Annotated in this window: 108 protein-coding genes, 2 tRNA genes, 1 riboswitch and 3 other annotated features (1 of these 114 running past the window's edge); of the genes, 15 read left to right on the forward strand and 95 right to left on the reverse strand. The window is 41.0% G+C overall.

The annotated features are described in order from the left end of the window. A partial coding sequence (safA, locus tag ACIQXN_RS00170) for a SafA/ExsA family spore coat assembly protein (protein ID WP_402960530.1) occupies positions 1 to 1,628 on the reverse strand: 1,628 nt, incomplete at its 3' end. 242 nt (positions 1,629 to 1,870) lie between these two features. Here safA and ypfJ point away from each other — a divergent pair. After that, entirely contained in the window at positions 1,871 to 2,716 is an 846-nt protein-coding gene (gene ypfJ, locus ACIQXN_RS00175; protein ID WP_402960532.1) for a KPN_02809 family neutral zinc metallopeptidase, read from the forward strand. 157 nt (positions 2,717 to 2,873) lie between these two features. Further along, positions 2,874 to 3,407 (forward strand): transcription repressor NadR, encoded by a 534-nt coding sequence (locus ACIQXN_RS00180; protein ID WP_402961690.1) that lies wholly within the window; start codon positions 2,874 to 2,876, stop codon positions 3,405 to 3,407. A gap of 43 nt (positions 3,408 to 3,450) precedes the next feature. Here the strand turns inward: ACIQXN_RS00180 and ACIQXN_RS00185 are convergent, their stop codons facing one another. The 11 genes from ACIQXN_RS00185 to ACIQXN_RS00235 form a co-directional block, all read right to left on the reverse strand. Then, the gene (locus tag ACIQXN_RS00185; RefSeq protein WP_402960534.1) at positions 3,451 to 4,284 is read right to left on the reverse strand and encodes a DUF6944 family repetitive protein; all 834 of its coding nucleotides are present in this window, start codon (positions 4,282 to 4,284) and stop codon (positions 3,451 to 3,453) included. Positions 4,285 to 4,610: 326 nt separating this feature from the next. Next, entirely contained in the window at positions 4,611 to 5,486 is an 876-nt protein-coding gene (gene pheA / locus ACIQXN_RS00190; RefSeq protein ID WP_402960536.1) for a prephenate dehydratase, read from the reverse strand. A 128-nt stretch (positions 5,487 to 5,614) separates the two neighbouring features. Further along, positions 5,615 to 6,064: an ACT domain-containing protein gene (locus ACIQXN_RS00195; RefSeq protein WP_402960538.1), complete on the reverse strand. Its 450-nt coding sequence runs from the start codon at positions 6,062 to 6,064 to the stop codon at positions 5,615 to 5,617. A 45-nt stretch (positions 6,065 to 6,109) separates the two neighbouring features. Further along, entirely contained in the window at positions 6,110 to 7,399 is a 1,290-nt protein-coding gene (gene obgE, locus ACIQXN_RS00200) for a GTPase ObgE (RefSeq protein ID WP_402960540.1), read from the reverse strand. Positions 7,400 to 7,447: 48 nt separating this feature from the next. Next, positions 7,448 to 7,987: a Spo0B domain-containing protein gene (locus ACIQXN_RS00205; RefSeq protein ID WP_402960542.1), complete on the reverse strand. Its 540-nt coding sequence runs from the start codon at positions 7,985 to 7,987 to the stop codon at positions 7,448 to 7,450. A 542-nt stretch (positions 7,988 to 8,529) separates the two neighbouring features. Next, positions 8,530 to 8,820, reverse strand: a complete 291-nt coding sequence (gene rpmA / locus ACIQXN_RS00210) for a 50S ribosomal protein L27 (RefSeq protein WP_402875777.1) — start codon at positions 8,818 to 8,820, stop codon at positions 8,530 to 8,532. Positions 8,821 to 8,832: 12 nt separating this feature from the next. Beyond that, on the reverse strand, positions 8,833 to 9,165 hold the full coding sequence (locus ACIQXN_RS00215; RefSeq protein ID WP_402960544.1) for a ribosomal-processing cysteine protease Prp: 333 nt from the start codon (positions 9,163 to 9,165) through the stop codon (positions 8,833 to 8,835). Between the two features lie 14 nt (positions 9,166 to 9,179). Beyond that, positions 9,180 to 9,488, reverse strand: coding sequence for a 50S ribosomal protein L21 (gene rplU / locus ACIQXN_RS00220; protein WP_402960546.1), 309 nt, complete (start codon positions 9,486 to 9,488; stop codon positions 9,180 to 9,182). Between the two features lie 13 nt (positions 9,489 to 9,501). Continuing rightward, positions 9,502 to 9,586 (reverse strand) — a sequence feature (ribosomal protein L21 leader region). Between the two features lie 75 nt (positions 9,587 to 9,661). Continuing rightward, positions 9,662 to 11,131 carry an Rne/Rng family ribonuclease gene (locus tag ACIQXN_RS00225; protein WP_402961692.1) on the reverse strand — a complete coding sequence of 490 codons (1,470 nt, stop codon included), beginning with the start codon at positions 11,129 to 11,131 and terminating at the stop codon, positions 9,662 to 9,664. A 42-nt stretch (positions 11,132 to 11,173) separates the two neighbouring features. Then, a complete protein-coding gene (locus tag ACIQXN_RS00230) occupies positions 11,174 to 12,040 on the reverse strand; it encodes a M50 family metallopeptidase (protein ID WP_402960548.1) in 867 nt (288 codons plus the stop codon). Further along, positions 12,033 to 12,782 carry a peptidoglycan DD-metalloendopeptidase family protein gene (locus tag ACIQXN_RS00235; protein ID WP_402960550.1) on the reverse strand — a complete coding sequence of 250 codons (750 nt, stop codon included), beginning with the start codon at positions 12,780 to 12,782 and terminating at the stop codon, positions 12,033 to 12,035. Before ACIQXN_RS00235 ends, ACIQXN_RS00230 begins: the two co-directional genes overlap by 8 nt. Positions 12,783 to 13,043: 261 nt before the next feature. On the opposite strand from ACIQXN_RS00235, the gene ACIQXN_RS00240 reads away from it, so the two are divergent. Next, a complete protein-coding gene (locus ACIQXN_RS00240; RefSeq protein ID WP_402960552.1) occupies positions 13,044 to 13,487 on the forward strand; it encodes a S1 domain-containing RNA-binding protein in 444 nt (147 codons plus the stop codon). 122 nt (positions 13,488 to 13,609) lie between these two features. On the opposite strand, the gene minD is transcribed toward ACIQXN_RS00240, so the two are convergent. The 20 genes from minD to ACIQXN_RS00340 form a co-directional block, all read right to left on the reverse strand. Beyond that, complete coding sequence (minD, locus tag ACIQXN_RS00245; protein WP_402960554.1) at positions 13,610 to 14,413, reverse strand: septum site-determining protein MinD; 804 nt, start codon at positions 14,411 to 14,413, stop codon at positions 13,610 to 13,612. A gap of 2 nt (positions 14,414 to 14,415) precedes the next feature. Further along, positions 14,416 to 15,099 (reverse strand): septum site-determining protein MinC, encoded by a 684-nt coding sequence (gene minC, locus ACIQXN_RS00250; RefSeq protein WP_402960556.1) that lies wholly within the window; start codon positions 15,097 to 15,099, stop codon positions 14,416 to 14,418. Between the two features lie 115 nt (positions 15,100 to 15,214). Then, positions 15,215 to 15,733, reverse strand: a complete 519-nt coding sequence (gene mreD, locus ACIQXN_RS00255) for a rod shape-determining protein MreD (protein WP_402960558.1) — start codon at positions 15,731 to 15,733, stop codon at positions 15,215 to 15,217. Next, positions 15,730 to 16,602, reverse strand: coding sequence for a rod shape-determining protein MreC (gene mreC / locus ACIQXN_RS00260; RefSeq protein WP_402960560.1), 873 nt, complete (start codon positions 16,600 to 16,602; stop codon positions 15,730 to 15,732). The genes mreD and mreC overlap by 4 nt, the downstream gene beginning before the upstream one ends. Before the next feature lie 149 nt (positions 16,603 to 16,751). Beyond that, entirely contained in the window at positions 16,752 to 17,771 is a 1,020-nt protein-coding gene (locus ACIQXN_RS00265; protein ID WP_402960562.1) for a rod shape-determining protein, read from the reverse strand. 148 nt (positions 17,772 to 17,919) lie between these two features. After that, positions 17,920 to 18,594, reverse strand: a complete 675-nt coding sequence (gene radC, locus ACIQXN_RS00270; RefSeq protein ID WP_402961694.1) for a RadC family protein — start codon at positions 18,592 to 18,594, stop codon at positions 17,920 to 17,922. Positions 18,595 to 18,652: 58 nt separating this feature from the next. Then, on the reverse strand, positions 18,653 to 19,222 hold the full coding sequence (locus ACIQXN_RS00275) for a Maf family protein (RefSeq protein WP_402960564.1): 570 nt from the start codon (positions 19,220 to 19,222) through the stop codon (positions 18,653 to 18,655). Positions 19,223 to 19,427: 205 nt separating this feature from the next. After that, the gene (locus ACIQXN_RS00280; protein ID WP_402960567.1) at positions 19,428 to 20,411 is read right to left on the reverse strand and encodes a hypothetical protein; all 984 of its coding nucleotides are present in this window, start codon (positions 20,409 to 20,411) and stop codon (positions 19,428 to 19,430) included. Between the two features lie 108 nt (positions 20,412 to 20,519). Beyond that, positions 20,520 to 21,002 (reverse strand): type II secretion system protein, encoded by a 483-nt coding sequence (locus ACIQXN_RS00285; RefSeq protein ID WP_402960569.1) that lies wholly within the window; start codon positions 21,000 to 21,002, stop codon positions 20,520 to 20,522. Further along, complete coding sequence (locus ACIQXN_RS00290) at positions 20,983 to 21,825, reverse strand: hypothetical protein (RefSeq protein WP_402960571.1); 843 nt, start codon at positions 21,823 to 21,825, stop codon at positions 20,983 to 20,985. Before ACIQXN_RS00290 ends, ACIQXN_RS00285 begins: the two co-directional genes overlap by 20 nt. Beyond that, positions 21,822 to 22,457, reverse strand: a complete 636-nt coding sequence (locus ACIQXN_RS00295; protein ID WP_402960573.1) for a PilN domain-containing protein — start codon at positions 22,455 to 22,457, stop codon at positions 21,822 to 21,824. The genes ACIQXN_RS00290 and ACIQXN_RS00295 overlap by 4 nt, the downstream gene beginning before the upstream one ends. Positions 22,458 to 22,459: 2 nt before the next feature. Then, complete coding sequence (pilM, locus tag ACIQXN_RS00300) at positions 22,460 to 23,458, reverse strand: type IV pilus biogenesis protein PilM (protein ID WP_402960575.1); 999 nt, start codon at positions 23,456 to 23,458, stop codon at positions 22,460 to 22,462. 23 nt (positions 23,459 to 23,481) lie between these two features. Then, positions 23,482 to 24,228: a prepilin peptidase gene (locus tag ACIQXN_RS00305; protein WP_402960577.1), complete on the reverse strand. Its 747-nt coding sequence runs from the start codon at positions 24,226 to 24,228 to the stop codon at positions 23,482 to 23,484. Positions 24,229 to 24,230: 2 nt separating this feature from the next. Then, positions 24,231 to 24,707, reverse strand: coding sequence for a prepilin-type N-terminal cleavage/methylation domain-containing protein (locus tag ACIQXN_RS00310; RefSeq protein ID WP_402960579.1), 477 nt, complete (start codon positions 24,705 to 24,707; stop codon positions 24,231 to 24,233). A gap of 115 nt (positions 24,708 to 24,822) precedes the next feature. Beyond that, positions 24,823 to 26,034 carry a type II secretion system F family protein gene (locus ACIQXN_RS00315; protein ID WP_402960581.1) on the reverse strand — a complete coding sequence of 404 codons (1,212 nt, stop codon included), beginning with the start codon at positions 26,032 to 26,034 and terminating at the stop codon, positions 24,823 to 24,825. Further along, positions 26,035 to 27,075: a type IV pilus twitching motility protein PilT gene (locus tag ACIQXN_RS00320; protein WP_402960583.1), complete on the reverse strand. Its 1,041-nt coding sequence runs from the start codon at positions 27,073 to 27,075 to the stop codon at positions 26,035 to 26,037. It lies immediately after the preceding gene. 10 nt (positions 27,076 to 27,085) lie between these two features. Then, entirely contained in the window at positions 27,086 to 28,744 is a 1,659-nt protein-coding gene (locus tag ACIQXN_RS00325) for a GspE/PulE family protein (protein ID WP_402960585.1), read from the reverse strand. An 18-nt stretch (positions 28,745 to 28,762) separates the two neighbouring features. Next, the gene (locus tag ACIQXN_RS00330) at positions 28,763 to 30,196 is read right to left on the reverse strand and encodes a VanW family protein (RefSeq protein WP_402960587.1); all 1,434 of its coding nucleotides are present in this window, start codon (positions 30,194 to 30,196) and stop codon (positions 28,763 to 28,765) included. Positions 30,197 to 30,213: 17 nt separating this feature from the next. Then, positions 30,214 to 30,951 carry a PRC-barrel domain-containing protein gene (locus tag ACIQXN_RS00335; RefSeq protein WP_402960589.1) on the reverse strand — a complete coding sequence of 246 codons (738 nt, stop codon included), beginning with the start codon at positions 30,949 to 30,951 and terminating at the stop codon, positions 30,214 to 30,216. Between the two features lie 33 nt (positions 30,952 to 30,984). Then, on the reverse strand, positions 30,985 to 32,703 hold the full coding sequence (locus tag ACIQXN_RS00340) for a hypothetical protein (RefSeq protein WP_402960591.1): 1,719 nt from the start codon (positions 32,701 to 32,703) through the stop codon (positions 30,985 to 30,987). Between the two features lie 123 nt (positions 32,704 to 32,826). Between ACIQXN_RS00340 and ACIQXN_RS00345 the strand changes: the two genes are divergently transcribed. Genes ACIQXN_RS00345 through ACIQXN_RS00355 form a run of 3 tightly spaced genes read left to right on the forward strand, consistent with a single transcriptional unit; the run spans position 32,827 to position 35,561 of the window. Beyond that, complete coding sequence (locus tag ACIQXN_RS00345; RefSeq protein WP_402960593.1) at positions 32,827 to 33,321, forward strand: type II secretion system protein; 495 nt, start codon at positions 32,827 to 32,829, stop codon at positions 33,319 to 33,321. Next, a complete protein-coding gene (locus ACIQXN_RS00350; RefSeq protein ID WP_402960595.1) occupies positions 33,276 to 33,929 on the forward strand; it encodes a PilW family protein in 654 nt (217 codons plus the stop codon). Before ACIQXN_RS00345 ends, ACIQXN_RS00350 begins: the two co-directional genes overlap by 46 nt. Positions 33,930 to 33,941: 12 nt before the next feature. Then, positions 33,942 to 35,561 (forward strand): hypothetical protein, encoded by a 1,620-nt coding sequence (locus ACIQXN_RS00355; RefSeq protein ID WP_402960597.1) that lies wholly within the window; start codon positions 33,942 to 33,944, stop codon positions 35,559 to 35,561. 81 nt (positions 35,562 to 35,642) lie between these two features. On the opposite strand, the gene ACIQXN_RS00360 is transcribed toward ACIQXN_RS00355, so the two are convergent. From ACIQXN_RS00360 to ACIQXN_RS00375, 4 genes are all read right to left on the reverse strand, one after another. After that, positions 35,643 to 36,557, reverse strand: coding sequence for an ankyrin repeat domain-containing protein (locus ACIQXN_RS00360; RefSeq protein ID WP_402960600.1), 915 nt, complete (start codon positions 36,555 to 36,557; stop codon positions 35,643 to 35,645). Positions 36,558 to 36,621: 64 nt separating this feature from the next. Then, positions 36,622 to 40,020, reverse strand: coding sequence for a DUF5057 domain-containing protein (locus tag ACIQXN_RS00365; RefSeq protein ID WP_402960602.1), 3,399 nt, complete (start codon positions 40,018 to 40,020; stop codon positions 36,622 to 36,624). Positions 40,021 to 40,251: 231 nt separating this feature from the next. Next, positions 40,252 to 41,976 (reverse strand): sensor domain-containing diguanylate cyclase, encoded by a 1,725-nt coding sequence (locus ACIQXN_RS00370; RefSeq protein WP_402960604.1) that lies wholly within the window; start codon positions 41,974 to 41,976, stop codon positions 40,252 to 40,254. Between the two features lie 218 nt (positions 41,977 to 42,194). After that, entirely contained in the window at positions 42,195 to 43,487 is a 1,293-nt protein-coding gene (locus ACIQXN_RS00375; RefSeq protein WP_402960606.1) for a bifunctional folylpolyglutamate synthase/dihydrofolate synthase, read from the reverse strand. A 99-nt stretch (positions 43,488 to 43,586) separates the two neighbouring features. Between ACIQXN_RS00375 and ACIQXN_RS00380 the strand changes: the two genes are divergently transcribed. Together ACIQXN_RS00380 and ACIQXN_RS00385 are read left to right on the forward strand one after the other, a co-directional pair. Then, complete coding sequence (locus ACIQXN_RS00380) at positions 43,587 to 44,498, forward strand: ATP-grasp domain-containing protein (protein WP_402960608.1); 912 nt, start codon at positions 43,587 to 43,589, stop codon at positions 44,496 to 44,498. Then, a complete protein-coding gene (locus tag ACIQXN_RS00385; RefSeq protein ID WP_402960610.1) occupies positions 44,498 to 45,343 on the forward strand; it encodes an ATP-grasp domain-containing protein in 846 nt (281 codons plus the stop codon). The genes ACIQXN_RS00380 and ACIQXN_RS00385 overlap by 1 nt, the downstream gene beginning before the upstream one ends. A 54-nt stretch (positions 45,344 to 45,397) precedes the next feature. Here ACIQXN_RS00385 and ACIQXN_RS00390 read toward each other — a convergent pair whose 3' ends face one another. Next, positions 45,398 to 48,049 carry a valine--tRNA ligase gene (locus tag ACIQXN_RS00390; protein WP_402960612.1) on the reverse strand — a complete coding sequence of 884 codons (2,652 nt, stop codon included), beginning with the start codon at positions 48,047 to 48,049 and terminating at the stop codon, positions 45,398 to 45,400. Between the two features lie 43 nt (positions 48,050 to 48,092). Continuing rightward, positions 48,093 to 48,320, reverse strand: a binding site (T-box leader). Between the two features lie 278 nt (positions 48,321 to 48,598). On the opposite strand from ACIQXN_RS00390, the gene ACIQXN_RS00395 reads away from it, so the two are divergent. Continuing rightward, entirely contained in the window at positions 48,599 to 48,751 is a 153-nt protein-coding gene (locus tag ACIQXN_RS00395) for a hypothetical protein (protein ID WP_402875862.1), read from the forward strand. 57 nt (positions 48,752 to 48,808) lie between these two features. On the opposite strand, the gene ysxE is transcribed toward ACIQXN_RS00395, so the two are convergent. The 8 genes from ysxE to hemA form a co-directional block, all read right to left on the reverse strand. Then, positions 48,809 to 49,882, reverse strand: coding sequence for a spore coat protein YsxE (gene ysxE, locus ACIQXN_RS00400; RefSeq protein ID WP_402960614.1), 1,074 nt, complete (start codon positions 49,880 to 49,882; stop codon positions 48,809 to 48,811). An 88-nt stretch (positions 49,883 to 49,970) separates the two neighbouring features. Further along, positions 49,971 to 51,626: a stage VI sporulation protein D gene (spoVID, locus tag ACIQXN_RS00405; protein WP_402960616.1), complete on the reverse strand. Its 1,656-nt coding sequence runs from the start codon at positions 51,624 to 51,626 to the stop codon at positions 49,971 to 49,973. A 163-nt stretch (positions 51,627 to 51,789) separates the two neighbouring features. Further along, a complete protein-coding gene (hemL, locus tag ACIQXN_RS00410; protein WP_402960618.1) occupies positions 51,790 to 53,079 on the reverse strand; it encodes a glutamate-1-semialdehyde 2,1-aminomutase in 1,290 nt (429 codons plus the stop codon). 40 nt (positions 53,080 to 53,119) lie between these two features. Continuing rightward, positions 53,120 to 54,112, reverse strand: coding sequence for a porphobilinogen synthase (gene hemB, locus ACIQXN_RS00415; protein ID WP_402960620.1), 993 nt, complete (start codon positions 54,110 to 54,112; stop codon positions 53,120 to 53,122). A gap of 15 nt (positions 54,113 to 54,127) precedes the next feature. Next, positions 54,128 to 54,904 carry a uroporphyrinogen-III synthase gene (locus ACIQXN_RS00420; RefSeq protein WP_402960622.1) on the reverse strand — a complete coding sequence of 259 codons (777 nt, stop codon included), beginning with the start codon at positions 54,902 to 54,904 and terminating at the stop codon, positions 54,128 to 54,130. Beyond that, positions 54,904 to 55,836, reverse strand: a complete 933-nt coding sequence (gene hemC, locus ACIQXN_RS00425) for a hydroxymethylbilane synthase (protein ID WP_402960624.1) — start codon at positions 55,834 to 55,836, stop codon at positions 54,904 to 54,906. Before hemC ends, ACIQXN_RS00420 begins: the two co-directional genes overlap by 1 nt. A gap of 9 nt (positions 55,837 to 55,845) precedes the next feature. Continuing rightward, positions 55,846 to 56,676, reverse strand: coding sequence for a cytochrome C assembly family protein (locus tag ACIQXN_RS00430; RefSeq protein WP_402960626.1), 831 nt, complete (start codon positions 56,674 to 56,676; stop codon positions 55,846 to 55,848). 10 nt (positions 56,677 to 56,686) lie between these two features. Further along, positions 56,687 to 58,033, reverse strand: a complete 1,347-nt coding sequence (gene hemA, locus ACIQXN_RS00435; protein WP_402961696.1) for a glutamyl-tRNA reductase — start codon at positions 58,031 to 58,033, stop codon at positions 56,687 to 56,689. A 245-nt stretch (positions 58,034 to 58,278) separates the two neighbouring features. Here hemA and ACIQXN_RS00440 point away from each other — a divergent pair, with 245 nt between their 5' ends. Next, positions 58,279 to 58,761, forward strand: a complete 483-nt coding sequence (locus ACIQXN_RS00440) for a LiaF transmembrane domain-containing protein (protein WP_402960628.1) — start codon at positions 58,279 to 58,281, stop codon at positions 58,759 to 58,761. A gap of 71 nt (positions 58,762 to 58,832) precedes the next feature. Here the strand turns inward: ACIQXN_RS00440 and yihA are convergent, their stop codons facing one another. The 16 genes from yihA to ACIQXN_RS00520 form a co-directional block, all read right to left on the reverse strand. Next, on the reverse strand, positions 58,833 to 59,414 hold the full coding sequence (yihA, locus tag ACIQXN_RS00445; protein WP_402874633.1) for a ribosome biogenesis GTP-binding protein YihA/YsxC: 582 nt from the start codon (positions 59,412 to 59,414) through the stop codon (positions 58,833 to 58,835). Further along, positions 59,411 to 61,732 carry an endopeptidase La gene (gene lon, locus ACIQXN_RS00450; protein ID WP_402960630.1) on the reverse strand — a complete coding sequence of 774 codons (2,322 nt, stop codon included), beginning with the start codon at positions 61,730 to 61,732 and terminating at the stop codon, positions 59,411 to 59,413. The genes yihA and lon overlap by 4 nt, the downstream gene beginning before the upstream one ends. Positions 61,733 to 61,959: 227 nt before the next feature. Next, positions 61,960 to 63,630 carry an ATP-dependent protease LonB gene (gene lonB, locus ACIQXN_RS00455; RefSeq protein WP_402960632.1) on the reverse strand — a complete coding sequence of 557 codons (1,671 nt, stop codon included), beginning with the start codon at positions 63,628 to 63,630 and terminating at the stop codon, positions 61,960 to 61,962. Between the two features lie 177 nt (positions 63,631 to 63,807). Beyond that, entirely contained in the window at positions 63,808 to 65,076 is a 1,269-nt protein-coding gene (clpX, locus tag ACIQXN_RS00460; RefSeq protein ID WP_402960634.1) for an ATP-dependent protease ATP-binding subunit ClpX, read from the reverse strand. 431 nt (positions 65,077 to 65,507) lie between these two features. Further along, positions 65,508 to 66,800 (reverse strand): trigger factor, encoded by a 1,293-nt coding sequence (gene tig / locus ACIQXN_RS00465; RefSeq protein ID WP_402960636.1) that lies wholly within the window; start codon positions 66,798 to 66,800, stop codon positions 65,508 to 65,510. Between the two features lie 186 nt (positions 66,801 to 66,986). Further along, the gene (locus ACIQXN_RS00470; protein WP_402960638.1) at positions 66,987 to 68,018 is read right to left on the reverse strand and encodes a tetratricopeptide repeat protein; all 1,032 of its coding nucleotides are present in this window, start codon (positions 68,016 to 68,018) and stop codon (positions 66,987 to 66,989) included. Between the two features lie 158 nt (positions 68,019 to 68,176). Beyond that, positions 68,177 to 68,776, reverse strand: coding sequence for a 3-isopropylmalate dehydratase small subunit (gene leuD / locus ACIQXN_RS00475; RefSeq protein ID WP_402961698.1), 600 nt, complete (start codon positions 68,774 to 68,776; stop codon positions 68,177 to 68,179). Positions 68,777 to 68,808: 32 nt separating this feature from the next. After that, entirely contained in the window at positions 68,809 to 70,218 is a 1,410-nt protein-coding gene (leuC, locus tag ACIQXN_RS00480; protein WP_402960640.1) for a 3-isopropylmalate dehydratase large subunit, read from the reverse strand. Between the two features lie 68 nt (positions 70,219 to 70,286). Continuing rightward, on the reverse strand, positions 70,287 to 71,399 hold the full coding sequence (gene leuB / locus ACIQXN_RS00485) for a 3-isopropylmalate dehydrogenase (protein ID WP_402960642.1): 1,113 nt from the start codon (positions 71,397 to 71,399) through the stop codon (positions 70,287 to 70,289). A 15-nt stretch (positions 71,400 to 71,414) separates the two neighbouring features. Further along, complete coding sequence (locus ACIQXN_RS00490; RefSeq protein ID WP_402960644.1) at positions 71,415 to 72,950, reverse strand: 2-isopropylmalate synthase; 1,536 nt, start codon at positions 72,948 to 72,950, stop codon at positions 71,415 to 71,417. Continuing rightward, positions 72,937 to 73,965, reverse strand: coding sequence for a ketol-acid reductoisomerase (ilvC, locus tag ACIQXN_RS00495; RefSeq protein ID WP_402960645.1), 1,029 nt, complete (start codon positions 73,963 to 73,965; stop codon positions 72,937 to 72,939). Before ilvC ends, ACIQXN_RS00490 begins: the two co-directional genes overlap by 14 nt. Before the next feature lie 46 nt (positions 73,966 to 74,011). After that, on the reverse strand, positions 74,012 to 74,524 hold the full coding sequence (ilvN, locus tag ACIQXN_RS00500; RefSeq protein ID WP_402960647.1) for an acetolactate synthase small subunit: 513 nt from the start codon (positions 74,522 to 74,524) through the stop codon (positions 74,012 to 74,014). A gap of 3 nt (positions 74,525 to 74,527) precedes the next feature. After that, entirely contained in the window at positions 74,528 to 76,240 is a 1,713-nt protein-coding gene (gene ilvB, locus ACIQXN_RS00505; protein ID WP_402960649.1) for an acetolactate synthase large subunit, read from the reverse strand. Positions 76,241 to 76,346: 106 nt separating this feature from the next. After that, positions 76,347 to 76,605, reverse strand: a binding site (T-box leader). A gap of 262 nt (positions 76,606 to 76,867) precedes the next feature. Beyond that, on the reverse strand, positions 76,868 to 77,569 hold the full coding sequence (locus tag ACIQXN_RS00510; protein ID WP_402960651.1) for a peptidoglycan-binding protein: 702 nt from the start codon (positions 77,567 to 77,569) through the stop codon (positions 76,868 to 76,870). 185 nt (positions 77,570 to 77,754) lie between these two features. After that, complete coding sequence (locus ACIQXN_RS00515) at positions 77,755 to 78,030, reverse strand: GNAT family N-acetyltransferase (protein ID WP_402960653.1); 276 nt, start codon at positions 78,028 to 78,030, stop codon at positions 77,755 to 77,757. A gap of 271 nt (positions 78,031 to 78,301) precedes the next feature. Further along, complete coding sequence (locus ACIQXN_RS00520; protein ID WP_402960655.1) at positions 78,302 to 78,481, reverse strand: hypothetical protein; 180 nt, start codon at positions 78,479 to 78,481, stop codon at positions 78,302 to 78,304. Between the two features lie 307 nt (positions 78,482 to 78,788). Here ACIQXN_RS00520 and ACIQXN_RS00525 point away from each other — a divergent pair, with 307 nt between their 5' ends. Further along, on the forward strand, positions 78,789 to 79,052 hold the full coding sequence (locus ACIQXN_RS00525) for a hypothetical protein (protein ID WP_402960657.1): 264 nt from the start codon (positions 78,789 to 78,791) through the stop codon (positions 79,050 to 79,052). Positions 79,053 to 79,132: 80 nt separating this feature from the next. On the opposite strand, the gene ACIQXN_RS00530 is transcribed toward ACIQXN_RS00525, so the two are convergent. From ACIQXN_RS00530 to ACIQXN_RS00595, 14 genes are all read right to left on the reverse strand, one after another. After that, positions 79,133 to 79,333: a hypothetical protein gene (locus tag ACIQXN_RS00530; RefSeq protein ID WP_402960659.1), complete on the reverse strand. Its 201-nt coding sequence runs from the start codon at positions 79,331 to 79,333 to the stop codon at positions 79,133 to 79,135. Between the two features lie 305 nt (positions 79,334 to 79,638). After that, positions 79,639 to 79,712: transfer RNA gene (locus tag ACIQXN_RS00535), tRNA-Arg, on the reverse strand. A gap of 284 nt (positions 79,713 to 79,996) precedes the next feature. Further along, a tRNA-Arg gene (locus tag ACIQXN_RS00540) sits at positions 79,997 to 80,070 on the reverse strand. 173 nt (positions 80,071 to 80,243) lie between these two features. Continuing rightward, on the reverse strand, positions 80,244 to 80,753 hold the full coding sequence (locus ACIQXN_RS00545) for a metallophosphoesterase family protein (protein WP_402960661.1): 510 nt from the start codon (positions 80,751 to 80,753) through the stop codon (positions 80,244 to 80,246). Between the two features lie 2 nt (positions 80,754 to 80,755). After that, positions 80,756 to 81,367 carry an XTP/dITP diphosphatase gene (locus tag ACIQXN_RS00550; protein WP_402960663.1) on the reverse strand — a complete coding sequence of 204 codons (612 nt, stop codon included), beginning with the start codon at positions 81,365 to 81,367 and terminating at the stop codon, positions 80,756 to 80,758. Positions 81,368 to 81,456: 89 nt separating this feature from the next. Next, entirely contained in the window at positions 81,457 to 81,591 is a 135-nt protein-coding gene (locus ACIQXN_RS00555; RefSeq protein WP_402960665.1) for a hypothetical protein, read from the reverse strand. Positions 81,592 to 81,694: 103 nt separating this feature from the next. Continuing rightward, entirely contained in the window at positions 81,695 to 82,765 is a 1,071-nt protein-coding gene (locus ACIQXN_RS00560) for a GerMN domain-containing protein (RefSeq protein ID WP_402960667.1), read from the reverse strand. Positions 82,766 to 82,913: 148 nt separating this feature from the next. Further along, the gene (gene racE, locus ACIQXN_RS00565) at positions 82,914 to 83,717 is read right to left on the reverse strand and encodes a glutamate racemase (RefSeq protein ID WP_402960669.1); all 804 of its coding nucleotides are present in this window, start codon (positions 83,715 to 83,717) and stop codon (positions 82,914 to 82,916) included. A 284-nt stretch (positions 83,718 to 84,001) separates the two neighbouring features. After that, on the reverse strand, positions 84,002 to 84,226 hold the full coding sequence (locus ACIQXN_RS00570; protein WP_402874572.1) for a helix-turn-helix domain-containing protein: 225 nt from the start codon (positions 84,224 to 84,226) through the stop codon (positions 84,002 to 84,004). A gap of 123 nt (positions 84,227 to 84,349) precedes the next feature. Next, positions 84,350 to 84,814 carry an acyl-CoA thioesterase gene (locus tag ACIQXN_RS00575; RefSeq protein ID WP_402960670.1) on the reverse strand — a complete coding sequence of 155 codons (465 nt, stop codon included), beginning with the start codon at positions 84,812 to 84,814 and terminating at the stop codon, positions 84,350 to 84,352. 207 nt (positions 84,815 to 85,021) lie between these two features. Then, on the reverse strand, positions 85,022 to 86,095 hold the full coding sequence (locus ACIQXN_RS00580) for a metallophosphoesterase (protein ID WP_402960673.1): 1,074 nt from the start codon (positions 86,093 to 86,095) through the stop codon (positions 85,022 to 85,024). 225 nt (positions 86,096 to 86,320) lie between these two features. Beyond that, entirely contained in the window at positions 86,321 to 87,094 is a 774-nt protein-coding gene (gene sdhB / locus ACIQXN_RS00585) for a succinate dehydrogenase iron-sulfur subunit (RefSeq protein WP_402960675.1), read from the reverse strand. Between the two features lie 17 nt (positions 87,095 to 87,111). Further along, positions 87,112 to 88,863, reverse strand: coding sequence for a succinate dehydrogenase flavoprotein subunit (gene sdhA / locus ACIQXN_RS00590; protein WP_402960677.1), 1,752 nt, complete (start codon positions 88,861 to 88,863; stop codon positions 87,112 to 87,114). Positions 88,864 to 88,935: 72 nt separating this feature from the next. Continuing rightward, positions 88,936 to 89,544, reverse strand: coding sequence for a succinate dehydrogenase cytochrome b558 subunit (locus ACIQXN_RS00595; RefSeq protein WP_402960679.1), 609 nt, complete (start codon positions 89,542 to 89,544; stop codon positions 88,936 to 88,938). Between the two features lie 375 nt (positions 89,545 to 89,919). Between ACIQXN_RS00595 and ACIQXN_RS00600 the strand changes: the two genes are divergently transcribed. Continuing rightward, positions 89,920 to 90,375, forward strand: coding sequence for a YslB family protein (locus ACIQXN_RS00600; protein ID WP_402960681.1), 456 nt, complete (start codon positions 89,920 to 89,922; stop codon positions 90,373 to 90,375). A 310-nt stretch (positions 90,376 to 90,685) separates the two neighbouring features. Here the strand turns inward: ACIQXN_RS00600 and ACIQXN_RS00605 are convergent, their stop codons facing one another. The 5 genes from ACIQXN_RS00605 to ACIQXN_RS00625 all read right to left on the reverse strand — a co-directional run bounded on the left by ACIQXN_RS00605 (position 90,686) and on the right by ACIQXN_RS00625 (position 96,428). Continuing rightward, positions 90,686 to 91,624, reverse strand: a complete 939-nt coding sequence (locus ACIQXN_RS00605) for an ABC transporter ATP-binding protein (protein ID WP_402960683.1) — start codon at positions 91,622 to 91,624, stop codon at positions 90,686 to 90,688. Beyond that, positions 91,624 to 92,667: an ABC transporter ATP-binding protein gene (locus tag ACIQXN_RS00610; protein ID WP_402960686.1), complete on the reverse strand. Its 1,044-nt coding sequence runs from the start codon at positions 92,665 to 92,667 to the stop codon at positions 91,624 to 91,626. Before ACIQXN_RS00610 ends, ACIQXN_RS00605 begins: the two co-directional genes overlap by 1 nt. Positions 92,668 to 92,683: 16 nt before the next feature. Then, positions 92,684 to 93,712: an oligopeptide ABC transporter permease gene (opp3C, locus tag ACIQXN_RS00615; protein WP_402960689.1), complete on the reverse strand. Its 1,029-nt coding sequence runs from the start codon at positions 93,710 to 93,712 to the stop codon at positions 92,684 to 92,686. Continuing rightward, the gene (opp3b, locus tag ACIQXN_RS00620; RefSeq protein WP_402960691.1) at positions 93,712 to 94,641 is read right to left on the reverse strand and encodes an oligopeptide ABC transporter permease; all 930 of its coding nucleotides are present in this window, start codon (positions 94,639 to 94,641) and stop codon (positions 93,712 to 93,714) included. The genes opp3C and opp3b overlap by 1 nt, the downstream gene beginning before the upstream one ends. Before the next feature lie 110 nt (positions 94,642 to 94,751). Next, entirely contained in the window at positions 94,752 to 96,428 is a 1,677-nt protein-coding gene (locus ACIQXN_RS00625; RefSeq protein WP_402960693.1) for a peptide ABC transporter substrate-binding protein, read from the reverse strand. 299 nt (positions 96,429 to 96,727) lie between these two features. On the opposite strand from ACIQXN_RS00625, the gene ACIQXN_RS00630 reads away from it, so the two are divergent. Continuing rightward, positions 96,728 to 97,081, forward strand: a complete 354-nt coding sequence (locus ACIQXN_RS00630) for a DUF3899 domain-containing protein (RefSeq protein ID WP_402960695.1) — start codon at positions 96,728 to 96,730, stop codon at positions 97,079 to 97,081. Between the two features lie 94 nt (positions 97,082 to 97,175). On the opposite strand, the gene ACIQXN_RS00635 is transcribed toward ACIQXN_RS00630, so the two are convergent. The 14 genes from ACIQXN_RS00635 to zapA form a co-directional block, all read right to left on the reverse strand. Then, positions 97,176 to 98,408, reverse strand: coding sequence for an aspartate kinase (locus ACIQXN_RS00635; RefSeq protein ID WP_402960697.1), 1,233 nt, complete (start codon positions 98,406 to 98,408; stop codon positions 97,176 to 97,178). An 88-nt stretch (positions 98,409 to 98,496) separates the two neighbouring features. Then, positions 98,497 to 98,674: riboswitch (Lysine riboswitch) on the reverse strand. A 60-nt stretch (positions 98,675 to 98,734) separates the two neighbouring features. Further along, the gene (gene uvrC, locus ACIQXN_RS00640; protein WP_402960699.1) at positions 98,735 to 100,507 is read right to left on the reverse strand and encodes an excinuclease ABC subunit UvrC; all 1,773 of its coding nucleotides are present in this window, start codon (positions 100,505 to 100,507) and stop codon (positions 98,735 to 98,737) included. A gap of 101 nt (positions 100,508 to 100,608) precedes the next feature. Then, positions 100,609 to 100,923 carry a thioredoxin gene (gene trxA, locus ACIQXN_RS00645; protein WP_402960701.1) on the reverse strand — a complete coding sequence of 105 codons (315 nt, stop codon included), beginning with the start codon at positions 100,921 to 100,923 and terminating at the stop codon, positions 100,609 to 100,611. A gap of 204 nt (positions 100,924 to 101,127) precedes the next feature. After that, complete coding sequence (locus ACIQXN_RS00650; protein ID WP_402960703.1) at positions 101,128 to 102,105, reverse strand: electron transfer flavoprotein subunit alpha/FixB family protein; 978 nt, start codon at positions 102,103 to 102,105, stop codon at positions 101,128 to 101,130. A gap of 72 nt (positions 102,106 to 102,177) precedes the next feature. Beyond that, positions 102,178 to 102,951 carry an electron transfer flavoprotein subunit beta/FixA family protein gene (locus ACIQXN_RS00655; RefSeq protein WP_402960705.1) on the reverse strand — a complete coding sequence of 258 codons (774 nt, stop codon included), beginning with the start codon at positions 102,949 to 102,951 and terminating at the stop codon, positions 102,178 to 102,180. A gap of 143 nt (positions 102,952 to 103,094) precedes the next feature. After that, positions 103,095 to 103,868, reverse strand: coding sequence for an enoyl-CoA hydratase (locus ACIQXN_RS00660; protein ID WP_402960707.1), 774 nt, complete (start codon positions 103,866 to 103,868; stop codon positions 103,095 to 103,097). Positions 103,869 to 103,985: 117 nt separating this feature from the next. Continuing rightward, a complete protein-coding gene (locus ACIQXN_RS00665; RefSeq protein WP_402960709.1) occupies positions 103,986 to 104,573 on the reverse strand; it encodes a fatty acid metabolism transcriptional regulator FadR in 588 nt (195 codons plus the stop codon). A 186-nt stretch (positions 104,574 to 104,759) separates the two neighbouring features. Further along, on the reverse strand, positions 104,760 to 106,457 hold the full coding sequence (locus tag ACIQXN_RS00670) for an AMP-binding protein (RefSeq protein ID WP_402960711.1): 1,698 nt from the start codon (positions 106,455 to 106,457) through the stop codon (positions 104,760 to 104,762). Between the two features lie 195 nt (positions 106,458 to 106,652). After that, a complete protein-coding gene (locus ACIQXN_RS00675) occupies positions 106,653 to 107,408 on the reverse strand; it encodes a GNAT family N-acetyltransferase (protein WP_402960712.1) in 756 nt (251 codons plus the stop codon). Positions 107,409 to 107,598: 190 nt separating this feature from the next. Beyond that, the gene (locus ACIQXN_RS00680; RefSeq protein ID WP_402960714.1) at positions 107,599 to 108,006 is read right to left on the reverse strand and encodes a DUF350 domain-containing protein; all 408 of its coding nucleotides are present in this window, start codon (positions 108,004 to 108,006) and stop codon (positions 107,599 to 107,601) included. 65 nt (positions 108,007 to 108,071) lie between these two features. Further along, positions 108,072 to 110,426 (reverse strand): endonuclease MutS2, encoded by a 2,355-nt coding sequence (locus ACIQXN_RS00685; RefSeq protein ID WP_402960716.1) that lies wholly within the window; start codon positions 110,424 to 110,426, stop codon positions 108,072 to 108,074. 35 nt (positions 110,427 to 110,461) lie between these two features. Then, positions 110,462 to 112,180 (reverse strand): DNA polymerase/3'-5' exonuclease PolX, encoded by a 1,719-nt coding sequence (polX, locus tag ACIQXN_RS00690; RefSeq protein ID WP_402960718.1) that lies wholly within the window; start codon positions 112,178 to 112,180, stop codon positions 110,462 to 110,464. A gap of 220 nt (positions 112,181 to 112,400) precedes the next feature. Beyond that, positions 112,401 to 112,934, reverse strand: a complete 534-nt coding sequence (locus ACIQXN_RS00695; protein WP_402960720.1) for a CvpA family protein — start codon at positions 112,932 to 112,934, stop codon at positions 112,401 to 112,403. Between the two features lie 4 nt (positions 112,935 to 112,938). Beyond that, complete coding sequence (zapA, locus tag ACIQXN_RS00700) at positions 112,939 to 113,199, reverse strand: cell division protein ZapA (RefSeq protein WP_402960722.1); 261 nt, start codon at positions 113,197 to 113,199, stop codon at positions 112,939 to 112,941. Positions 113,200 to 113,373: 174 nt separating this feature from the next. On the opposite strand from zapA, the gene rnhC reads away from it, so the two are divergent. Next, positions 113,374 to 114,330 carry a ribonuclease HIII gene (gene rnhC / locus ACIQXN_RS00705; RefSeq protein WP_402960724.1) on the forward strand — a complete coding sequence of 319 codons (957 nt, stop codon included), beginning with the start codon at positions 113,374 to 113,376 and terminating at the stop codon, positions 114,328 to 114,330. A gap of 148 nt (positions 114,331 to 114,478) precedes the next feature. Further along, positions 114,479 to 114,682, forward strand: coding sequence for a TOBE domain-containing protein (locus tag ACIQXN_RS00710; protein ID WP_402960726.1), 204 nt, complete (start codon positions 114,479 to 114,481; stop codon positions 114,680 to 114,682). A gap of 115 nt (positions 114,683 to 114,797) precedes the next feature. On the opposite strand, the gene pheT is transcribed toward ACIQXN_RS00710, so the two are convergent. Then, a protein-coding gene (gene pheT, locus ACIQXN_RS00715; RefSeq protein WP_402960728.1) for a phenylalanine--tRNA ligase subunit beta crosses the window boundary here: on the reverse strand, positions 114,798 to 115,343 show its final stretch. The gene runs 1,869 nt beyond the window's last position; 546 of the gene's 2,415 nt are visible here — the last part of the coding sequence; its start codon lies beyond the right edge, outside the window — the gene reads right to left on this strand; it ends in the stop codon at positions 114,798 to 114,800.

Here is a 115,343-nt window from a genome sequence, read left to right on the forward strand (position 1 = left end):
ATGCCTCCCATTTGGTTGCCCGGCTGATTGCCCATCATATTTCCCATTTGGTTGCCTGGCTGATTGCCCATCATATTTCCCATTTGGTTGCCTGGCTGATTGCCCATCATGCCTCCCATTTGGTTGCCCGGCTGATTGCCCATCATATTTCCCATTTGGTTGCCTGGCTGATTGCCCATCATATTTCCCATTTGGTTGCCTGGTTGGTTACCCATCATGCCTCCCATTTGGTTGCCTGGCTGATTGCCCATCATGCCTCCCATTTGGTTGCCTGGCTGATTGCCCATCATGCCTCCTGGTAATTGCCCTAATTGAAAATCTTGAACTTGGATTTCATCCAAGGATTCTTCTTCATATTGGATTGGTTGTTGCTGGCCCTCACCCATTAGGCTTTGGAAACTTGCTTCTGCAAAGGCTCCAGAGTATTGCTGTTGAGGTCTGCCTTTATGAAATTGATGATAATCAGGATGATGATGTGCTTGACTTTGTATTTCGTCAGCAGCAGAGTATTTACCTTTGACTCCCTTCTCCGGCCCATATGTTCCTAGCACACCCTTGTTGCAGCCACAATCCTCTTCCGCTTGCATGATGGGCATGTTATACGACTGCTGAGGATAAACTTGGAACTTCTGGTCTTCTGATGATGATGATGATTCAGAAGATGACTCTTCATGTTTCATGAAAGATCCCGCAACTTGTTGGGATGGTCCGCCATACATATGGTGAGGGACTGGAGCTGAAGCTTGGTATGGATAATATTGCTGTCCAGCCTGATTATTGCCGGCTCCTTGAATGTTATTTTGGTTCATCATATACATATCAGAAGATTCTCCCCATACGTCTGAACTCTCTTCCATCATTTGATATCCTTGCATTCCTTGGACACCTTGATAAGTTCCCTGATAATCATTTACACCTTGGATTCCCTGCACCGGCATATGCGCCCAAGGTGGTGGATCGATACAAAAACCGCTTCCAGGCATGATTGGTGTGATAGGAATACAATCATCCATCGGTTCACATATTTCCTGGACAACCGGCTTCTTTTTCGCTTTTTTCTTTACCGGTTTCTCCACCTTTTTCTCTACGACCGGTTCCACTTTTTTCGGTGGAGCTGGTGGCGTAGGTGGTTTCTGCACGCTCATGTTTGTCATATTGACCATATAATAATTATTGATATCTATTTCTGGAATAACTGGTGTAGGTACTTGAACCTCTTTCTGGACAACGATTTCCTTTTCCTTAATAACTGGCTGTTGATATTCTTTTATTATAGGTTTAGGTTGTTGATATTCTTTAATCACTGGCTGTTGGACTATTTGTTTTTCCTTTACTGGTGGTTGATACTTTTGCTGTTCTTTGATCACGGGTTGTTGCTTAATTTGCTGTTCTTTCATTTGCATCGGTTGAATCTGAGTTTCCTTTGATTGATAGTTCACTTGAGGTGAACCCATTTCTTTTTTTATCATTCCAGATGTATTTCCAGGTATATTGATTTTCATTCCTGGCATCATCATATCCGGATTACTTAACTGAGAATTTGATTTTTTCAGTTGTTCATAACTGACGCCATATTTTTTTGCGAGCTTCCAAAGCGTATCGCCTTTTTGGACTATATGAATTTTCACGCTGATAACCCCTCCTGTGCATATGTCCATATATACTATGATGTAGTGGGTAAATTGCTATTATTATTTATCATGAAAACTTATGCATGAAGAGACCTATTTATGAATGGAAGCCAACTGTTTAAACAATACTTAAAAACAACTCGCTTGTCTAAACCGCAACAACTTCGGGTATAAGTTTTATAAAATGCCCTAAAGGTGTCTAACTTACATAAAAACCAGCAATATAGGAGGTCATTCTCATGAAATGGAAAGGAAGACAAAAAAGTTCGAACGTTGAGGATAGAAGAGGAATGGGTGGTAAGAGCATCGCCGGTATTGGTGGCGGCTTTGGCATCGTCGTCGTTTTGATTGTGATGTTTCTAGGTGGCAATCCGAATGATCTTCTGAATAGCTTAGGCTCCAATGATACGAATAACAATGGAACTTATGAGGAAACCGACCAAGAGAAAGAGCTCGCAGAATTTGTTTCCGTCGTCCTCGGAGATACGGAGCGGGTATGGTCACAAGAGTTTCGTAAGCAAGGATTGGAATATAAAGAGCCTACCCTAGTTTTATATACAGGTAGCGTTGATTCAGCCTGCGGGACGGCAGGATCTTCAGTAGGACCCTTTTATTGCCCTGGTGATATGAAACTTTATATTGATTTAAGCTTCTATCAGGAGCTACGAGATGAATTCCAGGCACCCGGTGATTTTGCGATGGCTTATGTCATTGCCCATGAAGTGGGTCATCATGTTCAGACCCTTTTAGGTACGACTCAAAAGGAAATGCCAGATCGATCGAAAGTCAGCAAAAACGAATATAATAAATATTCCGTCCGGCTAGAACTTCAAGCGGATTATTTAGCAGGGGTATGGGCCCATCACGCCCAAGGGGAGAACCTGCTTGAGGAAGGTGATCTTGAAGAAGCCCTGAATGCAGCCAGCGGAGTTGGTGATGATACCATACAAAAGAAATCTCAAGGGTATGTTGTTCCGGACAGCTTTACGCATGGTACTTCCGAGCAGCGAAAGCGCTGGTTTAATAAAGGATTCCAATCCGGAGATATGAACGGGGGCAAGACATTTAATGCAAGCAATCTTTAATTTCACAGGAAAGAGGGGGATTCTTTACACCCCTCTCTTTTTTGCGACTCCATTAACCTTTACGAAACATTTAACTCCTTCACTCGCTATATGATTAGGTTTCATTCGATCGTATCCTTGATTTTATGTTAAACTATTTGTACATAACGAGGTGAGAATCATGCAAAAAAAGAAATTATTAGGTGAAGAAAGAAGGACGAAACTCTTACATATCCTGCAAACAAGTTCACAGCCTATTACCGGTAGCGAACTCTCCCAGATAACAAATGTCAGCCGTCAGGTCATCGTCGGTGACATCACCCTTCTAAAAGCAAGGAATGAGCCGATTATCGCCACTAGCCAGGGGTATATATACTTGCAAACCGAAACTAGACAAAATCCGGAACGGACCGTTGCTTGCCAACACGATCCCACTCGGGCCCAAGAAGAATTATTTCTCCTTGTCGACATCGGTATAACGGTCAAAGACGTTAAAGTAGAGCATCCCATATACGGCGACATAACGGCCTCCATCATGGTCAGCAATCGGAAGGAAGTGGAGTCATTCCTTTCAAAAGTCACTGAAACAAAGGCCACTTTACTATCAGAACTGACGAGCGGCATTCATCTTCATACCATTAGCGCCGCTTCAGAAGACCTTCTCGATGAAGCAGAAGAAGCATTGAATAAGGCCGGAATTTTAGTTAACTAGAAAAATACCCTTCGAAGCAATCGCTTTTGAAGGGTACATTTTTTTATGATTCGCTCTCGTTTCCGCCTTCATCTCCACTCTCCCCCTCTTCATTACTTATTAACTGAGCAATCAGGGTGAGGACGGCCCCTATCGCTTGAATCCAACTTCCTAACGTCTGTATCGTTTGCGGATCTAATCCACCACCATCGTCGTCTTGGTTCCCATTCCCTTGTGACCCGTATCCTTGGCTCCCATATCCTAAATTCCCATACCCTTGCATTCCGTACCCTGAACCCCCATATCCTTGTGATCCGTACCCTTGATTCCCGTTTCCTTTGTTTCCGTTCCCTTGTTTTCCGTACCCTTGATTCCCGTTTCCTTTGTTTCCGTTCCCTGAATTTCCATTCCCTTGACTCCCATTTCCTTGGCTTTCTAGGCTTGGATCCGTATCTTCTCTTTTCAGTTCAATAATCCCTGATAGCGCCTGTAATGAATTACCGATTAGCTGCAATAGATTTCCAACTATATTCAGCCCTTCTGCTGGTGAGTTTTCGGTGATATCCGCCGCAGATACGCCACCACCTAAAGCCTGAATGAAATTTCCGTCTATAATCAACAAATCGTTCGTGTCATCAGAAAAAGTACCAATCAATCCAGTAATGACCGTCGAATTTCCGACGGCCTGAACTGCGCTTCCAATTTGATCTAGTGTAAATGCTTCCTCTCCATCGGCAATTAAAGCATTGCCTGTTCCCTGGAGCGTGTTTCCCACTATATCCAAGTTATTTGCTGAGTCATAATCCGATACGAGGGATGGTGTATTGGCGATGGCCGATAAAACCGTTCCGATGGCTTGCAGCCAAGATCCGAACGTTTCTTTGAACTCATTACTCATCTTTACCGCACATCTCCCATCCCCTCTTTCATCTTTTTCAGTCTTTTACATCTAAATTCTGTAAGAGGATATTGTAACGATAAATCTGGTTTACCTCTTGGTATGTATTTCTCCCAACCCACTTCATAATTAACCCTATTAAATCCTATTATATGGGCTTAATAGCTTTACGTTCTTTAAAAAAGGCAGAACAATGAGTCACTCCCTATTTTTCTAAGATTCAAGGCCTCCTAAAAAAATCTCCTTGGACCTTTTATCCAAGGAGATTTTTTTGGAATGTACTTTAAAGACCATTTAACTGTGTTTCCTTCTGTCTACATCTGTTCTTATCGATGCGCCACTCCATTTTGGACCGTAAAGCATGGGTAACTTCCCATTACTGAAACCGTGCATCCTAGGGCCTCAAGTTCGGAAATGGCTCCCGGAATGAGTACTTCATCAAGTGCCATTTCGATATCGATAATGAAAAAATAATTTCCTAATCCCGTTTTCATCGGTCGAGATTCTATTTTGGAAAGGTTCAGTTTCCTCCATGAGAAGGCAGAAAGAACTTGATGGAGTTGTCCTGAATGATCGGCTGGCAACTGGATCATCAGTGTCGTTTTACTGATTCCTTCGTTAGCCAGATGTCCACTGAAGTCGATATCATCGTTAGAGACGACGATGAATTTAGTATGGTTATGTTCATAGTCATGGATATTCCGGTTGAGAATCGTCAAGCCATACTCCTCCGCTGCCGTTTCATTGGCGATGGCAGCAATCTTGGCATCCGGATTCTCCATCACCTTCTTGGCGGCTGCTGCCGTCGATGTAACATATTCAAACGAAATGCCACTTAAATCTTTATGTAAAAATTTACGGCATTGGGCGATAGCATGCGAGTGGGAATAGACCATGTCCGGTTTAAAGTCAGGGTAAGCCTGATTAGGGTGCACCATGTAATGCTGCTGGATGGGAATCGTGATTTCCCCTTTGATTGGAAGCGTCACTTCATGGACCAAGTAATCCATGGTTATATTTACCGAACCTTCCAGTGCATTCTCGATTGGGACCAGCGCATGATTCACTTCCCCGTCACGGACAGCATCGAGACTGTCTGGTATGGTATTCATGGGGAATTTACTATGGTGGGGAAACAGTCGAGAAACAGCTAAATCCGTGAACGTTGCTTTTGGTCCAAGAAATGCTATTTTTGATGTCATATTATCATCCTCTTTTCACGGAAAATCTACTGTTTATGTTATGCCATTTTCAGATTTATTACAATAGTTAATCTTCAGTAGTCCACATAAAAAAACAGCCTGTACAATTAAACTGTACAGGCTGTTTTTCACGCGCCATTCCCAAGGATTTCGACTCTTTCGACGAATTCCATTTTACGCAATCTTGTTAAAAGGTCCTCAATATCCAATGTCATCCCGCTCGTATTGAGCGAAAGAGTGACATTGGCACGACCTTGCAAGGGAATCGTTTGATGAATCGTCATGATGTTGCAGCCAGATGAGGCGACCAGTCGTAAGAGCTCCGATAGGGTCCCAGAACGGTCTTCGAGGTAAAAGAACAAGGTAATCAGCTTCTCTTTGACAATCGTATGGAACGGAAAAACCGTGTCCCGATATTTGTAAAAGGCACTTCTGCTCAGATCCACTTTTTGTACCGCTTCCCAGACAGATTCTGCTTTTCCCCGTTCAATCATTTCTTTAGCATCCAGCGTTTTTTTCATTGCTTCGGGAAGGACATCCTCTCGAACGAGGAAGAATTTCTGATCGGCCTTATTCAAAGTCCGCACGCTCCTTTTGCCTACCACCATGGTCTTTACTATTTATCAATCAATAAATTCAAACTCATATTCAAGGATACGAACGATATCTCCGTGTTTCGCACCTTTTTGACGAAGTCCTTCATCGACTCCGAATGAGCGAAGTTGTCTTGCGAAACGCTTGATGGATTCTTCACGAGTGAAGTCCGTCATTTTGAATAGACGTTCAATCTTGAAGCCTTTAACAGCAAAGCTACCATCCGATTCACGTTCAATTTCAAATTCATCTGAAAGTGCTGTATGTTTATAAAGCACACGGTGAACCCCTGTATTCTCTTCTTCATGATCAAGCGGGAATTCAGGCGTTTGTTCGATTTTATCAGCAATTGCATAAAGAAGTTCACGAATTCCTTCACGTGTAACAGCGGAAACCGGGAAGACCGGGAAATCCTCTTCAAGCTTTTCTTTGAATGCCACTAAATTATCTGCCGAATCAGGCATATCCATTTTACTGGCTACGATGATTTGCGGGCGTTCAGTCAAACGAAGATTGTACTCTTCAAGCTCTTTATTGATTGTCAGGTAGTCTTCATACGGATCTCTGCCTTCAAGACCAGACATATCAATCACATGAACGATGACTCTTGTTCTTTCAATATGACGTAAGAATTGGTGTCCAAGTCCCACTCCTTCAGATGCTCCCTCAATTAGTCCTGGCAAATCGGCCATGACGAAACTGCGGTGATCTTCCGTTTCAACCATTCCAAGATTCGGCACGATCGTCGTGAAATGATATTCAGCAATTTTTGGTCGAGCTGCTGATACGACAGAAAGCAAAGTGGATTTACCAACACTCGGGAATCCTACTAAGCCTACATCTGCTAATAATTTCAGTTCCATGATTATATCGCGTTCTTGTCCTGGTTCACCATTTTCAGCAATTTCCGGAGCCGGATTGGCCGGTGTTGCAAAACGGGAATTCCCACGGCCACCACGGCCACCTTTAGCGATAATGGCACGTTGTCCGTGTTCAACTAAGTCAGCAATGACTTCCTTCGTTTTTTCATCAATGACAACTGTACCAGGTGGTACTTTAACGACCATATCTTTCGCAGCTGCACCATGCATGTTTTTGGACATGCCATGTTCACCACGAGGGGCTTTGAAGTGACGTTGGTAACGGAAATCCATCAACGTCCGCAAACCTTCTTCCACTTCAAATACGACGTTCGCTCCATTGCCACCGTCTCCGCCGGCAGGTCCGCCTTTTGGTATGAACTTCTCACGACGATAAGCAACGATTCCGTTACCACCATCTCCGCCTTTTATATAGACTTTCGTTTGATCGACAAACATGCTATCACTTCCTTGTTTTCTGCAAGTCATTTCTTGCTGTATACTTCTCTAAAACTTAATATCCATCTTAAAGAATAATTCATCCTCATTACAAAGACGCATTTCAATTGATTGTTCCGCCGTTAAAGATTTCTGTAAAAATTCGACCACTGCGGATTGGTCATTGAATCGGCCCTGCAAATGGAAAGAACAACGCATATCGCTTATCTCTTTTTTACACATGGAGATAGCCAGTACATTTTCTCCAAAAGGATCCAGATTCTTTTCTAAAACTTTAAAGTAATCGTACGTCCAACGAGACATCAACTCGTCCAACTCAGTTGAGCCCGCAAAAACATCGATAATTTCAAATTCACTATGAAATGTTGAATTACTCCAGTTCGACGTCAACAGCAACTCGCTGAACTTTGGCAAATTCAAACTAGAGAGCCTTGCTTCATTTTGGGTCTCAATGATGATCTCATCAATAAAGCCTTTGACGCGATCAATTCGATTCAACTCCAAATTCCCTTTTATGATTTGAATTCTATTCAGCCAATCATGCCTTGTTTGCCGAAGCGTTTCAATAGTCGTCCAATTTTTATCCATCATTAACACCTTCAATTATGATAAAGAAACGTTTTATGCTCTATCATGTTGAATACTTCCATTTGTACAGTATATCAAAAAACAAACAAACAGGAAATGAAGCTCGATTCACATGCCTTCATATGAAAGCCCCCGTCCAAAAAACACAGCCACACACCCTGAGTTCTTTGGACGATGGTAGAGCCGTTTGAACTTGCAAAGAGAATGGGCTTATTCATGCAACAATTGGAGATATAATAGTTGAACGGAACAGTCTATTTGGATTAACTCAAAGATATGATAGTTAAAGTAGCTTTTTATCCCATAAAGTATAAGAAAGCCCGCCAAACTGGCGAGCCTTTTGTGAATCAGAGGTTGTTTTCCATACTAACTGACTAAAGTCTCCTGCAAACGCTGGTTATTTATCAAACTTATAGTATAAATAAAGGGCCGGACCCCTTCCGCACTATATATAGCAAACCATTATTAATAATGACGCGATATATAGTGTCTCATAGAAGGAATCAGACCCTTTTGAGTCAGCCTCTGTTCAAAGATGCCAATTATGCTTCTTGTGCAACTGGATATACGCTTACTTTTTTACGGTCACGTCCGAAACGTTCGAACTTAACAACACCGTCAATTTTAGCGAATAGAGTATCGTCTCCACCACGGCCTACGTTCTCACCTGGATAGATTTTTGTTCCACGTTGACGGTAAAGGATAGAACCACCAGAAACGAATTGACCATCTGCACGTTTAGCGCCTAAACGCTTAGAGATTGAGTCACGTCCATTCTTTGTAGAACCTACTCCTTTTTTCGAAGCGAAGAACTGAAGATCTAATCTTAACATTTGTTCCACCTCCTACTGGTTGAGGATAATTTTCATATATTTACCATAATCACGTTCGATGGTCTGCAACGATATGAGCATAGCGTTCAAGAGCAGTTGCACCTTCTCTTCGGACTCCGGTGAAAGATTCCCCGGAATGACGCAGCGAAGATAACCACCGTCTTTCCCCTGCTCAATCTCAGGCTCTATATCCGTTAAGGACATAATTGCATTGACGGTCCCGAAGGACACGGCCGATACGCCTGCGCAGACAATATCGGAACCTTTTTTAGCAAAATCAGCATGTCCGCTTAATGTGAACGAAGTGAATCGTTCTTGCGGAGCATCAAGGATAACTTTAATCATCTTGATATCAGCCCTTACGCGTTGATTGTTTCGATAACAACTTTAGTGTATGGTTGACGATGACCTTGTTTTCTACGATTGTTTTTCTTCGCTTTGTATTTGAAGACAGTGATTTTCTTTTGCTTCCCTTGTTTCTCAACAGTACCTGTTACAGTAGCGCCTTCCACTAGTGGAGCACCGACTTTCACGTCTTCGCCACCTACGAATAAAACTTTGTCAAATGTAACAGTTTCGCCTGCTTCAGCGTTTAATTTTTCAATGTAAACCGCTTCGCCAGCTGCTACTTTAATTTGTTTTCCGCCAGTTTCGATAATTGCGTACATACTTGCACCTCCTTGAATGTCTCAGACTCGCCAATCACAGGCGTTTTGTCCAGAAGACAAAAAACTTATAACCTGTTGTTGAGCGGTTGTAGCACGGGTGCTACAAACATAACAGTAAAATCCTATCATGAAACCGGAATAGCTGTCAATATATTTGTTAGATTTCTTGTCCATCACTTTACAGACCGTTCGATTTCCTCACAACTACCGAAGCGTCTGATGGAATACGTATTTATCGGACCTGGGACATAAGAGATAAATAACTTTTTGGCTATCAACTCTTCCAAAGTCGATCTGTACGATTCCTTTTCACCCAACAGCACTTCAGCCACAGATCGGCTAAGCTCCACCCAAACGGCCTCATCATCGGTTTTACGGTGTTCGAACAACTCACGCTCCAAGCGAAAGGCCACTGTTTCGGCACTCTCTATTTTACCATTGCCATTACAGATTGGGCAAGGAACCAGCATCGTTTCACTAAGTGCTGGAGATGTCCGCTTTCTTGTTACCTGTAGGATGCCTAATTCAGTAAAACCAACGACCTTGACGCGCATCTCATCTCTCGCCGCTTCCTTTTTGACAAGATTGATGATTTCAAGCTTATGTTCCGCTTTCTCCATATTAATAAAATCGATTAGGATTATACCGCTAATATTTCTAAGTCTCAGCTGACGGGCTACTTCTTTAGCTGCAGCTGCATTTACCGCAAATAGCGTGGCCTCTTTCTCCACTTTGCCCGTAAACTTCCCTGAATTGACATCGATAACCGTGAAGGCTTCCGTTTCTTCAAAAATCAAATAGCTTCCATTATCAAGCCATACCACCTTTTTCAAGGCTTTTTCAACTTGGTTATCCAGATTCCGTTCAGAAAAAATGTTCTTCGGTCCCGACTCATAGGAAAGATCCCAATCCTTGCCGCTCGCTTGGATTGACTTTCTCAACTCTTGGTATGCCTCAAAATCATCAATAAAGAGCTGTCCTGACGTTGTTGTGTCCATTTCAGTGATAAGCATCTCAAGGAATGTATCTTTCTCATAGAGGAGGGCTGGAGCCTTTAAAGTGGCAGCCTTCCTTTCCATGTCTTTATAAAGCTGTCTCATCGAATTCAGCGTGTCCAGAAATACCGGCTCACTTTCATTCTCCATCGAGGTACGGACAATGAGCCCCTCATCCTCATGCTTATATTCTAAAGCTTTTTCTCTCCAATGCTTTTGCAATCTCTCATTTTTAAATTTCTTCGAAACACCTACATAATCTATTCCATGTATGTAAACGAGGGAATCCGTGGAAAACTCGATCAATCCCGTTAACTTCGCCCCTTTTGTACCTGTTTCATCACGGCTCACCTGTACGAGCAGCTTTTCACCCTGTCGAATATAATGATTGATAGGTGATTCCCCATCCCGCTTTGACAGTTGGTATGCCGGAATTTCATCCCGATGCAGAAACCCATTCTTTTCGGCACCATAATCGATAAAAACAGCATCCATCCCTGGCAACACCTTAGTCACTTTACCAAGATAAACATTACCTACTATACTGCGCTGATGAGGTGGCATGATTTCGATTTTCCGTAAGACTTCATTCTCCAGGACTGCCATTCTTTTTTCGCGTGAAGATAGGTTCACGATCATTTTTTTCATCAAAAAAAATCCTCTCCTCAATTTGAAGAAAGGATATCATATTTAATAAGAATATAACAGGTCACCAATTTCCCCATGGGTCATTTTCTCAGAAAAATAGGCATGAAGAATTTCCGTTTCATCCAATGAGCCACTCTCCCTCCCATTTTTCATGATGATGACGGGATGTTTACAGCCACGTTGAAACATTTCCAGCACTTTATAAATCGGTTCTTGCGAATCCACCATGATCGGCTTTAATTTTGCCAAATCATTCGTGTTCCCATAATGGCGTTGCAGGAGAAAGCGCATAAATGCAAAATATCGCTGTCGCCACTCCATGATTAGCGAGAGACTGATAAAAAAGATGATCAGCCAAATATTCAGGTTAAGCGGTTCAAGAATGACCCATGTCAAAAACGCCAATACTGCGAAAGCAGCAGAAAAATACAACGTATATTTCTGCGCATTAAGAAAGGTGCAGTATAGGGAAACGCCAATGAAAAGAAGCCTCCCCCCATCCAATGGCCAGATTGGCAGTAAATTGAAGAACAACAACATAAGATTCATATATATAAATGATTGATACAGGTCAGAAGAAATAAAAGAAAAGAAATGGAGCAGAAAAGCCGCTCCGATAAGCCATATATGTTGGAGTGGACCAGCAAGCACAACCGCAAGATCTTCCTTCAGGCTTTTATTCCCATACTCCTCGGTCTCAACAGCCCCACCAAAAGGTAGGAGCTGGATAGACTTAATCCTCCATTTAAAATACTGTGCGCATGTAGCGTGTCCCATCTCATGGATAAAGACGATGAGTAAAAGCATCATCACTTCAATAAAGTGTGCCGTAAGGATTGCAATCCCAATGACAAACCACAGCGTAGGGTGAATCTTGATTTTTGACAGTAAGTTCGCATACTCAGTCAAAGGAAATCACCTTTTTAGGATCTACGAATGCATCATTTTCTTTAATCGCTAGATAAAACCGACCCTTTGAACCATCCTCACTTACGGTGACCTGTCCTAGTTCTTTCCCTTTCTTCACCAAATCATAGAGCTTCACATCGATTGTTTCCAACTGGCCATACCATGATTCACTTTTATTAGCATGCTGTATGACCACAGTCTTTCCAATCCCTTCTTTCTCACCTGCAAAGATGACTACCCCCTCATTAATGGATTCGACTTTAGAGCCTATGCTCGTCTCCATGATGATGCCCTCCCCATTCGACTCAAAGGTTTGGGTAATTTCCCCCGACACAGGCATTGCATATCCTTCCCCGGAATCAACCGTTTCCGTATTCGATTCAGTCGGTAAAAAAGCGATGGGTTTACCAAATGTATTTTCATACCAGCTGGAAACCGAGGCAAATTGAAACTCTTGATTCATATTTTCCGTGACAAAGGTCCTGGCAGAATCCAATCGAACGGAAGGGTGCTTAAACATCACGGCAACCACCAGGAATAGGCAAATACTGACGAGGATTTTGAAAAAGAAATATTCCTTCTTAAAAAGCGGATGATCTTTGTCTGAATACCCGTCATAAGATTCGATTTCGTACGGGTTCTCCTTATCCATCTCCGTCCAAGTACTGTTAACCACCGGGCTATCATTCACCTTTCGTCTCTTGGCGATACGATTGCGGATATCTTTCCTGCGATCATCCATTTAAAAATCTACCCCCTGCTCATATCAAAGCGCTCATATTAAAGCGTATGAGCAACCTGTCCAATCTATGACGAAGAATACGATTTCTTTCTCTTTGCATTTTTAAAAACAAATTTGCGATGGAAAAATGAGCCTATTTCAAAAGTTTTGATTCGCAATGGCTTTTAATAATAAATGAGGTGAAAAATGCAATTGATATTCCCATGCTTTATTTGTTATAATGAAGTTGTTTTAACATTATTGAGGGGGAACAATTTTAATATGTCAATCGAAATAGGCAGCAAAGTACAAGGTAAAGTAACAGGTATCACTAATTTTGGAGCATTCGTAGAATTACCAGGAGGCTCAACAGGTCTTGTGCATATCAGTGAGGTAGCGGACAGCTATGTAAAAGACGTTAATGACCATCTTAAAGTAGGCGACCAAATTGAGGTAAAAGTGATCAGCGAGAAAGACGGAAAAACTGCCTTGTCCATCAAAAAAGCTATAGATAGACCCGAAGGACAAACCTCTTCTTATACCAAACGCCCACCACGCCAAGGCGATAATCGTAATAAAGATTTTCGTTCTAAAGGCAATTTTCAACCTAAGGAAAACTTTGAAGATAAAATGGTCCGTTTTTTAAAGACTAGCGAAGAGAACTTATCTACGCTCAAACGTAGTACAGAATCAAAACGTGGCGGTAGAGGCGGAAGACGCGGATAACCTGTTACATTTTTAATACTTTAGTACAATAGATAAGGTAAGCCTTTTTAAGAAGGCTTACCTTTTTTATGTCCTTTTCGAAAAATAAAAAGCGGGGGCACAGAATGCCCTCGCTCACTACTTTAACGCACACTAAAGAACTTTTTCAATTTGGACATGAAACCTTTTTGTTCGCCTCCAATTGGCGTCAACGGCACAGATTCACCCAGAATCCGGCGCGCAATGTTACGATAGGCAATCGAGACCCTGTTGTCCGGATTGTAAGCTATCGGTTCCTTTCTATTGGCAGCCACAATGACCTGGTCATCATCAGGTATCACACCGATCAGATCAATTTTAAGGAAATTGGTCACTCCATCAATATCCATTTCTTCATCTTCATGTAGAAGGTGTCCACGGATTCTGTTGATGATCAATTGAGGAGGAGCAATATGTTCTTCCTTTTCAAGCAGACCGATGATACGGTCTGCATCGCGGACAGCCGGTCTTTCAGCAGTCGTCACGATAATGGCTCTGTCGGCACCTGCTATAGCATTCCTAAATCCCTGCTCAATACCTGCAGGACAATCGATAACGACATAGTCGTAGTCCGGTTTCATATCACTGATAAGTTTCCTCATCTGTTCTTCGTTCACTACTGTTTTATCACTGTTTTGTGGAGCCGGAAGCAAATAAAGCAAATCTTCGAAATGTTTATCCTTAATCAGTGCTTGATGAATTTTACAACGTCCTTCAACAACATCGACCAAATCATAGATGATGCGATTTTCCAATCCCATAATCACATCTAAATTGCGAAGTCCAATATCCGTATCGATCAAGCAAACCTTTTTACCTAGAAGAGCTAACGATGTTCCTAGATTGGCAGAGGTGGTTGTTTTACCGACACCACCCTTACCAGATGTTATAACTATTGCCTCTCCCACGATTAGAGACCCCCTTCTAATCTATTTAAATTAGGTCTATATTTCTTTAAAACTTGCAGTTTATCAATTATGATATTTTCTTCATCGTCCATGAAGGCACATTCCAAATCATGTCCAAATTTCGTATATTGGTCAGGAGATAGATTCACTTTTCCTGCAATTCGTAATTGTGCTGGTTTCATGACTGACGCAGCAATTATGGCTTTCTTGTTTCCCATATAACCAGCGTGAGCGATCCCTCTTAGCTGTCCCATGACATAAATATTCCCACCGGCTCGAACGGTACCATCAGGATTGACATCTCCAATGAGTAGCAAATCGCCGGGAACTTCAAAAACCTGTCCAGATCTTATGACCTTGGTCAAGGTTGTCACTTGATTTTCATCTTTCCATTGTTTTGCATCTTCCCTTGATATGACATTCGAAATCATCTCATCAACGATAAGTTTCTTCTTTTTATGAATCACTTCTTTGATTTTTTCTTGCTGGTCTGCATCTAGATAGCGGTTCCCGGTATGTACTTTAACGGAAATGGACGGGTCGTTCTCTTGAAACTGATAGTTTGCCGAAAGCTTCACTTCTAACTCTTTCAATAATTCGGAAAATGAGCAAGAATCATCGAGATGAAGCATAAACCCGTCCTTTGTCCCCTTAATCATAACATTTTGCTGAATTCTTTTATTCATGACGTTTGTTTCACCTCAATGAAATATAATTCGACATAGGAAAACAAATTCCCTTTTTCTCCTTACATGTATAAGAGAAAATACATTTTAGACCTACTTAACAGTCCAGTGAACGTTATTCCATTTCACCCTGCAAATCAAACTTTTCAATAAGTCTCTTTAACGGGTAGCAACTGATAATAATAAATACTAGATTCAATATAATCGTTGGGACAAATCGCCGTTCCATAAATTCCCCAAATGGCATATCCGCAAAAGTAAGAATGTGATTCATTTGATAAGAAACACCCTCTACAACTGCCGTAAACACCAATGCCATCAAACAGGTAATAAGAATATTATTTTGCAGGATCTTCATACATTTTGAAATCAGATAGGCAAGAAAAGGAAGAAGGAACATATAAATTCCTAAAACTTCTGTATAAACGACATCATAGGTTAACCCAAGAATCGCTCCATATAGCATCCCCATTCTTCTAGATCCGTACATGGTTAGGTAAAAGATGAAAACGATCATGAAACGGGGAACGAGGATGTTATTACTACCAAACATATCACCCGCGAAAAGCTGCGCAAAGATACTTTCAAAAACAAAGAAAAGCAAGGCTACGAAAGAAAGGATGAAATGTTTCACTCAGCTTCATCCTCCCCTTCACTTTCTGCTCCCGCTCCATCCACTTCACGTTTAACCACCATGACATTACTGATATCATAGAAATCCGTATATGGTTCAATATAAGCGGTTTGGTTCAATCCATATTGATCCACTTTCACATCGACAACTTTTCCGATTGGCAGACCTTTAGGAAAGATTCCACCCAAACCGGATGTGATGACACTTGAATTCTTCTTGATTTTTTTATCATAAGGAATCCGCTTCATCAATAAAAGGTTCTTCTCATCATCGAACCCTTCGATCAAACCGTATGCTTTGTCATTGCCCTGGACGATAGCTGAGACGCGGTTCGCTTTATCAATCGAACTTAAGAGCTGAACCGAAGAAGTGAATTCCGTCGTGGCTTTTACCTTACCAATCAATCCATTGGCCGTGATGACAGCCATATTCTTTTCTACTCCGTTACGCTCACCTTTATTAATCGTTAGCATTTCATGCCAGCGGTCCGGATTACGTCCAATGACCGTTGCTTGAACTGGCGAGTACTTTCGCAAGTCATCTTCTTTTTCAAGATTGTCACGAAGGTCTTCATTTTCTTCTTTCAAATCTTGAACCTGTGTCTTCAATAAGACGTATTCATCCAGACGAGCTTTTAACTTTTTATTTTCATCGTATGTATCTTGAAGTTCCTTTAAATTCCCTACAAAATCTGTAATACCCGATACAGGTTTATTAAACACATTTCCAACCCAACCGGTTGTATCCTTCAGAAATTTTTCGGGCCAAGTTAACTCTTCTCTCTCTCTTAATGAAAAACCGATCAATGCCACGAGAACGATAATACTAACGAGCAAGAGTAAGAGCTTTTTATTGAAAAACTGTGGCATGATGATTTGCACCTCTATTTTCATTTACTCTATTAAAATTAAGTATGATATCCACCGTCTTAACATTACACATGTAGACAGTTTTAAAAATAGAAAAGCCGGCTCAAATATGCGATCTTTTGTTGAGCCGGCCCTTTATTAAGTACCGTTTAGCGAGAATCTCTTGATTTCGTCTTGAACAGATGAATATGGTCCAATGCTTTTCCCGTTCCGATGGCTACGCAATCAAGTGGATTTTCAGCAATGATTACAGGCATTTGTGTTTCTTCACTGATCACTTTATCCAAGTTACGCAGTAAAGCACCGCCTCCTGTTAATACAATCCCTCTATCCATGATGTCAGCCGCAAGTTCTGGGGGAGTTTTTTCCAACGTGTTTTTCACGGAATCCACGATGGCTGAAACTGTATCTCGCAGGGCTTTTGAAATTTCCTCAGCTGTAATTTCAATCGTTTTCGGAAGACCCGTCAATAAGTCACGACCGCGGATTTCCATGTTTTCAATTCCTTCTGTATCACCTGCAGAACCGATTTCCATTTTAATTGCTTCCGCTGTACGTTCACCGATCATCAAGTTGTAGTTTTTACGGATGTAAACAATAATTGCGTCATCCATCTCATCACCAGCAATGCGGATTGACTGGCTTGTTACGATACCACCAAGAGAAATGATGGCCACTTCAGTAGTCCCCCCTCCAATATCAACAACCATGCTGCCTGTAGGTTCCCAAACAGGAAGGTCTGCTCCGATAGCAGCTGCAAAAGGTTCTTCAATCGGGTACGCATCACGGGCACCAGCTTGTCTTGCTGCATCGATCACTGCACGCTGTTCAACAGCGGTAATTCCAGAAGGTACACAAATCATGACATATGGCTTGTTGCCGAATACGCCTTTTTTCTGAGCTTCTTTCATATAATACTTCATCATTGTTGCAGTAGTTTCATAATCAGCAATTACTCCATCTTTCATCGGGCGAAGCGCAACCACATTTCCTGGTGTACGACCGATCATGTTTTTCGCATCTTTTCCGACTGCGACGATTTGCTTTGTATCTGTTTGCACGGCAACAACCGATGGTTCACGGACAGCAATGCCTTTCCCTTTTACATAAACCAGCGTATTCGCTGTTCCTAGATCAATTCCAATATCTCTTGCACCAATTCCAAACATTACGGTATCTCCCTTTCGTAAACAAAAATGCCTTTTTATAAGTTCAAATTATAATTTGTCGTTTTTTGACAATAGGTTTTTGAAAAAAGTTCCCTCTTTTAAAAATCATAAACAACATTATATCGTATCGTCAAAAATTTGGATAGTGTCATAAATAACCTTTTTCCTTTAAACTCACATATTTATGCTCTCCGATGATGATATGATCCAATACTTCAATCCCCATTATCTTACCACATTCTACTAATCTTTTCGTTACTTCAATATCTTCTCTGCTGGGAGAAGGATCTCCGGAGGGGTGGTTATGAAGACAAATGATAGAGGCTGCCGACCTACGGAAGGCTTCTTTAAAAACTTCGCGTGGATGCACAATTGAAGCATTGAGGCTACCGATGAAGACAGTTCGCTTATGAAGGACTTGATTTTTCGTATTAAGATAAAGACAAACAAAGTGTTCCTGCGACAAAAATCGCATTTCTTCCATGCAATAATTGGCGCCGTCTTCCGGTGAACGGATGACATAGCGGTCCTGATCATTTAATTTGTGAATGCGCCGACCAAGTTCCACCGATGCTAGGATTTGAATCGCCTTGGCTTCCCCAATTCCCTTGATTTCCGTCATTTCCTCTACGGAAGCTTCTTTTAAAAGCCGTAATCCCTCAAAAGCCTTTATAAGCCGATTAGAGAGCTGGAGCACGGATTCCTCTTTAGATCCAGTCCTTAACAAAAGTGCAAGCAACTCTTGATTCGAGAGGCTCTGCGGACCGTCCTGCAAGAATCTTTCGCGCGGCCGCTCTTCTTTCGGATAATCCCTGATTAACATATTCTCACTCAAAGCATCCACCCTTCCTGAATAAAAGGGAGAGAATCAGTCGGAAACCTTACGTCAACTCAGATTCCATCTTCTTCAATTCTCTTGCTAACCTTGAAATAGGTAGACCGACTACCGAGAAATAGTCCCCATTGATTTGTTTAACGAGAAGCGAACCTAGCCCTTGGATCCCATAGCTTCCCGCTTTATCAAACGGTTCCCCGCTGTCGAGATAACGTTCGATATCCGATTCTGATAACTCCCAAAAAGTCACTTCCGTTTTTACAGCGAATATACGGCGATGCTCCCCATAAATAATGGCCACACCCGTATATACTTCGTGTGTGTTACCCGATAACATTTCGAGCATTCTTTTTCCATCAGCATGATTAGCTGGCTTGCCAAGGATTTCTCCTTCAAGTACAACAACCGTATCGGAACCGATTACCCAACTTTCCGGATATTTTGATGCAATGGCTTCCGCTTTCCTTACAGCTAGTTCTTGTACTGCGTCCTCTGCCTGCATGTTTTCCTCAATATTTTCATCAACATGGGAATTCATACTCTCGAAGGGGATTTGTAGGAATTGTAGGAGTTCTTTACGACGTGGTGATGAGGAAGCTAATATTAATGATTGCATGATAAAAATTCACCTTTCTTTACTAGGAGAGATACCCTTTCATCCTATCAAATTATTTAGAAATCTACAATTATTGTTTACCATGAATCGACAAAGATTCCCTCTATATTTCCCGGAAAATAAAAAAACGTCTTAAAGGTAAGATAGTTTTCTCTTAAAGGGGAACTTTTTCTGTGAAATAGCTTCCCCTTCCTAGGCCTTTTACTTAACTATCCATACTTTGAAAACCCTTTAGAAACTTTAACAATTTTCCTTGGGCTTCTAATAGCTGTTCCTCCTTTTTGGACTCCTTATACTCATTAATCAGCATAGCTGCAGCCGTTAAATGGCCATTCATTTGGGAAAGCTCTGAGGATAGTTTCTCAGCCTTTAGCTTGTCCATATCTTTTTTCAATGTTTCCGGCTTCCCTGTCGTTTCCTTGCCCCGAAGTTCCGCTGCCGAAATTTCTGATAAGGAAGAATAGACACCCTTCATGGTTTCGAGTGTTTTCTCTTCTTCTGTGCTTATTCCTGTCGCTTTAAGATCAATTTCCTTCCAAAAGACATCTACATCATAGGTTTTTAAAAACAAGGCAAGTTCTTTACTTGATATTAAGTTCTCAGCTGAACCTAAAAATAAATAATAGCTATCCTCCAGTTTGAATACTTCAGCTGGTACCTGTTTTTCCATGATTTTTCCTTGGATTTTTTTCGCTGCATCCTCGCTACTGAACATTCCACCTTGAACAAGAAATGTTTTCAATTCCGTTCCCTTTTCCTTAGCTCCCCCTACGTTCTTTTTTTCCTCTGGAGTTGCCGTCGTCGTGATGCCTGTTTCAACAGGAGCGTCAGCAGCCTTTTCCTTCGTAATCGTCTTTACGGCAATCAAGCCTAGTACCGATCCAAATAAAATCGCACAAAAAACAGAAATCACGAACGTCTTTACGGATCTATTATTGGGCCGCTTGACCGTACTTGTCCCAAAGCCGATAAGCTTTGGCATTTTCTTCTTAGGCGGTGTAGGAACCAATACAACCTTGTTTTCTACTGAATCCTCCGGCAGAACCCACTCGAAACTATCATCAGGCTGTTCCTCACTTGCAGCCTCTGGGATTTCTTCTACATCCTCCCGCTTATTTTCACCGTAAAATATTTTTTCTTCGCCATTTATCTTGATTTTTACCCCTTTACGCTTTTCAGACTTGCTCACTTTTCTTCCTCCCCTCCATTTCATTTTTCTCATCCTATCATAGGAGCAAAAAAAAATAACAAGACTTTTGTCGTCTTGTCATTAATAGGTTTCGTCATTTTTCTCTTTTCATTTGTCCATTACTAAATCCGGTGATAAATCTTCGAAAGGAATCGGCTCCTCATCTTCTCCTTTACCACCACAAAGTTTACGTTCATCCCCGTAAAGGCATAGTCCCACAACCTTGTTACCACTGGCAGTCACATAGGATTCATTATTGGAGGGATCCCAGTACTCTCTCGTATCCGGATCTACTACCTCATCGAGAAATCCTGCTTCCACCAGCTCTTGATAGCGGATTTCCGTCACAATTTCTCCACGCATGACCTTATCTTTCAAATAAAAATTCGAAGCATCCCTAAAAGCATACCCATTTGAAACGAAGGCATTAGTCCTTGAATTTTGCATGACATTGAGATAAATAGGTACCGCCACGGCAGCGAGTATTCCTAAGATGACAATCACCGCCAAGACTTCCATCAATGTCATGCCCTTATCATTAGCTACATTCCGACAGAATTGTGTCCTCATCCTAATTACCAGTATCCGCATCCGCATCGTCTCTTTCATTGCTGCTGAATGGATTTTTCTTTTCACTAGGCTTCGGCGTAACGACAGTTGGAGTCTGTTCCTGTAAATCAGTTAATGAAGGATAATAATAGGCAGACACAGTCAGACCATACTCTAAAGGTTCTTGACTTTGGTCCCGGGACCTGACTTCCTCAGCTCCCTCGAAGGTTAAGCTATCTATCGTAAAGATTCGATTTGTTGCTTGAATGGATCGGATAAATTCCAACATCTCATCATAAGAAGAAGATCTTACATTCATTGTAGCTGAAAGCTTCTTCAAACTATTGGGCAGTGTTCCCGGTGCCTCAGTTACAGTTTGATCCTGAGCTTCAGTCGTTGTTTCTTTTGAATCCGTTGCTTCTCCTTCATCTTCAGAAGCTTGATCCGTAGTTTCTGGACGTTGGGATCCCTCATCTGTGGACGCAGGTTCTTCCGATTCTGATGCCTCAGTTGGTTCAGGCTCAACCGGAGTTTCTCCATCGGCAAATGCCATATCGACAATAAAGCTATTGGACACGACTTCTGCTTTTTCCAGGTTCAACACAAACTGATCGGTTAAGGGTTGCACAGGCAGTCTTTTTTGCAGTTCTGTCGTCGATTCAAAATCAACACTCGTTCCTGTACCAGCTTTTGTCTGGACCATCTCTAAGATTCGTTCCTCATTTTTCAATTCGGATCTCTTGGAGGCCAGTTCTTTTTTAACCGGATCTAATAAATAAAAGTATAGTAGAATAAAGATCAAGGCAAAGACAAAAAGTGTGCCACCTAATAGAAATAGTTGTTTTTTATTGAAAAACCTCATCATTCAGACGCACCACCCTTTTCCACGCCTTGTTCCTCATCGTCTTTTATAGCCTCTTTAACGGCAGATTTGTCGAGAATAATCGTATACACCGCCAGATAACGCGGAAGAAAGGCATCTGTCTCTTCTAAAGTGTTTTCTATATCTTTATCCATTTCCTCAGTGCTCACTGATACCAAATCGGCGGAACCAATCAGTTTAGACTTAGTCAATTCACTCAAATAATAAGCGGCTTGCCTTGAAGTATCGAACTGGACGGTTAATTGGATGGACCCATCCTCATTATAGGAAAAAGCATCAAAGAAACCTCGTTCTGGAAGCAGGAAAGTCAACTGATTTAACACAAACACCGTATCGATGGGAAACGTATCGGCCCAGTCAATGACACTATGTAATTCGGTAACGGAATTTCCAGACTTCTGTGTATTAAGCATATTTTGTTCGACGGTAGCAGTCGCTTCCCTCACTTGCAATATCTGCTTATCCATGCTTTTAATCCGGTCTGATTGCAAGGAATATTGCCAATAAAACAACACTCCCACTGCTATGGCAATCAAGAATAAGAGAATCAGATAAATGAAGAAATGTGGATTTCTTTTTTCTTTCTTGGGGAGTAAATTAATATCAACAAGCATGATTATTGCACCCCTTTAATGGCCAATCCAACGGCAGAGTGATAACGACGCAATAAAGGAGCATCATCCATTACCATTTCCACACTCTCATTTAAGATAGTGATAGGAAGGTCCAAATGGTCTGATAGTTTTTCGCAAATTTCTTCTAAATATGGATGATCTCCGGTCACTAAGATTGTGGAAACCGAGTCCCGACCACTATTCAAATTGTATTTATAAAAAGTCAGCAATCGATCAATCTCTACATAAGTATCCTCAAGCGTTTGAAAATAAGCATGTCTATCACCTTGATAAGCTAATGTTTCCAATCCATTTCTTGATGAATGATCGACTTCCCATTCAGAAACCTCATCTGGAAGCAAAATATGACGCATGAAAACGGGCTTATCTTCAACAAAAATGGTGGCCGTCACCGAAAGTACATCTAATTCGAGTAACATAAGTTGTTCATTAGAATCCAAGTCTCTAGTGAGATTCCATAATCGATAGATGGCGAGTGAAGAAATGTCGGCAGCCAAGGGCTCAAGTTTAGTGCTTTCTAGCAAATCGCTATATTGTGAAACTTGCTCTTCGGAAGCCGCAAACAAAAGAATCTCCGTACTCTCCCGATTCTCCTTAAGGTTTACCGTATCGAAAATCGGGTCTTCGAACGGTAAATGAATGCTTGTTCCAAGCTCTAAATATAGATAGCCCTCTATTTCATCAGCTTTGACCTCTTCTGGAATCATCATTTTACGAATCACCACAAATGGGTCTGGCACTAAAAAGCGCACTTGTTTTTTCGCAAGGCCCCATTCTTCCACACATTGCCCGACAATCATCTGCAACGTTTCAAAATCAAGGATTTTCCCTTCTTTAATGATTCCAGGAGGCAGATAACGTTCACCATAAGCTTGTACGATAGGTGGATCCATTTGCTTTAGCTCTACATACCGGATTACATAATCTTTGAAGATCAAGTTCACTATTCGATTTTTTCCGCTAAAAAAAGAGAAAGCCATAGATAGATACCCCTTACTTTAAGTCATCTTAAAAATTGCAAATACCACTGTAAAATAGATTCGCCCCAAAAATAGGCGGTTAATGTACCGAATACAATATACGGTCCAAACGGAATCGCCGTTTTCTTCTTGATCATCCCGGTCAGAATCCCGATGATACCAAGAAACGCTCCATAGAAAGTGGCAAAGAGAAAGGATAACAGCACCAGTTTCAATCCTAGTACAAAACCCAGTACACCAAAAAGCTTGATATCGCCGCCACCCATGCCACCTTTACTGACAACGGCAATCAAAAGCAGAAGGCCAAACCCAACAGCCGCTCCTATAAGGGAATCCCACCATGGAGAGAGTGGGAAAAACACTCGTAAAAATAAAAAAACCACTGCAAAAAAAAGCAGTATCTTATCAGGTATAAGCATATAGGCCATGTCGGAAACGAAGATGATCATCAATAATGAAATCAATGTCCAGGCTATCCACAATTCACTTGTCCACCCCAAGAATAAAGGAGCGGCAGCGAACAAAATGCCTGTCAGCAATTCAACAACCGGATAAAGCGGGGAAATCCGGGCTTCACAGCCACGGCATTTCCCGCCTTGCATCACATAAGAAACAACAGGTATTAACTCGAACGGCGACAAGGTTCGTCCACATGAAGGACAAGCCGAGCGCCGATTCGTAAATGACTTGTTTGTCGGTACACTTAAACCGACGACGTTATAGAATGAACCTAGGATTAAGCCTAGGAGGAAGAGAAAAATGATAATCATTTTTATAATACAATATTTTCTCTTGTTAATTTACTTGGTGCAGGGATAGGTTTAGCATCATTCCCCGTTCCTGTTCCTTTGATGAAAGTTTTTGTTCCATCTGACAACACTACAGCATACGTTAAATTACCTGTTGCTGCATCTTTAGTAATATTCACCACACTCAATGTTTTACTATATTCCGCCCCGCCACTAGGATTTTCAATTTCTTCTATATACCCTTTAGAAATTAAATCTCCCAATGTAATTGTTGCTGTAGCTCCAGTTAACGTAATATCTTTTCCCGCAACAGCCGTCCTAGCAGCACTCACCATTTGCTGTGCATTGGCAATATGTGCATCTTTCTTCGAGTTATTGATCAATCCACCAATACTTGGAATGGCAATCGCTGCGATGATTCCCAAGATGACGACAACCGCCAATAGCTCGATCAGGGTAAGACCGCGTTCGTTTTTCAAATGTTTTTTGATAAAATTCATAAATAAATCCTCCTCTTTTTAATTACCATTTCGTTACTTTACTGCTACTTTTCTATTAGATTACTATAAATTTCTAAAAAAATATAGTTTTAGGAGTAAAATACTCTTACATTTTTTACATATTGTCCACTTGGTTAAAGATTTCAAACATCGGGACCATGATGGAGATGACGATGGTGCCGACAATTCCAGCCAATAGGACGATCATAAGTGGTTCGATCAAGGACTTTAAGCGGTCTGTACTCGCTTCCACTTCTTTCTCGTAAAAGTCGGCAACTTTCCCAAGCATCGCATCCAAGGCCCCGGTTTTCTCGCCAATCGATATCATTTGAGTGATCAAAGGCGGGAAAGCCCAGTGTTTTTTCATTGGATCGGTGATTGAACCGCCCCGCTCCAGGGAATCATGTGATTCATGAATGACGCGACCGATCACTTCGTTTTCAACCACCTGTTCGACGATTTTCATCGCCTGCAGGATAGGCACCGAGCTGCTAAAAAGGGAGCTTAGCGTCCTTGTCATTCTTGCCAAGACCGCTTTTTGCATCATCTTTCCGAATAGGGGCATTCTTAGCATGATAAAATCATAATAATATTTCGTCTTTGGGTTTTTCTTCACAGACATAATCGCAAAGGCAACCAAGAGTACGAATAAAATGATCAAGTACCAAGCCTTCTGCATAAACCCGCTTGCCCCTAAGACAAACTGTGTAATCGCCGGCAGTTCGCCACCAAAATCGCTGAACATATCAGCAAATGTTGGCACGACGGACGTTAATAAAAAGATGACAACAAAAAAGGCTACAAAAGCGACGACAACTGGATAGGCCATGGCAGATGTGATTTTCTGCCTCGTCGCCTGTTGCTTTTCAAAATGATCGGCTAACCTGTCCAACGTGCTATCCAGATTACCCCCGGCTTCGCCGGCCTTGACCATATTGATATACATGGTCGAAAAGATTTTATTATGCTTGGCACTTGCTTCGGAAAGTGCTTTCCCTTCCTGTAAATCCTGTTCGATGCTTTCAAGCGCTTTACTTAATGGCTTGCTCTCCGTCTGCTGAGATAGAATGCTCGTTGCATCAACAACCGTGACCCCTGATTGCAACAGGGTCGAAAATTGGCGGATAAAGATAACGAAATGTTGGAGTTTTACCGGGTTTCCGATCGAGAGGTCCCTTGTAAACAGTGTTTCTGGTACCATCGTCATTTCGATGACCCGAATCCCTTCCAGCTTTAACTTTTCCATTGCCTCACGCTTCGTATCGGCGGTGACGACTCCTGATTTTTTTCCTGATCGATTCCGACCTGAATATTTGAATCTGGCCATTTATTCCACCTTGTCCTGTAAAAAGGCATGAGCGCTTTCTTTGGAGATAACACCTTCTGCCAATAGTTCCTTAACGCTGCTCTCAAGCGTATGCATACCTTGTGCCCTGGATGTCTGCATTACATTGACGATTTGATGGATTTTCTCATTTCTGATTAAGTTCGCTACAGCTGCATTATTGACTAGAACTTCGGTTGCCGCTTTCCGGCCCTTTTTATCGACGGTTGGAATCAAGCGCTGCGATATGATAGAAACAAGGACGTTAGCGAGCTGGATTCGAACCTGAGGTTGCTGTGCCGGTTCAAAGACATCAATGATCCGGTCAATCGTAGTCGGGGCACTCGAAGTATGCAATGTCCCAAATACCAAATGGCCGGTTTCCGCTGCTGTAATCGCCGTCTGGATGGTTTCCAAATCACGCATCTCCCCTACTAGAATCGTATCGGGATCCTGCCTGAGGGCTGCTCTCAGCCCATTTGCGAAGTTATTCGTGTCGAAACCTACTTCGCGTTGGTCTATGATACAGTTTTGATGTTTATGCAAATATTCGATGGGGTCTTCCAACGTTATGATATGCTTACGCATCGTCTGATTCATGTATTGAATCATTGAAGCGAGTGTCGTTGATTTTCCGCTTCCTGTCGGGCCCGTCAAAAGGACAAGGCCTTGAGGCTTTTCGACGATCTTCTTTAAGATGGACGGTAACTGCAGTTCATCTAAGGACGGAATTCTTGTCGGCACGATTCGGATGGCCAACGCCACGCAGGATCGCTGCATATACGTATTGATACGGAATCTTGAAATCCCTGGAATTCCATATGAAAAATCCAATTCACCACGTTCTTTAAATTGCTCCCACATTTCTTCAGGAATAATCGCTTTGGCCATTCCTTCTGTTTCTGCCGGAAGCAATAGTTCTTTTCCATATTTTTTTAATTCGCCATTCAATCTCATCACTGGCGGTACGCCCACCGTTATATGGATGTCAGAAGCCTTTAATTCAAACCCAGCCATGAGTAAACTATCAATCTTAGCTCTCAAAGGGACACCTCTATTCCAGCACTGCTACTCGAAGAATTTCTTCGGTAGTGGTCAGTCCTTGTTTAACTTTCAATAAGCCGTCATCCATTAAGAAAATCGTTTTATATTTTACTGCCACTTCACGGAGCTTATTAAGCGGCTCGCCATTCATGATTAACTTTCGCATTTCATCGTTGATCACCAATATCTCTTGAAGGGCAATCCTTCCCTTATAACCGGTCATATTACAAGAAGTACACCCTCGACCTCTATTAATGCTTTCAATTTTCATGCCACGTTTTGCGAAAATCTCCATTTCCCGCTTACTCGGTTCCTGCTTTTCAACACAATCCCGGCAAACTTTCCTTACCAAACGCTGGGCCATGATTCCGCTTAAAGAAGAAGCGACCAAAAATGGTTCTACGCCCATATCTATCAATCTAGTAATCGTTCCTAGTGAATCATTCGTATGAATTGTACTTAGTACAAGGTGTCCCGTTAAGGATGCCCGGATGGCCACCTCTACCGTGTCCTTATCACGAATCTCCCCAACCATGATGACATTAGGATCTTGTCGCAAAATGGATCGGAGACCGGTTGCAAACGTCATCCCCACATTCGGATTGACTTGAATCTGATTTACGCCTTCAAGCTGAAACTCGACGGGATCTTCAATCGTAATGATGTTTATTTCCTCGGTATTAAGCTGGTTTAAAGCCGCATACAAGGTCGAGGATTTCCCTGACCCGGTCGGACCGGTAATCAGGACGATTCCATTTGGTTGGGCAATCATCGATTCAAAACGTTGTAGATTTAATTTATTGAATCCAAGTTGTTTCAAATCATTTAACTTATTGCCTAGATCAAGAATCCGTAAGACCATTTTTTCACCAAATATGGTGGGTAGTGTCGACACCCGAAGATCCACGGGGTGATGGCCGAGGTTCACTTTAATGCGGCCGTCTTGTGGAACTCTATGTTCCGTAATGTCCAATTTCGCCATGATCTTGATTCTGGCGATTAAAACATTTTGCATATTCTTGGGTAATACCTTTTCCAAACGTAATACACCATCCACGCGATAACGGACGACCAATTTCTTCTCCTGTGGATCGATGTGAATATCGCTTGCCTTATGCATCACGGCATTTGACAATAATTGATTGACGAGTTTCACAACCGGTGAATTTTGATCAACTGTTGCCTCTTCATCATTAACGTCCTGATTAAGGGTAACCATCAATTCCTCGAGCCCATCTTCATCGGTATAATGCTTGGCAATCGCACGCAATATATCATCTTTTGTCGCGATGGCTGGTTCTATTTGAAATCCGGTTGATAGGCGTAAATCATCGATGGCGTAAAAGTCCATCGGGTCGGCCATGGCTACGTAAAGCTTTTCGCCTTCTTTTTTCAAGGGAATCATTAAGTTCCGCTTAGCCATATCCTCCGAAATCAAACTGAAAATATTTGAATCGAACGGATACCGATATAAGCTCACATGGGGGATGCCCAACTGAAATTCCAGGACTTCAATCAATTGTTGTTCCGTGATATATCCTTTTTGCAGCAATACATCACCGAGCTTTTGAGACTGACTTTTTTCGTTCAAGGCAATTTGAAGCTGGTCTTCCGTAATCAAGCCAGCTTCCACCAATAAGTCTCCAAGCCGCTTTCGGATTTGAGCCATGTTTATCCCTGCTTTTTCTTATTTTTGGGGAACGTTAGGATCCTCCTCATATTTGGGGTATCCACCCGCTTCCTCTTGACTATCACCCTTATCTTCATTACTTTCTTGCTCATCTTTTTCGCTATCTTGATTGTTTTCGTTGCTATCACTATTACTATTAGCATCATCAGGCAATTCCTTGTCCTCTTTGCCTTGCTCTTGCTCAGTATCTTCATCGATTGTCTCATCGTCTTTTCCTGAGTTATCGTCTTCCGTATCAGATTCATTTCCAGAATCCGTAGGAGACGAAGGGACTTCTTTGAGCTCCAAACCATATACTTCAATACGATGAATGGGTGCATAAAAATCTTCTGATAGGGTCTCTGTTTCCAACAGATCGCCCGATGAAGACTCGATACGACGAAGAACCTTGACCGTTATGCCTTCTTTTCCTTCTTGTTTCACCTGCATGGCAGCAGGAGCCAACTCATCACTATATTGTTTAATCGTCTTCGGGGTGTACCGTTTTTCATCGGTCGTCTTTACCTCGTAGGAATTCAGGAAAGATTGACCCTTTAATGTCGCCTTTAATTTTTTTCCTTCTACCTGAAGTTCAATACGGTAGGCACTATCATTCGTATTGGCAAAAATCAAGTCATGGCCAATTTCAGAATCGACGTGGGCTTCAAAGCCCAATTCGGCATAACCGGGAAGTTGATTGCTGATATTCCGTTCAAGAATAGTAAAGTTAGTCGGCAGGACCACTCCATAAACGGCTGTGGCTAAGCGGCTTAATGTATCTGAGTTATACTTCTTCCCATCAAGCTCCGACATTTTTTGTAACAGAGAAAATTGAGTTTCCGCGTCAATTTTTATCGGCTGAATCAATGGAATCAAATCCTTAAAAGCGGCAGCTGCCTTACCCAGATTAACCGTAGCTTCAGCAACCACCTCGTCCTCACCCGTATCTCCATCGATATAGTTTTCCAGTGCAAGGGTTTTAGACCCTTCCGTTAAGAACTCGGCACTAACTGCCAAGTCCTTGGCAAGCCTATCTATATCCAATGATGTTGAAGCAAGGGCTAAGGACATATCATATAAGTCTTCTTGTAAAGACTCTGTGTTCACCGTAACAACAGCTGTATTTTTTTTATTTGAAAGCAAGGAAGCAATCGTCTTATCCACTTGAAAGGTGAAAATCCCATTATCGACAGTCATTTTACTTTCCTTATAAGTGATATCCAAGACCGTATTCCGTGTCCATTGGTCAACCGCCTCGGTGAGTATTGTACTTACTTCCCGCTTACTTTGACCTGAAATATCCAGACTTCCAATCGTTGTGTTATCTCCAAATTGTCCTTGGTCCTTGAAAATCTGATTATAGGCTGCTGCTCCAAAATGCGAAAAACTAAATATATATGCAGTTGATAAAATAAAGACCAGAAAAATTTTCAGCAGTTGTGGATTCTTCACATATAGGCAACTCCTTTTTATGCTTCAACATTCATAGACAGCCCGACCAATACACTTGGGCCAGCGGATTGTGCCTTAACAATATCCTCTTTAGAAAGTACATGACCTTCCGAGAAAAGGATATTCCCATTCAGATCCCTTACATGATTCAGCAATCTCTTTCCTTGGAGCAACTCAATTTGCTTATTTCTTAACTCTGCTTCACCATTAGGCAGTTCTTCTCCGGCTGCTACTTCCTCCTCCGTCACTTGTTCTCCCATTAGCTGTTCCTCTTGCTCAAGGAAATGAGATGAAGCATCTTCCGTGACAATCAAAATATCCTTGCCGTATGTCAAAACCGTTTCAGAAGGAAGAATCACCTCATGATCCCCCACTTTCACCTGCATCCCGATGACTTGCCCGTTTTCTTCATCTGTAAAATACTCACGAACGCTACCTAACAATTCCCCTTTTCGAGTCATCACTTTGGCATCGGTAATCTTAATTTTTTTATTGACGAGCTGATTCGCGATCGGTATTTCATTTAAATCAATAACAGAATTTTCGGTTTCGATGGTTAAAGCATATTCCCCAATGCCTATCACCTTTTTAAATGGTATCGCCCTTACACTAACCTGCCAGTCTTCATGTTCGATTGTGATAAAATCCAGTGAACCTTTTTCAGGATTGATCACTAACGATTTAACCTTTCCAATTTCCATACCTTCTGTAATGCTGATAATTGGCAAACCTAAAATTTCTGTACTTTTTTTCATATTGTCACCATACCTATCTTCTGATTTTTCTTCTTAACAAAAACGCCGTTCCATGAATTCTAACTCTTGAAGAAGGATCGGGTGTGCACTGAACTTTCCCTTCAACTGTGCGATCAATTCACGAAGCTTTTCCGTTTTTTTTGCTGTCGTATAACTTTGAATTAAAAATGATGCAAATATGTAATACTGTTGATCTGGTATATTCGGATGCAAATGGCTCATAACAAGTTGTTCAAACTCGCTATCATTCATCTGATGTTGTGCAATTTGAATATGAGACACCATCGTTTGAAACATCTGTTGTTGCAATTCGTTGCCATGTTCAGTGGTAGTCGTCATTTCTTCGGGTATTGCCGGTATCTGTTCCACGTCACTAGAGCTACTCTCCGGAGATGTTTCCTTCGGTTGCTCAATGATTACAGAGGATTCTTCTAATAAATGCTTCGGTTCCTGCTCATCTATGGCTGTATCCTTTTCTAGAGGCTCTAGTAAATGAATAGAGTCCTTTTCAGGAAGTTGTTCAGAAATCTCCAGTAGGCCATCATTTTCTAAAGAGTCTTCTATCTGGATGTTATCTGGAGTTTGTTCTTCTTTATTGACTTCCAGACTATCTTCCCTACCTGTTTCATCGGCCAAATCTTCAAGAATTACAGGCTTGGTTTCTTGGAAACTATCAATAGTGACGTTTTCTGATTCGGTTATATCCACTCTCCACTCATGCTCTTCAGGAAATACATCTAGTTCCTCCATATCTAAAGGAAAAATTCTCTCTTCCACAACTTCTAGATGAATAGAGTTATCCTCTTCCTCCAGTGTTGCCGGCTGACTATTCAGTGGTGTTTTCTCTTCATCAATCACAAGTTCCAAATAATCATCTTCTAGTAGCTTTTCAATTTCACTTAAATCACTTTTTACCGGTACTTCGATTACTGGAAGACTTTCCGTTTCGTCCATCATTGGCTCCACAAAATCATCTTCTAGTAATTCTTCCATTTCATTTATCCCGCTTTTTACCGGTATTTCAATTTCAGAAAGGCTTTCCGTTTCATCCATCATCGGTTCCACAAAATCATCTTCTAGTAATCTTTCAATTTCACTTATCTCGCTTTTTATCGGTACTTCGATTACTGGAAGACTTTCCATTTCGTCCATCATCGGCTCAACAAAATCATCTTCTAGTAATTTTTCAATTTCACTTATTTCATTTGTTACCGGTACTTCTACTTCTTGTATGCTTTCAGATTCTTCTAAAGCGCTGACTCGAGTCTCCACTTTTGCGTCGATAACGACTAATTCATTATCTGGCGAATTTTTTGATTCCTCCATTTCCTGAGTATATTCCTCAGATGCCGCAACATGGTGCTCACTTGTCTCAAACACTATTATTTCTGTTGATTCTTCTTTCGATTCTTCCACTTTGGTTAAAGAAACATGTTCACTCGTCAATTCATTCAGAGTGGATGTTTCGCCAAATGGTTCATAAAAGTCAGTTCCCGCTTCCGTTTGAGTTGAGAGCATTAATGGCTCGATTTTCTTTTCAATAAGGAACAAAGCCAAAAATAACAACAAGGCTAAAAATAATAATGCCTGCCAAAGAGGATAGATATTCGCGGCTACTAGACCAGCAAGTGCCACTGCGACAGCACCCCCGATTATGACGAGCTTCCCCTTAAAGGTCAGGGACAACGGCAGAACATAAACAATCGGAATCAATAAGATAAGAGATATTCCAGCAAATACGATTGTCTCCAACAAACCACTCCTCTACTATATTATTATATATTTTCCGTTTTTCGAAAATAGCTCCTTAATTTAGGTAATAAATCCTAAAAATATTGTATAATACTTATAGATATTTTGAAAGAAGGGAAAAGTATGGAAGGAAATATTTTTTCAAAAAAACAAAGAGGATTTACACTTGTTGAAGTACTTGCTTCTATTGCTATTTTAGGAATTATTACTATAACGGTAATGACCTTCTTTACACAATCCTATGATTATACAAAGCGAAATCAAAGTAAGACAGTTGGAATAAATGTTGCAAGAAATGTCATCAATTACTTTGATCAGCTTGAATTCAATGAACTTTATAAACAATATGAGATTGCGTCATTAGACCAAAAGGGTACTAGGCTTACTCTTGAAGACTGCAAAACTCATCCATCCCTTTATACAACAAGCTGTTCCGATATCTTGCAACCTACCATTAATAATTACGAATACGATACAGAAATCATTTTAAAAAAATATAATGCAAAAGAATCTGACAAGGATACCGGTTATGATCTTAATGAAAATTTGGTCAGAATTGAGGTGAAGGTTGTTTGGGAAGACAAAGAAACAAAAGTGAAAGGCCTTTTAAAAAAATAATAGAATCGCTCTCTAATGAGAAAGGTTTAAGCCTGATAGAAATATTACTGGCCGTCACAATCACCACCTTCATCTCTGGTATCATATACTCATTATTCATCACCGGAATGAGCCTCTATCAAAAAATTGAAATTGAAGGCCAGCTTAGAGATGATGCGGATTATATCGCTACCATGATCATGAATGAACTGACTACGAACCAGCCTAAATATGTTACCTCGCTTAATGAAGATGGAAAAAATGGGGTCAGGCTAAACGTAGCGGAAGAAAAAACAGTAGACGGATACATCATAGAAGATAGCCACGGAACGGAACCAATCGATGTTTATTATAAAGATAGTCAATTCGTCATCGATAATAAAGGCGTTTTGACGACTCTCGATCTTTCCACTTCTTCTTTTATTAACTTGAATGAAGGCACTCCTACGGAAAAGAAAACGGGTATTATGCTTGATACGGATAGTGAAGACTGTACAGCCGTCTCCTCAGAGGCCTCATGTACACATAGTACGATTCATGTCACGATGATCATAGAAAATAATATCCACACCAAAGGATTCTTTGTTTCAACCGAACCACTTGTCTTAGAAAGCTCGTTTGGATTTTAAGGGGTGAAATTCATGAAATGGAATAATGAAAAAGGGTATACACTCTTATCTGTGCTGCTTTCTTTTTTGATTCTGACTACGCTTGGCATGGTACTTCTTGCAGCAAGCATCAATGGAGCCAAAAGAACGGAAATGAGAGAAACTGAAATCGTGGACGATATCAAAAATATTAGTGCCGTGAAAGAGGGTGTTTCCATTATTGAGGATCACGTGAATAGGATGGAGTCAGTCCTGCTTTCAGGCGATAAGACGGCATATGATGAAGATTTAGGAACCTTCATAAATAATGAAAACGCAAAAGATATTTTCACTTTAGAAGATATAACGGAAGATTATCCAACGATTGATAACAAAAATGATAACACGAGAGTCTTTGAGGTTAGTAGCGGCAAGTATCATCAAAAGGTCTATATAACAGCCATGCCAAGTTTTCTGAAATATGCTCTTGGTGCCGGCAAAGATTTGACCATTAATGGCTCTCCCTTCATTGACGGAAATATTTATGCGAAGGAACAATTAAATATCAGTAACCAAGCTTTATATATGTATAAATCTTCACTGCTTTCAAGGAAGACGGACCTACCAGCGGTTGAGGATTATAGTGAACTACATGCAAATCGACAAAATATGAATATTTGCACCTTTGCTCCCTCGTGTTACGGTGGCAAAGGACATGACAAAGAAAAGCTGCGATGGCAACGATTGAATGTTCCAAAACTAGGAGAAGCTTTTCTCTCTGGAAACATCCTTTTCAATGATGTAGATGATACCTTCAATGATATAGATATAAAAGAGACCTTTATTGATAAACTATCATCTAACAACATAGGTATATCGGGGGTGGATAAAGAGATGTCGATTGCATCTCTGAATCAATCCATTAATCAGAAAGACTATCCTAAAAATGAGCAAGTTAGATTCGATAATTTATCGCAATATGGTACATCATCACCGATTATTCATTCCGGTAACGCCTATATAGACAGCTTCGATATTGAACTCGGTGACCAGCAATGGCTAGTCGTTTCCGGTGATGCAACGATAGAAAACTCATTCGATAAAACCATGAATGTTAAAGGTAATCTATTAATTACGGGTGATTTGACGATTAAAGGAAAAGTAAGTTTTGATTCCGTCATCTATGTACTCGGATCCACGACATTAAATAATGCAGATATTCCTTGTTACAAAAATAAATGTGGAAATCAACCAGATGATCCTTCGCTAATATTGATGACACAAGGTAATCTGAGCATTGCAAGAATCAATAAATTTAAAAATGAAACTAACACGATTAACGGATACTTTTATACGGAAAATAAGTCATCAGAGCGAACTGTAGAGGATGCCGAAGCTGTCTACCAAACACCTTCAGAGATTTATGCAGTGGGATCACTTCTGAATATTAATGGCGGGGTTTTTTCAAAGAGCTATCTAACCGTTAATAGTTATCGTGGGGATGTAGAGGATGATAAGGGTGATGGGGATTTAAACTTTCCTACTGTAAAAAAAGACGCCGAATCGAGGTTAAAAATAAAAAACAACAGAAGACTTTTTCTAAATAAGACACATGCTCTCCCTAAGGTGGAAGGACTGGATGTCATACCTGACAAATTGAATAAAGATAAATAAAACAGGGAGCTCTTGATGTGACCCCTAAAAGTTAGATTTTGACATAACTTTTAGGGTGTACTTCATCTTGGGACCCCTGTTTTATTTCAATAGTTTCATAACCCCTTTATGCTTCCACTCTTTAGCGTAATCATGGGCAGTTTTTCCTTCATTGCTTTTCAATGATTTATCTGCCTTAGCGTCGAGTAATAACTGGACTTGTTCTTTTTCTCCGTACTCACTGGCATACATCAGCGCGGTCTTGCCAAGCTGATTTCTATCATCTACCGGTATGGATGCCATACGGGTAAGCTTCTTCACTAATTCCGTTCTCCCGGCGATCACCGCTATGGTTAGTAAAGTATTCCCTTCTTTATCCTTGATTTTCGTTAATTCTTTATCGTGATTCATCAGTGCTAGACTTGCCTCAATATTTCCTTCCTGAACGGCAAGCACAAGCGGCGTCTCCCCTGCTTTATTTTTGCTTCTAGGGTTCGCTCCATGCTTTAAGAAAAGCTCGACCAATTGACTGTCCCCTTTTAATGAAACGATATGAAGGGCCGTGTTTCCATCTTCATTTTCTTCCATTAGCTTGTTTTCAGCTTTTTTCAGTGCGGCATTAAACATTTCATTTTTAGCTTTCTGCTTCTCTTCGTCCTGCATCTGCAATGCATGATCGAGAGAGTAAGCTAGCTCGATGAATAAAGGGTTATCCGCTTTTGGACTCACATCTGCGCCTTTTTCTAATAGTGTCTTAGATAAGGAATATAGCTGCATGCGTAAGGCGCATTCTAAAGGGGTGCATCCCTTATCCGATACTTTATTTATGAATGTTGGATCTTTAATGTCTTGTAACCATTTTTCTGCCTTCTCTTCCTGCCGTGTATCTATGTAGGAGAGCAACCTTTCAAACTGTTCTTTCTTTTGTGCTTTGGCGGCTTGATAACGGTACAATCCCCCCGCTAAGACCAACAGGACTATAACGACTGAACTGATAAGTAAGCGTCTTTTTTTCATAGGATGTCCTTTCCTGAATCACAATAAACGAAAGCCGGGTTGCCCCGGCTCAGCTCATGAAACATTAATATTTGTCTTGCTTGTCATCTGTAACATTTTCCTTTATTGGTGTAACGGTAACCTTGAGGGGTTTACTATGCTTTTCCCCTTTATCATCGGTTACTGTTACGGTTATTACAGTTTTTCCGACTCTCACTCCATGAACTCTTCCATTTACTACGGTAATATACTTTTCATTTTCTGCTGCAAAATACTCCGTACGAATGACATTCGTGGCATCTGCAGGGCTGTAGTTCACGACAATAGGTTTGGAAGATCCTTTTTCAAGTGTAATTTCTGGCACGATGATGGTCTCAAGAGGTTGCCCTACGCGGACCTCAATTGTCGCCTTTACATCCGGGTTATCTTTAGATGTAATCTCGACATTAGCCGTCCCGGTGCCTACACCCTTGATTATACCGTCCCCGATCACTTCCACAATGTTGCTATTGGAAGATGACCAGATAACGTCTTTAAAAGTTGCTTCATCTGGGAGTACGGTGTAATTGATTTTACGTTCTTCAAATTTATTCATTTTTTCCGGTGAATTCACCTCAATACCTGTTACGGGCACCTTTATCACCTTTACCTTGGACGTGCGCACTACTGGATTTCCATCAGAATTGATGCCTGTTGCGGTCAAGATAGTCTCCCCTAATTTCGTTCCTTTAATTTCAAATTTCTCTTTATCGAAGCTAGCTATGCTGTCATCAGCTAAATTAAATACTAAGCTCGATTTCCCCTCATCCTTAGGTTTAACCTCAGAGATTATTAATTTCTTGGTCTTTCCTAACTCCACGATAACATCATCCATTATAAACGAGTCGACCGGAATCCTTACCGTCACCGGCACTCTCCTACTGATCACTTTACCGAAAACATCTGTAACTTTCACGTTTATAAAGGTACTGCCTTCTTTCAAGATTTTTGCCGTTCCTTCGGCAGGGTCAATAGTAAGGATTTGTCCATTGCTTTCCTCACTCCATGAAATACTCTTGATGCCCGCATCTGCCGGAAGCATCTTCAGGTCGATCTTAAAGTTCTTTTCTGTACCTTTATTCAGTACGTATGAACTAGGAAAGTCTATATCTGTTAAGGCTTTATCCGCATTGAAAGACAGGGTATTAAACGATAAATCCTTTTCCAAACCAGTAAAATCCTTATACCTCAATAGAGAATTTGCCAAGACATATTGCTTCTTTTCGGTTGGCGTAACCTCAACTATGAAGGTCATAGGACTTGCAACGAATTTATCGCCTTCTTTACGATAGACAATATTACTAAGTGGTTTTTCTAACGTTATCCCTGTTGCTACTGATCCACTAGTATTGCCATCACTCGTCACTACCAAATTAGCAGGAAAACTTTCTCTCAGTGTCGTTTCTAAAGTCACTGAATTTCCGGATATAGCTAGAGCTTCACTACCGGTGATATCCTTAGGAGTAACCGTATATTCAATATCTACTGGTTTTCCAACTTCAACTAACGGACCTGATAGCAAAGCTCTTTTTACTTCAAGATTGGCATTGATTTTTTGAATTTTCACTCTCACTTCTTTTTCACTGACTGCGCCGGATTCATCCTTCGCTTCGATTTTAATGGTTACCGCCCCAGTGTCATGAAGATGATGGGGAATGGATCTAGTGATGGTCGCACCATTTGTCACATCATTTTCAGCATATACTTGGGTGCCATCCAAGAATACTTTAGTAGATAGTTTTTTATCTTTCAAATCATAATCCTGCAGCGTATAAGATAACTCAATGTTCTGATTGGTCGGTATGATCTGATCCTCAGTAGGCGTTGTGACTGTAATTTCTGGTGCATGATTTGACCCTAGGAATGCCCGGTACATTGTGTTGACGAATAATTTTTGTTCATCTACCGGAAAATTGTCATACCCGCCCCTATGACCTGTACCCGAATAGGTAATATTACCTTTAGAGTACGTATAATAATGATTCCAACTATCGTTCTCATCACGACTGCTGCCAATGATATTGTACCAAGGGATGATTTTGTCATCTTCTAAATTGAGCGTGTAATATTGGTTATGCGTCAAGGCTACGTTAATGCTATCATTCAGCGAATAAGGATATGTCGTAATTAATCCTTCGTTGATTTTTTTCGTATTAGTCGAAGGGTTAGGCGCTCCGTACCCTAGATTGGTTTGCGGACTGATTTGTCCTGTATTGTCCATGAAATGCTTCACCCAGTTATTATCATTTTCGAAAACGGTATCATGAGTGAACATTATGCTTTGCTTTGAAGCAATAAATTTTTCCAATGAAGCGACCGCATTGTCATTTATTTTTGCCGAGCGATTATAAGAATCGGCAAACCCAAAGATGACCATGTCGTATTTGCCGTTAATCACCTCATGTGAATAGCTTGACTCTGTTTTAGACTTATTGAAATTATCCATGCTCGTTGCATCAATTGAAATCTTATATTCGTCAGTACTTAAATAAGATTGATTCATATTATTGGGGCTTTTATCTTTATTCAACGAACTTTTTTCATTCGTATAGACTTGAAGGACCTTCAATTCCACCTTTTTATTAACAAAGTGAATCATCCCTTTTTGATAACTCTTCAAACTGTTCCCGATATCAACAAGTTCCACTTTCCAATAACGCACTCCGGAGTATCCTTTAGGTAGTTTATAAGAAAGCTTGGATGTATTGGATGCCACGGCCTGCTCCACTACTATTTCATCTGTCGTATATCGATCATCAAAGTTCGAATCGATATATAGCTTTGCTTGTAAATTTCGCGAACTGATATTAGCAGGAACTTGGACATTCATTATAAAATCTAAGTTCTGATCGTAGGTGAATGCCTTTGATTCATTAGGCTTCTCAGAAAGTGAAAATCGTGGTGCTTGTTTATAAGCACCAGTAATGAACTTTGTTGCCTTATCTTTAAAAGAGCTAATATTGTTACTATCATATACAATGACGTTTGCGGGTGGTGAAGATAAGTAATGTTCAAAATTAGCCTTCAATTTTGTAGCTTTAGGAATACCTTTTGATGAAAGGATAACCGGTTGCCCTTTTTTGATGAAATCATTAATGATTTCATTTGCCTTTAGATTCGTGATGTCATTCATTACAGTTGTTGTATTATGATCTTTGTTACTTTTAACTGGATTAGAATTGTAATCTCCGCCCATGATCGCAATCACATCGTATTTGCCATCGAGCTCTTCCCGTTGAGCGACAAACTTCTTCATTGTCATCAATGTATACTCATACGAATTTTCACCTAAGATTCCCTTTAACTGCGAATTTCCCGTTGCAACGATCTCAAGAATTCTCAGTTTCGGACCAGGAGATTGAACGGCTGCTTCTAAGGATTGGGGCGGAAAAAGAAACGAAAAAATTAATACCAATGACAAGACGAACCCCACAGACTTTTTCATAATTTACACTTCACTCTCATTTTTAATTTGATCTATCTTTTTGCCTTACATGAAGCAAGTTCTAGTAATCTAGTCTATAAGTTCTCTCTCTATTAATCGCATAGTTATATAGTCTTACTATTAAAACATATTTTATCAAAAATTGTGCAGGAATGGTCAATAAATACATTAATTTTTAATATATGTAAATTTCACCTTAAAAAAGACAAGACTCCGAAGAATCTTGCCTTTTTATCCTCCATATACGGCAACCTTGTTTCTACCTGCTTGTTTTGCACCTGTATACATCGCGCGGTCTGCATGCCTGATAATTGATTGTGCATCTTCGGCATCGACCGGTGCTGTTGCGACCCCGATGCTTGCTGTAATGGAAATGGACTCTTTCCGCCTACTTTCATTTAAATCGGAATGGACAGTGAAGGGTTTGTTCGATATCGAAAGTCTAATGAATTCAGCGAATTTATAGACCTCTTCTTTCCCGACATTCGGTAAGAGGATAACAAATTCTTCGCCGCCGTATCTTGCCGTCGTACCTGAATGGCCAACGATGCCGTCCAGCCGCTCTGCCAATTCACAAAGGATTTCATTGCCGCTTTGGTGACCGTATGTGTCGTTAACCGATTTGAAATGATCAATATCTAGAAGGATGAGCGACAAATGATTGAGTGATTGATTCTGCAACCGTTCAAATTCTTTATGTAAAACGCATTCAAAATAGCGAAAGTTATATAAATGAGTTAAAGCACATCGTTCACTGCTGTATTTAGTTTCCTGATAATGACGTGCGTTTTCAAGAGCCACCCATAGGTAGGAGGAAAGAATGTCCATGATTTTCGTTTGATGCGAACCATACGCTCTTTTCTTGGAAGAGGTAACAATGATTTCTCCAACTAAAACAGAGTTTCGAAAAATCGGAATCGCCATGATGCTTTCCACATCTTCAGGAAAATTACCATAATTGGATAGGTATTTCCAGTCCTTTTGAGAGTGAAAGACCTTGGCCTTTTTCAATTGAAAAAGGGTGGCGTATATTCCTTCTTTTATGGATACGGGTTTAATCCGTTTTTCTATTTGGGTGCCATTTTCTGCATAACGTAAGATCTGGGCATTTTCTTTTTCATCGAATATCTCAAAGACCAAAGTGTACTTTGAAGGAATGATGGCTGAACTGCCGTCGATAAATAAATCAAGTACCTCGTTTACTTGTAACCTTTGAGTCAACTGATGACCGAATTCACTCACCTTTTTCAAGTGCCTGTTTATTTCCTTAGTAAAATAATATTGTTTCATGATAAAAGCTAAGCTAACCAAAGCCGCTCCTACAAGCAAAATGGCCAAGCTTCCCATTTCGATATATAATACAAACAAAATAATGCCGATTGGCATAATCATGAGGCTTGTGAAACCATCCCAGAAAGCATCCTTCGTTTTCATTTCTATTTTTTTTCCGTATATTAGCCAATGGGCGACGATGACTACTACTTGATTGAATAAAAAATAAGAACACTGATAAATGAGAATGAATAGAATATCGATAGCATCAATGCCAGATGTGAAATCATGATTTCCACCTACGCCATAATAGACCAGTCCACTCAATAGACAAAAGATAAAAGAGGTAATGGAATTTAGCGGAAAACGATACCAATCCTTTTTTGCAAGTCGCAGCCTTATTATAATGAACATAAAGGCAACCTGTGTGACAACGATTTCAATAGCCAGTCCGTACACAAGAAATACGGCGAGTGAAACGCCTTGTACGACTGTGATTGGAATATTATTAATCATGATTGGCATCAAAGCCAACACACTGATGAGCACGAGAAAAGCAGGAATGTCCCATGTATTTCCACTTGAGAGAGGTGGGAATACATGAAAAGTCCCAACTAAACTAGCCGGTATGAAAAGAAACCAAATCACATAGATAGCCACTCGTATTTTACTAGAAATAATCATATATTTTCCCCATCCCCATGAGTATCTTGGTAATATCATACCAGTTTTTAGTCACTTTGCACTATACCCAAATTAAAAAACTTCAAAACATATAGTCTTAAAGTCTTTTTATATTATTAAAACAAAAAACCCTTTCGTCTAAGACAAAAGGGCATAAACAAACTAGAGATGAACCGGATGAGTAGCAGCATATGCCTTCCAAAAGAGTGACCATGGACCTATAAGGGTCGATCGCTGATTACAAAACCTCGGGCAAGTGAAAGAAAATAGAGGGAACCAGTGATAATCAACACCTCTTTATCTCCCGTTTTTTCTTCACCGATCGTTATCGCTTTCCGCCAATCCTCCTCCAAACTCCGTTTCTCTTTTGAACAATGTTCATAAAGCATTTCCGCTTCCGCTGCCCGTTCATGCTTGAATTCAGTAACGGTTATTTCACTCGCTTCCTTTTCGAGCAGAGATAGCATCTTGGCATAATCTTTATCACGGAATGAACTGAAAATAAATTTGTAGGCGTACTCCGGGTAGCGAGTCTTTAGCGTATCTAGCAGTACCTCGATGCCGGCCGGGTTATGTGCGCCATCGATGATGATCAAGGGGCTTTCCGAAATCTTTTCGAAGCGGCCATTCCATTGTGCTTCCGCTATTCCCTTCCGTATGCTTTTTTCATGGATGTTGTTTCTTACCATGGTGACTGCTGCGATAGCCATTGCGGCATTTTCGATTTGATGAGCGCCAAGCATATGCATCTCTATATTTTCAATGGAGGTATCTTGGAACGAAAAGGAGAAGCTTTGCCCTAGCTTGTTTTGCTTGATAGCCTGTACATGGATGTCTTTTCCGATTTGATAATACGGAACGCCAACTGAAGCCGCTTTTTCTTCAATCACGTTTGCTGGCTCTTCTGCTGTAACACCACTTATGATAGGTGCCCCGCTTTTAATGATGCCCGCTTTCTCGGAAGCGATTTCCCCAAGCGTATCGCCCAGGATATTCGTATGCTCCAATGAAATGGAGGTGATAATGGAAAGAAGTGGCTGAATCACATTGGTCGTATCAAGCCTTCCTCCGAGTCCCGTTTCTAGTAAAACCAACTCCACCCCTTTTTTGCTGAAATAAGAGAACGCCATGGCTGTCAGAATCTCAAATTGAGTCGGCCCATTTCCTTCGCTATCCATCTCTTTAACAATTGGCCAAAGTTCCAGAAATTCAGAGACAAAGTCCTTATCGCTAATTTCCTCTCGATCTATCTTCAGCTGTTCATTCAGTCGAATTAAGTATGGTGATGTGAAAGAAGCAACCCGTACCCCTTCAGCCAACAGAATTTCTTTTATGAAATGTAACGTCGAGCCTTTGCCGTTGGAGCCTGCTATATGTATATACGTAAGCCCTTCATGCGGATTTCCTAATTTATCCAATAAGGTTTCCATTCGGGACAAACCAAAGTTCATACCTAGTTGGACCTGTCGATGTTCAAAAAATTGGTTGATTTCATTCATGTCCATTACCATGTTTCAAGAAGCCTCCTCTTTCTTTATACCGCTCATATGCGTTAAAATTATTTTATCAATATATTAACCATTTACCTAGATGAAAGGTAGTGAATTTCCATGAAATCTTCTTCACTTCACTGTTGGATTGTCGTCAACGGCTATTTGCAGCATGATAAGTTTTCGAGCTTGGCTTTATTCTTACAAGCATCCGCAGTAAGAAAAGGAATATCAGCCGATCTTATCCGTAATTCCAATTTGATTCCCGTTATTGAAAATGGCACACCCCTACTAAAAGGAACATTTGAAAAGCTGCCTGATTTTGTCCTGTTCATGGATAAAGATATTCATTTGGCACGCCACCTGGAACTGCTCGGCCTCCCTGTATATAACAGTAGCACGGCAATCGAGGTTTGCGATAGTAAGGCAAAAACACATCAAGCTTTAGCGAATCACGGTATCCCAATGCCAAAAACCTTGTTTCCTCCTTTTACTTATGAAGGAATCGAGAGAAAGAACCTCGATGCGTTCAAGAAAATCGGCAGCGAACTAGGATACCCTCTCGTTGTAAAAGAAGCATACGGCTCATTTGGGGAACAGGTGTATTTAATCCCTTCAGAGCATGAATTTCTGGAAATGGTGAACAAGCTTGGGCACAGGCCATTTATCATGCAGGAATTCATTGAGCATAGTAAAGGCCGCGATATCCGTGTGAACGTCGTCGGCAATCAAGTCATCGCTTCGATGCAACGTAAGTCCGAGCATGACTTCCGGGCAAATATGACAGCTGGTGGAGAAGCCTCATCGTATACTCCGACTAAGGAAGAAAGTGATCTTGCCATCCGATGCGCCGCCATTTTGGGTGTGGATTTTGCCGGCGTCGATTTATTGTTCGGGGAAGATGGACCGCTATTATGTGAAGTGAATTCGAACTCGCATTTACTCAATATTTATGAATGTACGGGCATTAACATCGCTGACAGCATGTTTGATTATGTGATGGATGACATGCGAAAAAGAAAGGAATCCTGATGGTTAAACGAACAGGCTGGCTGATTTATAACCGTGAAGATGCCGCAAAAAATAGTGGATACATAGATTGGATGCTTGATGAAGCAAAAGAACTTAACCTTGATTTGCATTTGTACTATCGCGAAGACATACAAATCGGCCATCAGTCGAATCAATTGTATGTCGAACATAAGCAGCAACCAATAAGATTGCCGGATTTTGCAATAGTCCGGACCATTGATCCATTCTTCACTAAACAATTGGAAAAGTTACACATTGCTTGCTTTAACTCTTCTATTATCTCAGAGCTTGCGAATGACAAAGCAAAAACGCATCAGTATTTGACTTCCATCGGCATTCCAATGGCCGATACCGTTTATTGCCATGGTCAACCTCGTGCGGTCGATATGGAATTTCCTTTCATCGCAAAAGACATTCATGGACGTGGCGGTAAACAGGTTTACTTAATCGAACAAGACAAGGATTTACATGCACTGCCTGACGCCAAATGGATTGTTCAAAAACCAGGTGTTTTTGGAAAGGATATCCGCGTATTTGTCATTGGTACGAGAATCGTTGCAGCTGTGCTTAGAGAGTCATCGTCTACCTTCAAGGCCAATTACACATTAGGCGGATCGGCTTCGTTATATGAGCTGTCAGCTTCTGAAAAGACCCTCGTTGAACGGGTTATTGCTTGCTTTGACTTTGGGATGGTCGGCATTGATTTCATTTTTGCCGAAGATGGCCACCTTCTGCTTAACGAAATCGAAGATGTAGTCGGAAGCCGGACGCTCAGTGCGCTCAGTGACTTGAATATTGTAAAAGAGTACCTACTGTTTATAAAAGAAAAACTCTCAATTTATTAACACAAAAAAGGATGAACCACCCTCTTACAGGGCCGGTTCATCCTTTTTTATTTTTTAAAGCTGTTTTAATTCGTTGATTCTATGAATGACAGAATCACGTTTCTCACTATAGTCTTTTTCTTTGGCACGTTCTTCTTCAATGACGCTTGCTGGCGCTTTTTTGACAAAGCCCTCATTGCCTAATTTTTTCTGTACACGTTCTACTTCTTTATTAAGTTTGTCGAGTTCCTTTTCAAGACGTTTCACTTCTTCATCGATATTGATCAGTCCTGTCAATGGAAGGATCAGTTCGACACCCGTCACAACAGCTGTCATGGCTTGTGCTGGTTCTTCGACCTCGATGCCGATAGTCAAATGTTCCGGATTACAGAAGCGCTCGATATAACTGCTGTTTTTCTCTAACGTTTCTAAAATGGATTCATCTTTTGCTTTTAAAATCAAGTTGATTTTTTTGCTTAACGGTGTGTTCACCTCAGAACGGATATTCCGAACGGAACGGATGATCTCAACAAGCAGCTTCATTTCCTCGGCTGCAGCTGTATCCGTTAACTCTTCGTTCACTACAGGCCATGCAGCAACCGTAATTGATTCGCCTTGGTGCGGCAGGTTTTGCCAAATTTCTTCCGTGACGAACGGCATGAATGGGTGAAGCAATCTCATCGTGTTATCTAGCACATATGCAAGAATCGAACGAGTCGTTTTCTTCGCCGCTTCGTCTTCTCCATATAGCGGAAGTTTAGCCATTTCAATATACCAGTCACAGAAATCATCCCAAATGAAGTTATAAAGCACGCGGCCCACTTCACCGAATTCATAACGGTCTGCAAGTCTTGTCACGTTTGATATCGTTTCATTCAATCGAGTCAAGATCCATTTGTCGGCAACCGATTTCTCGCCGCTTAAATCGATTTCATCATACGTCATGCCATTCATGTTCATTAGGGCAAAACGGGAGGCATTCCAGATCTTATTGGAGAAATTCCATACCGCTTCGACTTTTTCCGTGCTATAACGAAGATCTTGCCCTGGTGAACTTCCTGTTGAAAGGAAGTAACGTAGGGAATCGGCACCGTATTGGTCTATGACGTCCATTGGATCGACACCATTACCAAGCGATTTACTCATCTTTCGTCCCTGTTCGTCACGAACAAGTCCATGAATCAGAACGTCTTCGAATGGGCGCTCACCCGTGAATTCAAGCGCTTGGAAAATCATCCGGGATACCCAGAAGAAAATGATATCGTAGCCCGTTACAAGTGCTCCGGTTGGATAATAGCGTTTGAAATCGATGCTTTCCTTGTCCGGCCAGCCCATAGTCGAGAACGGCCATAGTGCGGAGCTGAACCATGTGTCTAGTACGTCTGTATCTTGTTCCCAGTTCTCTGCATCAGCAGGCGCTTCCTGTCCAACGTACACTTCGCCTGTTTCTTTATGATACCAAGCCGGGATACGGTGTCCCCACCAAAGCTGACGGGAAATACACCAGTCACGAATATTCTCCATCCAATGCAGATACGTTTTCTCAAAGCGGTCCGGAACGAAGTTAACCTTCTCATCCTCGGTTTTCTTTTGTAGGTCAACCGCTGCATCAGCAAGAGGCTGCATTTTAACGAACCATTGAGTAGAAAGATATGGTTCAACGACTGCTCCGCTACGCTCTGAATGGCCGACAGAGTGAAGGTGATCTTCAATTTTGAAGAGTACTCCCGCTTCTTGCAAGTCTTTGACGATTTGCTTACGGCATTCGAAACGATCCATTCCTTCATATTTACCGGCCTTCTCATTCATTGATCCATCTTCATGCATGACAAGGATTCGTTCTAAATTATGTCTGTTTCCGATTTCAAAGTCATTAGGATCATGGGCAGGTGTGATTTTAACTGCGCCCGAACCGAAGTCCATATCCACATAATCATCGCCAACGATCGGAATTTCACGCCCAGTGATTGGCAAACGAACCATTTTCCCGATTAAATGCTTGTAACGGTCATCTTTAGGGTGTACCGCAACTGCCGTATCACCAAGCATCGTTTCTGGACGGGTTGTCGCAATTTCAATTTCTCCCGATCCGTCAACTAGCGGATATTTCATATGGTAAAACGCACCTTGAATATCTTTATAAATCACTTCGATATCGGAAATTGCCGTTTTCGTGGATGGGTCCCAGTTGATGATATATTCGCCACGGTAAATCAATCCTTTTTTATAAAGGTTGACGAATACTTCGTTTACCGCTTTAGAAAGGCCAGCATCAAGCGTGAAGCGCTCACGGGTATAGTCCAGGCCAAGACCAAGTTTTGCCCATTGCTCACGAATATGACTTGCATATTCCTCTTTCCATCTCCATGTTTCTTCCACGAATTTTTCACGGCCCAAGTCATAGCGGCTAACGCCTTCAGCACGAAGCTTTTGTTCCACTTTCGCTTGTGTTGCGATACCCGCGTGATCCATACCAGGAAGCCAAAGCACATCATACCCTTGCATGCGTTTCATTCGCGTCAAGATATCTTGAAGTGTTGTATCCCAAGCATGGCCAAGATGTAGCTTACCTGTTACGTTCGGCGGAGGGATAACGATTGTGTAGGGTTCTTTTTTATCGTCACCTGTTGTTTCAAAAAACTTTCCATCAAGCCACCATTTATAGCGGCCTTTCTCTATTGCTTGTGGATCGTATTTAGTCGGCATTGAAATTTGGTTTTCTTCCATGTTGTTTTCCTCCTTTTGGGCATAAAAAAAACTTCCATCATCATAAAAGGACGAAGGAAGTTGTTCGCGGTGCCACCTTTTTTCCGAAAAAGATACACTCTTTCCCGGCTCTCAAATGGAATAACGGCTCTTCACCGGCCTTCGCTACTTACAGGGTTCACGAAGACTGCTCGCGGACGACTTCTGATGCTGCCTGCTTAGAAACCTCGCACCAATGGTTTCCTCTCTGATAAGGGCATTTCATCTTACTATTTCCGGTCTTTACATTCATTTATATTCATATGTAAATTCATTAAACGCATATAGTATATAGTACAAAAAAAAGGGGGCTCCAGTCAATCATCTTTTCGTTTACTTTCGTAAGTATGACCCCATTCGATGAGGGAGGCTCATAACGGTAGCATGATTTACTCTATTATATCAGCAGCGTATCATGGATGTTCAGGATTTCTCACATGTTCCGCAGCCCTCCCATACAATAAAAGAAGTCCTACAAAGGAAGGTGTAATCTTGAGAAGAAAATATTCACCTTATACTTTGCCACCTTGGATGAAAAAGTTCCGCGGTGTTTGTCAGCAGTTCATTGTCCCCTTTATCGTTTTCCAGGGAATTCGCACGTTAATATTTCCAACTTTCTTCGATATGCTTCTGTTGGTCGCTTTTATTTTTTTAGCCATGTCTTTATATTTAGAATGGATATAATTATTCCCCTACAGCAAAAAAATATACATGAATGGATGAATATCCAATCATGTATATTTAGCTTGGGGGAGATTGTTCCTCTTTGGCCGCTTCTGCTGCCGCCTTTTTCTGCTGTTCGACCTCTTCTACTTTCATCACCATATATTCAACATTCTTCAGGAGCCAGAATTGCCTTTGTAATTTCGTAACATTATCCAGTTCCGTCCTAAGACCTTTACCTTCGGAATAATTCTTCACGGCCTCCAATGCCGACCCTGGGAAGGCAAGATAACTTTGCATCAGCAACATTTCTTCTTCTTTCAACGGAAAAAAACGAAGGTAATTATAAAGCCAATCCACGCAATCATCACATTGGATTGGATAGGTCCTCGCCGTTTTGACGAGAAAGGGAAGTAAATCGAAATGGGGAGGCGCAGTATTCGAATTCTCAAAATTAATAAAGTAGCCATACCCCCGTTCATCATATACAAAATGCTTTAACGAAACCTTCCCATGGGTAAGCACAGTCCGCACTTTTTCACTTTCCTTGGTCTTTTCGAACCATGTTTCAAATTTCTTGATCGAGTAGTTCAATGCCTGGGTTATGTCCGTAAAAAAGGTACAGACGGACATTTCAAATGGTGACATATACCACTTCTTCTCACAGTTAACGATATACTCTTCCATGAATTCCTTCTGCGTATTCCACTCACTCAGCGTTCTTTCATAATGGGCTTCCCGTTCCTCTGTATCCACCTCTGTTTCTTTTACAGAAAGGGTATGCATCCTGGCAAGTTCCCTGAACATTTGCTTATGCTTTTCGTCACGTTCGCCGTTTTCCTCATTATTCAACCAAGGCATCAGGTAGTATAGGCGGCCATTATGAAGGACGGCATAGCGTTGATCCATCGTTTGGTATATAGGGACGATCCGGTTGTATCCCCGGTGATACAGCGTTTGGATGTTGCGGATAAAATCCATGCCGTTATGAGGGGTAATCGACTTCAAGGCAAAGGTACCACGGTCGCTGTACACTTTTTTCACCCTTCCGAAATCCTCAATATATTGAACGTAAAGGGCATACTCCTTTAATACATATTCCGAATCCTTATCTATAATATTATTCTGCTGTTGATTCTCGTTTTCCCTCACGAGACTCACTCACTTTCTCTAAACCAACCCTTTTGTGTATGCAAAATAAAACAGGAGCAGAGCCATTTGCTCTGCTTTCTGCTGGTTATTAGTTTTTATAGGCTATGGCCTTAGGAATGTAGATGACTTGCCCTTCGTTGACATTCTGGTTCGATTCTAGTTCATTGCTAAGAAGTAAGGATTGTACCGTGACACCATAACGCTGGGCCAAATCATCCAACGTTTCCCCTTGCTGAACGATACAAACCTTCATCCTGACCAATTCTTCTTCCTGCTTTCTCCCGAAAAGATCCATGATGGAATGTTGGTTACCGTAATTATCTTGCTTTTCCTTATCAGTCTGTTCTGTATTTTGTTTTTTTCTGCCTTTATAGTTACTCAAATCCTTAACCTGTTGTGCTGATTTTTCCCTTCGTTTGAATAAGTCGCTTAAAGACGAATGAGATTCCGAATCTTTTTCAAGACTTGAGGACTCATTTTCTTCTTTAAGGTCATCATCCTGCCTATTGACGATGACTTCCTGTTCTTGGTGAGGAGATCCCGGAATTTTAACAACCGGAACACTTTCCACATCGGTCAGATACACGGAACCTTCCTTTTCTTCTTCTATTTCAGCCACTTTTCTTTTTACATCCGTTTCAATATGCTTACCTTTTTTATCTTCTATCTCCGCCACTCTTCTTTTTACCTGCTGTTCTATGCTCTCCTTGTTCTCTACTTGTATCTCTGGCACCCGTCCATTTACCTGTCCTTCGACGTTTCCTTCTTTTTTGGCCTCTATCTCGGACACTCGCCTTTTTACTTGTTTCTCAATGCCTCCTCCTTTTTCTGCCTCAATCTCATTCACCCGTCTTTTTACCTGCTGTTCAATATTCTCTTCTTTTCCTTTCTCGAACCTTGATACTGGGCTTTTCCCCTTGGAATCATTAGCTTCATTCTTCTCTTCCTCAATTTCTATAACTCTTCTTTTCACTTGGGTCTCAATATCGTCTCGGCCATTGACCTGCGTTTCCCACTGCATCTCTTCTGGAAATGGTGATACAGGGATATCAAAAACGGGCGCATTATGTTGATTGCTTAGATAAATAGGTTCTTCCTCTTCATCCTCTTTTGCTTCAGCGACTCGTTTTGCTTCCGCGGAAAAAGGAGTATACAATCCTTCTTCCTCTTCATTTCGAAATACATGTTGAAAGTCTGGTACAGGTGGTTCAGCAGCTGCATATGGAATATATGATTCATTTTCTTCATCAGATTCTTCAACAAACTCGGTCTCCTCAGTCTCTTGCTCCATGTCCGTACGCTCTTCCACATAGGAATCGTTGTAAATACCGGTTATCAACAAATCTGCCTGCAATTTGAGACAGTTACGTTCCGGCAAGTCATAATCAAAACTTTGAATCGCAATGTCGATTTCCTCCAACGAGGAAATTCGATTATTCGGTATCGTTATATCAACCGGAAAACGGTGCGTGAATTCATTGAGCCCATTTGATTGCCTCTCAACCTTTTGAACGGCTTTTGGCAAAAAACTTTGGGGATATTCCTCATGTTCACCGTTTTGCGAATCTTTGTATTCACCACTTAAATCTAAAGAACCTCGGATAAACACATATTGATCGCTTTCTTGGATTGTCACATTTGGGTCAAGGGATATCGAATAAAGTTCAGCCACTTCCTGTCCTTTATGAAACCAAACGGATTCTTCCAAAGAAAATCGCAAATACGATTCATTTTCTTGCGACAAGACAACTCCTCCTTTCAGCTTCAGGAAAACGGTACCTATACCAATAACAATCTATGAAGAAAGGCCATTGATTATTCCATTAATCACTGGGAAGGAAGATCAAAGTCTTCTCCTATCAAACAAATAAAAAAGGCTTCCCCGTATTTTGAGGAAACCCTTAAGATTATTTTTTCAATTTAGCAAAAGCCTTTTCAGCGGCTGCGATGGTTTTTTCGATATCTTCATCGCTATGCGCAGTGGAAAGGAATAAACCTTCATATTGGGACGGCGGAAGATAAATACCTTGGTTCGCCATTTCCCTGTAGTACGAAGCGAAAAATTCCAAATCGGAAGTTTTGGCAGTATCGTAGTTCACTACATCTTCATTTGTGAAGAAAAGCCCGATCATGGAACCGGCGCGGTTGAATGTAATTGGAATGCCATAACGTTTCGCCGCTTCTCCAATACCTTTTTCGAGCATATCGCCTTTACGGGTAAACTCGTCATACGATTCAGGAGTCAACTGACTTAACGTTTCAAGCCCTGCAGTCATAGCAAGCGGATTTCCAGACAACGTTCCTGCTTGATAAATGTTGCCACTAGGAGCTATTTGCTCCATGATGGAACGTTTACCACCGAAAGCACCTACCGGCAAACCACCACCGATTACTTTTCCTAGGCAAGTTAAGTCCGGATGAACACCGAAGTACCCCTGGGCACAGTTATAACCGACCCGGAAGCCTGTCATGACTTCATCAAAGATCAATAAAGCCCCGTATTGGGTGGTCAAGTCACGCAGCCCTTCCAAGAAACCAGGTTGTGGAGCTACGACACCCATATTCCCTGCAACAGGTTCTACGATGATACATGCAATATCTTCACCAAACTGTTCAAACGCATATTGAGTGGCTGCAAGATCATTGTACGGAACCGTAATCGTATTCTTTGCAATTCCCTCTGGAACACCTGGGCTATCTGGTAAGCCTAACGTGGCAACACCAGATCCTGCTTTAATCAGCAGGGAATCGCCATGGCCATGGTAGGAGCCTTCAAACTTCAAGATTTTATCACGGCCGGTATAGCCCCTCGCTAACCTTAGCGCACTCATCGTAGCTTCCGTTCCGGAAGAGACCATCCGGATCATTTCGATTGAAGGGACACGTTCAATGACCAGCTTAGCTAGTTCATTTTCAATCTCAGTAGAAGTTCCAAAGCTTGTCCCGGATTCCGCTACCTTTTTTAAAGCCTCAACAACACGGTCATTCGTGTGGCCAAGAATTAGCGGGCCCCATGAAAGAACGTAGTCAATATATTCGTTGCCATCAATATCATACAGTTTTGAACCTTTTCCACGTTCCATGAAAATAGGATCCATATCCACTGATTTGAAGGCACGGACAGGGCTATTCACGCCACCTGGCATCAAGTTTTTTGCTTCGGCAAACGCTTTTTTCGAGTTTTCGTATGACCGCATGCTTCAGTCCCCTTTTCTTAACTATATTATTATTTTTCCATTAATTATTATCTTCATCAATCCAGCGTGCTATCTCTTTTGAAAAATAGGTAATGATCAAGTCGGAACCTGCACGTTTAAAGCCCGTCATCATTTCCATGACGATAGCTTTCTCATCAATCCAGCCATTTTGGGCAGCAGCTTTCACCATCGAATACTCTCCACTAACATTATAAGCCACAATCGGTAGTCTATAAGTGTTTTTCATATCCCTGATGATATCCATGTAAGAAAGAGCCGGTTTCACGATTAGGAAGTCGGCCCCTTCGTTCACGTCTGATTCTGCTTCACGGAAAGCTTCTAAACGATTTGCAGGGTCCATTTGGTATGTTTTACGATCACCGAACTGAGGAGCTCCATTCGCAGCCTCACGGAAAGGACCATAAAAAGCGGAAGAATATTTCACGGCATATGACATGATTGGAATATCTTCATAACCCGCTTCATCCAGGCCTGTACGGATGGCTGCAACAAATCCATCCATCATATTTGAAGGTGCAATGATATCAGCACCTGCTTCAGCTTGGCTGATCGCCGTTTTAGCAAGAAGGTCCAGTGAAGCGTCATTTAGGATTTTGTCTCCCTCAACAACTCCACAGTGACCATGGCTTGTGTATTCACATAGACATGTGTCGGCAATCACCATGACTTCAGGGTATTGTTTTTTGATGAGTCGGGTTGCCTGTTGGACAAGCCCGTTATGATGGAAGGCTCCAGTGCCTTCTTCATCCTTATCATGTTCAAATGGAACACCGAATAAAATGACGGATTTAATGCCAAGACTCACGACCTCGTCCATCTCTGCAGCTAGGTTATCCATTGAAAGCTGATATATACCCGGCATAGAGCTGATTTCGGTTTTAACGTTTTCTCCATCAATGACGAAAATCGGATAAATTAAATCCTCTTTATGTAAGTGCGTTTCACGAACTAAAGCTCTCATGCCAGCACTTGCACGCAGGCGGCGGTGACGATTGAATGGAATATCTTTCATTTCATGATTCCTCCTTTAGTTTTCTTTACCAATATATCTTATAACTTCTTCTACCATCGCTTCTGTTGTATATACATCTGGACACACAGCAACATGTAATCCATGTTTCGTTGCCGTCTTCGCACAGATCGGTCCGATACAGGCAATGATGAGGTTTTCTATGTATGTATTCAATTCATATTGTTCAATAATTTGAATGAAGTGATTTACCGTCGAAGAGCTTGTGAAGGTAATGATATCAATTTCCCGACTCAGGATCAGTTGAACCAGTTCTCTTTCGCTCTCTTCCGGAAGTATGGTGTGATAGATAATGATTTCATCACATGACGCACCTTTTTCATTAATGGCCTCAGCTATGACCGTTCGTGCGAGGTTCCCTTTCGCTAGAAGGACACGTCCACCTGGTTCAAGCAGCTTAATGAACTCGATAACAAAACGTTCTGCAACATATTCAGATGGGATGAAGTCCGCTTCATATCCATACCCATTCAAGGCTTCTTCCGTCTTTGACCCGATGACCGCTATTTTGGGTAGAACATCAAGTTGCGTACCCAGAATCTCAAACAAAAAGTCCACACCGTTTTTGCTTGTTAAGATGAGCCAGTCATAGCTGTTCAATTGACCTAACCGTTCTTTTACCTCTCCCAGACGTTCTGGAAGGGTAAAATCAAGCAACGGCACCAATAGAGGTGTGCCCCCGCTTCTTTCTATTAAAGTTTGTAAGCCCTCAGCCTGACCTTTTCCTCTGGTGATTAAAATCCGATAATCTTTAAGAGGCAAAAAAGGCGTCATTACTGATCAAGCTCCTCTTTGACACGATCAATTAACTGTTTCCCACCGAATTCACTTATCAGTTTGGCAGCTTCAACACCAACCGCTTCAGGATTAGGACCCTCGGCCATCTCTTTATAAATCACTTTTCCATCCGGGGAAGCAACTAAAGCCGTTAAGGAAACGTCTCCATTTTCTTTGACAACCGCTAATCCAGCAATTGGAACCTGGCAACCACCTTCCATTTTATCCAAGAAGGCACGTTCAGCTTCTACCGTCTTTTTCGTTTTTTCACATGTGAATTTCGCAAGTTCAGACAGTAAATCATAATCATTTGCACGGCACTCAATGGATAGGGCTCCTTGACCGACAGCCGGTAAACAAATATCTTCATCTAAAAACTCCGTTACGACGTCTTGTTTCCAACCCATTCTTGCAAGTCCCGCTGCTGCTAGGATAATGGCGTCATATTCTTCATTTTTCAACTTATCCAAACGGGTATCAATATTCCCGCGGATCCATTTGATTTCAAGATCCGGCCTTCTTGATAGGATTTGAGCACTGCGGCGCAAACTGCTCGTTCCAACGATGGAGCCAGGTTTCAGTTCAGACAGTGTTTCGTGGTTCTTGGAAATCAATGCATCACGATGATCTTCTCTAGGCGGAATGCACCCGATGGTCAAACCCTCTGGAAGAACCGCCGGCATATCCTTCATGCTATGTACTGCCATATCAATTTCCCCATCCAGCATGGCCTGTTCGATTTCTTTAACAAACAGTCCCTTACCGCCTACTTTGGAAAGCGTCACATCTAAGATTTTGTCACCCTTCGTGACAATTTCCTTTACTTCGAACTCGTAGGGAAGACCAAGCTCTTTAAGTTGATTAATAACCCAATTCGTTTGGGTTATCGCTAATTTACTACGTCTAGAACCGACAATGATTTTTCTCATAGTTTCCTCCTATGTATTCCAAACATGGAATGATGAAAGACTTCCAAAAAGGAAAAAGTTAATTAATACAATCATGAAAAACCCGATATTCAAGAAGGCTAACGTTCTGCCATAGATTTGTTTGCGGATTTTCAAGTATAAATAAACGCTGTATCCTATCAATATAACAAACGAGCCAATAATTTTCAGATCCAACCAAGATACACCAGGCAATTTTAAATTTGCCCATTGGATGCCAAGTATCAAAGAGACTCCTAATAAAGGAACCGCAACTACAGCGAGAATATAAGACAAATATTCAAGCTTCGTCAAATCTCCCAGTCGAAGTAACCGTTTCCCCCATTTCTTCCGCTTCAATAAGTCATATTGAATCAAATAGAGTAAGGAAAACACAAAGGAAAGTGTAAAAGCGCTATAAGATAGCAAGGCAAAGGTGATATGGATAAGCAAAAGTTCAGAAACCAACTGTTGTGCAAGGACTTCGGATTCTATCTGTACTGGGGCAAATGTGTGAATAGCCATCACCATAAAACCAAGTAGATTAGTAAAGAAAACGATAAAATCGACACGCAACAAGCGGTTAATGATCAATGATAATGAAACGAGGAGCCAGGCATAAAAGTATAAACCTTCGAAAACCGTCATGACCGGAAATCTACCCGTTTTCATTACATAAAGAAATAAAAAAATTGTTTGCAACACCCAAACAATAGAAAGCAACCAGAAGGCTACTTTATTAGCCTTCTGGTTATTATTTAGAAAATCAAAAAAATATAAAAGCATACTGACGGCATATAACAATACAGTACCTTCATGTAATCTTGTCATTAGTAATTCCATATTTACCTCATTAATGGACAGGAACTGGGTTTAGCAGGGAAGACTTTGCATGTTGTTCTGTTTCATTGTCCTCTACCATTTTTTCTTCAACCAATTCCTCTAAATGAAAGATTTTCACAAAATTATTCAATTGCTCTTTTGCATTTGGTTGCTCTGCCAGTTCTTTGGCATATAGAATCGGATCTTTCAGCATTTGATTAATGATGCTTTTCGTATGCTTGTTCAAGACCTTCTTATCACGTTCGCTTAAGTGAGGAAGCTTTCTTTCTATGCTCTCCATCGTTTCCTTTTGAATCGACAACGATCTTTCACGTAATGACGAAATGACTGGAACAACACCCAACAGGTTAATCCATTGATTAAACTCTACTATCTCCGATTCAATCATTAAATCAATTTTTTCAGCAGCTTTTTTGCGTTCTTCGATATTCGCTTGCACGATACCTTCAAGATCATCGATATCGTATAGGAATACATTTTCCATCTCCGCCAATGCCGGATCCAAGTCACGTGGAACAGCGATGTCCACCATGAAGATAGGACGGCCTTTACGCAATTTGTTCACGAATGTCATCATTTCTTTCGTGACGAGAAGATCTTTTGAACCAGTAGAAGTGATTAAGATATCAGCTTCCACTAGAGCACATTGCAGTTCCTGAAGCTGTTTTGCGTTTCCGTCAAATCGCTCAGCTAGATCAACAGCCTTTTGATACGTACGATTAATGACTGTAATGCTATCCGCGCCATTGCTGTGAAGATTTTGAATGGCCAACTCGCCCATTTTACCGGCTCCAAGAATCAAGACATTCTTACCACTTAAGCCACCAAAGATTTTCTTCGCCAGTTCGACTGCCGCATAGCTTACAGAAACCGCATTCGTGTTGATTTCCGTTTCTGAATGAGCCTTTTTGGCGAGTGTAAGCGCTTGTTTAAACAGATGATTAAAAACTGTGCCTATTGTATCTTCCTTCTGTCCTAACATGTAGCTTGAGCGAACTTGTCCCAAAATCTGCGTTTCTCCCAGAATCATGGAGTTCAGACCACACGTAACTGAAAATAGATGTTCAACAGCCCCGTCCCCTTCATAGAAAAACAGGTATTTAGAGAATTCCTCCTTATTGAGGTTAAACCACTCCGAAAGGAATTCCTTAATATAATATCTGCTAGTATGAAGTTGATCACCTACCGCATAGATTTCCGTTCTATTGCACGTGGAGATAATGACATTCTCCAAAATGCTTTTTTTATTTTTAAGAGCTTTCATTGCCTCGGCAAGTTCAGCTTCATTAAACGACAATTTTTCCCGAATTTCTACAGGGGCAGTTTTGTAATTGATACCAACCGCTAGAATATGCACCTTTTGTTTTGCACCCCCAAAATTTTTCATGTAAATTCATTATAACATGTACAAAAACTGATACAAAAAAATATATGAACAGTTTATGAACGTATGCTACCATAATAAGAAAGCTAGAACCCTTGGTCAATGAAAGGGGTAGTAGCTGTATTATATATATAAAAACATATTTCGACATTGTGTACAAAAGAACCATAACAAAAATACCAAAAAACTTCAAGTAATCGAATTGATAGGAGGATGTAATGAAAAAGCAACGAATTTTCCCCGGAATCATTTTAATAGGTTTCGGACTTTATTTTTTTCTTGAACATTCACAAATTGAAATTTTCCCTGGTTTTTATAGCTGGCCTACATTATTATGTATCGTTGGTATTGCCTTTTTAATTCAGGCCTACAGTGGGAATGAATATGAATCCATTCTTCCAGGCGTCATCCTGCTCGGGTTCGGTGCCCATTTCCATATTGCCAATAACCTCGAGATTTGGCCCGATAGCCTTGGTATCTTTATTTTAATCATTTCTCTTGGATTTATTCTAAGGACCCGTAAAACGAATACGGGAATGATGCATGGGATGATTTTATTCGTCATTGCGATTCTCACTTTGTTTTATGATAAGATCATGACCTCCTTCGGCATTCTCGAAACAGGCACTTATAATATTGAAAAATTTTGGCCATTTGTTTTAATCGCAATTGGTGTTTATATCTTACTTCGAAAAAAATAAAAGGCCTCCAATTGGAGACCTTTTCATGAAAAGAGAGGGGCATTCCACTACCTGGAATGTCCTTTTGCTCCTTACATGTATTTTTTCAGAACGCCCCAGACTTGTTCTTTCCCTTCGCCTGTTTCACCAGAGAAAAGAAGCAATTCATCTTCTTTTTCCAGATTTAGCGTTTGACGAGTAATTTTTAAATGTTTTTGCCATTTGCCTTTTGGAATTTTATCTGCTTTCGTCGCTATCACGATTCTTGGCAAATCATAATGCTTCAGGAATTCATACATGGCGATATCATCCTTAGTCGGAGGATGACGTAAATCTACGACCAATATCGCTGCACGAAGCTGTTCACGGGATGTGAAATATGTTTCGATCATTCTCCCCCACGCGTCTCGTTCGCTTTTAGAAACCTTCGCATATCCATAACCAGGTACATCCACAAAATGCATGGCCTCATTTATGATATAGAAATTTAGCGTTTGCGTCTTCCCTGGTTTAGAGGAAGTCCGCGCTAAATTTTTCCGATTGATTAGTTTGTTGATGAAACTGGATTTCCCAACATTTGAACGGCCTGCTAAGGCAAATTCCGGAATCGGGGTATTAGGATATTGTTCAGGCTTCACGGCACTGATAACAATATCTGAACTTGTCACTTTCATTCGTTCACACCTACCAATGCATGCTCAAGGACTTCATCAACATGTGAAACTGGAACAAATATTAATTCTTTACGGACACTTTCCGGGATATCATCAATATCCTTTTCGTTATCTTGCGGGATGATGATCTTCGTAAGCCCTGCCCGATGAGCCGCTAAGGATTTTTCCTTAAGGCCGCCGATTGGGAGAACCCGTCCGCGTAATGTAATTTCGCCTGTCATGCCTACCTCTTTTCTGATCGGCCTATTAGTAAGAGCCGATATCAACGCTGTTGCAATCGTGATGCCTGCAGATGGACCATCCTTAGGAACGGCTCCTTCTGGAACATGAATATGAATATCATACTTTTCATGGAAGTTCGTATCGATTTGAAGTTTCTCGGTTTTCGAACGTACATAACTGAAAGCAGCTTGAGCTGATTCTTTCATGACATCCCCAAGTTTCCCCGTCAAGATGAGCTTGCCTTTACCTGGTGATAAAGATACCTCGATCTGCAATGTATCCCCACCGACCGAAGTGTAGGCTAATCCATTAGCGACACCGATTTGGTTTTCCACTTCAGCCTGTCCATAATGGAACATCGTTTTCCCTAAAAACTCCTCGACATTCTTATCAGAAATCACGACTCGTTTTCTCTCTCCGGAAACAATGATTTTTGCCGTTTTCCTGCATATACTGGCAAGCTGCCGCTCCAAACTACGGACACCGGCTTCACGTGTATAATAACGGATGATCTTAGTGAGGGCTTCTTCACGAATTTGCAGTTGTGTCTTCAATAGACCATGGTTTTCCAACTGTCTCTGCAGTAAGTGATCCTTGGCAATATGAAGCTTCTCTAATTCAGTATAACCTGCAATCGATATGATTTCCATACGATCACGAAGCGGTCCTGGAATTGTCGAAAGATTATTGGCTGTTGCAACGAACATGACCTTGGAAAGATTATACGTTTCTTCAATATAATGATCACTGAAATTATGATTTTGTTCAGGGTCAAGTACCTCAAGCATTGCGGCCGATGGATCTCCCCTGAAATCATTGGACATCTTATCCACTTCATCCAGTAAAAATACCGGATTAATCGTGCCTGCTTTTTTCATGCCTTGAATGATTCTACCAGGCATCGCCCCTACATATGTGCGGCGGTGTCCCCGGATTTCCGATTCATCGCGCACGCCCCCTAAGGAGATGCGGACAAACTTCCGGTTCAATGATGAGGCTATCGACTTGGCCAAGCTTGTTTTACCGACCCCAGGAGGACCTACCAAACAAAGAATTGGTCCTTTTAACGAGTTAGTCAATTGCTGGACCGCCAAGTATTCAAGTACCCGTTCTTTGACCTTTTCCAATCCATAATGGTCCCGGTTAAGGATTTTTTCGGCTTTGTGAATATTAAGGTCATCCTTCGTGGCATTCGACCACGGAAGCGAAATTAACCATTCGATGTAATTGCGGATGACGGAGCTTTCAGCTGAGCTGGATGGAACTTTTTCATACCGATCCAATTCTTTTAGTGCCGTTTCTTTGATATGCACGGGCATATCGGCTTCATCAATTTTTTCAGTAAGGACAGCAATTTCGCCTGTTTTACCCTCTTTATCTCCCAATTCCTTTTGAATGGCTTTCATTTGTTCACGGAGATAGTATTCTTTTTGTGTCCGCTCCATGGATCGTTTGACACGCTGACCGATTTTTTTCTCAAGGAAAAGGACTTCCTTTTCGTTATTGATGATTTCAATCACACGGCTTAAGCGCTCTTTCATATCGATGGTCTCAAGTACTTCTTGCTTCTCCTTCAGCTTTAAAGGCAAATGAGAAGCAATGATATCAGCCAGTCTACCCGGCTCTTCAATATCAGAAGTGGAAGAGAACGTTTCACCGGTTATTTTCTTGGACATCTTTATGTATTGTTCAAAATAATCCAACAAAGTGCGCATTAGCGCTTGATGTTCCGCATCTTTTTCATCACTGTCTTCATATATTTTAACCTTCGCACCATAGTGTGTCTCATAATCGTAAAATTCACTAACCTCTGCCCGGTTCAAACCTTCCACCAAAACGCGGATGGTACCATTCGGAAGTTTCAACATCTGCTTTACTTTTGTTAATGTTCCCATTGTGAATAAATCTTCTTCACCCGGTTCATCCAACGAAACATCTTTCTGTGTCGTCAAAAATATAAGATGGTCTTCCACCATTGCTTTCTCAAGGGCTTGTACCGATTTATCTCGGCCTACATCTAAATGAAGTACCATTGTTGGATATACAAGCAGTCCTCTAAGCGGCAGGAGGGGAACGATGATTTCTTGATCAGTCATTTCCTGACACCTCCAAATTTAGTATCGTCGTTGTAAACTATTTACCCAAGTTATCAACCTTTTAACAATTCTATCCTATTTATATAGAAGTGTCTATTTGTTTCCCTTAACAGGTACAATTGCTATTATTATCTCCAAATATGAAGGAAAAAGCACGCGTGAACTCATCATTATTTTCTTGCCAAAGCGATAAAATGCCCCGGTCTTTTAAAACCGGGGTGTTTCGCTTATACACTTTCTTTTTTTGAGGGGTCCAAGGAAGTTAATATCTGTTCGGACATCAACTCTTTATTCAGCGCCTTGTCCAATACTTCTTTTACATTCGTAACAGGGATGATATCGATCCCTTTTATTTCTTGGAGGAGTGGCTGCATATTTTCCGCTGGGATAATAACGGTCTTCGCCCCAGCCATTTTTGCTGCCTTGATTTTCGGAATGACGCCTCCGATCGGTTTAACTCCGCCATGAATGCTAATCTCTCCAGTCATCGCTACCATATGGTCCACAGGGATTTTATAGATGGCCGAGTAAATGCCCGTTGCCATCGCTATACCCGCTGACGGACCATCCACAGGGCTACCTCCCGGGAAGTTAACATGGATATCAAATTGATCCGCCGGTACACCCATGGAACGCAAGACGGTGATAACATTTTCTATCGAGCCCTTGGCCATGCTCTTGCGACGGATGGATTTCCCATTTCCACCACCGATGCTCTCTTCTTCGACAATTCCGGTGATATTGATTGAACCTTTTTCATTAGAAGCAGCCATCACGGTCACTTCTATTTCCAACAATGCACCACTATTAGGACCATAAACGGCTAGGCCATTGACAAGACCTATTTTGGGACTGGATTCTATTTTCCGGTCCATTCTCTGCGTTAATTGGCTGCTATGAGCCATCCAATCAATATCTTCTTCCCTAATGAAACTCCGATTTTCATTGATCGAGATACCAGCCAATGTTTGAATCATATTGACAGCTTCCCTGCCATTTCGGGCGTAATCCGATATCGACTCAAGCCCTTTTTCACTGATTGTAATACCTACCTTATCTGAAGCATTTTTAGCCACGGATATGATTTCCTCACGGTCAAGTTCACGGAAAAATACTTCAATGCATCTCGACCGAATGGCTGGGGCAATTTCATTTGGCGTTCTGGTAGTAGCACCAATCAAGCGAAAATCGGCAGGTAGACCATTCTTAAAAATATCATGGATATGGGTAGGTATGTTTTGATTTTCTTCTTGATAATAAGCACTTTCGAGAAACACTTTCCGGTCTTCCAGCACCTTTAGCAACTTGTTCATCTGAATGGGATGAAGTTCACCTATTTCATCAATGAATAGCACGCCACCATGAGCATTACTGACGGCGCCCTGTTTTGGTTGAGGGATACCTGCCTGCCCCATGGCTCCGGCACCTTGATAAATTGGATCATGTACAGAGCCTATTAAAGGATCTGCAATTCCCCGTTCATCGAATCTAGCGGTGGTAGCATCCAGTTCGATAAAGACCGCAGACTTTTTGAATGGGGACTTTTCATTTTTCTTGGCTTCTTCCAAAACGATTCTTGCTGCTGCCGTTTTCCCTACTCCTGGAGGTCCATAAATAATCACATGCTGAGGATTCGGACCACACAAAGCTGCTTTTAAAGATTTGATGCCATCCTCCTGGCCGACGATATCTTTAAAGGTAATCGGTCTCACCTTTTCAGACAATGGCTCCGTTAATGAGATGGACCTCATCCTTTGCAACTGATCCATTTCCTTTCGTGAATCACGGTTAATAGAAACTTTTTGCGTCCGCTGGCCTTTTAATAAATTCAAAAAATATAAACCAATCACAATCCCAAAAAACAGCTGAATAAATAATGCAATCCCTGTCCAATTCATCGTTTTCCCTCCTGCTACTGCCTTGTCATTTCTGATAGTATCTCCTAGCGGAGGGCGAAATAATCCAATAAATAAGGGATGTAAATTTTGGTGTTTAATCATAGAACCGGAGATGTGTAACTTTGTTGAAAAAGCAAAAAAACTGCCAGACGAACTGGCAGTTTTGTGACTATTAAATTAAGCAGAAGTTTTCTTTTCTTCTCCCTGGATGGTAGTACCATCTTTAAGTACAAGCTTCGGTGTTTCATTTTTCGCGATTGTGTTACCTGTGATTACACATTTAGCAACATCATCACGTGATGGAAGATCGAACATCACTTCAAGGATAATACCTTCAATGATGGAACGAAGTCCACGTGCACCTGTTTTACGTTCAATCGCTTTTTTAGCGATTTCACTTAGTGCTTCCTGTTCGAATTCCAATTCTACATCATCCAGCTCAAGTAATTTTTGATACTGTTTCACAAGAGCATTTTTCGGTTTTGTCAGAATCTCAATCAAAGCTGCTTCGTCCAATTGCTCCAATGTAGCAATAACTGGAAGGCGGCCGATGAATTCCGGAATCAAACCAAAACGAAGTAAATCTTCAGGAAGAACTTTAGAAAGCAATTCTTTTTCTGCAATATCATCTTTTTTAACATCAGAACCAAAGCCAATGACTTTTTGACCTAAACGGCGTTTGATGATTGGTTCGATGCCGTCAAAAGCACCGCCACAGATGAATAAGATATTAGTCGTATCGATTTGAATGAACTCTTGATGAGGATGCTTACGCCCACCTTGTGGCGGAACGCTAGCCACGGTACCTTCAAGAATTTTCAGCAAGGCTTGCTGTACGCCTTCACCGGATACATCACGTGTAATAGATGGATTCTCGGATTTACGGGCTACCTTATCGATTTCATCGATATAAATGATTCCTTTTTCCGCTTTCTCCACATCATAATCAGCTGCTTGGATCAGTTTAAGAAGGATGTTTTCTACATCTTCCCCAACATAACCAGCTTCCGTTAATGAAGTTGCATCGGCAATAGCAAAAGGAACATTTAATAGACGTGCCAAAGTTTGAGCAAGAAGCGTTTTCCCGCTTCCTGTCGGTCCTATAAGAGCAATATTACTTTTAGAAAGCTCGACGTCATCAACTTTGCTATTGGAATTAATACGCTTATAATGATTATAAACAGCAACAGCTAGAGATTTTTTAGCCTGTTCTTGTCCAATCACATATTCGTCCAGAATCCCACGGATTTCCTTAGGTTTAGGTACATCTCTGAATTCTACTTCCTCATCAGTACCTAGCTCTTCTTCAACGATTTCAGTACAAAGCTCGATACACTCGTCACAAATATATACACCTGGACCAGCTACCAGTTTACGGACCTGTTCTTGAGTTTTTCCACAAAAAGAACATTTTAATTGTCCCTTTTCATCATTAAATTTAAACATGTACGTTCACCCCTTTAAATACTCTTCCAACTCTAGCGATGTATATGGCGCCTAATCCAAAATGGAGCAGACACACAACTACTTAAGCGTTCCAAAATCCCTAGTATGTTTTGCATTCTATCACGTTCTTGGATATTTTGTAACAAATACGCTCACTAACAAGTTGTCCAATAAGTACAAAATTTCATTTCATATGTATGTTTCCATTTATCAGTATATCCAAACTCTTCGGTTTTTAAAAATAGGTTTTTCTGTATAAATATGTATATGCCGCGTTAGAACTAATCTACACTGAAATGAAAAAAAAATCAATCAGAAACTATCTGATAGTTAAAATTACCAACAAATTCTTAATATGTATAAAACAAGGCACGATTACTCGCGCCTTGTTCTTTGAAAGAAATATTTACAAACCGTTACTTAAAAATAAATTATTTTGCTTCAACTGTTTTGCTGTTTTCCACCAAGAAGTCAATTGCTTTCTTAATTTTAAGATCGCCTTTGATGTTTTCTAGGTTTCCAAGAGCTTGTTTGATCGCGTCAACTTCCATGTTGTACATTGTAGCCATTTGAGCCAGTTCAGCTTCAACGTCTTCGTCAGTTGCTTCGATTTTTTCAACTTCAGCGATTGCTTCAAGAGTCAAGCTTGTACGAACTTGTCCTTTAGCTTCTTCTTTCATTTGTGCTTTTAAAGCTTCTTCGTCTTGACCTGAGAATTGGTAGTAAAGTTCTAAGTTTAGGCCTTGAGATTGAATGCGTTGAGAGAACTCATTCATCATGCGGTCTACTTCGTTAGAAATCATAGCTTCAGGAATGTCCATTTCTGCACCTTCAACAGCTTTACCGATTACAGTGTTTTGTACGAAGTTTTCTTCTTCATGTTTTTTGTCATGCTCTAATTTATGTTTAGTTTTTTCTTTTAGTTCAGCTAACGTTTCAACTTCTTCGTCAACGTCTTTCGCGAACTCATCATCCAACTCAGGAAGTTGTTTTGTTTTGATTTCGTGAATTTTCACTTTGAATACAGCTGGTTTACCTGCAAGTTCAGCAGCATGGTATTCTTCAGGGAATGTAACTTCGATGTCTTTTTCAGCACCTGTTTCAAGACCAACAAGTTGCTCTTCGAAACCAGGGATGAATGAGTTAGAACCGATTTCTAGTGAATGGTTTTCTGAAGCTCCGCCTTCGAATGCTTCACCATCAACAAATCCTTCAAAATCAAGAACGACTGTATCGCCTTCTGCAGCTTGTCCTTCTTCTTTAACAACAAGTTCAGCTTGACGTTCTTGCATTGATTTCAATTCGTTATCAACGTCTTCGTCAGTTACTTCAGTATTGAATTTTTCCACTTCAACACCTTTGTAATCTCCTAATTTAACTTCAGGCTTAACTGTTACAGTAGCCGTGAAGATTAGGTTTTCGCCTTTTTCCATTTTCTCGATGTCGATTTCTGGACGATCTACAGGCTGAATTCCAGCTTCTTCGACAGCATTTGCATATGCATCAGGAAGGATGAAATCAAGAGCATCTTGATATAATGATTCTACGCCGTATTTCTTTTCGAACATTTGACGTGGCATTTTACCTTTACGGAAGCCAGGTACGTTTACTTGTTTTACTACTTTTTTGAATGCTGCGTCTAAACCTTCGTTTACTTTTACAGCTTCTACTTCGATTGTTAATACGCCTTGATTACCTTCTTGTTTTTCCCATTTTACAGACATGTGTTTCCCTCCAAAAAGATCTATATACTTCAATAATAAGCATTGGATGAATATGCTTTGCAAGTGTTAACAAGTCATCCTTCAAATATACCCAAGAAAAAAATTGGGAATTCGTCAAAATTAGACGATTATACATTACAACCACTACATTATAACACAGGTTCAAACCGTTACAACAGCAATAGGTTAAATAATGGGGTAAGAAATTTCTTCGATTTCTTTTATTTGGGCCAGAATATTCATAACCGATTCCCCACCAACGGAATAATTATCCGATATATCCTCGACCAGATTTTCCCCAGTCATATACTGTTCCGCTAACGCATGATAGGCAGCCGCCCATACAGGAATCTTTTCTGGTTCTGGTTCAAATGGATACAACAGAAAGGAATGCCGTTCAATTAAACTATGCACCATTTTAAATAAACTCGGGTTTTTCTGACTGATTTCTTCTTCAATTAGGGCCTTTATCGTTTTTGAAAAATGAGTTTCCTTCCATTCTTCCAACTCGCTCGGAATGACAACCTGGGATTCACCAAATTTTTTAACAGTCACTTCTTCGTTATATTCCTGATCGATAAGTATGTTAAGGAGCATGGTTTTGAAAAAGGGATGCCCTACACTTTCTTGAAGAAACTGCTCGATTTGTGGGATAAATGGTCGAATGTTTAGATTCGTTAGTTTTGATATCACTAGCAACATTTCTTGATCCGTTTTCCCACCGAACAACTCTTCCTGTTGCAGTTCTTCTTCAAGAAGCTGTTTACCCCTGTCCGATTCCTCTTTTTTTTCTTCGAGTGCCCGTTTGCTGAAATGAAGCATTTTTTCAAAATGCTCTTCTTGGTCAAACGGTATTTGATTTTCATCAAATAAAAGTTCAATCGTCGTAATCATTTCCTGATGTTCATTTAATTGTAGTAGAACCATCAAATAGATGTTAATCAATTGAAAATAGTCCCCAATTCCCTTATTAAGCATCTCTTGACACAATTCTTTGGCCTCTGCATAATGTTCAAGCTCGACAAGGGATACAACTAAACCCATACAGACTTCATCATTATCCGGCTCAAATTCCCGTGCTTGACTGAAGAGGAGAGCTGCCTCTTTAAAATTCCTGTTCCCAAGCTCATCCAGCCCTTTAATGATTAGCCTCTCCCCCAGGTTTGGGAAGGCAATGACCTTGGAATCTTCCTGGTTCTTACCATTATTATCAACCATCCTAGTTTTTCACCTCGCCGTTCGCATTTTGAAAGATAGTTTAGCATGTAATAGAACGAAATTCAAAAATCAGTCACCTCTCCATGAACGTCTATTAACCCACACAAACAAACGAGCTTCCTATTTTAAGTTAAAAGGAAGCTCGAACCCTATATTCTTTATACACTTGACATGGCGTCTTTTTGATTTTCATAAACTGATATCCTATCATCGTACTGAAGCGTGATCGAGATTTCATCCCAGCCTTTGACCAGCATTTCCTTCCAATAAGGATGTATCTCGAAGCTCGCCTCAAACCCTTGGTCATCTACCACGGTTTGATTGGGAAGATCGATCGTCAATTCATAGTCAGGGGCAGAAACTCTCTCCATCAGGTACTGGACTTGCTCTGGAGTTAACGCGATGGGGACCATCCCATTTTTCATGCAGTTGCTTTTGAAAATGTCCGCATAAGATGGGGCGATGACAATATCAAAACCATAATCTTTCAACGACCACGGTGCATGCTCCCTTGATGATCCGCAACCAAAATTTTCTCCTGCAATTAATATGGAGGTATCACGATTATGGGGCTGATTCAATTCGAAATCAGGTCGCTCATTGCCATCTTCATCGAAACGCCAGTTATAGAATAAAAATTCGCCAAAGCCGCTTCTTTCGATTCGTTTTAAAAATTGCTTTGGAATGATTTGATCCGTATCCACATTTTTACGGTTAAGGGCCGCCGCTCTTCCTTTATATATCGTAATGGGTTCCATTTCCATTCTACACCTCCAAATGTTTTATTTGATCAATGGATCTGTTCTGTTTTTTTCAAATTTCTTATATCGACAAACTTCCCATATATGGCTGCAGCTGCCGCCATGGCCGGACTTACTAGATGGGTCCTCGCTCCCGCTCCTTGACGTCCCTCAAAATTCCGGTTACTAGTGGAGGCACAATGTTCACCAGCAGGTACAGCATCAGGATTCATGCTCAAGCACATGCTACAACCTGATTCCCTCCACTCAAAACCCGAAGATTTGAAAATTTCATCCAAGCCTTCTTCTTCTGCCTGTCTTTTTACACTCTGTGAGCCTGGTACTACCATTGCACGTACACCCTTTTTAACCACCCTGCCTTCAACCATATCAGCTGCCTGGCGCAAGTCCTCAATCCTTGAATTCGTACATGAACCGATAAATACATGTTGAACAGGGATATCGGTAATCGCCATTCCTTCTTGAAGACCCATATATTCAAGCGCACGGACGAGCTCTTTCGAATCATTGCTATCTCCCGAAGAATTTGGTACACTTCCTTCCACCCCACTAGCCATACCCGGGTTTGTTCCCCAGCTGACCATTGGCGAAATCAAGCTGCCATCAAGGATGATTTCACGGTCATACACCGCATCTGCGTCACTAGCAAGTGATTTCCACTCCTGAACACAACGTTCAAATTCTTCTCCTTTTGATACATATTTACGACCTTTCAAATAGGAGAATGTGGTTTCATCAGGTGCCACTAACCCCGCTCTCGCTCCGCCTTCAATCGACATATTACATACTGTCATTCTTTCTTCCATCGACATTCCTTCGAAAACTTCTCCACAGTATTCAATGATATGCCCTGTTCCAAAGTCGACACCGAATTTAGATATGACATATAAAATGACATCTTTCGCCATGACACCATGACCAAGTTTCCCGTTAACCTCAAGCTTTAACGTTTTCGGTTTTGTTTGCCAAAGTGATTGAGTGGCCAAAACATGCTCAACTTCACTTGTTCCTATCCCAAAGGCAATCGATCCGAACGCCCCATGAGTAGATGTATGGCTGTCACCGCAAACAATTGTCATTCCAGGCTGAGTAAGACCTAATTCTGGGCCGATAACGTGCACGATCCCTTGTTCAGGACTGTCTAAATCAGCAAGTCGGATGCCGAATTCCTTACAGTTTTTATCTAGTGCTTCCAACTGCTTTCTTGCGATATCATCTTGAATGAAATAGCGGTTCACAGTCGGTACATTGTGATCCATTGTGGCGAAGGTTCGATCCGGCCTTCTTACTTTACGCCCTTTTAATCTCAAACCTTCAAATGCCTGAGGGGATGTCACTTCATGAATATATTGAAGATCTATATACAATAAATCCGGTTTATTTTCCTCTTCATTTATAATATGGCTTTCCCATATTTTTTCAATTATCGATTTACCCACTACTAACCACCTCAATCAATTTTATATTTTTTAAAAAACACGGCCTAAGTTTAGGCCGTGAAAGAAGGTTAAGCATAAGCTCCCATGATGTTGGAGATGGCTTCCTGGTCTAATAGCGTCGCTTTTATCTGGGCAATCATTTCTGTTGTAGAAGTAATGGGAGCGTGACCGTTAGCAATATCCCCTGTCCTCAATCCATAATCGAGAATCGTCTCCACCGCTTGCTCGACCGCATCCGCTTCCTTTTCCAACCCGAATGATAAGCGTAGCAACGATGCAGCCGATAAAATCGTCCCAATGGGATTAGCTAAGTTCTTACCAGCAATATCGGGAGCAGATCCATGAATCGGTTCGTATAAATTAGGTCCTTCCGTTGAAATAGAGGCGGAAGGCAGCATGCCAAGTGAACCAGTTAATACGGACGCTTCATCGCTTAAAATGTCGCCAAACATATTTTCCGTCACGATAATATCAAATTGCTTCGGATTCTTTATAAGCTGCATGGCAGCATTATCAACAAGCATGTGTTCAAGTTCCACTTCCGGATAATCTTTTGCGATTTCATCAGCCGTCTCCCGCCACATCCTACTGGATTCAAGGACATTGGCTTTGTCGACCGATGTCACTTTTTTCTTGCGGTCGGAGGCCAATTTAAACGCAAGTTCGATGATCCGCTTCATTTCATCTTTCTGATAAAAGAGAGTATCGACGACCGCGTCTTTCCCCTCACGTTCCACGCGTTCGCTTGGCTTGCCAAAATAAAGGCCGCCCGTCAGTTCGCGTACAATGATGAAATCCACATCTTCAATGAATTCCTTTTTAAGGGGGGAAGATTCCGATAAGCTGGAATAGTAGCTGATTGGACGAATGTTAGCATAGAGATTCAGTTCTTTGCGGATTTTCAACAACCCACGTTCAGGTCTTAAGTGTGCAGGTTCTGCATCCCACTGCGGTCCTCCGACAGCACCTAATAAAACCGCGTCGCTATTCTTACAGATCTCTATTGTTTTGTCCGGCAGTGGCGATCCAGTGTTATCAATTGCCCCTCCACCGATTTCACCATAATGAAATTCAAAATCGTGTCCGTACCTTTGGGCAACGGCTTCAAGAATTTCTACAGCGCCTCTAGTCACTTCTTTCCCGATGCCATCTCCTTGAAGCACCGCAATATTCCTTTTCATCGAAATCTCCCCTTCCTATTGCATGACTGCTTTTTCTTCTAATTCCTTCATGATGACTACACGGTTTACGGCGTTTAAATAGGCTTTTGCCGAAGCTTCCAATACGTCCTGATCAAGTCCGCGTCCGCTCGTTTCCACGCCGTTATAATCAATTTTCACGAAAACTTGCGCTAAAGCATCCATACCGGCTCCCACAGATTGGATTCTGTAGTCCTGTAAGTTGACTTCACTACCCAGACATCTTTCCAACGTGTTATATAGGGCTTCAACACTACCTGCACCTGTAGCAGCTTCCTGAATTTCTTCATTATCGCCTTTTTTCAGCGTAACTGTGGCCGTTGCAACTTGGTGCGTTCCATGTGAAATCTGGAATGAAATCAGATCATAAAAACTGATATTTGTCGCTTTTTCCTCAAGGACTAGGGCCACGATATCTTCGTCCGTCATTGTTTTCTTGTTATCCGCCAATTCCTTGAATTGAACGAATAAAGAATTCATTTCTTCATCTGTTACGGAAAAATTCAATTCTTGCAATCTCTCTTTGAAAGCATGTCGTCCGGAATGTTTACCTAGCACAAGTGAATTAGATGAAACACCGACTAGTTCCGGTGAAATAATTTCATACGTCGTTTTTTCTTTTAACATGCCATCTTGATGAATCCCGGATTCATGCGCATAGGCATTGGCTCCGATAATGGCTTTATTCGCAGGAACCTGCATTCCCGTCAACCGGCTAACTAGATCACTGGCCCTTTTGATTTCATTTAAGACAAGACCCGTTTCCGCTTCATAGAAATCTTTTCGGATGTAGAGAGCCATCGCCACTTCTTCCAGCGCTACATTCCCGGCGCGTTCACCAATACCATTTATCGTCCCTTCTACTTGTGTTGCTCCACCTTCAATGGCAGCCAAGGAGTTAGCCGTTGCCATTCCAAGATCGTCATGACAGTGTGCAGATAGGCTTACCTTATTAATAGAAGGAACGTTTTCGCGTAGATATCGGAAAATGTTCCCGTATTCTATCGGAGCTGCATACCCTACTGTATCAGGAATATTAATAACCTTTGCCCCAGCTTGGATTACCGCTTCGACGATTTCTGCTAAATAGTCAAGTTCAGTTCGACTGGCATCTTCAGCCGACCATTGTACGATTGGAAAACGCTCTGCCCCGTATTTGACCATGGCAACCGCTTTTTCAATCACTTGTTCTTTTGACATTTTCAGCTTATATTGACGGTGAATGGGCGACGTGGCAATGAAAGTATGCAATCTTGGTTCCGCCCCAACTTTTAATGAGTCCCAAGCAGCGTCAATATCTCCCTTTACAGCGCGCGCCAGCCCTGTAACAGAGCTGTTTCTGATTTTGCGCGCGATTTCCTGTACAGAGTTGAAGTCTCCTTTGGATGCTGCCGGAAAACCGGCTTCGATAATATCCACACCCAATCTTTCAAGCTGATAAGCAATTTCAAGCTTTTCGGTAAAATTCAAATTCACTCCAGCCGATTGCTCCCCATCACGAAGCGAAGTTTCAAAAATATTAATTTTTCGCAACGGCTACCACTTCTTTCTCTGATTGTTGTGGTTTCACGAATGGCATCATTTTTCTTAATTCACGACCAACCACTTCGATTTGGTGTTGGTTCTCCCGATTGTTAATAGCATTGAAGACTGGACGGTTTGCTTGGTTTTCCAAGATCCAACCTTTGGCGAATTCACCTTCTTGGATATCTTTTAGGATAGCTTTCATTGCCTCTTTGGTCGTTTCCGTTACAACGCGTGGACCAGAAACGAAATCTCCCCATTGAGCTGTATCGGAAATTGAATAACGCATGTTCTCCATGCCACCTTCGTACATAAGGTCAATGATCAATTTCAATTCATGTAAACACTCGAAGTACGCAACTTCCGGTTGGTAACCAGCTTCCGTCAATGTCTCAAACCCGGCTTTCACAAGTGAAGTTAAACCACCACAAAGCACTGCCTGTTCCCCAAAAAGGTCTGTTTCTGTTTCTTCTTGGAATGACGTTTCCAATCCACCCGCTCTTAAAGAACCGATTCCTCTAGCGTAAGCAAGGGCCAATTCTCTCGCTTCACCCGTAACATCTTGATAGATTGCGAATAATGCCGGTACCCCTGCGCCTTGTTCATATGTACGGCGAACAAGATGACCTGGACCTTTTGGAGCCACTAATAACACATCAACATCTGCCGGTGGAACGATTTGATTAAAGTGTACATTGAATCCATGTGCGAACATTAATGCTTGACCTGCTTGCAATACTGGTTTAATTTCTTCTTGATAAACTTTCGGTTGAGTTTCATCTGGTAAAAGGTTCATGATTACATCCGCTTGTTCCGCTGCTTCTTTTACTGTATAAACATTGAATCCGTCCTCTACTGCTTTATCGAACGATTTCCCTTTTCTGATCCCAACGATTACATCAACGCCGCTGTCACGTAAGTTTTGAGCATGCGCGTGTCCTTGTGATCCGTATCCGATTACTGCCACCTTTTTATTATTGAAAAAATTCTCATTTGCTTCTGCGTTATAATATACTTTTGCCATAATTAATACATCTCCCTTTTCTTATCAGTATAGTTTGGTTTTATTTTTATACGATTGTTGCACTTTTTGCATATGACAACTGCATTCCACGTGGAAAGGCTGCTGTCCCGGTCCTTGCCAATTCCTTGATTCCATAAGGTTTAATGAGTTCGATAAAAGCTTCGATTTTGTCTGATTCCCCAGTGATTTGAACCGTAAGGCTATCTTTACTTACATCTATTACAGATGCCCGAAAAGGTTCAATTACCGAATAGATTTCCGGTCGGGTCTGGCTCGTCACCAATATCTTGATGAGCGCCAGTTCCCTGGCCACAATTGCTTGATTGGTAATATCAATTACTTTAAGAACTTCAATCTGCTTGTTTAATTGCTTTGTGATTTGTTCAATGACCGTTTCGTCATCGACATCGACCACGAAGGTCATCCTTGAAATACCTTCCTGTTCGGATTTTCCGACAGTCATACTCTCAATGTTATAATTCCTTTTCGTAAATAGGTTCGTAATCCGGTTAAGGACGCCTGGCCTGTTGTTCACCGTAAGGCTTAGAATTCCCCTCATTGCTTAAACTCCTTCCATTTCATCCAGGCCTTTTCCTGATGCTACCATCGGAAAGACATTTTCCTTTTGTTTGACACGGAAATCGATCAATGCCGGTCCCTCCGTCGCAAACGCTTCATCGAGGTAAGCACTGGCTTCTTCCTCCGTGGTCGCTTTAAACCCTGGGATTCCATATGCTTCAGCCAATTTCACGAAATTAGGCTGAGATTGGAAGACGCTATGTGAAAAGCGATTATCATGGAAGAGTTCCTGCCACTGCCTTACCATTCCTAACGCGCCGTTATTGATGATGATGATCTTAATCGGCAAATTCATTTCAGCAATAACCGAAAGTTCTTGAAGACACATCTGGAAACCACCATCTCCTGATATCGAAAGAACGGTCGCTTTCGGATTGGCCAATTGTGCACCGATCGCGGATGGTAAGCCAAATCCCATCGTACCTAGACCACCGGAAGTGACCCATGAATTCGGTCGGTTAAAGGGATAATATTGGGCCGCCCACATTTGATGCTGTCCTACATCCGTCGTAACAATTGCTTCCCCATTCGTTTTTTCATGAAGCATTTGAATGACACGCTGGGGTTTCAGAATCCCTTCTTCTTGGGTATAACGTAAGGGGAATTCTGCATTCCATCCTTTCAGCTGGTTAGTCCACTCCGTAATATCAGGCTTTTTTCCACTTTGTACTATTAACTCCGTTAGAGCTTCTTTTGCACTGCCGACAACAGGAATTTTGGTCGGTACGTTTTTTCCGATTTCCGCGGGATCAATATCGATATGGGCAACTGTTGCTTGCTGTGCAAATTTCGCTAAATTCCCGGTCAAACGGTCATCGAATCTTGCACCCACATTTATTAAAAGATCACATTTCGATAACGCCATGTTAGCTGCAAAACAGCCATGCATGCCACCCATTCCGATAAATTGCGGATGATCGGCTGGAAAACCACCAAGGCCGAGCAAGGTGTGAACAACTGGTATGCCCTGTTGTTCGGCATATTCCTTCAACAGATGGGAAGCTTTTGCATGCAAGACACCAGCGCCAGCAAGAATGACCGGTCTTTTCGCACCACTTACAGCTTCAACAAGCTTTCTAATCTGCAAGTAATTCGGCTTTGTCGTTGGTTGATAGCCCGGCAGGTCCATCTCCGGCTCTTCCTCCATTGACTTCCCTTCCAAAATTGCCATATCTTTAGGAATATCTATTAAGACGGGACCCGGTCGTCCACTTGAAGCAATATAAAACGCTTCTTTAATGATACGTGGGAGGTCTTCCGGCTTTCTCACTTGATAGTTATGTTTTGTAATGGGAGTCGTGATTCCAAGTACATCCGCCTCCTGAAAGGCATCCGAACCAATTACGCTAGTAGCTACCTGACCCGAAATAACAACAAGTGGTAGAGAATCAATCATTGCATCCGCCAAGCCGGTAACAATGTTCGTTGCTCCTGGACCGGATGTGACAATAACCACTCCCGGTTTGCCGGTAATCCTGGCGTATCCTTCTGCTGCGTGAATCGCACCCTGCTCATGTCTTGTCAAGATATGAAATAGCTCTGAACTATACAGCTTGTCATAAATCGGCAATACAGAACCACCAGGATAACCAAAAATGACTTCAACATTTTCCTTTTTCAATGCTTCCATCAAAAACTCGGCACCACTATAATGTGTCTTTCCACCTCGATCAGCCACTACTGCTTTCTGTGTCATTCGTAAAGACCTCCTCCGCTTTCTCGCTCAATAAAATTCAAAATATTCGGATTTTTCAGCATACAAAAAAGCCTTTTCACCCCAAATGTACTTGCACTTAGCAAGTTAAAGGGGTGAAAAGACTTTATCGGTCGTTCCACGGTACCACCCTTTTTCGCATGAACTTCCACGCGCACTTTGAATGGATTACACCATTCTCTGTTTTGGTAACGGGTACTGGTACGCACCCGTTCAGCTCTACTAGCATGACTTTCAAGCTGAAACTCCAAGGTGAGTTCATCTTTTGGGACAATACCGGTTCTCAGCAATCCGGCTCTCTGTGAATGCCTTGCAAAAAGACTACTTATCCTTTTCAATGTTTTCGCATTATTCTATTTTTTAATCCAATTATGTTTGATGTCTTGTATTTGAGATTATCTTACTCGCATTTTGGACTGCAGTCAACAGCTATTTAATGAATTTTTTGATAATTCTAAATTATCAACTTTATTGTATGCGCTTCCATCCCTACTATTATCCTATTTTCATCAAAAATACAAGATGGAATTTTATCGTTAAGAAATATTAAATTCCTTAATCGTTAATAAATAGAACATGTCACATAAAAATCTCAGTAAAGAAAAAAACTTAGTCAAATAACTTATTCCACGTATTTTTGCCTACCACCCCATCTGCTTGTAAACCATGTTTTTTCTGAAAGGCCATAACCGCATTTTTTGTTTTAACCCCGTATATCCCGTCAATCTCTTTAGAAGCCATACCAAGTTTCTGTTGAATCTTTTTTATGTTATTACCATGCATTAGTGGACTTTTCACTTTATAGATGGTCCCGGGAAAGGGTGTACCTTTAGGAGCTTTTTTAACTTTGGACACCAACTTAGGTCTCTTCCCATTTTGAAGCTCCTTTATAGATAAACCACCAGTCATTTGAAGATGTGGGTAATCACGAAACGATGAGAAATCTCCGCCCCAAGCAAATCCCAAGGACTTCGCAATGGCTGCCACCCGTTTCCATTTACTATTGACCGTCCATATAGTCCTACGACCGTCATCGCTCACTATAACAAAATCCAGCGCCAAACCATAGTTGTGTAAAGATTCACCAGCTCTAGCATTGGTCACAATCGGCTTAGACCTGTCCGTCCGTCCTTGAGCATATAATTTATTTTGCTCTGCAAAACTCCGGTACCCCGATGTAATCTGAACGTAAATTTTCTCCTTATACGCTAATTTAACCACTTCCAGGATCGATTCTTTAACAACCGAGTTCATACCGCTCCCCATATTTTTAGTCGCCCGGTCTAATAGGGTCTTCAATTTAATAGTCATACTATCGCCTCCCCTATATCTAATGCAACCAAGCCTGTTTTTGGAAAGGCATTATCCCAAAGAATCTGAATTTAAGAAAAACGTGTCGTTAAACATGATTTATTGGAGGCTTAAAAAATGAAAAAGGGCTCGATGCATAGGCTAAGAATGAGAATCCACCCTTTTCCTTGCATCCAGCCCTTAACTTATTTAGCTAAAACATCTTCGTAATCTGCATTTTTTTCAAATTGCTTTTGAACGAATGTACATTCAGGAACAATCTTCAAATTTTCCTCACGTGCCAGTTCAATCACTTTTTCAACCAGCGCATTCCCAACCTTCTGCCCTCGCAGCTTATCGGAAACAACTGTGTGATCCACCGTAATTTCTTTATCACCTGATTTAAAGAACGTAATTTCAGCCAACTTCTCACCGAAATCCTCGACGAAAAATGACCCTTCACCTTTTTGGATATCTACCATTTTGATGACCTCCTTTTTCTCTTATATCATATAACATAATCTGGTTATGGAACAAATGATTGATAGAGCCTTCAATACAGGTCTACTTAACGCCTTTTCTACCCACCCCACATGTATAAGAAAAAATATCCACATCGGACTATAAAAAATGCCCTAATTATATAGGGCAGATGGTTACAATTTAATACATAGAAAATACAAAGAACTGATATTTAGGGAACTCCACACACTTCTACATAGAGTCGCCCTAATCTATCAGCCTAACCTGTCATTACCCGTTTCTCTTAAGGAGGGAAAATGCTCTAAACATCGAACCAACGAACATAAGCCCCGATCCACCAAGCAATAAATAAATGCAAACTGTCTTATTGATAACATCCAAGGGATAAAGAAGGGCACCTAGCGCGAGCAAAACCCCGATTCCCGTTATAAACCATCCAAACCGCTTCATGTGCAACTCCTAAAATTGATTATTTATCAAGCTCTCAGCCTTCATTTTACTATACCCAAAAGATTAATGGGCTAAAATTTTAATATAGGTGAAGTTCCACTCTACCACATAAAGATCTCACTTGGTCACCCTCAGCAATAATCCACCCATATACCCTTAAAAATATACTCCTATAATATTCCTCTCAACAAGAAAGGCAAATTGAGTTTAATTCCCCATGTGAAAAAACTTGCCATCCATGTATAATTATCATATCTCAATAATAAGCTATGTATATTCATATCAAGCTTTAGAGGAGGATATATCAATGAACTCAGATCACGGAAAGGTTGTTTCTTCTATCCAGAACCCTGAAATACATAAAGAACTATATAACATTTCAGCAAAATTCAATATATCAATGCTTCAGTTACGCGATACCATTGATTCAATTTTGGAGCATCAGTCCAGCAAGATCCCACTTCAAAGTGAACAAGAAGTAATTCGATCACCACTTGAAGAAATAAACACCGCAATAATCAAAAACCGGGAAATCATTAATAAAAATCTACAAACCTTGAATAAAGATTGAGTCAAAAAATGAATCTTAAGCAGAAAAAAGCATCCAACTCTTTGGATGCTTTTTTCCTCTTCCTAAATGAACCTGGTTCATTAATTAGGAACAAATTTGAGGATTCCTTCTAGGTAAACCCCTTGGTTTTGCGACTTACACTCTCTTAGTTTAATTCTTCCCTCTTGCTCTAACTCCTTGGCTAGTTGAACTACTTTAGTTCCATCTTGGGCTATCTCTACTGAAAAGAAGTTCCCTCGCGTGGAAGTTTGAATGAATTTGAATAAGCTATCTTTATTCATCTAAACATCTCCCTTATTCCTATACAGTTCGACATAAAAGATAATCCACCTTCTCTAAAATAGAAATATAGACAAGTTAGTTAAGAAGAAAAAAAGCAATGGATCTAAGGGCGTACATCGTTATCTCCAGGATTAGAAATATCCTTCATTCGATACCCACTATTTAAAATGGTTTATCCTTTTACGGAACCACAATGGAAGTTACCTGATCAGGAGTAAGTGGGACTTTAAACATATGACTGCAATTAATACTCAGAAAAGAAAAACAGCCAAACCCTCAAAAAGGATTTGGCTGTTTTTTATAGTGTCCCAGGAGAGATTCGAACTCCCGACCGACGCCTTAGAAGGGCGTTGCTCTATCCAGCTGAGCTACTGAGACATTTCACGGAATTTATGTATGTATCTTAATCTTCCAATAAGACAATTCTTATTATAGTGAAATACCAAAAGAAAGTCAACTATTTTTGTATTTATATGTATCGGTTTCTTTTTTTGCTTTAATCGCTTGAGAAAAAATATTTCAGTTGAAGATAAGTGAAAACTACAAGCATTCAAACGGAACTTCTATTCCCTTCATTTTCCCTAATATTTCGCTAAGAAAAAGAGTAAGATCCATAACGAAAAACAGCCAAACCCTCTAAAAGGATTTTGCTGTTTTGGTAGTGTCCCAGGAGAGATTCGAACTCCCGACCGACGCCTTAGAAGGGCGTTGCTCTATCCAGCTGAGCTACTGAGACATTTTATGATATAAGTTGCGGTAACACTTATGTATTAACGTTACTTAACTGTTCCCTAAGGACAATTCTTATTATATTAGGATATTAAAAGAAAGTCAATGGTTTTTGTGAAAAACTTTTACTTTTTTAGAAAGCAGGAAGCGAGGAATGCTTCCTGTTCATTATACCATATGTTAGTCGATTTTATAAGCTTTATTTAGTTCCTCAACTGTATTTCCTTCAAGATCGTAATAGGAAAGTTCGAGTTGATTTTCTACCATATTCAATACGGCATACGTTTTTTCTTTTCTTCCCCGAGGCTGGCGAATACTTCCCGGGTTGATGAATAGCCTACCGTCAATCATTTCAGAACCTGCTGCGTGAGAATGGCCAAAGCAAATTATATCAGCGCCGGCTTCTTCACTTTTATAAGACAAGTTCATCAACGTCATCTTAATGTTGTATAGATGTCCATGAGTTATGAAGAAGCGCTTGCCAGCAATATCCTGGATGAGATCGTTAGGCAAGCCACCCTCATCACAATTTCCCTGTACCGCCAAAAATCCCTCAAGAAGTGTGTCTTTGCTTTCAAGTTCTGAATCCCCGCAATGAATCATCGCTGTAACTTCTTGCCTATGACGGTCAGTAATCATTCTTATTTCATCAGTTAGGCCGTGGCTATCACTCATTATCAGCACTTTCATAGTCACATTCCTTCTTCCTGTTTAAGGAATTCTTCCAGTTTTTCATCTAATGCTTTCAATGCATTAGCACGGTGACTAATATTATTTTTTTCTTCTTTTGTCAATTCGGCATTTGTTTTTCCCTGCTCTTTTACAAAAAAGATGGGGTCATAGCCAAATCCATTAGATCCTGAAGGTTGTTCAGTGATTAATCCTTCCATCGTCCCTGAAACGGTAATCGTGTCTTGATTGGGAGAAGCCAATGCCAATGCGCAGTAAAACCTTGCCGTTCTTTCCGCTTGGGGTACTCCCTTTAGCTCCCTCAATACCTTTTCCGTGTTTGCCTCATCAATCTTATCTTCGCCCGCATAACGAGCAGAATAAACGCCAGGACGGCCATCTAATGCATCCACGATTAACCCTGAGTCGTCTGCGATGACAAAATGACCTAGATTATGGGCAATAGCTTCTGCTTTAAGAATTGCATTTTCTTCAAACGTCGTTCCGGTTTCCTCAATATCCGGTGCGTCCGGTAGGTCTAGAAGAGTCTTGACCTCATATCCTTTTGCAGCGAACATGTTTTTAAATTCGTTTGCTTTTCCCTGATTTTTTGTCGCGATGATTACAGTTTTCATTTTCTCATCTCACCTTTTACGTTTTATCGTCGCTGGCTCCTGATGGTGCAAAGCCATTCTTCGTTCATTCAAAAGCAAGTTGGTGCATCTCATTTTATGTAGGCATGTCCTTGAAGCCAGACGAATTCTCCGTTACCTGTCATGATGAAATTCATAACGACAAGGCAATTAGAGGATTCTTTATAGAGCAAGTTTATCACAATTCCAGCTGCTTCAATAATCATGACACCTATGGCCGATAATTTTTATACTGATACGTAGAAAACCAGAAGAAGAGGCAGCTATAAGCCTGCCTCAATCATTCTTTCTATATTTTAAAACCGTCCTCTAAAAACTGCCTGTGTTCACTTTTTCAGGACGGCTTACCGGTTCCGATAATGGTTTTCCTTCTTCATTTAGAAGATCTGCACTCCCCTTAACCTGAACCTCCACGCTTTCGATCCCCTTTTGCTCCGTTAAGGATAGAACCAAAGAATCAAGTACGTCCTTGGAAACCTTTTTCTCTTTGAAACTTCCCAGTATATTTTCATTGAAGTTTAGGACTACCTTTCCATCTGCAACCTTAGGATCATCAAGTAATGCAACATCACTCATGAAACTTGTTTGCAAGTTAGAACCCGCTGGTCCCTTCGTCAATTCCTTAATGGCCGCTTTCACGTTATCCGACTCCTTTTCACTCACCCTGCGTGTTACAGGTACATAATATGAATATTCCTCGTCCCCGCCGATGTAATAGACCGTCAATGCTTTCGAGTTCGAAATATCGATTACATCACTCGCATCGATATTGATGCCTGAAGCCCGAGAGATATTATCGTCTATCGGTGTGCCATTTACCGGCATTTCCGATATATCTTCCCCATTAATCCTTAACTGGATTTTATCAACCGAATCGAATTGGGTCAGCGTCCAGGTGATGGCTTGCAGGATTTTCAGTTCATCCTCTTTTTGATAGTTTTTAAATTCTGGTGAAAAATCGGCAACTGCTACACCTTCTTTTATGTTCACGCTTATTGAAGTATCTGCAGGAATCACTGCACGGAAGCCATTTGGCAGTTTATCCGTGACCGGCCCGTTAGCCACTAAATAATCCAAGGCCTGTTTAGCGACTGCCTCGGACTTAGGAAGTTCCAAAGTCTGCGGGACTACATATCCACTTTTATCAATTAAATAAAGCTCGGTCTTAACTGTTTGTTCAGTTGCCGCATCTTCTCCATCCGCTACAGGCTGCTGCTCCCCATTAGGTTCTTCCAACGAAGCTTCATCCTCCACTAAAGAAACATCCTTAGGGGGATCGATTTCCTTTTTTTCGCCAGCTCCGAACAACCCGCAGCCAGAAAGGAAAAGGGAAGAAGCCAGGATTGTCACAGCTGCTGTTACTTTTGATTTATTGGACATAAAATCACTCCTAGGACAGTTTGTACTCCTATTTATACGAGCCCTAAGCAAAAATAGACCAATTATTTTCCCTCATCTTTAAGTAACTGAGCCATCTCCATACATCATTCCTTTTTATTCAAATCAAAAAGACCTCCATATGGAAGTCTTAAAGATGGTCGATTTTAATGGTCTCTATCGTATCGATTTGTATGCCAAGCCAACTCGATGCAATTGCTCCAAATATGTCTCTAGAACCTGTTGTATAAAAACGATGAACAGGTATCCTCTTGCTTCGATTGCTTAATCGGTAGTAATCCAAAATGACACTCGCTTCACGGGCAGTCTCTTCACCAGAGGAAATGACTTGTACCTTTTCTCCCATAAATTTCGATATCACCGGACCTAACAAAGGGTAATGGGTACAACCAAGGATCAGCGTATCAATATTCATTTTCTTAAGCGGATTCAATGTTTGCGCTACGACCCTATCGACTATTTTCCCTTGAAACTCCCCGCTTTCCACAATGGGAACGAATTTCGGACACGCTAAACTATCCACTTCTACACCTGAATTAATGGATGCCAGTGCGTCATCATAGGCTTTGCTCTTCACCGTGCCCTCTGTTCCTATCACGCCTATATGTAGGGAATTGGAAACCTTTAGAGCAGCCCTCGCCCCAGGGTGAATGACACCAAGTACAGGAATCGGTAGTATCGCCCTAATTTCATCCAGCACTGCAGCGGTGGCTGTATTACAAGCTATAATCAGCATTTTGATATCCTGTTTCATTAAGAAACGGGTCATCTGCCATGTAAAGTTTTTGACATCCTTCTTCGACCTCGGTCCATACGGGCATCTAGCCGTATCGCCTAGGTATATTATATTTTCATTCGGTAATTGACGCATGACTTCTTTAGCCACAGTCAGGCCACCGACTCCAGAATCAATAATTCCTATTGGTTGTTTCAACAATCTCGCCTCATTTTTCGTTCATTTCTTGATGAAATACTAAGCTGAAGGGAACTAAGCCTAAGCTCCTTGCCTAACTTCATGAAACTTATCATACTACCATTTTGGGAGAAAGTGAATTAAATTTCAAGACAGAAGTTCTATGACATTCAGAAATTTTTCCCATAAAAATAAGCAACATCCAAGGAAGTCGAAACATGGAGATGTTTCATCCTTCCTTTTATGTTGCAAATGAACGGGAGAGTATAGATATATAAGGCTTACGTATTATAAATTACAACACATTAAAGCTTAAGTTCTCCCATACGAAGGAGCTCTATAACTGCCTGTGAACGTCCTTTGACTCCAAGCTTCTGCATCGCATTCGATATGTGGTTCCGAACTGTTTTTTCGCTAATAAACAATTCACCTGCGATATCTTTTGTTGTTTTGTCTTGTACTAGTAACTCAAATACTTCTTTTTCTCTTTTGGTGAGTAGTGGCTTATGAGTGAATTCGTTCTCCTTCAAGTAATGTTACCCTCCTTGCCTTCACCAGCATAAAACCCGGAGTGGGTGTCTATTTAGTCAAGATATAGTATGTCGGCTATGCCAAGGGAGTGACTCTTTTACTTGTCTAATTGAGATTTACTTTTAAAGTTGTTTGACACTTGTTTTTGACATCCAGTTTTTCATTTCTTCGGCCAAAGGAACTGGCTTCCCGGTCGCTTTCGATACTTGGACGACCGTCCCCCTGCCCGTGAAGCAAACCGTACCATCTTCTTTAGTTCCCAAATAATGAATATCAACGGAAGAATTGCCGATGCTGGCCGCTTTTACGTGAATCGTCAATTGATCGTTAAAGAATACTTGCTGAATATAATCACATTGTAAATCGGCTACAACCGGAATCAGATCACTTTCTGCTGACGACCAGTCCATCATGAATCCCATACTATTAAAATACTCGATCCTCGCCTCTTCAAAGTAAGTAAAGGGCACTGTATTATTAAGATGTCCGAACATATCCGTTTCAGAAAAACGGACTTTAATGTCATGTTTAAAAGAAAACTCACTGCTCCACTCTTTTATATTTTCGATATATGGTATTCTGCTCAATGTGAGAATCCTCCTTTAATATGAATGACTATTCATTCATTTTATAAGAAAAAACAGACAATGGGAAGATATTTTAATTGTTTTTTTCGAAATCAACTTACCCTCAAATGAGCTTCAATTAACCAGAGTAAGCATTATGAACAAAAAGGAAGGATTCATTCCTTCCTTTTTGTTCATTTGTTTGAGAACGTTCGTTCACATTCTCTATTATTTTTTCTTTTTCATTTCCTTAATTGGTACATTTAATTCTTCAAGTCGATTTTTAGCCCACTTATCTTCTGTATATAAAAATTCCCCTGCTTCATTTTTCTCCAGTATATCAATGAGCTTTCCATTCCACTTCGTCAATTTTCCCGTATAATCAAACGTAACATCTAAATGCCCAAGAAACCTTCCATACCTGCCTGCTTGCACTATTAGTGTCGGCTCCTTCTTTCGATTATAGACGTCAGGTACTTTCAGCTTAGTATGAGAATGGCTACCTACAATAACATCTATCCCCTTTACCGTCCTTGCTAACTTTTTATCATAACCGTAACCAAGGTGTGAAAGTATGATGATTTTATTGACCCCTTTAGCATCAAGTGCTTTTATTGTTTCCTCAGCTTTCTCAAAAGCACCTTCAAACACGAGTTCCGGATTAGGATTGGATAAGAGGGTTGTCCTTTCCGTCGTTAGACCAATAATCCCAACTCTCTGACCTTTCACTTTTTTGACCACTGCCGGATAAATGTTGCCTTTCCTACCAGCTGTATCAATTTCTGTTTGAGCCAATTCGTTTAAATTTTCATCTTTAGAAAAATTGACATTAGCAGTCACAATAGGAAAAGCGGCAGCTTTTATAAAGTCCCTCAATGTTACCGATGACTTATCGAATTCATGATTACCCAATGTCATTGCATCATACCCGATTTTATTCATAAACTGTATATCCGCTTGGCCAAGATATTGATTAAAGAAGAGAGAGCCTGTAAAAACATCGCCCGAATCGAGTAAAAGGACATCTTCTTTTTCATCCCTTATTTTATTGATTGCTGTAAAACGGCGCGGGATACTCTTCAAATGAGCATGGGTATCATTCGTGTATAAAATCGTCAAATCGAGCTCTTCCCTTACAGATTTAGCTGAAGCATTCACTATACTACCAACTCTTGGATTCTTCATGAATCCCACCAATGAAGCCTTATCTTTTGTACTACTTAAAAGGGGGAAAGCAATCGCAAGCATCAAACCACAGATAATTAAAATAAAAGAGATTTTTTGAACAGAGCCGTTTTTCATATTTCTGACCCCTCCTATAAAAGTAGAATCTCCTTGAAGACGAAAAAAATACTGCTTAATATGTTAAATTCATGAAGCCAGAGCTATCAGATAGGAGCCTTATTTGCCAGGGGAAGACCACTTGAATTTTAACCACTCAAAGATCACCAACTCCTGTTAACCAGCGCAAAATAAATAGCAAAAAGACCCCATATCCTAAGGATATGGGGTCCTTCCAATTATTTATTAAACTTCGTCGCTTCCGAAGAAGTTACGGAATTGTTGAATGGCAGTATCACGGTTTAATGCTGCAATCGATGTAGTCAATGGAATCCCTTTAGGGCAAGACTGCACACAGTTTTGTGAGTTCCCGCAGTTAGCAAGGCCGCCATCTGACATGATTGTGTTTAAACGTTCCGCCTTATTCATTGCACCCGTTGGATGTGCATTGAATAAACGAACTTGTGATAAAGGTTGTGGTCCCATGAAGTTTGAATGGTCATTTACGTTCGGACAAGCTTCCAAACACACGCCACAAGTCATACATTTAGATAATTCATATGCCCATTGACGTTTCTTTTCGGGCATACGTGGTCCTGGTCCAAGATTGTACGTACCATCAATTGGAATCCAAGCTTTAACCTTTTTCAATGAGTCGAACATACGGCTACGGTCGACTTGAAGGTCACGTACAACCGGGAAAGTACGCATTGGAGCAAGGCGTACAGGCTGTTCTAACTGATCAATAAGGGCCGTACAAGATTGTCGTGGCTTACCATTGATGACCATTGAACAAGCACCACAAACTTCTTCAAGACAGTTCATGTCCCAAGCGATTGCAGTAGTTTGTTTACCTTGTACAGTTACCGGATTACGACGAATTTCCATTAAAGCGGAAATGACGTTCATATTTGGACGGTATGCTAATTCAAATTCCTCATCATAAGGAGCTGAATCCGGTGTATCTTGGCGAGTAATAATAAAACGAACTGTTTTAGTCTCAGATTTTGTTTCAACCATTTTTATGCTCCCCCTCTTTAATGTGTAGTCGTGTAATCACGTTTACGTGGTGCAATCAGTGATACATCAATATCTTCATAATGGAATGCAGGTGCTTGATCTGCACCTTGGAATGTAGCCATTGTTGTTTTCATGAACTTTTCATCATTACGTTCTGGGAAGTCAGGTTTGTAATGCGCTCCACGACTTTCATCACGGTTTAAAGCACCAATTGTTATTACACGTGCCAATTGCATCATGTTTTGAAGCTGTCTAGTAAAGGCAGCACCTTGATTGCTCCATTTAGCCGTGTCGTTGATGTTGATTTTTTTGTAACGTTCCATCAACTCAAGGATTTTATTGTCTGTTTCTTTAAGCTTGTCATTGTAACGAACTACAGTAACATTGTTAGTCATCCATTCACCAAGTTCTTTGTGAAGGACATATGCGTTTTCATTACCATTAAGAGACATGATTGAATTCCATTTCTCTTGTTCTTGTTTTTTGTATCCTTCAAACAATGAAGAAGGAAGAGAATCTGAAGTTTTATCAAGTCCTTGAATGTATTTAACGGCATTCGGACCGGCAACGGAACCACCATAGATGGCAGAAAGAAGTGAGTTCGCACCTAAACGGTTACCACCATGTTGAGAGTAATCACACTCACCAGCAGCGAATAGACCTTTGATGTTTGTCATTTGGTCATAATCCACCCAAAGTCCGCCCATAGAATAATGAACAGCAGGGAAGATTTTCATCGGTACTTTACGAGGATCTTCACCGACGAATTTTTCATAGATTTCAATGATTCCACCCAGTTTAACATCTAGTTCATGTGAATCTTTATGTGAAAGGTCAAGGTAAACCATGTTCTCTCCGTTAATACCTAGTTTCATATTTACACACACGTCAAAAATTTCACGTGTTGCAATATCACGAGGTACTAAATTACCATAAGCCGGGTATTTCTCTTCAAGGAAGTACCATGGTTTTCCGTCTTTATATGTCCAGATACGTCCACCTTCACCACGAGCGGATTCACTCATCAAGCGAAGTTTGTCATCACCAGGAATTGCTGTCGGGTGAATTTGAATGAACTCACCGTTCGCATATTGTGCACCTTGTTGATAGACGATGGATGCTGCTGAACCTGTATTGATCATAGAGTTAGTGGATTTACCGAAAATGATTCCAGGGCCACCGCTCGCCATGATGACTGCGTCGCCAGGGAATGATTGGATTTCCATTGAAGTCAGGTTTTGAGCTACAATACCACGTGCTGTTTGATCATCATCAATAACAGCTCCAAGGAACTCCCAACCTTCATATTTCGTTACAAGACCCTCTACTTCATAGCGACGAACTTGTTCGTCCAAAGCATAAAGCAATTGCTGACCAGTTGTTGCACCAGCAAAAGCTGTACGGTGAAATTGTGTTCCACCAAAGCGACGGAAATCAAGTAGACCTTCCGGCGTACGGCTAAACATAACACCCATACGGTCAAACATATGGATAATGGATGGTGCTGCATCGCACATTGCTTTAACTGGAGGTTGATTTGCTAAGAAATCCCCACCATATACTGTATCATCAAAGTGAAGCCATGGAGAATCGCCTTCACCTTTTGTATTAACTGCCCCGTTGATTCCGCCTTGCGCACAAACAGAGTGAGATCGTTTTACTGGAACTAATGAGAATAAATCAACATGTTGTCCTAACTCTGCTGCTTTGATCGTAGCCATTAAACCAGCTAGACCTCCACCGACGATAATAATTTTACCTTTACCCAATTGTGTCACTCCCTTATTCCATTAGAATAGCTTTGTTTTTTCTAGTACGTATAAATTAATTTCTTCTGCTACTTATACGAAAGCGAAAACTGCGCTAATTCCTATATAAGAAAGAAGAACGAAAATGATTAAAGTTACATAAGTCATAATCCTTTGCGACTTAGGTGAAACTGTTAGTCCCCAACTTACTGCAAATGACCATAACCCATTGGCAAAATGGAAAATTGCCGAAACAATACCAACAATATAAAAACCAATCATAAATGGATTAGAGAAAATCTCTGCCATCATATCAAAATCTACTGTTTCCCCAAAAACTGCTTGAACCCTAGTTTGCCAGATATGCCAAACAAGGAAAATCAATGTTATGATGCCTGATAAACGTTGTAGCATGAACATCCAGTTACGGAAGTAACCGAATTTCCCTAAATTGTTTTTTGCTGTAAAGGCGATATAAATTCCATAAACTGCATGGAAAATCAATGGTAGGTAGATTACTACCCATTCTACCAATATCTTCAATGGAGTAAATTCGATTAAATGAACTGCCCCGTTGAATGTCTCTTCTCCCATTGTTGCCATAAAGTTAACCGACAAATGGAAAATTAGGAATAGACCGATTGGTATTACCCCTAGAAGTGAATGAAGCCTACGATTCCCAAACTCACGATTCTTTGCCACTAAGTGCCCCCCCTTAATTTGTGAAAAATCATGCAAAGATCTATCTATTATCTCCGCGTGAAAATAAGTATAGAGTTTAATAGTCCCCCTCTATACTTTCTTACAATTATGTGACAAGTCCATTTTACTCCTGACTTCAATGGGCGTCAAGAAAACGGATACAAGATTTCTCTTTTTTAGAATAAATATTTTCAGAAGATTAGTATGAATTTAAATTGGTTTTTATACTAATTATGTGAAATAACTAACTAATCTATTAATATTTTAGTATAATTTAACATTTTTTTACATTTATTCGTTGAAATATTTAAAAAAACAGTATAATTCGCAAAAGGAAAACGTTTATAATAGATTTACAGAAAGAGGCGATAATACATGAAAAAAAATATTGCTGCAGCTATAGAAGAAGAAATTCAAACGGAGGAATTTCAGGTTCCGGCTTTCGGCTACGAACTGATCAGAGAATTTTTATTGAACGATATTCTCGGGAATGACTCTTATCAAATCCTATATTGGGCAGGTAAACAACTAGCAAGGAAATTCCCGTTGAATGGCGAACAGGAGCTAGCTGCGTTTTTCCATAATGCAGGCTGGGGCCATCTTGAAATCATAAAGCTTTCCAAAACCGAGATGGAACTATCCTTATCTGGAGATATGATCAGCCGTCGTTTAGATTTATATCCTGACGCTCACTTCCAATTAGAAGCTGGCTTCCTTGCCGAGCAATTTTCCCTACAAAAAAAGTTTCTCAGTGAAGCTACGGAAGAAATCAAACGTCGTTCCAAAAAAGTTGACTTCACTATCCGATGGGATCCAAAAGATTCTATTTAATCAAGCATTCCCCCCCTTCAAAACGATGCCTAAGTTAAGGCAACTTGCTCTGAAGGGGGCTTTTTTTCTGTGATATTCCAAGTGAAAATCTTCCATTCCAAAGAGCTGGACTCCTCCCATCATTGACACGAAACAGAATTTATCCTACACAAGAAAGAACTTGATGAGGTAGAAATACAATATAATATGAAGAAACTAATCTTTTTTCTCTGAAATAGATGCTCGTAGACTTCAAAAAAAGAAGTCAAATAACCTAAGTCCCCTTCATTTAGGACTTACATTATCGGACTTCCTTTTTCGTGAGCGATAATCACTTAGTACCGTTACTTTGGAATTGGTGGAATTCCCATTCTGAGCACAAAACGAAGTGTCCTGGCTTTACTTCACGCATTTTCACTTCTTCATCCGCCTTATAAGCATGTGTGGCGGGGTTATAGGCTTTCCTTTGCCTAGTCCGTTCCAATTCTGGATCCGGAAGCGGAATCGCAGATAACAAGGATTGAGTATACGGATGTAACGGATTGTTATAGAGCTCATCACTTGGTGCAAGCTCCACTAACTTACCAAAGTACATCACGCCGATCCTGTCACTGATGTATTTGACCATCGATAGGTCGTGGGCAATGAACAAGTATGTTAGATTTTTTTCTTTTTGAAGTTTTTTCAAAAGATTGACGACCTGTGCCTGAATGGACACGTCCAAAGCGGAAATCGGTTCATCTGCGATAATGAATTCCGGTTCCACAGCAAGGGCCCGTGCAATTCCGATACGTTGACGCTGTCCTCCCGAGAATTCATGTGGATACCGATTTGCATGCTCACGGTTTAATCCAACTGTTTCGAGCAAATGATATACCCGTTCTAAACGCTCTTTATTTGTTTTAGCTAGACCATGGTTATCGATACCCTCTGCGATGATGTCGACAACCTTCATTTTAGGATTTAGCGAAGCATAGGGATCTTGAAAGATCATTTGCATTTTTCTGTTCATATCTTTCAGTTTTTTCTTGGATTTCTTTCCATGGACACTTTCCCCTTTGAAAAGGACCTCTCCATCTGTTGCATCATACAAGCGGATGATCGTCCGACCGGTTGTCGATTTGCCGCATCCTGATTCTCCAACAAATCCTAGCGTTTCCCCTTGATAAATATCAAAAGAAATATCATCGATTGCTTTTACCATATTGGGTTTGCCATTATTGAAGTATTGTTTTAAATGTTTGACTTCCACTAATTTTTCACGTTCCATTATTTAGCTACCCCCTGAACGAATTGCTTCATGCGTTTTTGAACAGCTAGAGGTGGTGTCACCTCAGGCGCATCCGGATGTAAAAGCCAAGTTGCTGCATAATGCGTATCGGATATTTTGAAAACGGGTGGCTGTTGTTCCAGATCAATCTGCATTGCATACTCGTTCCTTGGAGCAAAGGCATCACCTTTTGGTGGGTTCAACAGATTGGGTGGTGTGCCAGGAATCGTATACAGCTCTTGTTCCCCTGTATCGTCAAGGCTTGGCATCGAGCTGATGAGTCCCCATGTGTATGGATGCTGCGGATTATAAAAAATCTCATCCGCCGTACCTATTTCAACGATTTTCCCTGCATACATCACAGCTACACGATCTGCTATGTTCGCAACCACACCCAGATCATGCGTGATGAAGATAATCGATGTTTCTATTTTCTTTTGTAAATCCTTCATCAATTCAAGAATTTGAGCTTGTATGGTCACATCCAAAGCAGTCGTAGGCTCATCCGCAATCAAGACTTTTGGGTTACATGCTAAAGCGATCGCGATGACGACACGTTGTCTCATTCCTCCAGAAAATTGATGCGGATATTGTTCGAAACGCTGCTCTGGATTTGGAATGCCCACAAGATTCAATAATTCGATCGCGCGTTCCTTTGCAGCCGCTTTACTGACATTTTGATGTTTTAAAATGGGCTCCATGATTTGCTTGCCCACTTTGATTGTTGGGTTCAACGATGTCATCGGATCTTGGAAAATCATCGAGATGTCTTTTCCGCGGACTTTTTGCATGTCTTTATTAGACAGTTTGGCCAAGTCTTTTCCTTCAAAAAGAATTTCACCACTTTTAATTTCTGAATTATTTGGTGGCAACAACCTCATGATCGATTTGGATGTCACCGACTTACCAGAGCCGGATTCACCTACAATCGCCAAGGTTTCTCCCTTTTTCAGTTCAAAGTTCACACCACGGATTGCCTGGACTTCACCAGAAAAGGTATGAAACGATACATGTAAATCTTTTACTTCCAATAGGTTTTGCATTTCATTTCCTCCCCTATTAATCTCGCATTTTTGGATCCAAAGCATCACGAAGTCCATCCGCAATCATATTAAAGCAAACCATGATAAGGCTGATGAAAAATGCTGGGAATAACATCAGATGTGGATATAGTCTAAGCGTTTTGAAACCATCGTTGATTAATGTCCCAAGTGATGCTAGTGGGGATTGAAGGCCCAGTCCAATGAAACTCAAGAAAGCTTCGAAGAAAATGGCACTTGGAATGGTAAACATCGTATTGATGATGATGACGCTCGCTAAGTTTGGTAACAAATGTTTTAAAATGATTTTGACATTTGAGCTTCCTAGTGTCCTGGAAGCCAAGACAAATTCTTGTTCTTTTAACTTCATGACCTGAGCGCGAACGACACGGGACATACTGGTCCAGCTTGTAATGGCTAAAGCGATGGTAATGGACAGGATACCTGGTTCGAAAACGAGGATCATTAAGATGACCACGACGAGGTTAGGTACGCCTGAGACGACTTCGACAATACGTTGCATGACATTATCGAGTTTTCCGCCAAAATAACCAGAAATGGCCCCATACGCCACACCGATGACCATATCGAGTAAAGCTGCTAAAAAGGCAATATATAAAGATATTTGGATTCCTTTGGCCACTCGGGTAAGGACATCCCGACCAAGTCCATCCGTTCCAAACCAATAATGCTCCTCAATCTTTTTCTGTTCATAAACGTCCACGACATTACCGTTAGCTAATGTCTTTGTACCATCAAAAGGAAGCCAACTTACATTTTCCAGCACCGGTATCTTAGATGGAAGATTCGTTCGCTGTAAATCTTGTTCATCCAATCCATGTCCACTAAACAGGGGTGCTACCCAAGCGAAAATAAAAACTAAAGCAATCAATACCATACTTACAAGGGCTGCTTTATTTTTACGAATGCGCATCCAGGAATCCTGCCAGAAACTGATACTCGGCTTATTGATTGCTTCACTTATGGCGGCGTCCATAATGGCCGGTGCAAATTGACTTTTAGACATTCTCATTTCTTCGTTTGCCATTATTTTTTCCCTCCCGCTAACCTAATACGTGGATCGATTATTCCGTAGAGAATGTCGACCAATAAAACGATAACGATAAATAAGAATGAAAAGAGTAATGTCGTACCCATGATTACCGAGTAATCATTCACCGTTATTGATTTAACAAATTGTTCCCCAATTCCAGGTATTCCAAATATTTGTTCAATGACAAGCGAACCAGTCATAAGTGATACGGTTAGTGGCCCGAGTACAGTTATGACCGGTATCAAGGCATTTCGTAAACCATGTTTAAAGGCCACTTCAAAATTACTCGCACCTTTTGCCTTGGCAAGGGTGATATAATCCGAACCGAGAACATCAATCATTTCAGTCCTCATGAAACGGGCAGATGTGGCTATCGGGAACATCGCCAATGCAATCGTTGGCATAATGCTGTACTCCCAGCCCTTCCAGAACATTACCGGTAACCAACCCAATTTCACTCCGATGTAATATTGCAGCAAGCCGGCGAATACGAAGCTTGGTATCGATTTACCCAAGACCGCAATGAATGTTGTCCCATAATCCGCCCATGTATTTTGTTTGAGGGCCCCTATCACACCTAAGAAAATCCCAAAAATCGTTCCAAAAAACATCGCTTGGAATCCTAATACCAAGGAAGGCTGAATCCTTTCTCCAAGCAATTGCGTGACTGGCGTATTGTTGAATTGGAAAGAAACCCCCAGATCACCCTGGATTAAGTTGAACATGTATTTTCCATACTGAACGGGCACAGGCTCGTTCAGCCCATACTTGTCCTCCATGATCTGGAATTGGGCTTCCGACAACTTACTTGCATTTGCGAAAGGAGAACCCGGAATCATCTTCATCAGGAAGAACGTCAAACTTGCTATGATAAATAAAGTAATTAACATATATATGATCCGTTGCGTTAGATATCTGGCCATCATACACCTCACAAAATATAAAATTCTCTCTTTTTCGACAATAGTTTTATAGTGAAAAGAGAGTATATACTAGTGATATACTCTCTTTTCTAGTTTTAAAAGATGCTTATTTATTCTACTACCGTTACACCTTTGTAGAAATAATGTGGCCCTAAATCGCTCTTAACGATTCCTTTGACTTTAGGATTCACAAGGATGTTTTCTACTCGTTGATACATTGGCGCGATTCCGAAATCTTCCGTCAAGAAGAGCTTTTCAGCATCTTGCATGGCCTTCGCATATGCGGCCGGATCGTCCGTTAATTCTGTTGTAGCTTTTTTGATCAGTTCATCGTATTTAGGGTTTGAATAATTCATTTCGTTATTCGTTCCACCCGTTAACCAAAGATCCGTAAACGAGATGGCATCTTTATAATCTGGTCCCCAACCTGATACAACCAAATCATAATCGAAGTTTTTCGTGCGGTCTAATCGAATCGAGAATGGAACGCTTTCGACTTTGATCGTTAAACCAGGAAGGTTTTCCTCTAATTGATTTTTCATATATTCAGCGATTTTTTTGGCAGAATCAGTTTCATCGCCCATATAACTAAAGGTTAGTTCCTTAACGCCCAATTCTTTTAAGCCTTTTTCCCAAGCCGCTTTTGCTTCTTTAGCATTAAACGTAATCAAATCTTCATATCCTGAGCGGAAGTCTTTTCCATCATAGCTTACGAAATCTTTTGGCACGAAGTAATTTGCAGCAACTGAACCATCACCAAGTACGCTTTTGGCAAGGTCTTCTTTATTGAACGCTTTTGCAAGTGCTTCACGGATGTTGACATTCGCAAGTGCTTTGTTTTTCTCGTTCATCTTCATCCAGAAGACTGTTGGTGCCAAAGTAGTTTGCAACTGCTCGTCCCCTTCATATTGTGGGACAAGATCAGACGTCAGTAAATCCGTGATGTCTGCTTCGCCAGCTTCAAATGCATTTACTTGTGCGTTGTTATCTTTTGAAACATTGACCGTGATTTTCTCTAATTTAACAGAATCGGCATCGCGGTAATTCGTGTTTTTTTCTAGTTCCCATTCTGTAGCAGTTGGACCATTCCAAGAAGTCATGACAAAGGGACCATTGTACAATAGTGTGTCTGCACTTGTAGCATACTTGTCACCTTGTTCTTTAACGAATTTTTCATTTTGCGGGAAGAATGTCGCAAAGGATAAGTACTCTTTCCAATAAGCAAGTGGTTTTTCAAACGTGATTGCTAATGTTTTGTCGTCAACCGCTTGCACACCAAGGCTGTCTAAATCATATGACTTTTTCTTAGCTGCCGCGTTTGTGATTTCTGAAGCACCTGCAATTTTTCCATTCATCATGTATGGACCATATTCAGAAGCCACTTTCGGGTCCATTGCCCGTTTAAAGGCAAAAACAAAATCGTTTGCTGTGACGGGATCACCATTCGACCATTTTGCATCTATTAATTTGAACGTATACGTCTTTCCATCCTTACTGACTTCCGGTTCTCCATCAACAAGAGCTGGTACTGTCTCTCCATCTTTATCAATGGTATACAAGCCTTCGTTCACATTGTTTAAATAGTTAAATCCTACTGTATCTGTTGTTTTCACCGAATCCATGACCGGGATTTCGGATTTACTCATAATACTAATTTCCTGCTTATCAGCCAATTTTGTTCCAGCTGACTTTTTCTCAGAATTATCTGAATTGACGCCACATGCTGCTAGAATGACGCTAAGAACTAGCATAAGACCAGCAAAGATTGCGAATTTTGAATTTTTCATTTACATTGACCCCTCTTTCCATATTTTGAAATCATATTTTAATTATACTGATTTTTTTGATTTTGTATATAACTTCGAATAATAAATTATTTTAAAAAAATTCATATCGAAAGAAAATGGCGAATATTCTATATTTTTATTACTTTAAGCCGTTAAAGTGAGAGTGATTTTAATATTTGTATTTTTCAGAATACTATTTAATTATTGAATATCTTTTTTTCAAACTATTTCAAAAAATCATTTTTGTTTATTTAATGTTTTTGATATACTTACGAAAAGAAGAACTAGAGGTAAACTTAATGAAAAAAATTCTTATAGGGACGATTTCTGGAATGGCATTATCCATTCTGCTAACCTTCATATTCCATCAAAGGTTAACTCTTTTCAATTTTATTAATATGACGTTTTACGTAAGTGGTGGGCTTATTCTTTTAACACTCGTCACTTTCGTCGTACAACGTGGATTTTTCGATGTCGTTTTTTATAGCTTCCGGAGATTATTCCAAATACAAAATCAGCATTTAGGAGAGGAAAAGGAAGACATCCCCAAACTTTCCGATGTTGTATCCCTTCCATCTTCCTTATCCCTGCTCATTGGCCTTAGCATGATGGCCATCATGCTGATTTCTCTTGCTTTCTATTATTTTCTTTAACCCCTAACTTTCGCCATACCTACCGGCACCTAAAAAAGGGCTACCTTTTTAGGTGCCCTTTTGCATTCTAAAGACAGATTACCTTGAAAATTGATCAGGCAAGCACTTTAGCATGCTGGCCTAGCTTGAATGCTTCGTGAAGGGCTTCGACAGCTTTTACCATTTCCTTTTCATTAACGACGGTGGAAACTTTGATTTCGGAAGTGCTGACCATTTTCACTTGAATGCCTGTATTGGCCATTACTTCAAACATCTCTGCTGCTACACCGGGATTAGTAACCATTCCTGAACCAACAATGGATACTTTGGCCAACTCGCCTTCCGTTTCCACACAATCGAATTTCAGATGACTTTTATTGTTTTCAAGAACAAGCAAAGCTGCTTTAGTATCTTCACTCTTAATGGAGAAAGAAAGATTGGTGGTCTCCTCTGCTGTCATGCTTTGGATAATGATGTCCACATTTATGTGGTTTTTCGCAAGTGTCGTGAAAATAGTTGATAACACGCTAAGTGAACGGGGCAATCCATTTACTGTAACTCTTGTAATACTATCCTCAAAAGCGATGCCGCGTACAATTAAATTTTCTTCCATATTTGCTTCCTCCTCAATGATGGTGCCGGATTCTTTTTCTAAGCTTGAACGGACTTCAAGCGGGATTTGATAGTTTTTCGCATATTCAACGGCCCTTGGATGCAGGACCCCTGCTCCTAGATGGGCAAGCTCTAGCATTTCATCATAAGAAATGGAAAGGAGCTTCCTAGCGTTTTGTATGTAGCGTGGATCTGTTGTGAAAACACCCGTTACATCGGTATATATATCGCATCGGTTTGCGTTAAGGGCTGCAGCTATCGCCACCGCAGTTGTGTCGGAACCGCCCCGACCCAATGTCGTGATTTCCCCTTGTCTATCCATTCCCTGAAATCCAGCGACGATGACAATTTTATTCGCTTGTAGCTGTGCTTGAATTCTAGATGCATCGATGTCTAAAATCCGTGCATTACCGTGTACGGATTCTGTCTGCATCCCAGCCTGCCATCCAGTGAAAGATATTGCTTCCCGTCCCTTTTCTATCAATGCCATCGTTAACAGGGAAATGGTAACCTGTTCTCCAGTCGTCAATAACATATCCATTTCCCTCTTACTTGGAGAGCTACAAATGTCATTCGCCATTGAAACCAATGTATCTGTCGTTTTGCCCATGGCCGAAACAACGACTACGACATCGTTCCCTTTTTCCGCTTCCTCGATTACTCGATTTGCAACATTCTTAATTTTCTCGACGCTCCCGACAGAAGTTCCACCAAATTTTTGCACGATCAGTCCCATTCATATGCACCCTCTCTATCTTTTTAGGCAATAAAAAAAGCAATGAGAAATATCTCATTGCTGTGGTTACGTATCCATCCAGTAATCACAGTGAGATAGCTCTCCAGGGTATCAACCCTGACAATCTGCCATCTATTAAATGGTCAGACCAGAAAAACAAGGTATGAGTCTTGTCTTCCTTCGGCGTTATTCCCTTTCAAAACCCGTCATCGAAGCTCATACTCCTCTAGGTTTTTACTATTGAATTACGCACCTCTATCAGCACTCTAAATTGTCATGTTAAAATTTCCTTATCATCATATCATAGGAAAAAGACGCAAGCAAGGTTATTCTTGTAATTTTCTAAAGATTCCCTCTGCTACATTTTTAGGCATACCTGCCTCCATGATTTGTTCAACTGAGGCCTCTTTCATTTTTTTCAATGACCCGAAATGCCTTAATAGTTGCTTTCTTCTTTTTTCACCCACTCCTTGAATATCATCTAGTTGTGAGTGAATGGCATTTTTCCCTCGTAGCTGGCGATGAAACGTAATGGCAAATCGATGCACTTCGTCTTGGATTCTTTGTAGCAGGTAAAATTCCTGACTTCGTGAATCAAGCGGAACCAGCTCAAGAGGATTGCCAATCATCAATTGTGAGGTCCGGTGTTTTTCATCCTTAATGAGGCCAGAAAGCGGGATATCAAGACCGAGCTCATTTACCAAAATGTCCCGGACAGCCTCCACATGACCCTTTCCACCATCAATAATGATTAAATCCGGAAGGGGCAACCCCTCTTTCAAGACGCGTGAATATCTTCTGCGGACAACTTCACGCATTGATTCGTAGTCATCAGGTCCTTTCACCGTTTTAATCTTGTACTTGCGATACTCCCGTTTTTCCGGTTTTCCGTCGATAAAGACGACCAATGCAGATACCGGATCGCTTCCTTGAATATTGGAGTTATCAAAAGCCTCGATTCGATGCGGAGTGAAGATGCCTAATTTATCACCTAGATTTTCCACTGCTTTAATGGTTCTTTCTTCATCCCGTTCAATTAATGAAAACTTCTCTTGAAGTGCTATAGAGGCGTTTTTATTAGCCAGTTGCAGCATTTCCTTTTTAGGTCCCCGTTTCGGATGCAATGTTTTTACGCCAAGCAAACCCTCTGCCAATTCTGCATCAACAGATTCCGGCAATAAAATTTCCTTCGGTTTAAAGTGATTGGCCTTTTCATAAAATTGTCCCAGAAACGTAAGAAGTTCCTGTTCCGGTTCATCATAGACCGGAAACAGGGAAACATCCCTTTCAATCAGTTTCCCTTGACGCACAAAAAATACTTGGACACACATCCATCCTTTATCATAAGAAAAACCAAATACATCCCGGTCGATGAAATCGGTCGTCATCATTTTCTGTTTTTCCATCGTAATCTCGATGTGAGCGATTTTGTCCCGATATTCCTTTGCCCGTTCAAAGTCGAGCATTTCAGAAGCTTCAAGCATTTTTTCCGTTAGTTCTCTTTTTATCTCGGTGTGTCCGCCATTTAAAAATCGGTTAATATCATCGACGATTTGCTTATATTCCTGCTCCTCTACTTCATATACACAAGGGGCCAAGCACTGGCCAAGGTGGTAATAGAGACAGACACGGTCTGGGAGTGTGTTACATTTTCTTAACGGATAAATGCGATCGAGAAGTTTTTTCGTTTCATTGGCTGCAAAAGCATTGGGATATGGACCAAAATATTTCCCTTTGTCTTTCTTGACCTTTCTCGTAATGATTAAACGTGGATGCTTTTCCGCTGTCAACTTGATGAATGGGTAGGTCTTATCATCCTTCAGCATGACATTATATTTTGGATCGTGTTTTTTGATTAAATTCAATTCTAAAATGAGCGCCTCGATATTGGACGAGGTGACGATATATTCGAAATCCTCTATTTCATTTACGAGCCTGAATGTTTTTCCATCATGTGAACCCGTAAAATATGAGCGGACGCGATTTTTCAATACTTTCGCCTTGCCTACATATATGATCGTTCCCTGACGATCCTTCATTAAGTAACAACCAGGCTGATCAGGGAGAAGGGCAAGTTTATTCTTAATCCGTTGATTCATGCACATTCAGCCTCCTGTTCTCCCATTTTACAACTAATTATATATCAAAATACAAAAAAAAGCTTCGAGTCCGCAGACTTGAAGCTTTTTTCTCTTTCATATTAAGCGTGTTTAGCAAGAAGTTCAGCTAGAGCTTCCTTCGGTTGGAATCCAACCACTTTATCCACAACTTCACCATCTTTAAGAACGATTAAAGTCGGGATGCTCATAACGCCGAATTTTCCAGCTGTTTCTTGGTTTTCGTCAACGTCTACTTTCACGATTTTCGCTTTGTCGCCCATTTCTTCATCCAATTCGTGAAGAACAGGAGCGATCATTTTGCAAGGTCCGCACCATGGAGCCCAAAAGTCTACAAGAACGACACCTTCGTTAGTATCTGCTGAGAATGTTTGATCAGTTGCATTTACGATAGCCATATATTATTTCCTCCTAAAATGTACTCAAATAACTATAGTCAGTATAACATTGGAACAGGAAATGATGCTATTATTTTGCTTCAATGGTAGCATGTCCATAAATAGAGAAAAAATACTGATATCTAACTAAGAACCGTTCAAAAAAGAAAGGCATTTGCCAGTTAATCTGGCAAACACCCCTCTTCTCAAATCCGTTACCGATAATTAAGCGTTTACTTTTAACTTTTTGAATTCTTCCGTTAGCATTGGAATGACTTCGAATAAGTCCCCTACGATTCCATAATCGGCTACGTTGAAAATGTTTGCTTCTGGGTCTTTATTGATTGCTACGATGATTTTAGAGTTGGACATACCAGCTAAATGCTGGATTGCTCCAGAGATTCCGCAGGCAATATAAAGGTCGGGTGTAACGACTTTACCCGTTTGCCCGATTTGCAAAGAGTAATCGCAATAATCTGCGTCACACGCACCACGAGACGCACCGACCGCTCCACCAAGAACTTGTGCAAGTTCTTTTAATGGTTCGAATCCATCTTCACTTTTCACGCCACGTCCTCCGGCAATGACTACTTTCGCTTCTGAAAGGTCGACCCCTTCACTTGCCTTTCTTACTACATCTTTAATGATTGTACGTAAGTCTTTTATATCCACGCTTAATGTAGACACATCCCCAGAACGGGACTCATCTTTTGAAAGAGGTTCGATGTTATTCGGACGTATAGTCGCAAATACAATTCCGTCTGTCACGATTTTCTTTTCAAAGGCTTTACCAGAGTATATCGGGCGAGTGAAAACGATGTTTCCGCCTTCTTCTTCAATGGAAGTTACATCGGATATCAAACCTGATTCCAGTTTACCAGCTAATTTTGGAGCCAAGTCTTTCCCTAGCGCCGTATGGCCAAAGAAGATCCCTTCCGGTTTTTCTTGCTCGATAATAGCTAGTAAACTTTGAGCATACCCATCTGATGTATATTGCTTTAATTGATCATGTTCAACCACTACAACGCGGTCTGCACCATACTGAATCAATTCACTTCCTAAAGATTGAACACTGTCACCTACTAAAACACCTACGATTTCTCCGCCATCTGCAGCAAGTTTAGCCGCTCCGATAGCTTCGAACGATACATTTCTTAGAGAACCATCGCGCACTTCGCCCAATACAAGAAACTTTCTAGCCATTTTTAAAAACCTCCTGTGCTCTATTTTATCTTTTTGTTGTGTATTGTTTATTTTCTATTAAAAAACATTCTATTAGATTACTTTTGCTTCACTGCGTAATAATTGAACAAGTTCGCTAACTTGGTTCGGAATTTCGCCAGTTAGAACTTTACCAGCTTCCTTTTTGGCCGGAAGGAAGATTTCAATCGTTTTTGTTTTTGCCTCGACATCGTCCTCTTCCAAATCCAAATCATCCAATTCCAACTCTTCAAGCGGCTTTTTCTTCGCTTTCATGATGCCTGGTAAAGACGGATAACGAGGTTCATTCAATCCTTGTTGCGCCGTCACTAGCAATGGAAGCGTAGCTTCGATTGTTTCTGAATCTCCTTCTACATCACGGATAACGCTTACATTTCCATTAGCGATGTTCAGTTTTGTGATGGTTGTGATGTAGGGAATATCCAATATTTCAGCCACACGTGGTCCCACTTGTCCTGATCCTCCATCAATGGCTACGTTTCCTGCAATGATTAGGTCAGCTTCTTTATCTTTTAAGTATTCTCCAATAATTTTGGCAGTCGTAAATTGATCGCCATTTTCTATGTCGTCTTCAATATTTATTAAAACGGCTTTGTCAGCACCCATAGCAAGCGCTGTGCGCAATTGTTTTTCTGCCTCTTCAGATCCGACGGAAATAACCGTAACTTCTCCACCTTGAGCGTCACGTACTTGGATTGCTTCTTCTACGGCATACTCATCGTATGGATTGATGATGAACTCTGCTCCATCCTCATTGATTTTTCCGTTAGAAAGCGTAATTTTTTCTTCTGTATCAAATGTTCTTTTCAGTAGCACATAAATGTTCACGATAATACCTCCCGAATAATTTGAGTTTTGAAGATTATGAATTTTAGGCATACTCTTATGTTATTCTCCAGGATTCTTCAAAATCCTGCTTGTTTTTTAAATATAAGTTATATTTTTACTGATATTTAAATGTTGCTTTAGAATCATTGTCCTTTGAAAACCGCTTCCCTTTTTTCAATAAACGCTGAAATGCCTTCTTTTGCGTCAGCGGAGTCAAAGGCCTGACCGAATAAAACAGTTTCTCTTTCAACACCTTTATAGAAGGAATCATTCTTCGTATAATTCAATAGTTCAATAGCTGCCTTCAAGGCAAGTGGACTTTTCTTGGCAATTTTAGAAGCCAATTCCTTCGCTTTCGGAAGTAATTCTTCATCAGTGTACGCATGGTTGGCCAATCCCCACTGCACCGCTTGTGTACCCGTTATCGGCTCACTGGTAAATAGCATTTCTGCGGCTTTTGCCGTCCCGACATATCTTGGCAGGCGTTGCGAGCCAGCATATCCAGGAATTAACCCTAGCTGTAATTCTGGCAACCCTAATTTTGCCCGTTCCGTTACTAATCGAATGTGACAGGCCATAGCTAGTTCTAATCCTCCGCCAAGGGCTGCTCCATGAATGGCCGCAACAACCGGCTTTGGAAAAGATTCAATTCTTTCAAACACCGATTGACCATTTAGGGCCAGTTTCTCAAAAGCCTTACCATTTTCTACACTAGTAAATTCTTTGATATCCGCTCCTGCCGAGAAGAACCTACCTTCACCATGAAGAAGTACCACACGCACATCCTCATTGCCTTCAATTTGATCGAAGGCCTGCGCCAATTCCTGGATGATTGCTGATGAAAGTGCATTTGCAGGTGCATGATCAATCGTTATCAAAGCAACATGATTTTCGACTGCAAGCTTAAGGTATTCCATATCAATCTCTCCCATCATAGTCAAATTTTTTCGAAAATTCATTATGTACCACTTTCCGAAGAAAAAGCCGAAAGCTAAATGGCCAGAGGATGGTTCTAGCCATCCCCTATCCAAGCCTTAACCTTTCGTTCCACAACCACCAAGCAATAAATGATGAACATCTTTTGCAAGATCAGAGAGTGAATACTTTTGTTCATTCATCACCCAAGTTGTCACAGTTTCATCAATGGTTCCAAAAATCATTTGTCTAGCGAGTAAATTATTTAGATCAGGCTGAAATTCGCCATTTTCTTTCCCGTCGGTAATGATTTGATCGATTAAATTTAAATATCCTCTTAATACTTCATTAATCCTAAGTCGTAATTCTTTATTCGACTGCCTTAATTCCAATTGAGTGACAATTGCTAAGTTCACGTCTTCTGAAAGGATTTGAAAATGTTTTTGAATTAATAGGAACAGTTTTTCTGAAACTGAGGTCTTGCCTTTTAATTCTTCTTCAATTTGTTCTACAAAGTAGCCCATCTTTTCATGAAATAATGATATTAAAATATCTTCTTTATTTTTAAAATAAAGATAAATAGTGCCATCTGCCACGCCTGCTTGCTTGGCGATTTTGGATACTTGTGCTTGATAATAACCATTTTGGGCGATGACTATTACAGCTGCGTCAATAATTTGATTATACTTTGGTCTGTTGCGTTTCACTGGATGTCCCCTTTCAGAAAATGAATGAACCATCATTCATATTTCTATCATAAAATGATGACTCTCTACTGTCAAGAAGAAAGTCCCTTAGAATCAAAACATCCTAGTTTATTTTACCTCTCATGATGCAAGGTTGTCCAGTTGATCCGTAAACGGAGCTCAATCGACACCAGCTCCGTAAGAATTTCACGCCTCTTTCTTTTCAGTGGGGACTTTTTTCTTTTCTTCATCAATAAGGACTCTACGTAAAATCTTACCAATCACCGTTTTAGGGAGCTCATCTCTAAATTCATAAAGACGCGGCACCTTATAGGAGGCCAAGCTCTTTCTCACAAATCGATTCAATTCCTCTTCCGTTACGCTTGCACCTTTTTTCAATACAACATAAGCCTTGACCGTTTCACCACGATATGGGTCCGGGATACCTGCGACCACCACTTCCTGGACTGCCTCATGTTCATACAGTACCTCTTCCACTTCACGCGGATAAATGTTAAAGCCTCCGGCAATGATGGTATCTTTTTTCCGTTCGACCACATAAAAGAAACCTCTTTCATCCATGTATCCTAAATCACCCGTAAGAAGCCAGCCGTTTTTAAAGGTATTTTCCGTATCATCTGGACGGTTCCAATAGCCCTTCATCACTTGTGGGCCTTTAATCGCTATTTCACCAATTTCATTAGGTGGAAGTTCCTCCCCCGTCTCTAAGGATAGAATGGCTGAGTCCGTATCCGGCCAAGGCAAACCGATGCTCCCTTTAACGCGGGGTTGATCCCAGATGAAGTTGGCATGGGTAACTGGAGATGTCTCCGAAAGACCAAAACCTTCAACTAGCTTTCCTCCGGTCACTTTCTCAAATTGCTCCTGAACTTCTAATGGAAGTGGTGCCGATCCGCTTAGGCAAGCTTCGATTGAAGAAAGGTCATACTTTGAAACATCAGGATGATTCAATAAACCGATATACATCGTCGGTGCTCCCGGAAACAGTGTGGGTCTCTGCTTTTGAATGGTTTTCAAAGTGGATTCAACATCAAATTTCGGCATGATGATCATCGTGTTCCCTTCCATGACGGAGAGAACCAGAACAGTCGTCATTCCGTACACATGGAAAAATGGAAGGATGGCCAGAACCCTTTCTTCACCACGTTTACATCTATACAGCCAAGCATTGCACATCGCCGTATTTGCAATTAAGTTCTTATGGGTGAGCATGACGCCTTTAGGAGTACCAGTTGTTCCCCCTGTATATTGCAATAAGGCCAGGTCATTTTCGACATCAATCGGCTCAGCAACTTCTCCCGTTATTTTATGCTTCATGATTTCAGTGAATAAATGGTGATTCCCTGCATGCTCCACCTTGACGACAATGCCGTATTCCTTCTTTTGAATAAAAGGATAGATGAGGTTTTTCGGGAATGGCAAGTAGTCTTTGATAGCGGTTACAATAATATGCTCAATTTCTGTACCTTGGGAAGCAGCCGTGACGCGTGGAAATAATATGTCCATCGCCAAGATTATTTTCGCTCCTGAGTCCTTCAATTGTTGCTGCAGTTCACGTTCCGTATAAGTAGGATTTGTTTGGACGACTACACCACCCGCCATCAATATCCCAAAAAAACTAATGACTCCTTGTGGACAATTGGGAAGCATGACGGCAACGCGCTCTCCCTTTCTAAGACCGATACTCTTTAGATAGGATGCAAACTTCGTCGCGGATTCATATACCTCCTTGAAAGTTAATTCCTTCCCTTGGAAGTGAATGGACACCTTATCTGGAAATTCATCAGCGGCTTCCTTCAATAATGAATATAGCGGTTTATCATCATAAGATAAAACAGTGGGTATTTGTTCCGGGTACATGGCTTGCCATGGCTTATTGCTCATTTGCCCCCTCCTTCTGAATATTCTTAATACTCTCACTTATTATAATACAGTCGGTATTTTCTTACAATTATTGTATTTGAAAAAAATAAGCATAAAGGAGGATAATCAGGCGTAGAACAGTCTAATTCTTTCGTTTTAGAAAAATCATTTGGCCATTTTTTGCGCTAAAGATGTTGGATTCGCTTGAAACGCGGTTTACCTTTTAACCCTAAACCAATATCTATAGAGTTCTTTAAAACCTAATCTTGCATAGAGATTCCGGGCAGGGTCATTCGTAAGCACCACTTGGAGATAGGCGTTTTTTGCTCCATTCTCCTTTCCCCAATATAGGAGATTTCTAACGAGCTTCGTTCCATATCCCTGGTTTCGGAATTCCACATCCGTGGCGATATTGAACAGCCCTATGTATCCATCCTCCAGAACACCCAGACCGCAGGCAAGTGTTGATTCCTCCTCATCCGCCACAAAGATAAAACAGGTAGTTGGTATGATGTTGTCCAATACACTCCTGAAAATGGACTGATTACTTTCCTGAATATTATTTAACCTACAAAAATCGTGAAAGCGGGATTCTGGCATCTCATTGTATATAAGTACGTTGGTTTCATTTGGTGCTTCCATTTCTGTTAATGATAATGCTTGCACACTGGTCCTACTTTCGATACTATATTCTAATGCTTCAAGGGTATGGTCTAAACCGTCCGGACTAGCTAGCGGGGTTATTTTATAAGCCACCTGAATGTTTCGTTCCGTAAATGCTGTTTCACTTCTTCCTATTTTTCCAATCACATCCTCATCATAAGAAGGATAAAGGGGATTTATGGAGTTTGCCCTTTTTGTATAACCATTCGCATAGCGCAAAATCCATCCATCATCCATTTGCGTTTGCAGTGCCGGCAAAGCATTCATTGATAGCTCTTCGATTTTCCTTATTAGTTTAGGCTGTTTCATATTTCTTCCTCCATGTTCGAACAACAAGTTTCGATAAATAAAGATAGACCTAAAAAGAAGCGACACAGAGGCCGCTTCTTTTTAGGTCAAGAATACCATATAAATGATTCCAAGCAGAAAAAAAATTCCGCAAAAAACAATTAAAACCTTTGCAAGCTTCTCCACAGTTTTCTCCCTCTCATGCAGGACATTAAGATATACCGGCACCGATGACAAAGGATAATGCGATTGAAATGATCATCGCAAGAAATCCCACTGCCCGATTATCTTTTTGTATCTCTTCATCTATTTTAAATCTAGGCGTCATAAATTCAAAAATAAAATAACCGATGAGTAACAGGACAAAACCATATACGCCCCAGGCAATCATTGTAAGCAGAGAGTTCTGATGGAGAATGGACTGTTGAAACACATAGGCAATCCCAAAAATTTTGCCACCGGTGGCCATCGCGACAGATAGATTCCCCTGTTTGATTTCCTCCCAGTTTTTGTACTTTGTGACAAGTTCAAAAACGGCTAAAAAAACAATTATGCATAATATAACGACGCTATATCTGGCAGCTATATACACATATTCATTTTCCCATATGTTCTCCATGAGACAACTCCCTTACGGTATGTGACCAACCCGGCTGGGCAGCATGCCGGAATGACACTTTTCCTTTATTTAAATTCAACGACGGTAACACCTGTGCCACCTTCTCCGGCTTCCCCGAAACGAATTTTCTTGACTGATCTGTGATTCTTCAAATATTCCTGAACCCCAGACCGAAGCGCACCCGTTCCTTTACCATGTATGATGGACACACGCGAGTATCCTGCAAGCAAAGCATCATCGACATATTTTTCGACTCTCGACAAGGCACTTTCATAACGCTCCCCCCGAAGGTCCAGCTCCAGGCTAACATGGTAGTCTCTTCCTTTTATCGTGGTTAGCGGTTTCGTTTCTTTTACTTTCGTCGTCTTTATGAATTCAAGATCGGATTCCTTCACTTTCATTTTCATGATCCCGATTTGTACCTGCCATTCATTATTCGACACCTTCTCAATCAAATTACCTTTTTGACCAAAGCTTACCACCTTAACCTCATCGCCTGGATTCAATGTTTTTTCCAGAGGCTTAGCTACTTTTTTGGTGGATTTCTTTACTTTTGGCGTCGCTTCTTCAAGCCGTTTTTTCGCATCGATCAATTCATGCTCTTTTACATCGGCATGCTTCTCAAGTCGAAGTTGGCGCAACTCAGCAATAATCGCTTCCGCTTCTTCTTTCGCTTTTTCGACGATGGCCGCCGCTTCTTTGGCTGCTTTATCTCCCAATGCGTCTCGTTCTTCATTATATTGATTCATTTGCTTTTGTAGGTCTTTGTGGAGAATGTCAGCCTGTTTTAGAAGCTCGGCAGCTTCCAATTCCTCTTCTTCTGCCTTCTTGCGGCTGTCTTCAAGAGAAGCTATCATATTCTCGACCTTATTCGTATCCTCGCCAATATGGCTGCGGGCATTGTTAATCACGCTCTCTTCCAAACCAAGTCGCTTGGAAATTTCAAACGCATTACTCCGACCTGGAACGCCGATTAATAGCTTGTATGTCGGGCTCAAGGTCTCGACATTGAATTCAACGCTTGCATTAATGACGCCTTCACGGTCATAACCATAAGCCTTCAACTCAGGATAATGAGTCGTCGCGATCACACGTGCTCCTCGCTTGAACACTTCATCCAATATGGATATCGCAAGTGCAGCTCCTTCTTGGGGGTCGGTTCCCGCTCCAAGTTCATCGAATAATACAAGACTGTCATGATCGACTTTCTTTAATATATCGACAATATTGACCATATGGGACGAGAACGTACTCAAGCTTTGCTCGATTGACTGCTCATCCCCGATATCCGCATAGATGGATGAAAATACCGCTGTTTCGGAACCATCTAGTGCGGGAATCTGCAGTCCAGCCTGGGCCATCAACGTGCAGATACCTATTGTCTTAAGCGTGACCGTCTTACCCCCTGTATTCGGACCAGTGATCACAATCGTCGTAAAATCCTCTCCAAGGAAAATATCATTGGCTACCACAACATCGCTTGGAATGAGCGGATGTTTCGCTTTGAATAATTTCACTCGGCCTTCATCATTTAATAGCGGTTTTGACCCTTTTATCGCTTTTGCATATTTCGCTTTTGCAACAAGGAAATCCACATGAGCGAGCACCTTGACGTTATGGAATAGTTCTGGAGTGAACTCTCCTACCTTTTCTGATATCTCGACCAGGATACGTTCGATTTCCTGCGTTTCCTTCACACGTGTTTCCTGAAGGACATTATTCAATTGGACAATCACCTGTGGTTCAATGAACAACGTTTGCCCGGATGAAGATTGGTCATGAATAATTCCACCATACACACTGCGGTATTCCTGTTTTACAGGGATGACAAAGCGGTCATTACGGATTGTGATGATGGCATCTGACAACATTTTCGTTGCATTCGAAGAACGGATCATGCTTTCAAGTTTTTCTCGAACCCGGCTTTCATTCGTGCGAATCTGATTTCGAAGCGTTCGCAACTTATCGCTTGCTGAATCCATCACTTCGCCATGTTCACTGATGGCATAAGTAATTTCCTGCTGCAATTCAATCAAGGGATGGAGGGAATCGATATATTCGGCTAAAAGCGGAACCTCAATCTCCTGTTCCGCAATTTCTTCGAAAAATCGAGTCAGGATCCGTCCTGCACGAATGGTGCTGGCCGTTTCCATCAACTCCATCGGGGATAACATGCCCCCGATTTGCGCCCGCTTAGCCTGAAGGCGGATATCGAAAATCCCGCCCAATGGCAGATTGCCCTTTAACCGCACAATTTTAGCCGCCTCATCCGTTTCATCCTGCCATTTCGATACTTCCTCGAAATCGGTTGAAGGCATTAATTGCTGTGCCTTCTCCTTTCCTATGGCAGATGAAGCATGGGAAACCAATTGTTCTCTAATTTTATGAAATTCCAATGTCTTTAAAGCTTTATTATGCATGGAGTTAAAACTCCTCCTCCTAAGTGGGTAAATAGTTAGTCATTTCTCTTTAAAAACGTCAATAATCCATCCGTATCCATCGCATTAAGGACAGTTGATTTTTTTATCCAGCCTTTTTTAGCGGACGAAACTCCTACCGGCATATGTTCTAGCATATCAATACTATGGGCATCGGTATTAATGACGACTGTAACTCCCGCTTCCTGAGCTTTACGTAAATTGGGCGGAGCCAAATCCAGTCGATTCGGGTTTGCATTCAATTCTAAAGCCGTATTCGTATCTCGTGCAAGTTCGATAAGCATATCCATATCGACATCATAACCGGTTCGTCTGCCAATGATTCTTCCAGTAGGATGGGCAATAATATCGACATGCGGATTGTTCAGGGCCGTTTTCAGCCTTTCCATGATCGTTTCACGCGGTTGCGAAAAACTTGAATGGATGGAGGCGATGACCAAGTCCATCTCTGCCAATAATTCATCATCATAATCAAGGGTACCATCCGGAAGGATATCCATTTCGATTCCTGATAACACTGTGAAATCATCATATTTTTCATTAAGGTCATGAATGATTTGTTTCTGTTCGCGTAAGCGCTCCACAGTTAAGCCATTCGCCACTTTCAAATACTGTGAATGGTCGGTGATGGCCATATACTTGTAGCCTTTGGCGCGACAAGCTTCAATCATTTCTTCAATGGAATAAGCTCCATCGCTCCAAGTGGTATGCATATGCAGGTCTCCCTGAATATCTTCCACATTTATAAGTGGTTCACTTTCATTATACTGTTCCACTTCCGTTCCATCTTCGCGTAATTCAGGAGGGATGAATGGAAGGCCAAAATGGTTGTAAAATTGCTCTTCGGTTTCAAAAGTCAAGATTTCTCCCGTCTCAGCCACTTCCACACCATATTCACTGATCTTTTCTCCCCGATCTTTGGCCAACTGGCGCATCCGGACATTGTGATCCTTCGAACCAGTGAAATGGTGAAGAGTCGTGATGAACTCCTTATCTTGGACAATCCGGAAATCGACGGAAATATCATACTCATAATCAAGAACGACCGACACCTTTGTATCGCCCGCTGCAATGACTTGCTTTATGCCAGGCAATGATAGAAGTTGGTTTTTCACTTCATCGGGATGATCCGTGGAAATGATGAAATCTAGGTCTTTTATCGTTTCCCTCATCCGTCTCATACTGCCCGCTCTTGAAGAACGCGTGATATGCTCCATATTGGCAATAGCCATTTCGATATCGTCAGCAATCGGTCTCATGAAGGCGAGTGGAAGCCTGTCAGGTCTTGATCCCGCTTCAGCAATGGCAGACAAAATCTTTTCTTCCGTCTTTTTACCGAAGCCGGTCAATGCCGCAACACGCCCTTCCACGCATGCCAGTTTGAGGTCATTCACATCATTGATATGTAATTCTTTGTGTAGCTTGGCAATTTTTTTACCACCTAAACCTTGTAACTGTAAAAGCGGGATCAAGCCCTTTGGCACCTGCTCCTGAAGCTCCTCCAGAACGGTCGACTTCCCTTCATTGATATATTCCTCAATGACGGATGCCGTTCCTTTTCCGATGCCATTCAACGCCGTAAAATCGTCAATGGCCGTTAGGCTCCGGTCATCCGTTTCCAAAGCGCCAGCGGCCTTACGGAAAGCAGATACCTTAAAAGGATTTTCTCCTTTAAGCTCCATGTATATAGCAATCTTTTCTAATAATTTAATAATATCTTTTTTATTGACTGTCATTTTTTTCACCACCAAAATTAGTAGGGAAACTCCCTTAGATACTGTCTTAAAGATACCTTTCTTAAAGACAAAGTACAAGCAGTGCGATTATTATCTATACGAATCAGCGGTTAAGAGGTTTCACGCTAATCCATAGAAAAGGGCCCTACCCTTTCAAAGTATGACGAACTACAACTTTGTTAGAGGTATTGGACCCTAATTTAATGTGGTTATGATTGTTTTACTTATTAAACCAAAGGTCTTTCACCTGTTCAGACAGGAAAGGTGTATGTTTCACAATCGTTTCTGCCATAAAGGAGCTGGTTAGTGGTTCCTGAATGGAATCCATTGGCAGCAAGGCGCCTATGTATAATATAATAAAGATGATAAGATAGACTTCGGCAAATCCCAATATCGCTCCTCCCCAACGATTCAGCTGTTTTAAAATCGGCAGGTAGGTGATGAAATTGAGCATGGACCCAATCATGTGCCAAAGAATCTTTGTGGCAAAGAACACAATGGCAAAGGCAATGGCGTTGTAATAAGCGGTCTCAAGCCCAACCGATTCGAAAAACATATTGAGTGTCGAAGAATCACCTATTGCAGGAAATGGAATCCACATTTTCAAATTGGGTGCTAGATTGCCATAGAAGACGTAAGCGACAATGAAAGCTACAATAAAGCCTGTCATATGAACCAGTTGTAAAATAAAGCCACGCTTCAAACCGATTAATAAACCGATTAAAAGAATGGCCAGAATTGCTAAATCAAGCATCTACTCAGTCCTTCTCTCTCTTTAATTCCAGTTGAAGCTGGTCTAGTTCGTCCTTTAATTTAATATATTCGTGAATTGTATTCACCGCGGTCAACACCGCAAGCTTACTCGTATCCAAATATGGGTTTTTCATACCGATTTCTCTCATTTTCTCGTCAACCATTGAAGCAACAAGGCGCATATGGCTTGCGCTTTCAGTACCGACGATAGTATATGGTTGTCCGTATATGTCAACTGTCGTTTTATTTCGTTTATCGTCTGACAAAATGATGCCTCCAATCTAAAACAATCCTATTTCTATCATATCATGAAGTTTTTCGTCATGAAAGAGAGTACATTGTCATTTCTCGCATAAAAATTGTGATAATTTGTCAGATTCAAATATCTTTAGTATGAATATTCCCTTAATAATTCAAATTGAGTGAGGAGCCCATTAATTATGTCCCATGTTGTTTTACTTACAAGTCCTGTCCAAATACAGGCCATGAAAGTTCATTATGTAAATGCACTAGTCTCCAAGCTTCCACCCGGAAGCATATTTTCTGCAAAGCCTCCGCTATGTACGGTAACAGCCTATAAATCGGGCAAGGTCCTTTTTCAAGGGAAAAATGCAGAAATAGAAGCTGCAAAATGGCAGAAGGATGCAGTCATTCCTAAGGAAAAGGCCTCCTCTCCTACTTCTCCAGTAAAGGTCCATCGCTATTTACCACCTGCTAACATCGCCACCATGTCGGTTATTGGTTCTGATGAAGTCGGGACAGGCGATTATTTTGGCCCGATTACCGTTGTAGCTGCCTATGCCAAAAAGGAACAATTACTTTTATTGAAAGAACTCGGTGTTCAAGATTCAAAAAACCTGAAAGACCCGCAAATCATTGAAATTGCTAAACAAATCAAGGATGTCGTCCCATTTAGCCTGCTGACATGTGACAATCCGAAATATAATATGCTTCAGGCAAAAGGAATGTCTCAAGGGAAGATTAAAGCACTCCTTCATAATCAAGCCATCAAGCATCTGATTCAAAAGATCCAACCGGAACAAGCTGAAGCTGTCCTGATTGATCAATTCGCCCAGCCAAATGTATTTTTCAATTATTTGAAAGGCCAGGAGCAATTCCAGGCAAATGCTACCTATCTGAGTACGAAAGCGGAAGGCATTCATCTCTCCGTCGCCGCTGCTTCGATTCTTGCTCGTTACGCATTTGTAAAACGCTTTGATCTGTTAAGCGAAAAAGCGGGTTTCCGTATTCCTAAAGGAGCAGGATTTGCGGTCGATGAAGCAGCTGCACGTTTAATCCATGAAAAAGGAATCGACGCCTTGAACGACTTTACAAAAACGCATTTTGCCAATACGGAAAAAGCGAAGAGAATCTATCAGAAGAAATACGGGAAATGAGAATAGAGCAATCGGAGGACGGTCGCCTCCAAAATCTTTGTTTAGAATTTAGTAAGTGGCTAAGGAAGCTTATTTTCATTGAGAGATGAATTTTTTTAACAAACTTGCCGACTATAAGAAAGTACATATTTCTTTAGGAGGCGGTATTATGCAATTATCAGCGAGAAATCAATTAACTGGGAAAATTACGGATGTAAAAACGGGACCCATATCAACAGAAATAACAATGAATATTAACGGTGTAGACATCGTATCCAGTATTACTACTGCATCTGCAGAATCCTTGAACCTGAAAGTGGATGATGAGGCAACAGCAATCATCAAAGCCAGTTCCATCATGATTGCAAAGTAATTAAAAATAAGCAAAATAGACTTCTAAGTTTAGTTTTCACGTAACCGACAATCTTTTAATGGTTCATAAAAAAACAGCCTCCTGATATATCAGGAGGCTGCCTTATTGTTACATTTTATCCTCGTAATTCTGCTCCGGCTTTTTCTTTAACCGCTTCAAGCACTTTCTCATGGGCTTTCGTGATATCCTCGTCCGTCAATGTGCGTTCCGGATCGAAGTATTTCAATGAATAGGCAATGGACTTCTTGCCTTCTTCCATTTTTTCACCTTCGTATAAGTCGAAGATGCTGACTTCTTTCAACAGCTTGCCACCGGCTTCTAATATGATGCTTTGAATGTCGCCTGCTTTCGTTGCTTGGTCGACTACCAGCGCGATATCGCGTGTGGTCGATGGATAGCGCGGAATGGTTTGATACGCAATTGGCGCCACTTCCGCTTCAGCCATAGCTTTGAAGGAAAGTTCGAAGATGTAGGTTTCCTTAATATCCAAATCCTTCTGAACAGTAGGATGCACTTGCCCGATGAAGCCTATCACTTCTCCATCTAAAAGTACTTCCGCTGTCCGTCCTGGGTGCATATCTTTGATTTCTGCTTGACGATAACTGATTTTTTCAGTTAACCCGAGCGTATCGAATAATGCTTCAATCACACCTTTTGCCAC

This window comes from Peribacillus sp. NPDC097295, assembly GCF_044761665.1.
GTDB lineage: Bacteria > Bacillota > Bacilli > Bacillales > DSM-1321 > Peribacillus.

Bases quoted from the DNA above. Each gene is read 5' to 3' on its own strand.
- ACIQXN_RS00600 (WP_402960681.1), top strand. From the start codon at position 89,920: ATGAAAAAAAATATTGCTGCAGCTATAGAAGAAGAAATTCAAACGGAG.
- ACIQXN_RS00375 (WP_402960606.1), bottom strand. From the start codon at position 43,487: ATGGTAATGGACATGAATGAAATCAACCAATTTTTTGAACATCGACAG.
- ypfJ (WP_402960532.1), top strand. From the start codon at position 1,871: ATGAAATGGAAAGGAAGACAAAAAAGTTCGAACGTTGAGGATAGAAGA.
- ACIQXN_RS00515 (WP_402960653.1), bottom strand. From the start codon at position 78,030: ATGGTAGATATCCAAAAAGGTGAAGGGTCATTTTTCGTCGAGGATTTC.
- ACIQXN_RS00205 (WP_402960542.1), bottom strand. From the start codon at position 7,987: ATGGATAAAAATTGGACGACTATTGAAACGCTTCGGCAAACAAGGCAT.
- ACIQXN_RS00345 (WP_402960593.1), top strand. From the start codon at position 32,827: ATGGAAGGAAATATTTTTTCAAAAAAACAAAGAGGATTTACACTTGTT.
- uvrC (WP_402960699.1), bottom strand. From the start codon at position 100,507: ATGAATCAACGGATTAAGAATAAACTTGCCCTTCTCCCTGATCAGCCT.
- ACIQXN_RS00225 (WP_402961692.1), bottom strand. From the start codon at position 11,131: ATGAAAAAAATGATCGTGAACCTATCTTCACGCGAAAAAAGAATGGCA.
- ACIQXN_RS00510 (WP_402960651.1), bottom strand. From the start codon at position 77,569: ATGACTATTAAATTGAAGACCCTATTAGACCGGGCGACTAAAAATATG.
- ACIQXN_RS00545 (WP_402960661.1), bottom strand. From the start codon at position 80,753: ATGAAAGTGCTGATAATGAGTGATAGCCACGGCCTAACTGATGAAATA.
- opp3b (WP_402960691.1), bottom strand. From the start codon at position 94,641: ATGGCCAGATATCTAACGCAACGGATCATATATATGTTAATTACTTTA.
- ACIQXN_RS00235 (WP_402960550.1), bottom strand. From the start codon at position 12,782: ATGGATGATCGCAGGAAAGATATCCGCAATCGTATCGCCAAGAGACGA.
- ACIQXN_RS00520 (WP_402960655.1), bottom strand. From the start codon at position 78,481: ATGAAGCGGTTTGGATGGTTTATAACGGGAATCGGGGTTTTGCTCGCG.
- ACIQXN_RS00470 (WP_402960638.1), bottom strand. From the start codon at position 68,018: ATGGTTGATAATAATGGTAAGAACCAGGAAGATTCCAAGGTCATTGCC.
- leuB (WP_402960642.1), bottom strand. From the start codon at position 71,399: ATGAAAAGGAATATTGCGGTGCTTCAAGGAGATGGCATCGGGAAAGAA.
- ACIQXN_RS00660 (WP_402960707.1), bottom strand. From the start codon at position 103,868: ATGGAATACCTTAAGCTTGCAGTCGAAAATCATGTTGCTTTGATAACG.
- ACIQXN_RS00580 (WP_402960673.1), bottom strand. From the start codon at position 86,095: ATGAAAAACGGCTCTGTTCAAAAAATCTCTTTTATTTTAATTATCTGT.
- ACIQXN_RS00635 (WP_402960697.1), bottom strand. From the start codon at position 98,408: ATGGGACTGATCGTGCAAAAATTTGGTGGAACTTCTGTCGGGAGCGTC.
- ACIQXN_RS00370 (WP_402960604.1), bottom strand. From the start codon at position 41,976: ATGATTATTTCTAGTAAAATACGAGTGGCTATCTATGTGATTTGGTTT.
- yihA (WP_402874633.1), bottom strand. From the start codon at position 59,414: ATGAAAGTGACAAGTTCAGATATTGTTATCAGTGCCGTGAAGCCTGAA.
- radC (WP_402961694.1), bottom strand. From the start codon at position 18,594: ATGTTAATCAGGGATTATCCGAAAGAAGAGCGGCCGCGCGAAAGATTC.
- ACIQXN_RS00295 (WP_402960573.1), bottom strand. From the start codon at position 22,457: ATGCTTGTTGATATTAATTTACTCCCCAAGAAAGAAAAAAGAAATCCA.
- ACIQXN_RS00215 (WP_402960544.1), bottom strand. From the start codon at position 9,165: ATGATTAAAGTTATCCTTGATGCTCCGCAAGAACGATTCACTTCGTTC.
- rnhC (WP_402960724.1), top strand. From the start codon at position 113,374: ATGTCCCATGTTGTTTTACTTACAAGTCCTGTCCAAATACAGGCCATG.
- ACIQXN_RS00420 (WP_402960622.1), bottom strand. From the start codon at position 54,904: ATGACGCCTTTTTTGCCTCTTAAAGATTATCGGATTTTAATCACCAGA.
- leuD (WP_402961698.1), bottom strand. From the start codon at position 68,776: ATGGAACCCATTACGATATATAAAGGAAGAGCGGCGGCCCTTAACCGT.
- obgE (WP_402960540.1), bottom strand. From the start codon at position 7,399: ATGTTTGTCGATCAAACGAAAGTCTATATAAAAGGCGGAGATGGTGGT.
- ilvN (WP_402960647.1), bottom strand. From the start codon at position 74,524: ATGAGGGGAATTCTAAGCCTTACGGTGAACAACAGGCCAGGCGTCCTT.
- ACIQXN_RS00380 (WP_402960608.1), top strand. From the start codon at position 43,587: ATGAAATCTTCTTCACTTCACTGTTGGATTGTCGTCAACGGCTATTTG.
- ilvB (WP_402960649.1), bottom strand. From the start codon at position 76,240: ATGACACAGAAAGCAGTAGTGGCTGATCGAGGTGGAAAGACACATTAT.
- ACIQXN_RS00365 (WP_402960602.1), bottom strand. From the start codon at position 40,020: ATGAAAAAGTCTGTGGGGTTCGTCTTGTCATTGGTATTAATTTTTTCG.
- hemL (WP_402960618.1), bottom strand. From the start codon at position 53,079: ATGCGGTCATACGAAAACTCGAAAAAAGCGTTTGCCGAAGCAAAAAAC.
- ilvC (WP_402960645.1), bottom strand. From the start codon at position 73,965: ATGGCAAAAGTATATTATAACGCAGAAGCAAATGAGAATTTTTTCAAT.
- ACIQXN_RS00275 (WP_402960564.1), bottom strand. From the start codon at position 19,222: ATGCAATCATTAATATTAGCTTCCTCATCACCACGTCGTAAAGAACTC.
- ACIQXN_RS00285 (WP_402960569.1), bottom strand. From the start codon at position 21,002: ATGCGGATACTGGTAATTAGGATGAGGACACAATTCTGTCGGAATGTA.
- ACIQXN_RS00185 (WP_402960534.1), bottom strand. From the start codon at position 4,284: ATGAGTAATGAGTTCAAAGAAACGTTCGGATCTTGGCTGCAAGCCATC.
- lon (WP_402960630.1), bottom strand. From the start codon at position 61,732: ATGACTGATCAAGAAATCATCGTTCCCCTCCTGCCGCTTAGAGGACTG.
- ACIQXN_RS00395 (WP_402875862.1), top strand. From the start codon at position 48,599: ATGAAAAAGTTCCGCGGTGTTTGTCAGCAGTTCATTGTCCCCTTTATC.
- ACIQXN_RS00290 (WP_402960571.1), bottom strand. From the start codon at position 21,825: ATGATGAGGTTTTTCAATAAAAAACAACTATTTCTATTAGGTGGCACA.
- sdhB (WP_402960675.1), bottom strand. From the start codon at position 87,094: ATGGTTGAAACAAAATCTGAGACTAAAACAGTTCGTTTTATTATTACT.
- ACIQXN_RS00680 (WP_402960714.1), bottom strand. From the start codon at position 108,006: ATGGAGAACATATGGGAAAATGAATATGTGTATATAGCTGCCAGATAT.
- hemC (WP_402960624.1), bottom strand. From the start codon at position 55,836: ATGAGAAAAATCATTGTCGGTTCTAGACGTAGTAAATTAGCGATAACC.
- polX (WP_402960718.1), bottom strand. From the start codon at position 112,180: ATGACAGTCAATAAAAAAGATATTATTAAATTATTAGAAAAGATTGCT.
- ACIQXN_RS00625 (WP_402960693.1), bottom strand. From the start codon at position 96,428: ATGAAAAATTCAAAATTCGCAATCTTTGCTGGTCTTATGCTAGTTCTT.
- mreC (WP_402960560.1), bottom strand. From the start codon at position 16,602: ATGCCACAGTTTTTCAATAAAAAGCTCTTACTCTTGCTCGTTAGTATT.
- rplU (WP_402960546.1), bottom strand. From the start codon at position 9,488: ATGTACGCAATTATCGAAACTGGCGGAAAACAAATTAAAGTAGCAGCT.
- pilM (WP_402960575.1), bottom strand. From the start codon at position 23,458: ATGGCTTTCTCTTTTTTTAGCGGAAAAAATCGAATAGTGAACTTGATC.
- ACIQXN_RS00440 (WP_402960628.1), top strand. From the start codon at position 58,279: ATGAAAAAGCAACGAATTTTCCCCGGAATCATTTTAATAGGTTTCGGA.
- ACIQXN_RS00610 (WP_402960686.1), bottom strand. From the start codon at position 92,667: ATGCAAAACCTATTGGAAGTAAAAGATTTACATGTATCGTTTCATACC.
- ACIQXN_RS00685 (WP_402960716.1), bottom strand. From the start codon at position 110,426: ATGCATAATAAAGCTTTAAAGACATTGGAATTTCATAAAATTAGAGAA.
- ACIQXN_RS00550 (WP_402960663.1), bottom strand. From the start codon at position 81,367: ATGAAAACTGTAATCATCGCGACAAAAAATCAGGGAAAAGCAAACGAA.
- ACIQXN_RS00315 (WP_402960581.1), bottom strand. From the start codon at position 26,034: ATGGCCAGATTCAAATATTCAGGTCGGAATCGATCAGGAAAAAAATCA.
- ACIQXN_RS00335 (WP_402960589.1), bottom strand. From the start codon at position 30,951: ATGAAAAAAAGTACAGAAATTTTAGGTTTGCCAATTATCAGCATTACA.
- ACIQXN_RS00240 (WP_402960552.1), top strand. From the start codon at position 13,044: ATGTCAATCGAAATAGGCAGCAAAGTACAAGGTAAAGTAACAGGTATC.
- trxA (WP_402960701.1), bottom strand. From the start codon at position 100,923: ATGGCTATCGTAAATGCAACTGATCAAACATTCTCAGCAGATACTAAC.
- ACIQXN_RS00390 (WP_402960612.1), bottom strand. From the start codon at position 48,049: ATGGAAGAAAACCAAATTTCAATGCCGACTAAATACGATCCACAAGCA.
- ACIQXN_RS00530 (WP_402960659.1), bottom strand. From the start codon at position 79,333: ATGAATAAAGATAGCTTATTCAAATTCATTCAAACTTCCACGCGAGGG.
- ACIQXN_RS00605 (WP_402960683.1), bottom strand. From the start codon at position 91,624: ATGGAACGTGAAAAATTAGTGGAAGTCAAACATTTAAAACAATACTTC.
- minC (WP_402960556.1), bottom strand. From the start codon at position 15,099: ATGAATAAAAGAATTCAGCAAAATGTTATGATTAAGGGGACAAAGGAC.
- ACIQXN_RS00355 (WP_402960597.1), top strand. From the start codon at position 33,942: ATGAAATGGAATAATGAAAAAGGGTATACACTCTTATCTGTGCTGCTT.
- ACIQXN_RS00325 (WP_402960585.1), bottom strand. From the start codon at position 28,744: ATGGCTCAAATCCGAAAGCGGCTTGGAGACTTATTGGTGGAAGCTGGC.
- ACIQXN_RS00630 (WP_402960695.1), top strand. From the start codon at position 96,728: ATGAAAAAAATTCTTATAGGGACGATTTCTGGAATGGCATTATCCATT.
- ACIQXN_RS00675 (WP_402960712.1), bottom strand. From the start codon at position 107,408: ATGAAACAGCCTAAACTAATAAGGAAAATCGAAGAGCTATCAATGAAT.
- ACIQXN_RS00650 (WP_402960703.1), bottom strand. From the start codon at position 102,105: ATGGCTAGAAAGTTTCTTGTATTGGGCGAAGTGCGCGATGGTTCTCTA.
- clpX (WP_402960634.1), bottom strand. From the start codon at position 65,076: ATGTTTAAATTTAATGATGAAAAGGGACAATTAAAATGTTCTTTTTGT.
- ACIQXN_RS00430 (WP_402960626.1), bottom strand. From the start codon at position 56,676: ATGGAATTACTAATGACAAGATTACATGAAGGTACTGTATTGTTATAT.
- ACIQXN_RS00695 (WP_402960720.1), bottom strand. From the start codon at position 112,934: ATGCTTGATTTAGCAATTCTGGCCATTCTTTTAATCGGTTTATTAATC.
- lonB (WP_402960632.1), bottom strand. From the start codon at position 63,630: ATGAATTGGACAGGGATTGCATTATTTATTCAGCTGTTTTTTGGGATT.
- ACIQXN_RS00385 (WP_402960610.1), top strand. From the start codon at position 44,498: ATGGTTAAACGAACAGGCTGGCTGATTTATAACCGTGAAGATGCCGCA.
- opp3C (WP_402960689.1), bottom strand. From the start codon at position 93,712: ATGGCAAACGAAGAAATGAGAATGTCTAAAAGTCAATTTGCACCGGCC.
- hemB (WP_402960620.1), bottom strand. From the start codon at position 54,112: ATGAAAGATATTCCATTCAATCGTCACCGCCGCCTGCGTGCAAGTGCT.
- pheA (WP_402960536.1), bottom strand. From the start codon at position 5,486: ATGACATCAAAAATAGCATTTCTTGGACCAAAAGCAACGTTCACGGAT.
- ACIQXN_RS00555 (WP_402960665.1), bottom strand. From the start codon at position 81,591: ATGATTATTGAAGCAGCTGGAATTGTGATAAACTTGCTCTATAAAGAA.
- ACIQXN_RS00710 (WP_402960726.1), top strand. From the start codon at position 114,479: ATGCAATTATCAGCGAGAAATCAATTAACTGGGAAAATTACGGATGTA.
- ACIQXN_RS00560 (WP_402960667.1), bottom strand. From the start codon at position 82,765: ATGTCCAATAAATCAAAAGTAACAGCAGCTGTGACAATCCTGGCTTCT.
- tig (WP_402960636.1), bottom strand. From the start codon at position 66,800: ATGTCTGTAAAATGGGAAAAACAAGAAGGTAATCAAGGCGTATTAACA.
- ACIQXN_RS00305 (WP_402960577.1), bottom strand. From the start codon at position 24,228: ATGATTATCATTTTTCTCTTCCTCCTAGGCTTAATCCTAGGTTCATTC.
- ACIQXN_RS00670 (WP_402960711.1), bottom strand. From the start codon at position 106,457: ATGAGCAATAAGCCATGGCAAGCCATGTACCCGGAACAAATACCCACT.
- ACIQXN_RS00360 (WP_402960600.1), bottom strand. From the start codon at position 36,557: ATGAAAAAAAGACGCTTACTTATCAGTTCAGTCGTTATAGTCCTGTTG.
- ACIQXN_RS00525 (WP_402960657.1), top strand. From the start codon at position 78,789: ATGAACTCAGATCACGGAAAGGTTGTTTCTTCTATCCAGAACCCTGAA.
- rpmA (WP_402875777.1), bottom strand. From the start codon at position 8,820: ATGTTAAGATTAGATCTTCAGTTCTTCGCTTCGAAAAAAGGAGTAGGT.
- ACIQXN_RS00310 (WP_402960579.1), bottom strand. From the start codon at position 24,707: ATGAATTTTATCAAAAAACATTTGAAAAACGAACGCGGTCTTACCCTG.
- ACIQXN_RS00265 (WP_402960562.1), bottom strand. From the start codon at position 17,771: ATGTTTGGAATTGGTGCAAGAGATATTGGAATTGATCTAGGAACAGCG.